This window comes from Streptomyces brasiliensis (assembly GCF_014647875.1).
GTDB lineage: Bacteria > Actinomycetota > Actinomycetes > Streptomycetales > Streptomycetaceae > Streptomyces > Streptomyces brasiliensis.
This window is the reverse complement of record NZ_BMQA01000011.1, coordinates 1-113,618: the sequence shown is the minus strand read 5'-3', so window position 1 is coordinate 113,618 and position 113,618 is coordinate 1. Positions and strand designations below refer to the sequence as shown.

Here is a 113,618-nt window from a genome sequence, read left to right as displayed (position 1 = left end):
CCTGATCACCCTCTCCTTCTGCCTCGGCGCCTCCGCCCTCGCGCCCGCCCTGGTCTACGGCCTCTTCTGGCGCCGCTACACCCGGACCGGCCTGCTGTGCACCCTGATCGGCGGCTCGCTCACCGTCCTGCTGCTGATGCCCGGCACCAACCTCGTCTCCGGCTCTCCCGTCTCCGCCTTCCCCGAAGCCGACTTCAACTGGTTCCCCTTCACCACGACCGGCATCGTCTCCATCCCGGCAGGCTTCGCCTTCGGCTGGCTGGGCACGGTGGCCTCCGGCCGCGGCAAGGCGGAGGAACAGCGCCGGCAGTACGAGGCGGTGGAGGGGTGGATTTTGGCGGGGGTGTTGCGAAGGGGCAGTTGAGGGGGGCGGCCGCGCGGTGACGCGGGTTGTGAGAGGCAGGCGTGCAGGCGCGCGGTGACACGGGGCGTGCGAGGGGCGTGTGTTGGGGCGCGGAGTGGCGACGGGGGTTGCGCAGGGCGGGCGTTGGAGCGCGCGGTGAACCGACGGTTGCGCGAGGCGACGTTGGGGCGCGCGGTCGCATGGAGGGCGCCTGAGGTGGGCTCGGGGCGCGTGGCGCGGACTGTGCGCGGTCCGCTTCTCGCACACGGTTCCGTTCACTCCAGTGCCGCCTGGCCCGCCAGGGTCGTCAGACTGCTGCGTACGTGGTCCATCTGTGCCTGCACGTCGTCCCAGGTCTCCCCGTGGTCGCGCAGCACCTGTTCCGTCTCGCGGGCGATCCGGTCCTCACGCAACCGTGCCTCGGCGAGGATCTCGGCCGCACGCGCGCGTGCCTCCTCCTGGCGGCGCCAGGCCGACTCCTCCGACTCGGCGAGCACACGCTTCGCCTCGGCCACCGCGGCCTCGGCGCGGACGACGGCCTCCGCGTGCCGTGCCTCGAACGCGGCCAGCCGCTCGTCCTCCTCGCGCTCGACCACGCCCCACCGTTCGGCGTGCTCCCTGGCGTGCTCGGCGAGCATCCCGGAGGTCCGCTGCCGCATCTCGCGCAGCGCGGCGAGGGCCTCGCTGCGCGACTCCTTCACCTCGCGGCGGGCGCCGATCCGTACGTCGTCCGCCTCGGCGCGCGCCGCGAGCAACCGCTGGCGGGCGCGTTCCTCCGCGTCCGCTCGGAGCGCGTCCGCCTCTTCCTGCGCCGTCCGGCGCACGCCCAGGGCGCGCGCCTCCGCCTCTGCGGCCTGCTCCTGTGCCTCACGCCGCGCGTACTCCCGTACGGCCGCCGCTTCTTCCACCCCGAGCTGGAAGATGCACCGTGCGCGCTCCCCGAGCGTCTCGTACGTCTGCGGCGCGAGCCGCGCGACCGTCCCGCGCAGCCGTTCCACCTCCGCCTCCATGTCCTTGGCGAGCACGGTCAGCCGCGCGGCTCTCTCCCACGCGGCGTCACGTGCCTGACAGAGGGCCGTCGCACGGGCGTCGACGTGCTCGGGGCGGTAGCCGCGCCCCCGGACGGTCACGAAGCCGTGCGGCGACTTCGACGCGCTGCTCACCCTGGAACCCCTCTCCGCCGGACACACACGAAATGATGATTTCGCGCACATCTTGATGGATCGGGCGTAAGGGCTCATAACGTGATACTCCGCAGGCATGACACGGCCGGCCGGACGCACGCGAAAGGGCCGGCCCGGTCGCACGACCGGGCCGGCCCCATGGCTCACGGCAATCGGGCTACAGCAGCCCGTCCCACATCTGCTCCAGCAGCACCGACCACCAGCTTTCCGCCGAACCCAGCGCCGCCGGGTCCAGGGAGGCCAACTGGGCCTGGAAGTCGACGGTCCAGCGGCCCGCCTGCTCCTGGTTCAGACCGAAGCGCAGCCGCCACATGCGGCCGAGCAGCGCCAGGGAGCGCGCGAACTCCGGCAGCCCGGTGTTCACGAACTGCGGCGGCACGGGCGCACCGCCCGGCCCCGCCTCCACCGGCACGGCGACGATGTTCGCCGTGCCGTACTGCACGCAGATCGCCTTGCCGAAGTCGGTGCCCATCACCAGGTACGAACCCGCGTCGGCGGCGGGCTGCACCCCGCGCTCCTGCGCCAGTTCCGCCAGGGTCGGCACCGGACGGCCCGGCTGGGCCTGCGCCCAGAAGAACGGGCTCATGTCCAGTGGCAGTCCGGCCGCGACCAGCGTGTGCGCCACGACCGGCGGCACGCCCTGCCGCGACACCGCCGCCTGCTCGAACCGGAACACGCCCGGCCCGAACGCCGCCGCCAGTTCGTGCGCGATCCCCTCCGGCGGGATCGGCGGCGCGGGCTGCACCTGCGGCAACGGCGCGCGCACCGGCGCGGGACGTGCGGGACCGTCCGCCACCTGATGCAACTCACCCTGGTGCACCAGCAGTTGCTGCATCCCCTGCTGCCGGCTCGCGTGGTCCGTGCCGTACGGCGCGATGCTCGTGATCCGCGCCTGCGGCCACTGCTCCCGGATCATCCGCGCGCAGTAGGCACCGGGCAGTTCACACGACTCCAGCTCGGTGTGCAGCTCCAGCACCTGGTCCGGCGGCACGTTCATCGCGCGCAGTTCGTGGAAGATCTGCCACTCCGGGTGCGGCGTGCCCGGCGCCGAACGCCGGATCAGCTGCTGCTCGGACCCGTCCTGCGCGCGGTAGCGCAGCACGGCCTGATACCCCGGACCGACCGTCGGCTGCCCCTGCTGCGGGTAGCCGTACGCGGGCTGCTGACCGGGCAACGGCTGCCCCGGCACCGGCAGGCCGGGCACGGGCAGGCCGGGCACGGGCAGGCCGGGCACGGGCAGGCCGGGCACGGGCAGGCCGGGCACGGGCGGCCGACCGGGGGGCGGCATCGCACCGGACGGCATCGGCTGCGGGGCGCCCGGCGGCATTCCGGGGGCGCCCGGCGCTCCGGGTACGCCCGGGCCTTGCGGCGGCGGGGGTACGCCGGGGCCGCCCACCGGAGGCGCGGCCAGCACGGTCTCCGCGTGGTGCACGGCACCGTGCGCGCCCCCTGAAGAGCCTTGCGCGCCAGGCGCGTTGGGCACGCCCGGGGCGCCCGGAGTCTGCGGTACGCCGGGGGCGCCCGGAACTCCCGGGGCGCCGGGCGGAGTCGGTACACCCGGGGCGCTCGGAGCACCCTGCGCGCCGGGCGCGCCAGGAATGCCCGGGGCGCCCGGCGGGATCTGCGCGCCGCCTCCCGTTCCCGGGCCCAACTGACTGGGGTCGGCCAGCACCGTGGCCGCGTGATGCACACCGCCGGGGGGCGTGCCGCCCGGAGTGCCCGGCGCGGAGGGCGGGTTGGGAGCGCCCGGCGGGATCTGCGCGCCCGCGCCCGCGCCCGGACCGCCGACACCCTCCGGCCCGTCCGGACCGAGCGACGACACGAGCCGCGTCGGCACATAACCACCCGCCGGCGCACCCGGCACCCCGGGCGGGGCAGGCGGAGGCGTGCCCCCCGGCCGCGCACCGGGCGCCCCCGGAGCACCCGGCGGCGGAGGCGGCGCACCCGCACCCCCGCGAGCCCGGCGCGGCGGAGCCGCCTTGCTCGTCGCGGCGTCCGCGATGTCACTGGCGTCGGGCGGGAGCGGCCGCCCGGGCGCACCCGGACCGGCCGGAGGCTGGGGCCCGTCGGGCGCACCGCCCGGCCCCTGCGGATAGCCGTACCCCGGGGCACCCGGAGGGGGCGTGCCCGGAGCACCGGGACCCGGCGGATAGCCGTACGACGGCGCACCCGGCGGAGGCGGAGGCATGCTCCCCGGCGACGGCGGGGGCGGCGTGCCCGGGGTGCCGGCCTGCTGCGGGTAGGGAGGCGTGCCGGGAACCGCCGGTCCCTGCTGGTGGCCGTACGACGGCGCACCAGGCGCCCCCGGCCCACCCGGTGCCTCTGGCACACCCACGGTTCCAAGCGCCCCCGGCGCACCACCAGGAGCATGCGAAGAACCCGGCGCTCCCGGCGCAAAGCCCTGCGCCCCGGGCACGTTCCGGTCGTCGAGCGCCGGGGAAACAGCCGTCGGCGGCAGTTGGCTGCCCCCCGACATCAGCGCCGTCTTCGCGTCCGGCGCGGCCGGCGGCGGCGTGTTGTCGTCGACGTCGCTCAACGGCGGCGCGAACACCGTCGCGGGCAGCGGCACCGAACGGTCGTCACCGGAATCGGCGTTCGTGTCCGTCCCGGCCCAGGGCGTCGCCCCGGCAGGCGCACCTGGCGCACCGACCGAACCGTGCCCCCCGCCGAAGGACCCCGCACCCGCACCCGCGCCGGCACCACTCTCACCGGCAGCGGGCCACGACCCACCGCTGCCACCGCCCGGCACCCCCGGCGCAGCACCCGGACCCGCACCAGGACCGGCAGCCGCAGCCGCCGTCCCACCAGGCGCACCCCCCTGCACCGGCACCCCGGCCTGCGTCTGAGGCAGTTCGCCACCATCCGACGACCGCCGGTCCGGAATCCCCAGTTTGTCCGCTGCCTCCTGCAACCACTCCGGCGGACTCAGCAGGAACGACGTCTGGTTCAGATCCACCCGCGCGGCCGGAGCCGGCGGCGCGTCCGCGGCGGCCTCCTCACGGCCGTACTCCTCCTCGTACCGGCGGATCACCTCGCCCACCGGCAGCGCAGGCCACAGCGTCGCCTCGCCGCTGTCCCGGGCGATCACCAACCGTTGCGCGCCCGCGTCCGACCGCGGCCCCTCCGCACGGTCCTCGCCCCACACCACGAACCCGAGCCCGAACTCCCGCACCCGCACCTCGCGATGCTGGTACGCCGGCACGTCCCCGTTGATCCACTCCTCGGCGCGCTCCTGCGCCTGTGCGAACGTCACCATCGAAAATCACTCCCCCGCAGCCGCGGCCGACGACACCGGCACCGCACGCGCGAAGCCGCCGTCCACCATCAGGTTCGCCACCGTCTCCAGCTCCGGCGGGCTGCCCGCGAGCCGCGACAGGAACGTGTCGAAGTCCTCACCGCACGGCAGCAGCAACCGCTCCACACGCTCGGCCGGCGACCACGACGGATCCACGTCCCGCACGTCGTCGTACGCACAGAACCACACCGAACCCAGCCGCTCGCCCTTCACCTTCACCGCGAGCAGACCGCCCTGCACGAAGGCAACACCCAGGTAGTCCTTGGTCAGATGGTCGCGCAGGCACTTGTTCACGTACACGAGATCGTTGACGGCCGCCTCGTCACGCACCGTGAAGAACGGCTGGTCGATCAGCAGCCCCAACTGAGCGTCCAGCGCCGTACCGACCGGCGCGCAGCCGCCCGCCGCCTTCAGGAAGGAGCGGTACGCGCCCGGCAGCCGGTAGCCCAGATCCTCCTCGACGCCCAGAGCCTGCTGTTCCGTCACCGCCACACCCGACTTCGGCAGACCGAAGTGCGCCGGACGCGTCTCCTGCAACGGCCGCGTGCCCCGCTTGCCCTGGTCGACACGCGCCGTCGCCACGCCGCCGTGATGCCGCAGCAGCGCCTTCACCTCGACCGGAACCAGCTCGAGACGCCGCGACCCCACGACGTGATGCCACGTCCAGCCGTGCGGCGTCGCCACCGACGGCACCGTGTCCCACAACTCGTGCCCCGCCCCCGACATCGCCGCGTTCGCCGACACGTAGTCCGTCAGCCGCAGCTCGTCGACACCGAAGCCCTCCGGCGGATCGGCGATCTCCGCCGCCGCACGCGCATAGGGCGAGAAGTCGGGATACCCGCGCTCGTCGACACGTACCCCTCTCGGGTGACGTGCCGCCCGGACCGGATCCGGGAAGTGCACGACCTGCCCGGCGTAGGCCGCGTTCGGCGGCGCGGCTTGTTGCCCGAGCCGACCTGTCGTCATGGCGGTTGCCCCCTGCGGCACTCTGTACGAGACGAAACCACGCCGCCAATGGTGCGGTACGCCCCGTATTCGACTGTCTCTCCAACGTCACCGACGCGTTGACCGCGCGCATCACGGTGCCGACAGCCTATGCGGTACACGTACCCCGGTCACCGGGCACCGGTCGCGGGGCCTCCGCTACCGTGACCTGCCGTCACCCCACCGTGACTGCCTGCCCAAACCCTGGCGTGTCGCGCCGCCCCAGCTTCCGCACCAGCCACGGCATTTGGCACTCTGAGTTCTTCGGGGCGACACCCGGGAGGGGATGATGACCATGAAAGCGACGCAGACGGGACCGCATACGGACCCTAGAGACGGCTCCTCCGGCGACCCCCGCGTCGGCTGGAGCCACGCCGAGACACCCCACCCGCCGGCCCTCCTCCACCGCCGCGACGGCATCCTGCCCACCGTGGCCGCCGCGCTCTCCGTCCGCGGTGCCACCCTCACCGGCACCGCCGCCCGCGGCGACCACCCGCCGCCGCTCCACCCCCTCGTGCAGGACTTCCTCGACACCCTCACGAGCGCCCAGCGCGACCGCTTCACCGGCCGCTGCGCCGAGACCATCCTCATCTCGCGCCACCTCACCGCCGCCGACGCAACCCGCAGCAAACGTGCCTCGCGCAAACCCATGACCAACGGCGAGGCCCGCAAGGTCCTCAAGCAGGCCAAGCTCACCACCCGCCGCATACGCGAGGACGGCGACCCGCTGCACGGCAGCTTCGCCGCGCCCTGCCGCGCCTGCGCCGCGCTCAGCGCCCACTTCGGCGTCCGCGTCGTCGACCCCACCACGCCCGACGACTGACCCGACGAGGCGTACGGCGCGCGGCACCACGCCCGCGACGCCGGGCGCCCGACCCCACGAACTCGACGAACGAAGGCAGATGCACGCCGACCGCACTTCGACCACACGCTTTCCCGTGCCCGTCGACGCCGCCCTGCGCGCCGCCGGCTGGCAACCCGGGCGCTGGGACATAAAACAGGCAGAGTTCTGGGCCGACACCCTGCGCGACCACACCTCGCCCGCCGGACACCGGCACGCCGTCTTCCCCGCCGCCGTCGAGGCCTGGGCCGAGTTCGGCGGCCTGCACATCGCGCCCGCCGGACCCGGCCGCCAGATCGCCCCGGCCGCCCTCCACCTCGACCCCCTCCACGGCCTCCACCTCGCCCGCACCCTCGGCGACCTCGGCCGCGCCCTCGACACCGCGGTCTGCCCCCTCGGCGAGGAGACCGACACCCGCTCGCTGCTCGCCATCGACACCGAGGGCCGCGTCTACACCCTCGACCACACCGGCGACTGGTACCTGGGCCCCGACATCGACCACGCCCTCTCGGCACTGGTCGCGGGCATAGAGCCGGTACGACTGACGGCAGGCTGACACGCGCGCACCGGCGCAGGCGGCACGCCGAAGCGCGGCCCGGCACGCGGTGGCCGTCACACCGCCGGAATCACCGCCGACACCCGAAAACCCCCCGCATCCGTCGGCCCCGACACGAAGACGCCGCCCAGCGCCACGACCCGCTCCCGCATCCCGAGCAGACCGTTGCCACCGGACGGCAACCGTGCGGCGTACGCCGACGCGGGCTCCGGCGGCGGCTCGTTCTCCACCTGCATCGCGATCTCCGACACCCGGTGCGCGAGCCGCACGTGCGTCTTGGCACCCCCCGCATGCTTGTGCACGTTCGTCAGCGCCTCCTGGACGACGCGGTACGTGGTCTGCTCGATCTCGGCCGCGTACGACCGCGTCTCCCCCTCCACCGACAGATCCACCACCATCCCAGTGGCGGCCGACTGCCCGATCAGCTCATCCAGCTCGGACAGACACGGCCCCTCCTCCTCGGCCGCCCGCGAGGCCGCGGCCGCGGCGGCCGCTCCCACGGCGGCCAGCGGCACCGACGCCTCACGCCGGTCCGCACCCTCCCCCGACCGCAGCACGCCGAGCATCTCCCGCAACTCGGTCAGCGCCTGCCGCCCCATGTCACCGACCAGCACCGCGTTCTTCACGGCCTTCTCGGGGTCCTTGCGCGCCACCGCCTGCAACGCGGCGGCGTGCACCACCATCAGGCTCACCCGGTGCGCAACCACGTCGTGCATCTCCCGCGCGATCCGCGTCCGCTCCTCGTTGCGCGCCCACTCCGCCCGCTCCTCCGCCCGCTCGGCGAGCAGCTGCAACTCCCGCTCGAGACTGTCGGCCCGCTCGCGCAGACTCTCCATCAGCCGGCGCCGGGCACCCACGTACAACCCGAGAAGAACAGGGGGAGCGGTCAGGCCGAGCGACGTGGTGATGGAGGCGAAGGGCACGAACCAGTCGCCGAGGGTCAGATCACCCCGGGCCATGTCCTGCCGGACCCGCACGAAGGTCACGATCATCGTGCCGACGAGCGACATCCCGGCCAGCGCTCCGATGACCCGGCGCGGCAGCTCGGCGGCGGCGAGCGTGTACAGGCCGACGATGCCCATCAGGAAGCCCATCTGGGCCGGAGTGATCGCGATCGCGACCAGGACGACCGCGATCGGCCACTTACGGCGCAGCAACAGCACGGAACCGGCCAGCAGACCGAACACGATCCCCGCCGACACCGGAATCCCCGCGTCCCGCGCGAACGGGATCCCCTCCGCGCCGCACTCCACCGCGGACACCAGCGCGAGACTCGCGTCGAGCACGGCACTGCGCCACCTGGACCACCACCACGGCCCGTTCACGGCCGTCGCGTGGTCTACCCCCGTAGTGGTCATGCGTCCAGCCTACGGGCGCGAGGGCTCGCTTTTCCGGTGAGTTTCGCCTACTTGCCCACACCACACTCCGTGACGATGCGGAAGCAAAACCGACCGATACCCCTCGAACTACTGAATCGCACACCGTTCGACCACGGAACCGATCATTCCGGCCGGACGGTATGCCCATGGAACATTCAGGTGGCAAGTACAAGTACGCCGACTTCGGGGGACTGCGGGAGCGGGCGGTCGCGCTGCGGCGCGCCGGGCTCAGCCGACGGCAGATCCGCGACCGGCTGCACGTCGACAACAACGACATCCTCAACCGGCTTCTGGAGGGCGAGCCGCCTCCAGAATGGACGAAGCGCCCGAACGCGAAGGACTACCTGAGGTACCGGGCGCGCGAGCTGCGGCTCCAGGGCTGCACGTACGATCAGATCCAGGTGGAACTGGGCTGCTCGAAGAGCTCGATCTCGCTGTGGGTTCGGGATCTACCGAGGCCCGAGCGCAAGCGCAGCCATGAGGAAGCGGCGGCGATCGCAAAGCGGGGGTGGGAGGCGAAGCTACGCATCCGCGAGGAGGAACGTCAGCAGACCAAGGACGCCGCGAAGCAAGCGATCGGCCGGCTTTCGGCGCGGGAACTGTTCTTGGTGGGCGTGGGCCTCTACTGGGCCGAGGGGAGCAAGGACAAGCCGTACGAGCGCCGCGAGAACGTGACATTCGTGAACAGCGACCCCGGCATGATTCAGGTCTTCCTGGCCTGGCTCGATCTCCTCGGAGTCGAGCGGGAGCGCCTGCGTTACAGCGTCATGATCCATGAGACCGCGGACGTGGCGGGCGCCGAGCAGTACTGGGCCGACCTCGTCGGCGCCGACCGCTCCACGTTCAACAAGACGACCCTCAAGAAGCACAACCCCAAGACCGTCCGCAAGAACGTCGGCGATTCCTATCGGGGTTGCTTGGTCATCAAAGTCCTGAAGGGTGCCGAGTTGTACCGTCGCATCGAGGGCTCCTGGTACGGCATAGTAGGGGCTGCGCGCACAGCCGATCTAGGGAATCGGGCATAGTGCGCAAACTATCCCGGGTCGTCTAAAGGCAGGACAAACGGTTTTGGTCCGTTGAATGAGGGTTCGATTCCTTCCCCGGGAGCGCTGAGTTCGGGTCCTGACCTACGAAGGTCAGGACCCGCTCTCATGTCCCCCACGAAACGCCCCGGTATCCTGCGGATGTCACCCCCACCCATCCAAAGCCGAAGGGCAACCCCGTGAGCGCCATTCGCCCGGCAGCCGTCGTCGTTCTCGCAGCGGGTGAGGGCACCCGTATGAAGTCGGCCACACCGAAGGTCCTGCACGAGATCTGTGGCCGTTCCCTGGTGGGCCATGTGCTCGCCGCCGCACGCGAGTTGGCCCCCGAGAACCTGGTCGTCGTCGTGGGGCACGCCCGTGAGGCCGTCACCGCGCACCTCGGTGAGATCGACCCGGGCACGCGGACCGCCGTGCAGGAGCAGCAGAACGGCACCGGGCACGCTGTACGGATGGCGCTGGAGGAGCTGGGCGGCACGGTCGAGGGGACCGTGGTCGTCGTGTGCGGGGACACTCCGCTGCTCACCGGCGAGACGCTGAACGCCTTGGCCGCGACGCACGTCGGCGACGGCAACGCGGTGACCGTGCTGACCGCCGAGGTCCCGGACGCGACCGGTTATGGGCGGATCGTGCGGGACGACGCGACCGGTGCCGTCACCGCGATCGTCGAGCACAAGGACGCCACCGACGCGCAGCGGGCTGTCCGGGAGATCAATTCCGGGGTGTTCGCGTTCGACGGGCAGTTGCTGGCCGACGCGCTGGGGAAGGTGCGGACGGACAACAGCCAGGGTGAGGAGTATCTGACGGACGTGCTGGGGCTCCTGCGCGAGGCCGGGCACCGGGTGGGGGCTTCGGTCGCGGGTGACCACCGGGAGATCGCGGGGATCAACAACCGCGTGCAGTTGGCGGAGGCCCGCCGGATCCTCAACGACCGGCTGCTGACCGACGCGATGCTCGCCGGCGTCACGATCGTCGATCCGGCCACCACGTGGGTCGACGTCACGGTCTCTTTCGAGCCGGACGCCGTCGTCCACCCGGGCACGCAGTTGCAGGGCTCGACGCACATCGGCCGGGGCGCGGAGGTCGGCCCGAACACCCGGCTGACGGACACGTACGTGGGCGCGGACGCGCGTGTGGACAACACGGTCGCGGATCACGCGCACGTGGGTCCGCAGGCGTCCGTCGGGCCGTACGCGTATCTGCGGCCCGGTACGCGGCTGGGGCTGAAGTCGAAGGTGGGTACGTACGTGGAGACGAAGAACGCCTCCCTCGGTGAGGGGACGAAGGTTCCGCATCTGTCGTACGTGGGTGACGCGACGATCGGTGAGTACACCAACATCGGCGCGGCGAGCGTGTTCGTGAACTACGACGGTCGGGACAAGCACCACACGACGGTGGGGTCTCACTGCCGTACCGGTTCGGACAACATGTTTGTGGCTCCTGTCACGGTCGGGGACGGTGCGTACACGGCTGCCGGGTCTGTGATCACGAAGGACGTACCGCCCGGTTCGCTGGCCGTGGCCCGTGGTCAGCAGCGGAATATCGAGGGTTGGGTGGCTCGCAAGCGCCCGGGGAGCGCGGCCGCGAAGGCGGCGGAGGCGGCGTCCCGGCAGGGTGAGGGCGAGGACTGACCGGAAACGGGCGCGTCGAACACGGCGTACCGTGATAGGTGCAGATCCGCACCCCACCAGCTGAGACGGCTTCTCGCGGCCAGCCGAGACGTCGTTCGACAGTTGGCTGAGAACCTCTGAGGAGACAGTGCTGTGACCGGGATCAAGACGACCGGCGAGAAGAAGATGATGTTCTTCTCCGGCCGCGCCCACCCCGAGCTTGCCGAGGAGGTCGCCCAGCAGTTGGGTGTCGGGGTCGTTCCGACGAAGGCCTTCGACTTCGCGAACGGTGAGATCTACGTCCGTTACCAGGAGTCGGCGCGTGGTGCGGACTGCTTCCTGATCCAGAGCCACACGGCTCCGATCAACAAGTGGATCATGGAGCAGTTGATCATGATCGACGCGCTGAAGCGTGCTTCGGCGCGGTCCATCACCGTGATCGTGCCGTTCTACGGTTACGCGCGGCAGGACAAGAAGCACCGGGGGCGTGAACCGATCTCGGCGCGTCTGATCGCGGACCTGATGAAGACGGCGGGTGCGGACCGGATCCTGACGGTGGATCTGCACACGGACCAGATCCAGGGCTTCTTCGACGGTCCGGTGGACCATCTGTTCGCGCTGCCGCTGCTGGCGGACTACGTGGGCGGCAAGGTGGACCGTGACAAGCTCACCGTGGTGTCCCCGGACGCCGGGCGGGTGCGGGTGGCGGACCGCTGGTGCGACCGGCTCGGTGCTCCGCTGGCGATCGTGCACAAGCGGCGCGACAAGGACGTGGCGAATCAGGTGACCGTCCACGAGGTCGTGGGTGAGGTCAAGGGCCGGGTGTGCGTGCTGGTCGACGACATGATCGACACGGGTGGCACGATCTGCGCGGCGGCGGACGCACTGTTCGCGCACGGGGCCGAGGACGTGATCGTGACGGCGACGCACGGTGTGCTGTCGGGTCCGGCGGCGGACCGGCTGAAGAACTCCCGGGTGGGCGAGTTCGTGTTCACCAACACCCTGCCGACGCCGGGTGAGCTGGGCCGGGACCTGGACAAGCTGACGGTGCTGTCGATCGCGCCGACCATCGCGAGCGCGGTGCGCGAGGTGTTCGAGGACGGTTCGGTGACGAGTCTGTTCGACGAGCAGTAGGCGTCGGGCGGGGCGGTCACCGGTCGCCCCTGGAGATCGTTTTGGGTACGGCCTCCCCCTCCGAGTAGACTTCTCGAGTTGCTCGGCGAGGGAGGCCGTACCCGTTTCACGCGGGTGTGGCGGTCCGTTATCGACGCGCTCTTCGTAGCAGGCCGTTCGTGGCCGGGTGACCACGTCCATATCTACCTCTGCGAGGAGTGATCAATATGTCCGAGGTGAAGATCGCCGCCGAGACGCGCACCGAGTTCGGCAAGGGTGCCGCCCGCCGCGTCCGTCGTGAGAACAAGGTTCCCGGTGTGCTGTACGGCCACGGTTCCGACCCGCTGCACCTGACCCTCCCGGGCCACGAGCTGCTGCTGGCGCTGCGTACGCCGAACGTCCTGATCTCGCTGGACATCGACGGCAAGACGAACGAGCTGGCGATCCCGAAGTCCGTGCAGCGCGACCCGATCAAGGGCTTCCTGGAGCACGTCGACCTGCTGCTGGTCAAGCGTGGCGAGAAGGTCAACGTCGAGATCCCGGTGCACACCGAGGGCGAGCTGGCGCCGGGCGGCAACCTGCTGGAGCACGTCCTGAACGCGCTGCCGGTCGAGGCCGAGGCCACGCAGATCCCCGAGTCCGTGACGGTGTCCGTCGAGGGTCTGGCGGCCGGTGCCTCCGTCCACGCCAAGGACATCGTCCTGCCGGCCGGTGTGACGCTGGCCGTCGAGGAGGACGCGGTGGTGCTGCAGGTGCTGGCCGCGCAGGCCGAGGAAGCGGTCGAGGGCGAGGAGACCGAGGGCGAGGAGCCTGCGCAGGCCTGACCTCGGGTTCGGCCGTTGCTGCCCTGGGCGTCCGTTTTCCGGGTGCCCGGAGTTGCAGGCCGTGCCCACTCTCCCCCACTCTCGGCTTCGCTCGGGCGGGGGCCCCATCGCCCCGGCGGAACGACTGCCCACAGCGGTATAGGCTCCAGCCGCTGCTCCCTTCGGAGGGGGCAGCGGCTGTTGCATTGAAGGAGAAGGACGTGACCACCCCGGCAAACGCCCCCTGGCTCGTCGTGGGCCTCGGGAATCCCGGTCCCGAGTACGCCATGAACCGGCACAACGTCGGGTTCATGGTGGCTGATCTGCTGGCCTCGCGGATCGGGGGGAAGTTCAAGCGGGCGGGCAAGGCTCAGGCGCAGGTCGTCGAGGGGCGGATCGGGCCGCCCGGCCCGGCGAACCGGCGGGTGATCCTGGCGAAGCCGATGTCGTACATGAATCTGTCGGGCGGTCCGGTGAACGCGCTGCGGGACTTCTACAAGGTGCCGGTGGCGAACATCGTCGCGGTGCACGACGAGCTGGACATCGACTACGGGACCCTGCGGCTGAAGCTGGGCGGCGGGGACAACGGGCACAACGGGCTGAAGTCGATGACGAAGGCGATGGGCGCGGACTACCACCGGGTGCGGTTCGGGATCGGGCGGCCGCCGGGTCGTATGCAGGTCGCGGATTTCGTGCTGAAGGACTTCTCGTCGACGGAGCGCAAGGAGCTGGACTACTTCGTGGACCGGGCGGCGGACGCGGTGGAGTGTCTGGTGATCGAGGGTCTTGAGCGGGCGCAAAGCTCGTACAACTCCTGACTTGTCCGTCTGCCGGGGCCCGTGGAGTTGACCGCTCGTGGCGGCATGGCCAATGATCCCGGCCATGCCTGCCTCAGCCACCACGTCCCGTCAGGCCCCGGTCGCCGCGTTGCGGTTCGGGCGGCTCGCCGCGATGGGCACGGTCGCCGCGCTGATTCTGTTCGCGGGGGTGTGGGGTTCCTGGGCGACCGCGCACAACGTGATGCTGACGAAGGGCCGGGAGACCGGGACGATCAAGGTGACGCGGTGCGCGGAGGACACGTGCTCCGGTCCGTTCACTCCGGGCTCGACGGGCGCGCGGGCGCGGGCGAGTGCGGAGATCGCGCACACGGTCGCGGTGCGCAAGGGGCAGACGTACACGGTGGTGGTGAAGCCGGGGACGGACGAGGTCGTACGGTCCGGTCCTGCGGGTGTGCTGTACTCATGGGTTCCGCTGGGCGGGGCGTTGTTGCTGGCCTCGGTCGTCGTGGCGGGCGGGCTCCGGCTGACGCGGGTGGCGTGGGTGCTGGCGGGGTCGGGCGTGGCGTTGCTGACGGCGGCTTTTCTGGCGCTCTGAGCCACCGTGCTCCCGGTCGCAACGGCACCGTGAAGATCCGGGGCGCCTCGACCGGCGAGGAGCTGTGAGCGTGTGAATGCCGGTGCCCCCGTGCTCGTACGAGGCACGGGGGCACCGGTGTGTCCGGGCGGGCGGGGTCAGCCGGTGTTGCGCAGGCCGGCGGCGACGCCGTTGACGGTCAGGAGCAGGGCGCGGGAGAGCAGCGGGTCGGGTTCGGCGCCCGCGGCGGCCGCGTCTCGCTGACGCTTGAGCAGGGCGACCTGGAGGTAGGAGATGGGGTCCAGGTAGGCGTCGCGGATGGTGAAGGTCTGCTTCAGGACCGGCTGGGCGTCGAGGAGGCCCGGTTCGCCGGTGATGCGGAGGACTTCACCCACCGTCCGTTCGTGTTCGGCGCGGATGGTGTCGAAGACGTGCTTCAGCTCGTCGGGGACGAGGGTGTCGACGTAGTGCTGGGCGATCCGCAGGTCCGTCTTCGCGAGGGTCATCTCGACGTTGGAGATGAAGTTGCGGAAGAAGTGCCACTGTTCGTGCATCTCGTCGAGGACGGTGTCGAGGCCGGCCTCGCGCAGGGCCTTGAGGCCGGAGCCGACGCCGAACCAGCCGGGGACGATCTGCCGCGACTGGGTCCAGCCGAACACCCAGGGGATGGCCCGCAGTCCGTCCAGGCCCGCGCCCGAGTCGGGCCGCCGCGACGGCCTGGATCCCAGGTGCAGGTCGGCGAGCTGGTCGACGGGCGTGGACGCGAAGAAGTAGGCGGGCAGGTCGGGGTCCTCGACGAGCCTGCGGTAGGCGGCGTGGGCGGCGTCGGAGACGACGTCCATGGCGGCGTCCCAGCGGGCGAGGGCCTCGACGGACTGGCGGGGTGCGGTGTGCAGGGCGGAGGCCTGCAGGGTCGCGGCGACGGTCAGTTCCAGGTTCTCCCGGGCCAGGGACGGCACGAGGTACTTGTCGGAGATGACCTCGCCCTGCTCGGTGACCTTGATCTCGCCCTCGAGGGTGCCCCAGGGCTGGGCGAGGATGGCGTCGTGGGAGGGGCCGCCGCCGCGGCCGACGGTGCCGCCGCGGCCGTGGAAGAGGCGCAGGCGGACGCCGTAGCGGTGGGCGACGTCGCGCAGCCGGCGCTGGGCGCGGTGGATCTCCCACTGGCTGGTGGTGATGCCGCCGAACTTGGAGGAGTCGGAGTAGCCGAGCATGACCTCCTGGACGTCTCCGCGCAGCGCGACGAGGCGCCGGTAGGAGGGGTCGGCGAGCATGTCCTCGAGGATGGTGTCGGCGGCCCTGAGTTCGTCGGTGGTCTCCAGGAGCGGCACGATGCCGATCCTGGCCCAGCCGGCGTGCAGGTCGAGCAGGCCGGCCTCGCGGGCGAGGACGGTGGCGGCGAAGACGTCGTCGGCGCCCTGGCACATGGAGATGATGTACGACTCGATGACCTCGGGTCCGAACACCTCGAGGGCCCGCTTGACGGTCTGGAAGACGCCGATGGTCTTCGCGCCCGCCTCGTCCACCGGTGCCGGGGTGGGGGCGAGCGGCCTGCGTGAGCGGAGTTCCTTGGCGAGGAGCCGGCTGCGGTAGTCGCGGGGCATGTCGGCGTAGCGCCAGGTCTCCTCGCCGAGGCGGTCGAAGAGCTGGCCGAGGGCGTGGTGGTGGGCGTCGGCGTGTTCGCGTACGTCCATGGTGGCGAGCTGGAGGCCGAAGGCGGCGAGCGTGCGGATGGTGCGGCCGAGCCGGCCGTCGGCGAACAGGCCGCCGCGGTGGGCGCGCAGGGAGGTCTGGATGATCCGCAGGTCGTCGAGGAGTTCGGCGGTGCCGAGGTAGTCGTGGCCCGGCTCGTGGGGGGTGCCCGTGGCGAGGCGGTGCTTGGTGTTGACGAGCTTCTGCCGGATGCAGGTGGCCTTGAGCCGGTAGGGCTCCTCGGCGTTGAGGCGCTTGTAGCGGGGGCTGATCTCGGGGAGGAGTTCGAGGTCCTTGGCCAGGGAGTCCAGCAGTTCGTCGGTGGCGCCGGTGTAGCGGATCGAGTTCGACAGGTAGCCGCGCAGCTCGTCGATCATCTCCAGGGCGTCGTTGATGCCGTGTTCGTGCTGGAGGATGAGGACGTCCCAGGTCACCTGGGGGGTGACGTTGGGGTTGCCGTCGCGGTCGCCGCCGATCCAGGTGCCGAAGGTGAGGGGGCGGGTGTCGTCGGGGAGCTTGAGGCCGACGCGTTCCAGTTCGGCGGTGAGGTCCTCGAGGACGTCGCCGACGGCGCCGGCGTGCAGTTCGTCGAGGTAGTAGATCGCGTTGCGGGCCTCGTCGGCGGGTTCGGGCCGTACGACGCGCAGCTCGTCGGTCTGCCAGACGAGGTCGATGTTCTCGGCCAGGCGGGTGTCGTGGCGGCGGCGGTCGGCCTCGATGACGGGGGTCTCGAGGAGCGCGGCGATGCGCCGGAGCTTGTTGAGGACCGAACGGCGCGCGGCCTCGGTGGGGTGTGCCGTGAACACCGGGCGGACGTTCAGGTGCTGGACGGTCTGCCGCAGGTGCTCGGGGTCGGCGTCCTTGAGGCGGTCGGCGGTGCGGGCGAGGAGGCCGCCCTCGGCAGCGCGGTGGGTGCGGGCCTCGCGGCCGCGGTGGACCTGCTCGGTGACGTTGGCCAGGTGGAAGTAGGTGGAGAAGGCACGGACCAGCTTGGCGGCGGTCTCCAGTTCCGTGCCGCGCAGCAGTTCGGCGGCGGCTTCGCCGTCCTCGCGGGTGAGGCGGCGGACCTTCTCGACGAGCTCGAGCAGCTCGGGGCCCTCCTGCCTCACGAGGGTCTCGCCGAGCAGGTCACCCAGCCGCCTGATGTCGGCGCGCAGCTCGCTGCTGGACGTCGTGCTCCGGGTAGTCAGGTCGTCGGCACTGCTCACAGGTGTGGCTCCTTGCAGTGTTGAAGCTCAGCTGGGCGGGAACCCGGCTGTCGACCGCGCGGCGGGGGCCGCATACGGGCGGGTCATCCGGGAAGAAAACAGAGCGGACCGCGCTGTCCGACCGATTCCAAGGATAGGTGTCCATGCGGACGCGCTGGCCCAAGGGCTCTTGCCGCCGTTCGGCGCGCTGCCATACTTACGTCGCCGTAGGTTACGGAAGCGTAGGGAAGCTTGGCTCGAGTCCCGTTCGGTTCCGCGCCCCGGCACCGACTCGACACCCCCGAAACCCTCGACCCCACAGGGGACGCCCATGACCACCGGTTCCGATGTGATTGACGACGCCCCGAAGTCGACCGACTCCCCGTTTCCGTCCGCCACGCTGGGCGGCGAGCAGAAGCGCTCGATCGAGCAGATCGCGCTGGTGCTGTTCATCACCGTGCCGTTCCTCGCGCTGCTGGCCGCTGTGCCGCTGGCGTGGGGCTGGGGGGTGAGCTGGCTCGACCTCGGACTGCTGGTCTTCTTCTACTATCTCGGCTGCCACGGCGTCACGATCGGCTTCCACCGCTATTTCACCCACGGTTCGTTCAAGGCCAAGCGGCCCCTGAGGATCGCGCTGGCGATCATGGGGTCGATGGCGGTCGAAGGCCCCCTTGTGCGCTGGGTGGCCGATCACCGCAAGCATCACAGGTTCTCCGACGCGGAGGGTGACCCGCACTCCCCCTGGCGGTTCGGCGAGACGCTTCCGGCGCTGATGAAGGGCCTGTGGTGGGCGCACATCGGCTGGATGTTCGACGAGGAGCAGACCCCGCAGGAGAAGTACGCACCGGATCTGATCAAGGACCCGGCGATCCGGACGATCTCCCGGCAGTTCGTCTACTGGACGATGCTGTCGCTGGCGCTGCCGCCGCTGGTCGGCGGGCTGGTCACCATGTCCTGGTGGGGCGCGTTCACCGGGTTCTTCTGGGGATCACTCGTACGGGTGGCGCTGCTGCACCACGTGACGTGGTCGATCAACTCGATCTGCCACGCGGTCGGCAAGCGGCCGTTCAAGTCGCGCGACCGTTCGGGCAACGTGTGGTGGCTGGCGGTCCTGTCGTGCGGCGAGTCCTGGCACAACCTGCACCACGCCGACCCGACCTCGGCGCGGCACGGTGTGATGCGCGGCCAGGTGGACTCGTCGGCGCGGCTCATCCGCTGGTTCGAGATGTTCGGCTGGGCGTACGACGTGCGCTGGCCGTCACGCTCCCGTATCGATTCGCGCCGTAACACCGGGGAAGGCGGCTCCCGGCGCGGGACGGAAAGCGCGAAGGCGGCATGATTGACGCCGTGGCGACCGATCCCAGCAGCACCCCCAGCAACGAGAAGCCGAGGCGCGCGCGCCGCACCCGTATGACCGGTGCCGAGCGCCGCCAGCAGCTGCTGGAGATCGGCCGCACCCTCTTCGCGGCGAAGGGGTTCGAGGGCACGTCGGTGGAGGAGATCGCGGCGAAGGCCGGGGTGTCCAAGCCGGTGGTGTACGAGCACTTCGGCGGCAAGGAGGGGCTGTACGCGGTGGTGGTGGACCGTGAGATGCGGCGCCTGCTGGAGATGGTGACCGGCTCCCTGACGGCCGGCCATCCGCGCGAGCTGTGCGAGCAGGCGGCCTTCGCGCTGCTCGACTACATCGAGGAGTACACGGACGGCTTCCGCATCCTGGTCCGCGACTCCCCCATCCCGCAGTCGACGGGTTCCTTCGCGTCTCTCATCTCGGACATCGCCACCCAGGTGGAGGACATCCTCGGCCGCGAGTTCAAGAGCCGCGGCTTCGACCCGAAGCTGGCCCCGCTGTACGCGCAGGCGCTGGTCGGCATGGTCGCGCTGACGGGCCAGTGGTGGCTGGACGTGCGCCGCCCCAAGAAGGCCGAGGTGGCCGCGCACCTGGTGAATCTGGCGTGGCACGGGCTCGACGGGCTGGAGCAGAGGCCGCGGCTGATCGGGCACCGAAAGTCCTAGGCCCGGTCCGATCAGACCCGGTCAGGCCTGACCGGGTTCCAGGAACTCCAGGCGGTTGCCGACGGGGTCGGTGGAGTAGAAGCGCCGGTGTCCCGGCAGGTCGTGGTCCCATGTGACGGGTGCGCCATGGGCCTCGAGCCGGGCGGCGTACGCCTCGATGCCGGTGACCCTGAGCCCCGGATGCGCCTTCTTCGAGGGCCTCCAGCTGCATTCTCCGCCTCCGGCGGGGGCATCCTCGATCCCCAGGTGCAGCTGCACGAGGCCGGCCTGGAACCAGCAGCCGCCACGGGAGGCGAGCACCGGCGGCTTGGGGATCTCGGTCATGCCGAGGGCGTCGACGTAGAACGTGCGCAGCAGGTCCTCGGAGCCGGGCGGGGCGGCGAGCTGGACATGGTCGAGGGCGGCGAGCATGCTCACGCCACCTGCTTGACGGCGACGGCGAACAGACGGCGGAACGGCAGGACGGTGCCGTACTCCGCGCCCGGGTACGCCCGGCGCAGCAGGTCCCGGTACTCGGCGACGAACGTGTCCCGCTGCTGGGGGTCGTCGGCCAGCGCGGTGAGCGCGGGCCGCAGTCCCGTGCCCTTGACCCAGTCCAGCACGGGGTCCTCGCCCTCCAGGACATGGAAGTACGTCGTCTCCCACACGTCGGCTGCGCAGCCGAGCCGGGTCAGCCGGTCGAGATAGACGCCGGCGTCGTGCACGGAGTCCTCGCGGCGCAGCACGTCGCCGAGGCGGGCCTTCCAGCGCGGGGTGGCGGCGAGTTCGCGCATGAGGGCGTGCAGGGGCGCGTCGATGTTGTGCGGGACCTGGAAAGCGAGGGCGCCGCCGGGGGCGAGGCCGTCCAGCCAGCCGGCGAAGGAGTCGAGGTGGTCCGGCACCCACTGCAGCGCCGCGTTCGACACGATCAGGTCGTACGTCCCTGTCGGTGCCCAGTCACGCAGGTCGGCGTGGGCGAAGTCGAGGCTGCCTCCGCCCGGGGTGGGGCCCGCGTGCTCCGCGAGAGCCTGGTCGAGCATCGCGGGCGAGTTGTCGTACCCGGTGATGTGCGCGGTGGGCCAGCGGTCGGCGAGGACGGCGGTGACGTTGCCGGGACCGCAGCCCAGGTCGGCGATGCGAGGCGGGTCACCGGGGAGGCCCGGGACGCGGGCTAGGAGGTCGGCGAAGGGACGTGCACGGTGGCCGGCGTGACGGAGGTACTGGGCGGGGTCCCAGGTCGGTGAGGTCATGTCGCCCACCTTTCCAGGGAATTAATCTCGACGTCAAGAGACTTGAAGTCAAGAAACTTCATCTCAAGAGACTTCATGTCGACACAACCACTACACTGATCGCCATGGAGGACGAGGTCGATCGGCTGGTCGCTGCGTGGCGCCGGGAGCGCCCTGACCTCGACGTGGAACCGCTCGAGGTGCTCAGCCGGGTGAGCAGACTGGCCCGGCATCTGGACCGGGCGCGTCGGCTGGCCTTCGCCGAGCATCAGCTGGAGCCCTGGGAGTTCGATGTGCTGACCGCGCTCAGGCGCGCGGGGTCGCCGTACCAGCTCTCGCCCGGGCAACTGCTGACGCAGACCCTCGTCACCTCGGGCACGATGACGAACCGGATCGACCGCCTGGCCAAGAAGGGCCTGGTGGAGCGGCTGCCCGACCCGAGCGACCGGCGGGGCGTGCTGGTCCGGCTGACCGAGGAGGGCCGGGACCGCGCGGACCAGGCCCTGTCCGGCCTGCTGGAGCAGGAGCGCGCGATCCTCGCCGAACTCTCCCGCGCTCAGCGGAGCGAACTGGCGGGCCTGCTGCGCCAGTTGACGGCCCCGTTCGACAACATCCCGGGCTGAGCCGAGGCCCTGCCGGGCGGATCCGGCCGGCGACGCGGGGCCGGCACCCACCCCGGAGGGCGTACCCACCCGGCGGCGTTGTCGTCGGCCGCCGACTCCCCACGCCCGGACCCGCTCGCGCGGAGCACCCCGCCGCCCCCGCTTGCCGGCGTCGGTCAGGCGCTGTTGGTCTCCTCCGCCCTGATCCTCCCCGCGGGCCCCAGGTCGGCCGGTCCCACTCCGGCCCGGCGCGCGAGCGCGACCGCCGCGAGGGTGGAGTGGACGCCCAGTTTGCCCAGGACGTTCTGCATATGGGTGCGCACCGTGTGCGGGGAGAGGAACAGGCGCTCGGCTACCGCCTTGCGGCCGAGTCCCGCGACCATGCAGCGCAGCACCTCCCGCTCGCGCGGGGTCAGCGACTCCACGAGCCGCTCGCTCTCGGTGCGGTGCTTGCGGGCCGCCGTCAACTCCCGCAGGACGCCGGTGAGCAGGGCGGGCGGCAGATGCGTCTCGTCGCGCAGGACGCCCCTGATCACCGTGAGCAGCCGGGACAGCGAGCAGTCCTTGGCGACCCAGCCCGAGGCACCGGCCTGCAGCGCGAGCGCGGCGCGCCGGGGGTCGTCCTTCTCGGCGAGGACCACCGTCCGTACGCCGGACTGCGCCGAACGGACGCCCGCGACCAGCGAGATGCCGTCGACGAGGCCCTCCTCGTTGCCCGCCTGTACGGGCACGGCCGGCCGGCTGCCGGGCACGTGACCGCCCAGGTCGGCGTCGACGAGCAGCACGTCGAAGCGGCGGCCCTCGGAGACCGCCCGCTCCAGGCAGCGCAGCGCGGCCGGACCGCTGCCGGCCGCGGACACCTCCACGTCAGGCTCGGCCGCCAGGGCCGCTGCCAGCGACTCGGCGAAGATACGGTGGTCGTCGACGACCAGGACTCGGATGCGAACCATGAAACCCCCTTCCCCAAGCCCTAGATGAGCCGGGGACACTCCAAGGTCCGGAGGAACAGCGACCCGGCGCGGAGACGACACCCGCGGATGACGCAGCCGCACGGCCGCCGCCGTGCAGTGACTGCTACCCCCACCGCGGGCGTCGAACCCGCCTGTCTCGCCCCCTGATCCGCGCCGGCCCCCACCGGCGCTGCTCATCAGAGTACGGGCGGGGGCCCCGAGCGGAAGCCGATTTGCAGAACTGCCCGGCCGACGCGTTTATGGTGTGGCGCATGTTTCGTATTGAGGCAGAAGTCGACAAGGCGAGGCGCGATCTTCTCCGTTCCCGGCTGCGGGACACCAATACGGCGGCCTCGCCCGTACTGCGTGCCCTGCGCGGAACCCCGGGCGAACGGGAACTCCCGCTCCATGTCTGGGCGTCCGACGAGGCCGGGCGACTCGCGGGCGGTCTCGTCGGCCACACCTGGACGACATGGCTGCACGTGACGTACCTGTGGGTCGACGACCGCCACCGCGGCTCGGGCCTGGGCTCCCGGCTGCTCACCACGGCCGAACGCCTGGCCCGCGACGAACGCGACTGCCGGTCCGCGCGCGTGGAGACCTGGGACTTCCAGGCGCCGGGGTTCTACCGGAAGAAGGGCTACGAGGTGGTGTGCGTGATCCCCGACTATCCGCCGGGGATCACGGAGTACACGCTGACGAAGACGCTCAACTGACGCGCCGTGCCCCCGCCGCCGGCACCGCCTCGAAGACCCGGGGTGCCGCGAAGTCCGCCGCGGCGAAGGCCTCCGTCACCGACTTCGTGACGGTCTCCACGTCCGTCGCCTCCACCAGCACGATGGCCGAGCCGCCGAAGCCGCCGCCGGTCATACGGGCGCCGAGCGCTCCCGCGGACAGGGCAACCTCGACGACCAGGTCCAGCTCGGGTGCGGAGACCCGGAAGTCGTCGCGCAGCGAGGCGTGGCCCTCGGTCAGGACCGGGCCGATCGCCCTGGTGTCGCCGGCCTCCAGCAGGGACACCACGCGCTCCACCCGGTGGTCCTCCGTCACGACGTGGCGGACCATGCGCCGTACCTCCTCGTCGCCGAGCCGCGCCAGTGCCTCGTCGAGGCCGTCGTACGGCACGTCCCGCAGGGCGTCCACGCCGAGCAGCGCCGCGCCCTGCTCGCAGCCCGCGCGGCGCTTGCCGTACTCGCCGCCGCTGTGGGCGTGCTTGACCTGGGTGTCGACGACCAGGAGGCGCAGGCCCTCGGCGGCCAGGTCGAAGGGGATCTGCTTCTGGGACAGGTCGCGGGTGTCGAGGAACAGGGCGTGGCCCTCCTCGCAGCAGGCCGACGCGGTCTGGTCCATGATCCCGGTGGGGGCGCCGACGTAGACGTTCTCGGCGCGCTGGCACAGGCGGGCCAGCTTCCAGCCCATCAGACCGAGCCCGAACAGGTCGTTGAGGGCGAGGGCGACCACGACCTCGAGGGCCGCCGAGGACGACAGACCGGCGCCCGTCGGGACCGTCGAGGACAGATGGATGTCGGCGCCCGTCACCGGGTGGCCCGCCTCGCGCAGGGCCCAGACCACGCCCGCCGGGTAGGCCGTCCAGCTCGGGTCGCTGCCCGGCGCGAGGGCGTCCAGGGCGAGTTCGACGACGCCGGCCGCGGTGCCCTGGATGTCCGCCGAGTGCAGGCGCAGCACGCCGTCCGTGCGGCGGGCGACCGCCGCCGTCGTGACGTGCGGCAGCGCGAACGGCATGACGAAGCCGTCGTTGTAGTCCGTGTGCTCGCCGATCAGGTTGACCCGGCCGGGCGCCGACCAGACGCCCTCCGGCTCGGCGCCGTACAGCTCGACGAACCGCTCGCGCACCTGCTGCTTCGCCACTTACCGCTCCTTCGCGATCTTCTGTGCGAACTCCCACGCGTCCGCGACGATCCCCGCGAGGTCCGCGCGGGACGGGTTCCAGCCGAGCTTCTCGCGGGCGGCGTCGGCGGACGCCACCAGCACCGCCGGGTCGCCGCCCCGGCGCGGGGCCACGACCTCGGGGATCGGGTGGCCGGTCACCCGGCGCACGGTCTCGACGACCTGGCGCACGGAGAAGCCGTTGCCGTTGCCGAGGTTGCAGATCAGATGCTCGCCGGACCGCGCGGCCGTCAGCGCGAGCAGGTGGGCGTCGGCCAGGTCCGCGACGTGGATGTAGTCGCGGACGCAGGTGCCGTCCGGGGTCGGGTAGTCGTCGCCGTAGACCGAGATCGCGTCGCGGCGGCCCTGGGCGACCTGGAGGACCAGGGGGATGAGGTGCGACTCGGGGTCGTGGCGCTCGCCGTACGCGCCGTACGCGCCCGCCACGTTGAAGTAGCGCAGCGACACCGCGCCCAGCCCGTGGGCCACCGCCTCGCCGGTGATCATGTGGTCGACGGCGAGCTTTGAGGCGCCGTACGGGCTGGTGGGCCTGGTCGGCGCGGTCTCCAGGATCGGGACCTGCTCCGGCTCGCCGTAGGTGGCGGCCGTGGAGGAGAAGACGAGCTTGCGCACGCCGGCCTCGCGCATCGCGCCGAGCAGGGCCATGGTGCCGCCGACGTTGTTGTCCCAGTACTTCTCGGGCTTCACGACCGACTCGCCGACCTGCGAGAAGGCCGCGAAATGCAGAACGCCGTCGTAGGAGGAGTCGAGCCACTTGGCGGCGTCGCGGATGTCGCCCTCGACGAAGGCGGCACCCGAGGGCACGCCCTCGCGGAAGCCCGTGGACAGGTTGTCGAGGACCGTGACCTCGTGCCCGGCCTCCAGCAGATGCTGGGCGACCACGCTGCCGACGTAACCCGCCCCGCCCGTCACCAGGTACTTCATGAACTCGCTACCTCTCGCAGTCGCTCGGCCGCGCGCTCCGGCGGCACGTCGTTGATGAACACGCTCATGCCGGACTCGGAACCCGCGAGGAACTTCAGCTTGCCGGAAGTGCGGCGGATGGTGAAAAGCTCGAGGTGAAGCGCGAAGTCGTCCCGCGTCACACCGTCGAACTCCTCCAGCGCGCCGAACGGTGCCTGGTGCCAGGCGGAGATGTACGGGGTCGGAGGCTCACCCTCGCCGAAAATACGGTCGAAGCGCTTCAAGAGTTCCAGATAGACCTTGGGGAACTCTGTGCGCGCCGCCTCGTCGAGCGCGAGCAGATCGGGGACGCGGCGCTTCGGGTACAGGTGGACCTCGTACGGCCAGTGCGCGGCGTACGGCACGAAGGCCGCCCAGTGTTCACCCTCGAGGACGACCCGCTCGTCGGCGAGTTCACGCTCCAGGACGGCGTCGAACAGGTTCTCCCCGCCGGTCGCCTCCTTGTGCGCGGCGAGTGAACGGAGCATCAGCGCGGTGCGCGGGGTGGTGAAGGGGTAGGCGTAGATCTGGCCGTGCGGGTGACCAAGCGTCACGCCGATCTCCTCGCCGCGGTTCTCGAAGCAGAACACCTGCTCGACGGAGGGGAGATGCGACAGCTCGGAGGTCCGGTCGGTCCACGCGTCCAGCACGAGACGCGCCTGCTCCTGGCTCAGGTCGGCGAAGGACGCGTCGTGGTCGGAGGTGAAGCAGACGACCTCGCAGCGGCCCGAGTCCCCGGACAGCGAGGGGAAGCGGTTCTCGAAGACGACGACGTCGTACGACGAGTCCGGGATCTCGCTCAGCCGCTCGCCCCGCGAGGGGCACAGCGGACACTGGTCGGCCGGCGGGTGGTAGGTGCGGCCCTGGCGGTGCGAGGCGACCGCGACCGAGTCGCCGAGCAGCACGTCACGGCGGATCTCGGAGCTGGTGACCGTGGCCTCCAGCGGGCGCCGGTCGACCGCGTCGCGGACGGTGTCGTCCCGCAGATCGAAGTAGATCAGCTCACGACCGTCGGCCAGTCGGGTCGAGGTCTTCTTCACACCGGACTCCTCTACGCCCGCACCCAATGATGCAACACAATCAAACATAACAGACCACAATCGACACCCCCTCCTGGAGTCACAATCAAACAAAGAACACCATCGGACATGTTCAATTACTGAACGCGGAGGCGTGCGTTCCGCTACGGATCAGTTCGCGCAACGAAGCGAGTACTCATGCAAACCCATCCATATGCGGCCACCTACCTGGCGGAGGGCCTACGGCTCCCCACCAACGGGCTCGACTACACGATCCTGGCGATCTACTTCGTCGTGGTCCTCGGCATCGGCCTCGCGGCCCGCCGCTCGGTGAAGACCAGCCTCGACTTCTTCCTCTCCGGGCGTTCCCTGCCCGCGTGGATCACCGGCCTCGCATTCATCTCCGCGAACCTGGCCGCCACCGAGATCCTCGGCATGGCGGCGAACAGCGCGCAGTACGGCGCCTACACCGTCCACTGGTACTGGATCGGCGCCATCCCGGCCATGGTCTTCCTCGGCCTGGTGATGATGCCCTTCTACTACGGCAGCAAGGTGCGCTCGGTTCCCGAGTTCCTGCTGCTGCGTTTCGACAAGGCCGCTCACCTGCTGAGTTCGATCCTGTTCGCCTTTGCCGCGATCCTGATCGCCGGTGTGAACCTGTACGCCCTCGCGATCGTCGTCGAGGCGCTGCTGGGCTGGCCGCAGTGGGTGGCCATCGTGGTCGCCGGCTTCTTCGTGCTGGCGTACATCACCCTCGGCGGTCTGTCCTCCGCGATCTACAACGAGGTGCTCCAGTTCTTCGTGATCCTGGCGGCCCTCATCCCGATCACCGTGCTCGGCCTGAAGAAGGTCGGCGGCTGGGGCGGTCTGACCGACAAGCTCACCGCGACCCACGGCCACGACTTCACCACCGCATGGGGCGGCACCGGCATCGGCAGCACCAACCCGCTGGGCGCGAACTGGCTGACCATCGTGCTCGGCCTCGGCTTCGTACTGTCCTTCGGCTACTGGACGACCAACTTCGCCGAGGTGCAGCGTGCCCTGTCCGCGAAGAACCTCTCCGCCGCCCAGCGCACCCCGCTGATCGCCGCGTACCCGAAGATCTTCATCGTCTTCCTGGTGATGATCCCGGGCCTGGTCGCCGCCGCACTCGTGCCGAACTTCGGCACCGCCGCCTCGGGCCTGCAGTACAACGACGCGATCCCCTACCTGATGCAGGAGCTGCTGCCCAACGGCGTGCTCGGCATCGCGGTGACGGGTCTGCTCGCCGCGTTCATGGCCGGCATGGCGGCCAACGTGTCGTCGTTCAACACGGTGTTCACGACGGACATCTGGGCCAAGTACGTGGTCAAGGACCGCGAGGACGCGTACTACGTCAAGTTCGGCCGCCTCATCACGGCGGTCGGCGTGCTCGCCTCGATCGGCACGGCGTTCCTGGCGTCCTCGTTCTCGAACATCATGAGCTACCTGCAGACGCTGTTCTCCTTCTTCAACGTGCCGATGTTCGTCGTGTTCATCGTCGGCATGTTCTGGAAGCGTGCGTCCGCCAAGTCGGGCTTCTGGGGTCTGCTGGCCGGCACCACGGCCGCGATGATCAACTACTTCGTCCTCTACAAGAAGGACATCATCGGCATCCCCTCCGACCAGGGCGCCAACTTCGTCTCCGCGATCGCGGGCTTCGTCGCCGGCACGGTCGTCATGGTCCTGGTGTCGCTGTTCACCAAGCCGAAGCGCACCGAGGAACTCCAGGGGCTCGTCTACGGCACCCTCCCCCAGTCTCGGCTTCGCTCGACCGGGGGGACCCCCATCCCCGGCATGGCCGAGGCGCCCGCCAAGGGCGACGACGCCTGGTACCGCAAGCCGGCCCTGCTGGGCTGGGGCGCTGTGATCATCGCGGCCGCCTGCTACATCCCGTTCTCGTTCTGACGGCCATCTAGACTGGAGTTTGAGAGACCATGACCGAGAACCCCCGGCACTCCAGCCCCTTCTCCGAGCACGACGTCCAGAGGGAAGTCACCGAGCTGGAGCAGAAGTCCGCGACCGCCGCCCGCATCTTCGACCTGCGCCGCATCATCGGTGGCCTGTTCGTCCTCTACGGCGTCATCGTCACGATCGTCGGCCTGACCGACTCCCAGTCCGCCATCGACAAGGCCCAGGGAGTCAACATCAACCTGTGGACGGGCCTGGGAATGCTGCTCCTGGGCCTGTTCTTCCTGGCCTGGCTGAAGCTACGGCCGACTCCGCCGCCGGTTCCCACGGACGAGGACGAGCCCGGTCGGTGACGAGCTTCCGGCTCTGGCCGCACCGGGCACCGACACCAGGCGCCCACACGGGGCCGGAGCACTACTGCTCCGGCCCCGTTTCCGTTTCCCGATAAGAACCCGAGCCGGACAACGGCCCCGCCCGGTCCAACAGCCCCGTCCGCGCGGCCAAGGCGGCAGCCTCGAGTCGCGACCCCACCCCCAGCTTCATCAGCACCCGCTGCACATGCGTCCGAGCAGTGGACGGCGCTATCCCCATCCCCGCCGCGATCAGCCGGGTGTCCTCCCCGTCGGCCACCCGCACCAGCACCTCCACCTCCCGCGGCGTGAGCATCTGCAGCAGCCGCTGCCCCTCGTCATCGGGCTGCGCGACAGGATTGAGCAGTTCACTGAAAGCGCCCTGCAGCAGCTGGGGCGCCACGGCCGCCTCCCCCGCCCTGGCCTTCATGATCGCCCGCTCGACCCCCTCGATGCGCTCGTCGTGCCGTACGTATCCCGACGCCCCGGCCGCGAACGCCGCCGCGATCCCCCGCGGCGACGGCACCGGGCCCAGTACCAGGACCGCGACCTGCGGCCGCTCGCGCTTGACCTTCACCACCGGGTCGAAGACACCCGGTTCGGCCGGTGCCGCCGTACCCAGCAGGCACACCTCGGGTGCGCGGGCTATGACCAGGTCCGCCGCGCCCGCGGCGGGAGCCGCCGCGGCGAGTACCCGGTGCCCGCGCAACTTGAGTGCCGAGGCCAGCGCCTCGGCGAGCAAGCGGTGGTCGTCGACCACCATGAGCCGCACTCCCACAGAGCAACCCCCCAGTCCCCCCGATGGATGCCCCACTATGGATGCCCACGGGGACGCATGGACAGAGGGCCCCCCGGCACCCCTGACCTTCATGCCCCCGGAAGCTACACGCTTGTTCGACGTTGCGCTGCCCCTACTGATGAGAAGTGCCCCGGATCGGAGGAATCTCTGGCTTGTCGGCCATTCGAGGGTGATGAGCGGTACGCGCACGGCCCCGCCCCTGAGCAGGGACGGGGCCGCGGGGCCGGGGCGCGTTCCCGGTCAGCCGCTCGTACCGAACGCGATCGCCAGATACTGCTTGGCGTACGAGGACACCGACTTCTGGGCGAAGACCGCCGACATGTACAGGTGGCCCCGCGCGTAGCGGATCTCCGCGTAGTCCGGCGACATGCTGGTCTCAGCGTCGCGCACCGACTCGGTGGCCGGGTTCTCCAGCAACGTGGTCTCCTTGAAGGAGCCGCCGTCGATGCTGACGATCTGGCCGCCCTTGTCGTACGGCGGGCGCTTGTACGCGATCAGGTTGGTGCCGTCCATGCGCAGCGGCGAGATCATGTAACCGTCGCCCGCGTCAGCACGCTGCCCGGTCTGCTTGCCGCCGGCCAGGTCGAACGCGATGATCTCGTTGGTCTTGCCCTTGTCGCCGGAGCCATCGTGCTCCTCGGTCGGCACGTACAGCTTGTCGGGGCCGACGACGACGCCCTTGCAGTACTCGATCTTCGAGATGCCGTCGCAGCGGCCGCCGAACTCGTCACCGGGCGCGGAGATCCTGGTGCGCAGCTTGCCGGTCTTGTTGTCGATGGAGAAGTAGTCCGAGATGCCGCTGCCGTCACCGGCGCTGTCGCCGACGTCGGCGGCCACGACCAGCGGATCGGTCGACACGATGGCGGCGTACTCGATGCCCGAAGTCATCTTGTACTCGGAGATCACCTTCCCGGACTTCGGGTCGATGGTCTGGATGTGCAGCTGGCGGTTGCCGTACGAGCCGCACTTGCGCACCGCCACCAGCTTCTCGCCGCCGCCGTACCCGGCGTCGTAGCAGGTGTCGGCCGGCTTCGGCTGCCACAGCACCTTGCCGGTATCGATGTCCCAGGCCGCGCCGCCGCTGGTGCTGCCGGCCGCGACCGTGTGCTGCGCGACCGTCACGTTCTCCAGATTGACGGGAGAGTCACCGGAGTTGACCGTCTTGGTCCACAGTGCCTTGCCGGCGTCGAGGTCGATCGCGGCGACCTGGCTGCAGCCCTCGGACGAGTTCTTCCTGGGCATCTTCGGCTGGAAGACGACCGCCGTCCTGTGGTCCGCGGTGACGTGGTCGGTGACCGCGCACACCGGACCGGACAGCGGGATCGTCCACAGCTTGGTGCCCTTGTCGGGGTCGTAGCCGACGATCTGTGCGATGCCGCTCTTCGCGTACACCTTGTCGGTCAGCCACGAGCCCGAGGTGACGAACAGGTCGTCCGCCTTGGGCATCGGGACCTGGAAGAGGACCTTGGAGGCGGTGTCGGCCGGCGCCTTCTCGTCGCCGCCGGACGTGCCACCACCGCCCTCGGTGTCCTTGCCGCTCGTGCCGCCGCTGGAGTTCGCGGTGTCGTCCTTCTTGCCGTCGTCGGACCGGCCCGCGTACCAGATCCCGCCGCCGACGATCAGGGCGATCGCGACGACCGCCGCGACGATGATGTACAGCGGCGCCTTGGACTTCGCCGGTCCCCCGGGCGCACCCGGCTGCGGCTGCATCGGCATGGTGGGCTGCCCCGGGTAGCCGTACCCGGGCTGCTGGCCGTACGCGGCGGGCTGGGCGTACGGGTTCGGCTGCTGACCGGGGTAGCCGTACCCAGGCGGCGTCTGGGGGGCGCCGGCCGGATAGCCGTACCCCGGCGGGGGCGGGGGCGTCTGCGGAGCGCCCTGCGGCTGCTGCGGGTAGCCGTACCCCTGCTCCGGGGACTTGGCGAAGTTCGGCGGGGCCGCAGGGGGTTGGGCCGGCGGGGTCGCGGGCGCGGCGGGCGGCGTGGGCACGCCGAAACCACCCTGCGCGGGCTGCTGGGGCGGCTGGTCCTGGGGCGGGCCGAAACCGCCCTGCTGCGGTGGCTGGTTGGGGGGCGGGGGCGGCTGTGTCATGGCGGGCTACCTCGGAAGGGCGCGGGACGGCGGTGACGGCGGGGAAGGGGAGCGCGGTCTCACTTGCCGAAGGCAAGCATCAGCTTCTCCTTCGTGTCGTCGTTGCCGGTCAGCCGGGTGGAGGAGATGTAGAAGCGCCCGTCGACCCAGTCGACGGCACCGTCGAAGAAGCTGTCCTCGATCTCCGCCGTGCCCTGCGGGTTCTGCAGCAGTTTCACCGGCTTGTGGCTCGCGCCGGCCGTCGGGATCGACACGACCTGACCGCCCGCGTCGTACGACGGCTTGACGTACGCGACGAGGTTGCCGCCCTCGATCCTCACCGGCGCCATCGACTCGTCCGCCGGGGACTTCACGCGCCACTTCTCCTTGCCGTCGGCGAGACTGATCGCGACGATCTCGTTGGCGCCGGTGGTCGTATCGGTCGGCAGATAGAGCGTGCCCGCGTCGACGGCCACGCCCTTGCAGCCCTGCAGGTCGCGTTCGAGGATCGCCCAGCCGCACTGGGGGGCGAACTTCTCGTTGACCTTGACCTCCGAGCGGAAGCCGCCGGTGGCGGTGAAGGTGGAGATGTTCCAGGCCTTCTTGTCCTGGTTGGTCAGATAGACCACGAGCGGGTCGACGGAGTACGTCCGCGCGACCTGCCAGCCCTTCTTGACCGGCTGGGTCCACTTCACCTTGCCGGTGGCCGGGTCGAGTTCCTGGATCTCGTCGTGCTCGTTGCTGCCGCCCACGTCGCAGGAGGCCACGGAGATCAGCCGGTTCGTGCCGCCCGCGAACGCGGTCGGGAAGCAGGCGGCGCCGTACTTCCTCTTGTCGAACAGCTTCTTCCCGGTGTCGAGGTCGTACGCCGTGCCCGACTGCGAACGCCCCACCATCAGCGTCTTGCCGGCCACGCTCAGCTCGATGGTGACCGTGCTGTCGAACAGTGCGCCGTCGGCGATCTCGCCGCTCCAGCCCTTCTTGCCGGTGTTCAGGTCGATCTGCTGGAGCTGGTTGCACTTGGCGCGGTCGCTGCTGCCGCTCATGTACGCCACGACGACCTTGTCGTCCGCCGACTTCTGCGGCGTGACCGCGCAGATCTTCTGCGGGAAGGCGATCGGGGACCAGGTCGGATTGCCGTCGGTCACGTTGTAGGCGAAGACCTGCTTGTACGCCGCCTTCACCGCCGTCTTCCCCGTGATCCACATGCCGGGGGCGTCCGCGCCGGAACCGGGCGCGTCCGGTGCCGACTTGTACCAGAGCACCTTCGCCTCGCCGGGCTGCCGGCCCGCGTTGAGGTCCTCGGGATCCTCGCCGCCGTTGCCGCTGCCGTCACCGGGGTTGGCCGGGTCGGCCGAGGCGGAGCCGGAACCGGAGGGCTTGGGGTCGTCGGACTGCCGCGCGACCGGCTTCTCGTCGTCGGCGCCACTGGTGACGGCGTACACGGTGCCGCCGATGACGAGCAGCGCGGCCACCGCGGCGCCGATCACCAGCGCTGGCTTCCCCTTGAAGGGGTTGCCGGAACCGCCGGGCGGCGGGGTGCCGGGGGCGCCGGGGTACTGCGGCTGCTGCGGATAGCCGTAACCGGGCTGCTGTCCGTACGGCCCCGGCTGCTGCGGCTGTCCGTACGGTCCGGGCGTGGGCGGGGTGCCGTACGGTCCGGGCGTGGGCGGGGTGCCGTACGGTCCGGGCGTGGGCGGGGTGCCGTACGGTCCGGGCTGGGCGTAGGGGCCGGGCTGCTGCGGGTGGCCGTAACCGGGCTGCGGCGGGGGCGGTGGTGTCTGAGGGGCCTGGGGCGGCTGGGCGGGCGGCGGAGGCGTGGCCGGTGTTCCGGGCGTGCCCTGGGGCGCGCCGAAACCTCCCTGCGCGGGCGGCGGCTGCGGGGCGCCGAAACCTCCGCCCTGCGGCGGCTGGTCCTGCGGTGCTCCGAAACCGCCCTGCGGCGGCGGCTGATTCGGCGGCTGAGTCATCAGCGCTCTTCCCCCTGTTTCACTGATTTTTAGCCACGCCCCGAGGTTCGTGACGGCCCCAAGGTCGTATTCAGACGGTTCTCGGACCGCCCTTTTCTATCACCCGGGCCGACAGCTCCAAGGGCCGTATCTGCCCCTGTTCCCAAGGGAGGACCGCCCCGTGATGCCGCCGTTACGCGCCTTCACGCCCCCTTCACGAGGCACCCCCGAGGGCATCGCGCACGCCGTACGGCACGGCGTGCGCGCCCGTGTCACGCGTCTTCGGCGAGTTCCAGCCAGCGCATCTCCAGCTCTTCACGCTCCGTGGCCAAGTCGCGCAGCTGGGCGTCCAGTTCGGCCACCTTCGCGAAGTCCGTGGCGTTCTCGGCGATCTGCGCGTGCAGCTTGGTCTCCTTCTCGGAGACGCGGTCCAACTGGCGATCGATGCGCTGGAGTTCCTTCTTGGCGGCGCGCTGGTCGGCGGCGCTCTTCTCCGGCGCCGCCGCCTGGGGCGCCGCGGCGGCGGACGACGCCGCGGCGGCCTCCTCCATGCGCTGACGGCGCTCCAGGTACTCGTCGATGCCGCGCGGCAGCATCCGCAAGGTGGCGTCGCCGAGCAGCGCGAACACCCGGTCGGTGGTGCGCTCGACGAAGAACCGGTCGTGGGAGATGACGACCATCGAGCCGGGCCAGCCGTCGAGGAGGTCCTCGAGCTGGGTGAGGGTCTCGATGTCGAGGTCGTTGGTGGGCTCGTCGAGGAAGAGGACGTTGGGCTCGTCCATCAGCAGCCGCAGCAGCTGGAGCCGACGGCGCTCACCACCGGACAGGTCGCCCACCGGCGTCCACTGCTTCTCCTTGTTGAAGCCGAACGTCTCGCACAACTGCCCGGCGGTCATCTCGCGCCCCTTGCCGAGGTCGACCCGCTCACGCACCTGCTGCACGGCCTCCAGAACCCGCCAGGCCGGGTCTAGTTCGGCGACCTCCTGGGAGAGGTAGGCGAGCTTGACCGTCCGGCCCACAGCGATCCGCCCACCCACGGGCTGCGTCTCGCCCGCGCTGCGCGCAGCCTCGGCCATGGCCCGCAACAGCGAGGTCTTTCCGGCACCGTTGACCCCGACCAGACCGATGCGGTCGCCCGGGCCCAGCTGCCAGGTGACGTGCTTGAGCAGCACCTTGGGTCCGGCCTGCACGGTGACGTCCTCGAGGTCGAAGACGGTCTTGCCGAGCCGCGACGAGGCGAACTTCATCAGCTCGGAGCTGTCGCGCGGCGGCGGCACGTCCTTGATCAGCTCGTTGGCGGCCTCGACACGGAACCGCGGCTTGGACGTCCGCGCGGGCGCGCCGCGCCGCAGCCAGGCCAGCTCCTTGCGGACCAGGTTCTGCCGCTTGGCCTCCTCGGTCGCGGCGATGCGCTCACGCTCGGCACGGGCGAAGACGTAGTCGGAGTAGCCGCCCTCGTACTCGTACACGTCGCCGCGCTGCACGTCCCACATGCGCGTGCACACCTGGTCGAGGAACCACCGGTCGTGCGTCACGCACACCAGCGCCGAGCGCCGGTTCTGCAGATGCCGGGCCAGCCAGGCGATGCCCTCGACGTCGAGGTGGTTGGTGGGCTCGTCGAGGACGAGCAGGTCCTGCTCCTCGATGAGCAGCTTGGCCAGCGCGATACGGCGCCGCTCGCCACCGGACAGCGGCTCGATGACGGTGTCGAGACCCTTCGGGAAGCCTGGCAGGTCGAGCCCGCCGAACAGCCCGGTGAGGACATCCCTGACCTTGGCGTTGCCCGCCCACTCGTGGTCGGCCATGTCGCCGATGACCTCGTGCCGTACGGTCGCGGCCGGGTCGAGCGAGTCGTGCTGCGTGAGCACGCCGATCCGCAGCCCGCCGGAGTGCGTGACCCGCCCGGTGTCCGCCTCCTCCAGCTTGGCGAGCATCCGGATGAGGGTGGTCTTGCCGTCGCCGTTGCGTCCGACGACCCCGATCCGGTCCCCTTCGGACACACCGAGCGAGACACCGTCCAGCAGCGCACGGGTGCCGTACACCTTGCTGACGTTCTCGACATTGACCAGATTGACGGCCATTTCACTCCTGTGCGCGGGGATCGATCAGCCTTCAAGCGTAGAGCCTGCGGGGGCGGGGGCGGGGCGCGAGGGGATGGTCACTCTCTGTGATGACGTGATCGGGATGCGGCGGCTACCGTGGAGGGCGGGGCAGCAGGATCCCGTCCATGGGAGGAACCATGACCGCCGAGTCCGTAGAGCACCGCGTCCAGTGGCCGGTGCCGCCGCAGGACGGCTACACCGTGGACGACCTGTTCACGCTGCCGGATCTCCCGCCGCACACGGAGTTGATCGACGGGAGCCTGGTGTTCGTGAGTCCGCAGCGCCGCTTCCACTTCCTTGTGATCGACCTGTTGGTCAAAGGACTGCGCTCCTCCCTCGCCCCGGAGTTCAGTGTCGAACGGGAGATGACCGTCATCCTGGACGATCGCAACGGCCCAGAGCCCGATGTCAGCGTGGTCCGAGCCGACGCGATCACCGGGCTGGATCAGACCAGGTTTCAGGCCAAGGACGTCCTTCTCGCCGTCGAGGTCGTCTCCCCCGACTCGGAGTCCCGCGACCGTACGACCAAACCGCAGAAGTACGCCGCTGCCGGGATCCCCAGCTTCTGGCGCGTCGAGCAGACCGGAACCACCGGCAGCCTGGTCATCCATGTCTATGAGCTCGACCCGCTCACAAAGTCCTATGTGCACATGGGCATGCACCGCGATCGGATCAAGATCGACAAGCCGTACCCCATCGACATCGACCTGACCGCCATCGACAGCTTCTGAGCCACCCGCCCCTCAGAGCACCGTCGCCCCCGGCGCGGGCCCCGAAGCCGTACGGACCGTCCTGCACGTCCCCGACACCCGCAGCGCCTGCGCCACCTTCTCCGCCGACTCGGGGTCGCGGACGAGGAACGCGGTCGTCGGGCCCGAGCCCGAGACGAGGGCCGTGAGCGCGCCCGCCCCGCGACCCGCCGCCAGCGTGTCCGCCAGTTCCGGGAACAAGGACAGCGCGGCCGACTGAAGGTCATTGGACACAGCGGCCGCGAGCGCGTCGGGGTCGCCCTTGGCGAGGGCCTCGAGGAGTTCCCCGGACGCGACGGGCTCCGGGATGTCGAGTCCTTCCCCCAGCCGGTCGAACTCGCGGAACACCGCCGGTGTCGACAGCCCCCGGTCGGCCATCGCGAACACCCAGTGGAAAGTGGCGCCGACCTCCAGAGCCGTCAGCTTCTCGCCGCGCCCGGTGCCGAGCGCCGCGCCGCCCACCAGGCTGAACGGTACGTCGCTGCCCAACTCCGCGCAGATCGCGAGGAGTTCGGCCCGGGAGGCCCCGGCGTCCCACAGGGTGTTGCACGCGAGCAGCGCGCCCGCGCCGTCCGCGCTGCCGCCCGCCATGCCGCCGGCGACCGGGATGTCCTTGGCGATGTGGATGTGCACGGCCGGGTCGATGCCGCGCCGCTCGGCCAGCGCGAGGGCCGCGCGCGCCGCGAGATTCGTACGGTCCAGCGGGACCTGGCCGGCGTCCGGGCCCTCGCAGGTGATCCGCAGTTCCTCGGCCGGGGTCACCGTGACCTGGTCGTACAGCCCCACCGCGAGGAAGACGTTGGCCAGGTCGTGGAACCCGTCCGGCCGGGCGGCGCCCACGGCGAGCTGGACGTTGACCTTGGCCGGAACCCGTACCGAGACGCTCACTTGCTCTCCTTGTGCTCCGCGATCCGCGCGAACTCCTCCACCGTCAGCGCCTCCCCGCGCGCCTGCGGCGAGACCCCGGCCGCGACCAGCGCCGCCTCGGCGGCCGCCGCGGAACCGGCCCACCCGGCGAGCGCCGCCCGCAGCGTCTTGCGGCGCTGCGCGAACGCCGCGTCGACGCACCCGAAGACCTCACGTTTGGAGGCGGTGGTCTTGATCGGCTCGGCCCGCCGGACGAGCGAGACGAGCCCGCTGTCGACGTTCGGCGCGGGCCAGAACACGTTGCGCCCGATGGCCCCGGCCCGCTTCACGTCGGCGTACCAGTTGGCCTTGACGGACGGGACGCCGTACACCTTCGAGCCGGGCGCCGCGGCGAGCCGGTCGGCGACCTCGGACTGCACCATGACCAGGGTGCGTTCGATGCTCGGGAAGGTGTCGAGCATGTGCAGGAGCACAGGGACGGCCACGTTGTACGGCAGGTTCGCCACCAGTGCCGTGGGGGCGGGGCCGGGCAGGTCGGTGACGTGCATCGCGTCGGAGTGGACCAGCGCGAAGCGGTCCGCGCGCTCCGGCATGCGCGCCGCGATCGTCGTGGGCAGCGCGGCGGCCAGGACGTCGTCGATCTCGACGGCGGTGACCCGGTCGGCGACCTCCAGCAGCGCGAGGGTGAGGGAGCCGAGCCCCGGGCCGACCTCGACGACCACGTCGTCGGGGCGGACCTCGGCGGTGCGGACGATACGGCGGACGGTGTTGGCGTCGATCACGAAGTTCTGGCCGCGCTGCTTGGTGGGGCGTACGCCCAGCGCTGCCGCGAGCTCACGGATGTCGGCGGGGCCGAGGAGGGCGTCGGGGGTGGGGCTGCTCACGGGACAAGGGTACGGGGCCCCGGTCGGCCCTTTCGCCCGGCCGACCGGCGCTCAGCCGTACAGCCGGGACCCGCAGTGCGGCCAGGGACTCGACCCGTGCCGCAGGTAGAGCTTCTTCGCCCGTAACGTCTGTTCCCCCGCCGACGCGTCCTGCGGACGGCCCTTGCCGCCGAGGCCGTGCCACGTGCGGGGGTCGACCTGGTAGAGGCCGCCGTACGTCCCCGACGGGTCCACCGCGTGCGGTCGGCCACCGGACTCGCAGACCGCGAGGGCCCGCCAGTTCAGGCCGTCGGTGCCCTCGACGGAGTGCGGTAGCGGCTTCGTGCCCACCTTCACGACCTGCAAACTCGGCTCGCGCACCACCTCGTCCCGCTCCAGGCGCGGCCTCTGCCGGACCCCGTCGACGGTCCGTACGTGGTACGTGATCCGCCGCACCCCGGGCCGCCCGGGCTGCTCGACGACCTCGGCGCCCTTGAGCAGCGAGGGATCCGCGGTGCGCCGCACCTCGAACGGGATCTGTTCGTCCCGGACCTCCGTGCCGCTGGTCACCCGCAGGACGGTCACCGTCTGCCCGTCGCGCGGGAAGCTTTCGGGCGGGACGGAGGTGGCGTCCGGGCCGTGCAGGGTGATGCCGGCGCCCTCGACCGCCTCGCGGACGGTGGCCGCGTTGGTGCGGACGGAACGGGCGCGGCCGTCCGCCATGATCGTGACGGCGCGTTCGGTGCGGACGTCGAGCGCGAGCCCTGCGCGTCCGATGCGCTCGGAGCGCGAGGCGGAGAGGTGCGCGCCCTGGGCGCGCACCCCCAGCTGTTCGAGCGCCCCTTCCACGGTGGGCGCCGTGGTCCACGCCTCGTACTGTCTGCCGTCGAGCGTGAGCCGTACGGGGCGGCCGTGGCGCACCGCGACCTCGTCGCCGCTCTCGAGCGCCGTACCGGCGGCGGGCGCCACGATGTCGTGCGCTCCCACCGCGACGCCCTCCTCGGCGAGCAGCTCGGTCACGTCGTCGGCGAAGGTGTGCAGGGTGCGCGGCTTGCCGTCGACGCTCAGCTCGATCGCCTTGTCGTTGGCGACGAACGCGGTGGTGCCGCCCGCGAGGAAGGCGACGACCAGCGCCTGCGGCAGCAGACGGCGCACGACGGACTCCGGGCGCTCGGCGTATCGCGCTCGGCGCCGGCGCGTGGCACCTCGTGTGCTCCCCGCGCGCACAACGCGCTCCCGCGCCTCCTCGCCAGGTGTGCGCCCGGCGGGGCGCTGCCACGCCCCTTCGTCGGGCGCGCGCCCCATCTGGAGCGAAAGCGCCGCATCTTCGTACGCCGGCCGGTAGGTGTCGGCGTGCGCTCCGGCGCGCATCGGTGCACCGGACGCCCCCCGCATGCCGTGCCCGACCGTCGGCGCGCTGTGCCGGTCCTGCGGTGCGCCGCTCGGCAAGCCGCCGGGCGCGCGGCGTGCGTCGCGTGCCGGTGCGGCCTGCCCGGGCGCCGGGCGTCTTCTCGGGCCGTAGGGCTCGTACGTCTCGTGCTGCGCTTTGCTCACGCCGACACGCTCCAGAGGGCCAGAAAGGGTCCGGATCGGGCCCCCAGAACCTAGCGGAGCGTTCGTCACTCTCCAAAGCGACGCGACTGCACAGCGTTTCGGTCAGTAGCCGAAGACGCGGGCCGTGTTCGCGCCGAGGGCCGTGGCCAGCGCGTCCTCGTCGATACCGCGCACGGCGGCCATCGCCCGCACCGTGACGGGGACGAGGTAGGGGGCGTTGGGCCGTCCGCGGTACGGCACCGGGGTCAGGTAGGGCGCGTCGGTCTCCACGAGGACCAGGTCCAGCGGGGCGACGGCGAGGGCGTCCCGCAGGTTCTGGGCGTTCTTGAAGGTGACGTTGCCGGCGAAGGACATGTAGTAGCCCTCACGGGCGCAGACCTCGGCCATCTCGGCGTCTCCCGAGTAGCAGTGGAAGACGGTGCGCTCGGGGGCGCCCTCCTCCTTGAGGACGCGCAGGACGTCGGCGTGGGCGTCGCGGTCATGGATGACCAGGGTCTTGCCGTGCCGCTTGGCGATCTCGATGTGGGCGCGGAAGGACCTCTCCTGGGCGGCCTTGCCCTCGGGACCGGTGCGGAAGTAATCGAGCCCGGTCTCGCCGACGCCCTTGACCTGGGGCAGTGCGGCCAGCAGGTCGATCTCTGCGAGGGCCTCGTCCAGCGCGGCGCCGCCGCCCGGCACGCGCGCGCCCTGCCTCGACCACCCATCGGGGTCCCCGTGGACGATGCGCGGGGCCTCGTTGGGGTGCAGGGCGACGGCCGCGTGGACGTTCTCGTACGCCGCCGCGGTCTCGGCGGCCCATCGCGAGCCCTTGATGTCGCAGCCGACCTGGACGACGGTCGTCACACCCACCGACGCAGCCTTCGCGAGGCCCTCCTCGACCGTGCCTGACTGCATGTCGAGGTGCGTGTGGGAGTCGGCGACCGGCACCCGGAGGGGCTCCGGGAGCGGCGGTGCCGCGTTCTTGTCGGCGTTCGAAGGCATGTGCCGATCCTACGAAAGGCGCCCGCCCCCGAACGCCGGCGCCCGGTTCAGCTCGCCTTGCGCTGGAACGGGTGGAGGAGATCGGACAGATGCCAGTGGTGCTGCTCCCCGGCCTGCGTGGCCGCCTCCGGCGTCCCGGACGTGTCCGTCCGCCGCTCGTGCCGCCGGCTCGCGCTGCGGACCGACGAGACCTGCCCGGGCCGCATGATCCGCACGACATGGCCGTCGCAGTTGCGGCACGTCGGCCGGCTCAGCGGAGAGGGCACGAACCGGCCGTCGGCGACGTACATGACGTACTCGTTGCCGTCCGTGTCCGTGTGGTGCTCTATGTCGTACGACTGCTCCCAGCCGTGCCCGCAGCGCATGCAGGCGAAGGAATAGGACTCGTGAACGACGGCGGTCGCCGTACCGCGGAGGCCGGTCTGCCCTGCGATCTCACTCATGCCAGCTGCTCCTGTTGTCCGCTGGACAAGCGTCCCCGCTGTGCGGGACTCCCCCCGGAATCCCTGGGGACGAGGGACGGGTACGCCCCTTCGACCAGTGGACGCCTCAGGCGCGGTGAATGCATCAGGTCTGTCGACTGTTGGAGCCGATTTGGACTTTCCTTGCCGAATCGGCCCGGGGCACCAGGGCGGGCTTTGCCCTTCCGCACGTACCCTTTGCCGCCGCGTGGGGCGCACGCTCATGGGAGACGCGCCCTGCTCAGAGGTCACATCACTGCAGGCCAGGGGGCGCACACACCCCTTGAGCACACGCCCCGCCGACCGCTCCCGCGCCGCTCACGAAACCCCTCGCGCGCACCGCCGCGCCCCCCACGATTCACCCGAGTGAACCCACCCACACACCCCCACCGCACAATCCACCCCAGCGCCGTACGCCAGGGCTGCGGGCAGTCGTGCCTCCCCCAGTGCCTCGAGGGCCTGGGGGGACAGCAACACCGAGCACCCCAGCACCTGCACCGGACCCGGCAACCCCTTACACGCCGCCCTGCACCTTCTTCGCCGCCACCACCGCGTCGAACACCTCCCGCTTGGGGATCCCCGCCTCGGAGGCCACCGCGGCGATCGCCTCCTTCCGCCGCTCACCGGCCTCCTCCCGGACCCGAACCCGGCGCACGAGTTCCGCGGCGTCGAGTTCCTCGGGACCGCGCTCGGGCGCGCCCTCGACCACCACCGTGATCTCGCCGCGCACCCCCTCCGCCGCCCACGCGGCGAGCTCGGCGAGCGGACCGCGCCGTACCTCTTCGTACGTCTTCGTCAGTTCCCGGCAGACAGCGGCCCGCCGTTCCCCGCCGAACACCTCGGCCATCGCCGCGAGAGTGTCGTCGAGGCGGTGCGGGGCCTCGAAGTACACGAGCGTGCGGCGCTCCTCGGCGACCTCCCGCAGCCGGGACAGCCGTTCGCCCCCCTTGCGTGGCAGGAAGCCCTCGAAGCAGAACCGGTCGACCGGCAGCCCGGACAGCGCGAGCGCGGTGAGCACCGCGGACGGACCTGGCACCGCAGTGACCCGGATGTCCTTCTCGACGGCCGCGGCGACCAGCCGGTACCCGGGGTCGGACACCGACGGCATCCCGGCGTCCGTGACGAGCAGCACACGCGCGCCGGACAACAGTTCCTCGACCAGCTCGGGCGTACGCGCGGACTCGTTGCCCTCGAAGTAGGACACCACCCGCCCCTTGGGGGTGACACCCAGCGCCTGGGTGAGCCGGCGCAGCCGTCGCGTGTCCTCGGCGGCGACGACGTCGGCGCCGGTCAGCTCCTCGGCCAGCCGCGGCGGCGCGTCCGCGACGTCGCCGATGGGGGTGCCTGCCAGGACAAGGGTTCCAGTCACTCCCCCATCCTCGCAGGAGCCTCCGGAGGCGGACGCACCACAACCGGTACGCCCATGCGCGGGACTCACACAGAAGGGTTCCCTACGATGGCGCGGTGACCAGTACCGCGTCCTCCACGGACACCCGGCAGGGGCAGGCCCCGCACGATCAGCGTCCGTCGTGGCAGCAGCGGCTGCGCCATTTCGGCTACACGGCGGGCACGACGGAGCGGAACGAGCCGGCGGCGGGCAGAGGCCGTGCGGGCGATGTCGAGGAGCGCCTGGTGCCGCCGTACGCGGAGCCGAGCCCGCGACTGTGGCTGGCCCTGGGCGTGCCGCCGGTGCTCGCCGAGCGGATCAACCGCTGGTCGGGCTGGGTCGGTCCGCTGCTGGTGACACTGGTGGCGGGCCTGATGCGGTTCTGGCACCTGGGCAGCCCGAAGGCGGTGATATTCGACGAGACGTACTACGCCAAGGACGCCTGGGCGCTCGTCCACCGCGGCTTCGAGGTCAACTGGGACAAGAACGCCAACGACCTGATCCTGCAGAAAGCCGGGCACGTCGGTATCCCGTCGGACGCGGCGTACGTGGTGCACCCGCCGGTCGGCAAGTACGTGATCGGGCTCGGTGAGCTGGTCTTCGGGTTCAACCCGTTCGGCTGGCGGTTCATGACGGCGCTGCTCGGCACGCTGAGCGTGCTGCTGCTGTGCCGCATCGGGCGCCGTTTGTTCCGCTCGACGTTCCTCGGCTGTCTGGCCGGCGCGCTGATGGCGGTGGACGGCCTGCACTTCGTCATGAGCCGGACCTCGCTGCTCGACGGCGTGCTGATGTTCTTCGTGGTGGCGGCGTTCGGCTGTCTGATCGTCGACCGCGACCGGATGCGCGCACGGCTCGCGGCGGCTCTGCCCCGAGACGAGGACGGCCGGGCGCGCCCGGACGCGCACATCGCGGAGACCACCCGCTCCGGCTGGCGCCCCTGGCGATGGACGGCGGGCCTGATGCTGGGCCTGGCCATAGGCACCAAGTGGAACGGCCTGTACTTCCTGGTGTTCTTCGGCGTGATGGCCGTCCTGTGGGACTACTCCGCGCGCAAGGTGGCCGGCGGCCGGCAGACCGCGACGGCGGTGCTCAAGCACGACCTCGGCATCACCTTCCTGGCCACGCTCCCGGTCGCGATCGTCACCTACCTGGTCTCCTGGACGGGCTGGATCCTCTCCCCCGCCGACGGCACCGGCGGCTACTTCCGCAACTGGGCCGCGACCGACGGCAAGGGCGGCAGCTGGGCCTTCCTGCCGGACTGGCTGCGCAGCCTGTGGCACTACGAGCACGAGGTGTACGAGTTCCACATCGGGTTGTCGTCGCCGCACACGTACCAGTCCAACCCGTGGAGCTGGATCGTCCTGGGCCGCCCGGTCTCGTACTTCTACGAGTCCCCCTCGCCCGGCGCGGACGGCTGCCCGGCGGACGCGGGCCAGAAGTGCGCCCGGGAGGTCCTCGCCCTGGGCACGCCACTGCTGTGGTGGGTGGGCTGCTTCGCGCTCCTGTACGTGCTGTGGCGCTGGCTGCTGCGCCGCGACTGGCGCGCGGGCGCCATCGCTTGCGGAATCGCGGCCGGGTACCTGCCCTGGTTCATGTACCAGGAACGGACGATCTTCTACTTCTACGCCGTCGTCTTCCTGCCGTTCCTGTGCCTGGCGGTGGCGATGCTGCTCGGCGCACTCATCGGCCCACCGGGCTCCAGCGACACCCGCCGGGTGGTCGGGGCGGCGGGCGCGGGCATCCTGGTGCTGTTGATCACCTGGAACTTCATCTACTTCTGGCCGCTGTACACGGGCACGGCGATCCCGCTCGACTCCTGGCGTTCACGTATGTGGCTGGATACCTGGGTATGAGGGGTGTTCCTCTACATTTCTGATCTCCGTTCGGACAACATCCGACAACAACCCTCACGCCTCACTCGCACGCCACTTACAGTGCGAGAGCTGATACGGGGCGAGGGGGAGGGGTCGCGTCATGCGCACGGGGGCCAAAGCCGCGGTCATAGGTGGTGTGTTCACGGTTCTGGTGGGAGGGGCCGGGTACGGGGCGTACAACATCTTGTCCTCGCTGACCGGTGACGGGGGCGGCCTGACGGGCAACAGTGCCCCGGCCGTGAAGACCGGGCCGCCGAGCAGCTCCGAAGTGCGGGACACCACGAAGAAGTTCTTCGCCGCCTGGGAGAAGGGCGAGGCGGTGACGGCGGCGTCGTACACCAACGACGCGGCGAGCGCCGAGCAGCTGCTGACGGCGTACGGCGAGGACGCGCACATCACCAAGGTGCACATCACGCCCGCGGGGCCGGTCGGCACCCACGTGCCCTTCACGGTGAAGGCGACGGTGTCGTACGACGGGAAGTCCAAACCGCTCACCTACCGGAGCGAGTTGACGGTCGTGCGCGGCGAGACCACGCACCGCGCCCTGGTCGGCTGGAAGGCGTCCGTCGTCCACCCGCAGCTCCACGAGGGCGAGACGCTCGTCACGGGCGAGTCGTCGGCGCCGCCGATCGAGGCCGTGGACCGCAACGGCGTCGTCCTGACGAAGGAGAAGTACCCGTCCCTGGGGCCGATCCTGGACGAGCTGCGCCAGAAGTACGGTGACAAGGCGGGCGGGACGCCCGGCGTCGAGCTGGCGATCCAGAACCAGGCCGACGGCTCCCCCGACACCACACTGCTCACCCTCGCCAAGGGCAAGGCGGGCAGGCTGCACACGACGCTGAGCGCGTCGGCGCAGGCCGCGGCCGAGACTGCGGTGAAGAAGTACGCCGAGTCGTCGGTGGTGGCCGTGAAGCCGAGCACCGGTGAGGTGCTGGCGGTCGCCAACCACCGTGCGGACGGCTTCAACGCGGCCTTCCTCGGCAAGCTGGCCCCGGGCTCCACGATGAAGATCCTCACCGCGGCCACGCTCATCGACAACGGTGTCACCACGGCGAACGGGCCGGCACCGTGCACTCCGGACGCGATGTGGGAGGGCCAGACCTTCCACAACCTCAAGGACATGGCACCGAACGAGAACGCGACGCTCTCGGAGAGCTTCGCCCTCTCCTGCAACACGGCCTTCCTCCACTACGTGGACGAACTGGACGCCGACTCGCTGACCCGGGAGGCGGAGGACCGTTTCGGCCTGGGCAGGGACAACTGGCAGACCGGCATTCCGTCCTTCGACGGCTCCGTCCCGGCCGTCGACGGCCCGGACAGGGCCGCCGCCCTGATCGGCCAGGGCCAGGTCCAGATGAGCCCGCTGAACATGGCGTCGGTGACCGCGACCGCGATGACGGGCACCTTCCGGCAGCCGATCCTCGTGCCGCTGAGCCTCGACAACCGTGAACGGGCCCAGGCACGCGGGCTGTCCTCGAGCACGGTCCAGCAGTTGCGCGCGATGATGAACCGCACCGCGACCAGCGGCACCGCGGCCGGCGTGATGTCCGGCCTGGGCTACAACATCGGCGCGAAGACGGGCTCCGCGGAGGTCGACGGACAGGCCAAGTCCAACAGCTGGTTCACCGGTTACCGCAACGACATCGCCGCCGCGGCCATGGCCCAGGACGGCGGGCACGGCATCGACGTGGCCGGTCCGATTGTCGCAGCTGTGCTACGGACCGGCGGCTGACGTCACCCTCGCAGTACGGGACTCTAGGGTGGTTGCCGTCGTTGAGGAGCGTGGGGGCTACGAGGGCAGCGGGGACCCTGGGGAATTCGCGGAGGAACTGGCAGTGGGCAAGAGAAGGCGCGTCGCCGAGCGACCGAAGAACAGACCCATCGTGGTCGGCGGGGTGATCGCCGCGGTTGTCGGCGGCGCCGGGTTCGGCGTCTACGCGCTGTACGGCGGCGGGGCGGCGGCCGACGACGAGTCGCGGACGACGTCCGCGCCCTCGGCCGAGGTGAAGACCGGCCCGCTGTCCGCCATCGAGGTGCAGACCGCCTCCACGCGCTTTCTGACCGCCTGGCAGCAGGGCCAGGTCAGCAAGGCGGCGGCCGGCACCGACGACGCGACCGCCGCCGCCGCGCTGCTCACCAGCTACACCAAGGACGCGCACCTCACCGGCGTCACGCTCACCCCCGGCACCCGCACCGGCGACAAGGTGCCCTTCTCCGTGAAGGCCACGGTGTCGTACAAGGGCGTCAGCAAGCCGCTGACGTACGACAGCGCACTCACCGTCGTCCGGAACAAGGCCGACGGCAAGCCGCTGGTCGACTGGCACGCCTCCCTCGTCCACCCCGATCTGAAGGACGGCGACACCCTGGTCACCGGCGCGGCCGGCACCCCGCCGGTCAAGGCGCTGGACCGCGACGGCGAGGAGCTGACCACCGCCGAGTACCCGTCGCTGGGCCCGGTGCTGGACGGGCTGCGCGAGAAGTACGGCAAGATCGCCGGCGGCAAGGCGGGCGTCGAACTGCGCGTGGTGCGGGGCAAGGCGTCCGAGAAGGCGAAGCTGTCCGACAAGACGCTGCTGGCACTGACCGAGGGCACGCCGGGCACGGTGAGGACGACGCTGAGCCCGGCCCTCCAGGCGGCCGCCGAGCAGCAGGTGGCCAAGAAGCCGCGCGCCTCGGCGGTCGTCGTGCGCCCGTCGACCGGTGAGATCCTGGCCGTCGCGAACACCTCCCACGGCTTCAACACCGCCTTCCAGGGCTCCCTCGCACCCGGCTCCACGATGAAGATCGTGACGTCGACGATGCTGTTCGAGAAGGAGCTCGTCACGCCGGGCGCCTCGCACCCCTGCCCCAAGACGTACAAGCTGGCCGGCTGGACGTTCCACAACGACGACGACTCCGAGATCAAGCAGGGCACGTTCAAGCAGAGCTTCGGGGCCTCCTGCAACAACGCCTTCATCAACTTCGCGCCGAAGCTGTCGAACAGCGACCTGACGAAGGAGGCCCAGGAGGTCTACGGCCTCGGCATGAACAACTGGGCCATCGGTGTGCCCACCTTCGACGGCGCGATCCCGGTGCAGAGCGGCGCGCAGATGGGCGCCTCGCTGATCGGGCAGGGCGGGGTGCGCATGAACCCGCTGAACATGGCGTCGGTCGCGGCGACCGTGGAGACGGGCGTCTTCCACCAGCCGTACCTGGTGTCACCCTCGGTGGACGACCGTGCGCTGGCCAAGGCCTCGCGCACCATGTCGTCGAAGACGCAGGCGGAGCTGAAGGAAGTCATGCAGTTCACAGCGGCGTACGGCACGGCGGCCCAGGCGATGGCGGGCCTCGGCCCGGACTACGGCGCCAAGACGGGTTCGGCGGAGGTGGACGGCCAGAAGAAGCCCAACGGCTGGTTCACCGCCTACCGCGGCGACCTCGCGGCCGCCGGCGTGGTCCAGGCGGGTGGCCACGGCGGTGACACGGCCGGGCCGATCGTGGCGGCGCTGCTCAGGGCGGGCGGCTGACCCCTTCCGCTTCAGTGGCGCACCGGCTCCGCGGCCATATAGGTGCGGCGCAGGAACCGCAGCAGGGCCTTCGACTCGAACTGCACGACGGAGACGCCGTGCGCGGAGTGGAACTCCACGACGGCCTGGACGCGGCCCAGCGGCCACACCCGTACGTCGCCGCTCTCGGCCGGGGCCCTTAGGCCCTGCTCCAGCAGAGCGCGGGAGAACGTCCACTCGTGCGGCCCGGGCAGCGGCTCGGGCAGGCCGATGCGCACCGATCGCGGGTCGGCCTCGGGGTCGTAGCGCAGGATGACGGGCACGGCGCCGGGGTCCGCCACAGCGTCCTCGTCCGTGACTATGTGAGCGCGTGCGTACTGTTCGACTACGGACATCGGCCAGCCCCTAACGCTGCGTTACGTAAACGAAGTATGTTCATCCGCTTCTCTTTCAATGTCACATATTTCCCGTATTACGCTCACCGAACCGTGACGTCTCGGATTCGTGAGACGACGGACTCGCTCTTGCAAAAGGTTCGCAACAAGCCTCTAAAATCAAACGGTGCACGTACCTGACGGATTCATAGACGCCCCCACCTCCGCGGTCACCGGCGTGGTCGCCGCAGGCGCCGTCGCCGTGAGCCTGCGCGGCGCGCGCCGGGAACTCGACGAGCGCACCGCGCCGCTGGCCGGCCTGGTGGCGGCGTTCATCTTCGCGGTGCAGATGCTGAACTTCCCGGTCGCGGCCGGGACCAGCGGGCATCTGCTGGGCGGCGCGCTCGCCGCCATCCTCGTCGGCCCCTGTACCGGTGTCCTGTGCGTGTCCGTCGTCCTGCTGATGCAGGGCATCCTTTTCGCGGACGGCGGTCTGACCGCGCTGGGCGTGAACATCACCGACATGGCGATCGTCACGACGGTCGTGGCGTACGCCGTCTTCCGTGCCCTGGTCAAGGTGCTGCCGCGCAAGCGGCGCTCGGTGACCGTGGCCTCGTTCGTCGCCGCGCTGGTCTCGGTGCCGGCCGCCGCCGTCGCCTTCACGCTCATCTACGCCATCGGCGGCACCACTGACGTCTCCCTCGGCAAGGTCGCCACGGCGATGGTCGGCGTCCACGTCCTCATCGGCATCGGCGAGGCGGTCATCACGGCGCTCACAGTCGGCGCCGTCGTCGCCGTACGCCCCGACCTGGTGTACGGCGCGCGGGACCTCCAGCAGCGCCTGAAGCTGCGGGTGAACGGCGAACTCGTCGACGCGCCCGCGGCCCAGCCCGTACCCGTCACCGCCCGCTCCCACCGCAAGCTGTGGATCACGGGCCTGGTCACCTCGCTCGTGCTCGCCGGGTTCGTCAGCTTCTACGCCTCGGCCGACCCCGACGGCCTGGAGAAGGTCGCCCACGACAAGGGCATCGACAAGAAGGCCGAGGAGCACGCGGCCGCCGACTCCCCGCTCGCGGACTACGGCGTCAAGGACGTCTCCGACGCCCGGCTGTCCGGCGGTCTCGCGGGCGTGATCGGTGTCGGCGTCACCGTCGTCGCGGGCAGCGCGGTGTTCTGGGCGGTACGCAGGCGCCGCGACCAGGACGTCTCCCCCGCGAACACGGGGGTCTGACATGGGGGCGGGACACGCACACCGGCTGTACAGGCACGGGCACTCACCCGTGCACGCGCTGCCGCCGCACACCAAGCTCGCCGCCGTCTTCGCCTTCGTGGTGGTCGTGGTGTCGACACCGCGGGAGGCGATGTGGGCGTTCGCGCTGTACGCCGTGCTGCTCGCGTTCGTGGCGTACCACGCGCGCGTGCCCGCCGGTTTCCTGCTGAAGCGGCTGCTGATCGAGGTGCCGTTCGTCACGTTCGCCGTGCTCATGCCGTTCGTGGCGGAGGGCGAGCGGGTGGACGTCCTCGGGCTGTCGCTGAGCGTGAGTGGCCTGTGGGGCGCCTGGAACGTGCTCGCCAAGGGCACGCTGGGCGTCGCCGCGTCGGTCCTGCTGGCCTCCACCACCGAACTGCGCGAACTGCTGCTGGGCCTGCAACGGCTGAAGCTGCCGCCGCTGCTCGTCCAGATCGCGTCCTTCATGATCCGCTACGGCGACGTCATCACAGGCGAGATGCGCCGGATGCGGATCGCCCGGGAGTCGCGCGGCTTCGAGGCGAAGGGCGTGCGGCACTGGGGCGTGCTCGCGAAGTCGGCCGGTGCCTTGTTCATCCGCTCCTACGAACGCGGCGAGCGCGTGCACCTGGCCATGGTCAGCCGCGGGTACGCCGGTTCTATGCCGGTCATCGACGAGGTGACCGCGTCCCGGGCCGAGTGGTCGTCCGCCCTCGCCCTCCCCTTCGCCGCCCTCGTCGTGTGTCTGCTGGGATGGACCCTGTGACTGCTGTGACCGAAGTGCCCGCCTCCCTCGAGGTTTCCGGCCTCGCCTTCGCCTACCCCGACGGCCACCAGGCCCTGTTCGGCGTGGACTTCCGCATCGCCCGCGGCGAACGGGTCGCGCTGCTGGGTCCGAACGGCGCCGGCAAGACCACCCTCGTGCTGCACCTCAACGGCATCCTGAGCGGCGGCGCCGGCACCGTGACCGTGGCCGGGCTGCCAGTGGGCAGGAAGCACATGGCCGAGATCCGGCAGAAGGTCGGCATCGTCTTCCAGGACCCGGACGACCAGCTGTTCATGCCGACCGTGCGCGAGGACGTGGCGTTCGGTCCGGCGGCGGCCGGGCTGAAGGGAGCCGCGCTGGAGGAGCGGGTGCGCACGGCGCTGGAACTGGTCGGCATGGCGGACTTCGCCGATCGCCCGCCGCACCATCTCTCCTTCGGCCAGCGCCGCCGGGTCGCCGTGGCGACGGTCCTGGCGATGGAGCCGGAGATCCTCGTCCTGGACGAGCCGTCCTCGAACCTCGACCCCGCCTCGCGCCGCGAACTGGCCGACATCCTGCGCTCGTTGGACGTCACCGTCCTGATGGTCACGCACGACCTGCCGTACGCCCTCGAACTCTGCCCCCGCTCGCTGATCCTGAGCGAGGGCGTGATCGCGGCGGACGGCCCGACGGGCGAGCTGCTGTCCGACGACACCCTGATGCGCGCCCACCGCCTGGAACTCCCCTTCGGCTTCGACCCGCGGTCGGTGACGGCGGGCGCGTGACCCGAGGCAACATCGCCATAACGATCCTCCTCGGTCGGCGAAACGAAGGAATCACAGGCTGACACAGGATGTTGCACCGCCTGTCGAAGGCAAGGCGAAGGGAAGTACGAACGTGGGCGGCACGGTCGTGAACGGCACGGTGGCCGGAGGCTTCGAGCCGGTCCGGGAGGCGTTCGTGCGCAACTTCGAGCAGCTCGGCGACCGGGGCGCAGCGGTCGCCGTGTACCGGGACGGCCACAAGGTCGTCGACCTGTGGGCCGGCACGAAGGACATCGACGGCGCGGCCCCCTGGGAGCACGGCACCGCCCAGATCGTGCGCTCCGCGACGAAGGGCGTCGCCGCCGCCGTACTGCTGCTCCTCCACCAGCGCGGAGAGCTGGACCTGGACGCGCCGGTGGGTACGTACTGGCCGGAGTTCAAGGCGGCCGGCAAGGAGCGGACGCTCGTGCGGCACCTGCTGGCGCACCGCGCCGGAGTCCCCGTGCTCGACCGGCCGCTGACGCCCGAGGAGGCCGCCGACCCCGACCTGGGTGCCGCGGCCGTCGCCGCGCAGGCGCCGGTGTGGGAGCCGGGCACGGACCACGGCTACCACGCGCAGACGTACAGCTGGCTGACCGGCGAGCTGGTGCGGCGGGTCACCGGCCGGACCGTCGGCGAGTGGATCGCCGACGAGATCGCGGAGCCGGTCGGCGCCGGGCTCTGGCTCGGGCTGCCGCCGGCGGAGCACGCGCGCGTGGGCCGCGTCGGCCCGGCCGGGACCCTCGAGGCGGAGGGCGCGCTGAAGACCCGCCCCAAGCGGTCCGTCGCCGAGGCCTACGCCGACCCCGAGTCGCTGACGAGACGCGCGTTCGCCGCGATCACGCCGCTCCCCGACGAGAACTCCCCCGCCTACCGCGAGGCCGTCCTGCCCGCCTCCAACGGCATCGCCACCGCCGACGGCCTGGCGCGCTTCTACGCCTCCCTCATCGGCGAAGTGGACGGCGGACGCAGGCTGTTCACCTCGGAGACGGCCGCTCTGGCCCGCGGCGAGCAGTCCGCCGGTCCCGACCGGGTGCTGGTGGTGAACACCCGCTTCGCACTCGGATACATGCTCCACGGGAGCGCGTCGCCGCTGCTGTCCCCCGGTTCCTTCGGGCACCCGGGCCGCGGTGGCGCCCTCGGCTTCGCCGACCCGGACTCGGGGATCGCCTTCGGCTACGTCACCAACGGCTTCCGCCCGGGTGTGACGGCGGACCCGCGCGCCCAGGCGCTGGTCAGGGCGGTGCGGACGGCACTCGCACAGCGGTAGCCGTCCGCACCGGCAGGGCACGACCGTTCACACGTGGATCGGGTGCGAGATCCGTCCGGAATCCGCGTCGATTTCCGTGTGGGCCTTGCTCAGCAGTTGCATCGCCAGTTCGTTGAGGGCGCGGGCACCCGCTATCTCCTCACCGACCCGTGGCTGATTGGAGTCGGTGTGGTGCCGGCTGGCCTGGCCGTGCGCCCGCACCTCCGTGCCGTCGGGCAAGCGCACCAGGGCCGCCGCCCGCGTGTGCTGTTCGTCCTCCATGAACTCCATCTCGATGTGCCATCCCACTGCGGTGTGCATCATGACGACCACCTCCGGAAACCGCTGTTACCAGGGTGCGCCCGACCGCCGGAGACGTCACGTCGGCACCGGACCGGCTTCGGACCGGACCGATCCGGCGTCAGGAGGCAGGCTTCTCGTCGAAGCTGGCGTAGTACGCGGCGACCATGTCCTCGTCGGCGTGCCCCTGTGCGGCGGCCCGGGCGAAGCGCTCGGCGGCGGCCGCGGCGACGTCGAGCCGTACCCCGCCCTTCTCGCCCGCCCGCACGATCAGCCGCGCGTCCTTCCCGGCGGTGTCCACCGCGAACTGGGCCGGAGTCAGCTTCCCGTCGAGCACGAGCTGGGCCTTGGCCCGCAGATAGCCCATGTCGAGCGGACCGCCGGCGATGAGGTCGAAGAAGTTATCCGGGTCGACGCCGAGGGCCTGGGCGAGGGCGACCACCTCGCCGCCGGCGGCGGTGACCGCGAGGACCCAGCTGTTGGCCACCAGCTTGAGCCGGGTCGCGCTGCCCGCCGCCGCGTCGTCGCCGGTCCACATCGTGCGGGCGCCGACCGCGTCGAAGACCGGCGCGACCGTCTCCCGGCCCTCCTGCGGACCGGCCGCGAGGACGGTGAGTTGTCCGGCCTCGGCGGGCTGGCGGGTGCCGAGAACGGGGGCGTCGTAGAAGACCAGCCCGTGCTGCCCGGCGAAGGCGGACAGCACGGGGATCGCCTCGATGCCGGCCGTGGTCGACTGCGCCCAGACGGCGCCGGAGCGCAGTGCCGGGGCCGCCTCGCGCATGACCTCCAGGACGGTGCCCCCGTCGTACAGCATGGTCAGCACGACGTCGGCGCCCTGGACGGCCTCGGCCGGAGTGTCAGCGACGTACGCGCCGTCGGCGGCCAGCGGCTCGGCCTTGGCGCGGGTCCGGTTCCAGGCCCGCAGGCCGTGTCCGGCCCGGGCGATGTTGCGGGCCATCGCGGCGCCCATGATGCCGGTGCCCAGGACGCTCACGGTGAGCTTGTCGGTCATACGTAGGTTCCTGTTCTCGTACGGCGCTTTGCGCCCAGCTTCCCCTACGACGCGGCCCCTGCAGCGCACAAGGGGCGTGGACGCGCCTACCCCGTGTGCAGCATCAGCCCGATCCCGACGACCAGCAGCCCCGCCGCCGCGATCCTCGGCCCGCCGAACCGCTCCTTGAAGAACACCGCGCCGATGGCGGCACCGACGATGATCGACGATTCACGAAGTGCTGCGATCGGCGCCAGTTCGGCCCGGGTCTGGGCCCACAGGACCAGGCCGTAGGCGGACACGGACAGCAGTGCCCCGAACAGGCCGAGAGCGGCGGAGGGGCGCAGCACGGCCGGCGTCGCACCCCGCCAGCGCCACACGGCGTACGCCGGGACGGCCAAGCCCTGGATCACCATCAGCCAGGCGGTGTAGCCGAGGGAGGTGCCCGAGGCGCGCACGCCGAGCCCGTCGACGACGGTGTACGCGGCGATGGACAGTCCCGTCGCGACCGCCGCCCCGATCGCCGCCCAGTCGGGCCGGTGTCCCCGCAGCCCCCACACCGCGACACCGGTGAGCCCGGCGCAGGCGAGCGCGATGCCCGCGGCGCCCCAGCGGTCGGGCACCTCGTCGGCGAAGAAGGCCGCGAACACCGTGACGACGAGCGGGGCCGTGCCGCGCGCGAGCGGGTAGGCCTGGCCGAAGTCGCCGAGCCGGAACGACGTCATCAGCAGGACGACGTACACGAGGTGGATGAGCGCGGAAGCGATCAGGTACGGCCACGCCCCCGCCGCCGGGAGCGCCGCGAACGGGGCGATGACCAGCCCGATCAGCACCCCGCCGGCCAGGATCAGCGTGAACGCGACGAGCTTGTCGGTGATCTTGTGGGCGATGGCGTTCCAGCTGGCATGGGTGACCGCGGCCAGCAGGACGGCCGCGGTGACGGCCGGCGTCACGAAGTGTGCTCACGCACGTCCACGAGGCTGGCACCGGCCTGGGCGACGAGTTCCTTGGGCTCCATGGGAAAAACGGCGTGCGGGTTCCCGGCGGCGGCCCACACGACGTCGTGCGCGAGCAGGGAGCGGTCCGCGAGGACCCGGGTGGTGTGGCGGTGCCCGAAGGGCGGCACCCCTCCGATCGCGTATCCGGTGAACTCCCTCACGACGTCGGCGGAGGCCCGCGTGACCTTCTCGGCCCCGAGTTCCTCACGCACCAGCTCCACGTCGACCCGGGACGCGCCGTCCATCAGCACCAGCACCGGCACGCCGTCCGCCGCGAAGATCAACGACTTGCAGATCTGGCTCAGCTCGCAGCCGATGGCCGCGGCGGCCTCGGCCGCGGTACGGGTGGCGTCCGGGAAGCGCCGTACGCGCGCGTGGAGTTCACCGAGTCCGCGTTCGTCCAGGGCGGCGGCGAAGAGGGGGTGGGCTCCGGAGCCCTCGGCGTCAGTGGCGGCTGTCGTCGTCATGGAGGGCACCGTAGCGGTACGTGTAGGAGGCAGGCGACCTGGTTTACGCACGGGCGGGCGACCGGGCGCACTTCGGGCGGCCGGGTTCACGGCACGGGCGGGCGACCAGGTGCACGGCATGACGAGGCCGGTGAGGGCAGCGCCGTCCCCACGGATCCCTCACCAGCCGGTCCTTCACACGGCGCGCGTGCTACACGCGCACGAGCTCCCGGTCCTCGTCCCGGGGGCGGTCGTCGTGGGCGCGCAGGCCCTCGCCCTCGACGTCGACGTTGGGCAGGGCGCGCTCGAGCCACTTGGGCAGCCACCAGGCGCGCTTGCCGAGCAGGGCGAGCACGGCCGGGACGATCGCCATCCGGACGACGAACGCGTCGAAGAAGACCGCGATCGCCAGGCCGAAGCCGATCATCTTGATCATGGCCTCGCTGGAGTCGATGAAGCCGGAGAAGACGGCGATCATGATGACGGCGGCGGCCGTGACGACCCGGGCACCGTGCTTGAAGCCGGTCACCACGGCCTGCCTCGGCTTCTCCCCGTGGACGTAGGCCTCCCGCATCCGGGTCACGAGGAACACCTCGTAGTCCATGGCGAGGCCGAAGACCACGCCGACCATGAAGATCGGCATCATCGACATGACCGGTCCGGTCTCCTCGACGCCCATCAGGCCGGACAGCCATCCCCACTGGAAGACCGCGACCACGGCGCCGAGGGCGGCCAGCACGCTGAGCAGGAAGCCGAGGGCCGCCTTCAGCGGGACCAGGACCGAGCGGAAGACCACGATCAGCAGGAGGAAGGCGAGGCCCACGACCAGGGTCAGATACGGGATCAGCGCGTCGTTCAGCTTCTGCGAGACGTCGATGTTCATCGCCGTCGAGCCGGTGACCAGGACCTTCGCGTCGGTGTCGGCCGTGATCTCCGTGCCCTTGTCACGGATGGCGTGGACCAGGTCCTCGGTGGTCGCGGAGGACGGCTTGGACTTCGGGATCACCGTGATCGTGGCGGTGTCCCCGGCCTGGTTGGGCGCGGGCGGGGTCACCGTCACCACGTCGTCGAGGCCCTTGATCTCGTCGCCGACCTGGCGGAACGCGCTCTTCGGGTGGGCACTGCCCTGTGCGTCGACGACGACCAGCAGCGGCCCGTTGAAGCCGGGGCCGAATCCCTCGGAGAGCAGGTCGTAGGCGCGGCGCTGGGTGGTGGAGGTGGGCTGGGAGCCGTCGTCGGGCAGGCCCAGTTCGAGCGAGGCGGCCGGAACGGCGGCGGCCCCGAGGCCGACGACGCCGAGCAGCAGGACGGCGACCGGGCGCCGTACGACGAAGCTCGCCCAGCGGGTGCCCAGGTTCGGCTTCGCCGACGTGCGACGGGCCGCGCGCCGGCCGCCCAGCAGTCTGGTCTTCTCGCCGGCCGGCTTCACCTTGCGGCCCGCGTAGCCGAGCAGCGCGGGGATCATCGTCAGGGCGATCAGCACCGCGACGGCGACCGTGCCCGCGGCGGCCACGCCCATCTTGGTCAGCATCGGGATGTTGACGACCGACAGGCCGACCAGGGCGATCACGACCGTGAGCCCGGCGAAGACCACGGCCGAGCCCGCGGTGCCGACGGCGCGTCCGGCGGCCTCCTCCCGCTCGCGCCCCTCGGCGAGTTCGGCACGGTAGCGGGAGACAACGAACAGCGCGTAGTCGATGCCGACGGCGAGGCCGATCATCGTCGCCAGGGTGGAGGTGGTGGTGCCCAGGTCCAGTGCACTCGCGAGGGCGGTGATGGTGGAGACGCCGATACCGACGCCGATCAGTGCGGTCAGCAGCGGGAGTCCGGCGGCGAGCAGCGAGCCGAAGGTGATGACGAGGACGACGGCAGCGATCGCGATGCCGATGACCTCGGTGGCCCCGGTCTCGGGTGCCGCGCTCAGCGCGTCACCGCCGACCTCGACCGTCAGCCCGGCGTCCCGTGCGTCCTGCGCGGCCGTCTCGAGGGCCTCGCGCGAGGAGTCCTCGAGTTCCATGCCGGAGACCTTGTACTTCACCGAGGCGTACGCGATCGTGCCGTCCTTGCTGACGGCGTGCCCGGTGTAGGGGTCGGCGACGGAGGCGACCTCGGAGCCGTCCTTCAGCGCCTCGACCGTCTTCCGCACGGTGGTCTTGTTGCCGGCGTCGGTCATCTTCTCGCCGCTCGGTGCCTTGAAGACGACCCGGGCGGTGGCGCCGTCGGCGCTCATCCCGGGGAAGCGCTGTTCCAGCAGGTCGAAGGCCTTCTGCGCCTCCGTACCGGGGATGGAGAAGGACGAGTTGCCGGCCGCGGGGGCGCTCGCAGCGCCGACGCCGGCCAGCGTCAGCAGCGCCACCCAGATCAGGGCGACGAAGTGCCGTCGCCTGAAGGCGAGCCGGCCCAGTTTGTAGAGGAACGTGGCCACGAGGGCGTACTCCCGGTCAGTCGTGGGGTGGTCAGGGCAGGGGTGATCAGCCCGTGGGGTGACAGGGGTGATCGGCCCGACGACGTGAGCGGTGACGTCAGGTGGGGCTGGTGAAGGGGTGGGTCAGCCGGCCGAGGAGGTCCGGCCGGTGTGCACGCCGAGGGCGGGGAGGACCACGGCGTCGATGTACGAGAGGAGGAACGTCTGCGTCGGCGGCTGATCGTCGATCAGGGTCCGGGCGGCGAAGGCTCCGATCATCATGTGCACCACGTAGTCGATCGCAGGGTTGTCCGCACGGACCTCACCCCGGTCGATCGCCCGCTGCAGCACAGCGCGGAACATCACCATCTCGGGCTCGACGAGATGCTCCCGGAACGCCTTCAGGAGGTCCGGGTTGGCGTGCATCGCCATGGCCAGGCCCCGCATCAGCGCGGAGTTCTGCTCCATCTCGCAGTCGTCCGAACGCCGCGTGAGGGCGTGCAGATCACCCTTGAGGGTGCCGGTGTCGACTCCTTCGAGCATGCTGCCCGGCTTGTTGTGCCGCACCGCCTTCGCGACCAGTTCGGCCTTGCCGCCCCACTGGCGGTAGAGGGTGGCCTTGCTGGAGCGGGTGCGGGCGGCGACGGCGTCCATGGTGAGGGCGTCGTAGCCGACCTCGCGGAGCAGATCGAGCACGGCCTCGTACAGCTCGGCCTCACGCTCGGGCGTGATGCGACTGCGCCGCGCCGTTGCGGTCTCAGTCATGCCACTCACCCTTTCCCACTCCGAACGACACGGTTTCGTACGTGACGAATGTAGCGCAGCCCTTCTGCGAAACGAAACCGTTTCGTACGTGCAGTGGGTCACGTCCGTCAATTCCGTATAAGTTGCTGGTGTCCATCCCCCGGAAAAGCATGGGGAGGTGAGCTATCTGCGCCTACCGCATCTCAGCGGCGACCTGTTGTGCTTCGTGGCCGAGGACGACCTCTGGCTGGCCCCGCTCGACGCCCCGGGCCGCGCCTGGCGGGTCACGGTCGACCGCACCAAGGCCGGCCACCCCCGTTTCTCGCCCGACGGCGGCCGGATCGCGTACACGAGCTGGCGCAGCCTGGTGCCCGAGATCCATCTGGTGGACGTGTCCGGCGGACCCGCGCGGCAGCTGACCTACTGGGGCAGCGCCGACACGCGCGTGTGCGGCTGGACCCCGGACGGCGACCTCCTGGCCGTCGCCTCCCACAACCAGCCCTTCTCGTACTTCAGCTGGGCCTACAAGGTCTCCCCCGACGGCGACCCCGGCCGCAAACTCCCCTGGGGCCCGGTCTCCGACATCCAGGTCGCCGACCTCGACGGCGAGCGCAAGTCCCTGCTGCTCACGGGCACCCCGCCGCACGAACCGGCCTCCTGGAAGCGCTACCGGGGCGGTGCGATGGGCCGGCTGTGGCTGCACGGGCAGCGGCTGCTCGAGGGCATCGGCGGGCATCTCGCCTCCCCCATGTTCGTCGGCGGCCGTATCGCGTTCCTCTCCGACCACGAGGGTGTCGGCAACCTCTACTCGTGCGCCTACGACGGCTCCGACCTGCGTCGCCACACCGACCACGACGCCTTCTACGCCCGCAATGCCGCCAGTGACGGCACCCGGGTCGTCTACCAGTGCGCCGGTGACCTGTGGATCGTCGACGACCTGTCCCCGCATTCCGTGCCGCGCAGGCTCGACGTACGGCTGTCCGGCCCCCGCGCGGGACGCCGCAGGTACCAGGTGCCGGCCGCCCAGCACGTGGACGGCCTCTCGGTCGACGAGACGGGCCGGGCCAGCGCCGTCGTCGTCCGCGGCAGTCTGCACTGGCTCACCCACCGCGACGGCCCGGCGCGCACCCTCACCGACACGCCGGGCGTGCGGGTCCGCCTCCCGGAGATGCTCGGCTCGACCGGGCAGGTCGCCTATGTCACGGACGCGGAGGGCGAGGACGCGATCGAGATCGCCTATCTGCCCCGGGCCAGCGGCGACCGCGAACCCCGCCGGCTGGCCCAGGGCGAACTGGGCCGGGTCCTGGAACTGGTGTCGGACCCGCTCGGCGAGCGCCTCGCCATCGCCGCGCACGACGGCCGGCTGCTGCTCCTCACCGTGTCCGACGATACGGCTGCCACCACGGGGACCGAGGACTCCGGGGGCACCTCCGGGACGGAATCCGGGGGAGGCGAGGTCACCGAGCTGATCCGGTCCATCAACGGGCCCGTGCGCGATCTGGCGTTCTCACCGGACGGGGACTGGCTCACCTGGTCGCACCCCGGGATCGGGCGCTCGCTTCGGCAGATCAAGCTGGCCCGCATCTCCGGAACCGGGCAGACGGGGGCCCCGGACCGGCTGATCGTCGACGTGACCGACGGCCGCTTCGAGGACGAGAACCCGGTGTTCACCCGGGACGGCCGCTATCTGGCGTTCCTTTCCTGGCGCGGCTTCGACCCGGTGTACGACGTCCACACCGGCGACCTGTCCTTCCCGCTCGGCTGCCGTCCGTACCTCGTCCCGCTGTCCTCGGCCACACCCTCCCCCTTCGCCCTCAACCCGGAAGGCCGGCCGGCCGCAGGCGGGCTCGATCCCTTGGAGGACGAGGAGACCGGCGACAGCAGCGCGGTGACCGTCGAGGTCGAGGGGCTGGAGAGCAGGGTCTGGCCGTTCCCGGTCACGGCCTCCAAGTACTCGGCGCTGTGCCCGGTCTCCGGCGGCGGGCTGGTCTGGCTGCGCTGGCCGATCTCCGGCGCGCTCGGCGAGACGTTCGCCAACCCCAACGACCCCAGCGAGCGCCCCACCCTCGAGTACTTCAACCTCACCAAGGCGAAGAAGTCCGAACTCGTCGGCCACCTGGACTGGTTCGCGGTGAGCGGCGACGGCACGCGCCTGGTGGTCATGGACGAGGGCGACCTGCGGGCCGTACCCGCCACCGAGGTCGGCGACAGCGACTCGACCACCTGGATCGACCTGCGCCGCATCCTGCACGAGGTCGACCCCGGCGCCGAGTGGCGCCAGGCCTACGAGGAGGCTGGCCGCCTCATCAGGGCCTACTTCTGGGACCCGAGCATGTGCGGCATCGACTGGGACGGAGTGCTCGACCAGTACCGCCCGCTCGTCGAACGGGTCGACTCGCCCGACGAGTTCGCCGATCTGCTGCGTGAGGTCCTCGGCGAACTCGGCACCTCCCACGCCTATGTGGCCGCCGCCCGCCGCAACGAGGGCCCGCCCCACTACCAGCGCTACCAGGGCCTGCTCGGCGTCAACCTCGTGTACCGGGACGACGGCTGGATGGTCAAGCGGATCCTGCCCGGCGACTCCTCCGACTCCAAGGCCCGTTCCCCGCTGGCCGGCACGGGCATCCGCGAGGGCGCGGTGCTCACACACGTGGACGGCCGGCCCGTGGACCCGGTGACCGGCCCCTTCCCTCTCCTCGCGGGTTCCGGTGGTACGACGGTGGAGCTGACCTTCACCCCCGCCGAGGGCGAGGCGGGCCGGGCGCGCCGGGTGGCCGTCGTCCCACTGATCGACGAGCGACCCCTGCGCTACCAGGACTGGGTGACCAAACGCCGTGGGGTCGTACGGGAGTTGAGCGGCGGCCGGTGCGGCTATCTGCACATCCCGGACCTGGGCGGCTCGGGCTGGGCCCAGTTCAACCGCGACCTGCGCAAGGAGGTGTCCCGGCCCGCGCTGATCGTGGACGTGCGCGGCAACGCGGGCGGGCACATCAGTGAGTTGGTGATCGAGAAGCTCACGCGCACCATCCTCGGCTGGGACCTCACCCGCAACGCCCAGCCCGTGTCGTACGCCTCGAACGCCCCCCGGGGACCCATCGTGGCGCTGGCCGACGAGGCGACCTCCTCCGACGGCGACATGATCACGGCGGCGATCAGACTCCTCAAGCTCGGTCCGGTCATCGGGCAGCGCACCTGGGGCGGCGTGGTCGGCATGACCGGGCGGCACACACTCGGGGACGGCACGGTGATCACGGTCCCCATGAACGCGGCCTGGTTCGACGCGTACGGCTGGTCCGTCGAGAACCACGGCGTCTCCCCCGACCTGGAGATCCTGCGCACGCCCCTGGACTGGGCGGAGGGCCGCCACGCGCAGATGGACGACGCGGTGCAGCTGGCCCTGGACCTGCTGTCCACCCAGCCGGCCGCGGTACCGCCGGACTACAGCGACGTGCCTGATCGGTCGCGACCCAAGCTGCCGCCGCGCGCATGAGGCCGGTGCACGGCAGGGCTCTGCGGGGCGGGGCTTCGCGGGCATGAGAGAGGGCGCCCCCCTCGAGGGGCGCCCTTTCCACCGGACCTCCGACGTCAGGCGTCGTAGTCCTGGTTGAGTCGGTCCTCGTCCTCGCGACGGATGCGCTCCGACTCCTCGTCACGCTGCTGGCGGCCGCGCTGGGGCTGCTGCTTGGCCTGGTCGCCGGCCTGCCGCGCCTTCTGCTTGCCCTGCTGGGACTTCTCCTGGAACTGGTCCTTCATACCCATGTGGGTTCACTCCCGTGGGGTGTCTGGGGATCGGCCCCTGCTGGGGCCTGTCCGGCCCTCGGTGGGGCCTCGACCAGATTCACACGGGCGAACACGCTGCGCATGTCGATCAGTTACGGTCCGTAGCGCGCTCCCGTTCGTCGGCCGCCCCACCTGCGCCGACGAGCCCGGTGCGCATGCCCTGCAGCCGGGGTGCGAACCGCCGCATCTCGCGCTGCCCGACCGTCCCGATGAGCCCCGGCAGACAGCCCCGCACCCCCTGCATCCCACGCAGCCACCACTGCCCGTACACATGGCTCGACCGGCGCTCGATCCCGGCCACGATCCGGTCCACGGCGGGACCCAGCGGGTACGTCTTGTTGGACGGCCACGGCAGCCGCTGCCGGAGCTCCCGCATCACGTCCTCCTGGTCGGCGCCGCGCACCATGTCGGTGTCGGTCCACGACAGGTACCCGACGCCGACGCGCACGCCCTGGTAGCCGACCTCGGCGCGCAGGCTGTGCGCGTACGCCTCCACGCCCGACTTCGACGCGCAGTACGCCGTCATCATCGGCGCCGGCGTGATCGCGGCGAGCGAGGCGATCTGCAGCAGATAGCCGCGGCTCTCGACGAGCACCGGCAGGAAGGCACGGGCCGTCACAGCCGAGCCGATCAGATTGACCTCGATCACCCGCCGCCAGGCCACCGGATCGGAGTCGATGAACGGTCCGCCGGTCGCCACACCGGCGTTGGCCACGACGATGTCGACCTTGCCGAAGCGCTCCTTGACCTCCCGGGCGACCCGCGTCATCGCCTCGTGGTCGGTGACGTCGGCGTACCAGTGATCGCTCTCGCTGCGCAGCCGCCCGGAGGCCTCCTTGAGCGCGTCCTCCTCCAGACCGACCAGCGCCACCTTGGCGCCGCGCGCGGACAGCTTGCGCGCGAGCAGCTCACCGACGCCGCGCGCGGCTCCGGTGACCACCGCGACCTGCCCTTCGAGGCTGACCCTGCTCATGCGCCCTCCTTGACATGTGCGTCCGCCGTATCTGCCATGTCCGCCGCGTCTGTCGTGTCCGGTGTGTCGGTCGTGTGCGTGAGGTACGTCGAGACGAGGGCCCGGATCTCCGCCGTGACCAGCTCGGGGGCTTCCACCGGGGTCATGTGTCCGAGACCGGGGAGCTCGGTCAGGCCGACGCACGCCGGTAGCGCGGTAGCGAGCGCCCGCGCGTGCACCGGCGGCGTGAGCCGGTCGGCGGTGCCGGCGACCACCGCCGTCGGGACCGTCAACTCCCGTACACCGTGGTCGAGATCGAGCCGATCCAGCACCACTGCCCAGGCGCCGCGCACGGCGCGCGGGCAGGCGTGCACGATCCGCGCGCACGCCTCCACCATGTGCGGGGCCGAACCGGCGCCCATCGTGGCGTACTTGAGGATGCGCTTCGCGACCGGCGTGACCGGTCCGAGCGGGGCGCGCGAGCCCAGGATGCGCCCCGTGACCCAGGTGCGGACGCGCCCCGCCCGCAACGGCACGACGCACGCCTCCGCCACGAGCCGCGAACTGCCCGTGCTGCACAGCAGAACGGCGGCCGCGTGCTCCCGGAAGCAGGCGCGCCCGGACGCGGCCATCACGGTCATCCCGCCCATGGAGTGGCCCGCGATCACGGCCTTCTCGCCGGGCGCGAGGGTGTGCGCGAGCACCGCTTCCAGGTCGTCCGCCAGCGCACCCGTGGTGCAAGCGGAGCTCGCGGGACTGCGCCCGTGCCCCCTCTGGTCGTACGCGATGACGCGGTGGTCGGCGGCCAGGTCCCGGATCTGCGCCGCCCAGAAGGCGGTCGAACAGGTCCAGCCGTGCGCGAGGACGACAGGGGGCGCGTCCTCGGGACCGTGCACCTCGACGTGCAGGCGCGCGCCGTCGGCGGAGACCACGGTGAGCTCGCGCGCGGGGGCGGGCGGCTCGTAGGGGCCCGAGGTGAAGGGCGTCAGACGGCTCACGCCTCCACCCCCACCTGGGAGCCGTCGAGTGCCGACGCGCCGGTCTCGAGCGCGGGCGCGCGCAGCACGTCGTACTCCGCGAGGTCCACACGCCGTGTCGCGCGCCGGAACTCGGTGGTCGTGCCGGGCCAGACGGTGACGTTGCGGCCGTTGGCGTCCAGGTACCAGCTGGTGCAGCCACCGGTGTTCCACACCGTGCGCTTCATGCGCTCCTGCACCTTGTGGTTCCAGGCCTGTACGGCGGCGGGGCGGGCGTCGAAGGCGGCGCGGCCGCCGAGGACGCCGAGCTGGCGGACGTAGTCGGCCATGTAGTTCAGCTGGGACTCGATCATCAGGATCATCGAGGAGTTCCCGAGACCGGTGTTGGGCCCGATGATCGTCATCCAGTTGGGGAAGCCGGCCGCCGAGGCCCCGCGCAGCGCCTGCATCCCGTCCTTCCAGCTCTCCGCGAGAGTCACGCCCTCCGCTCCCACCACCCGCTCGGCGATGGGCATGTCGGTGACGTGGAAGCCGGTACCGAAGACGATCGCGTCGACCTCGGCCTCGCTCCCGTCGGCGGCGACGAGGGTCGAGCCGCGGACCTCGGTGAGCCCGCTCGCGACGACGTCCACGTTGGGCTGCGCGAGCGTCGGATAGTACGTGTTGGACAGCAGGATCCGCTTGCAGCCGATCCGGTAGCCGGGGGTGAGCCTGGCGCGCAGGGCCGGGTTCTTGATGGCGCGGGCCATGTTGCGCTTGGCGAGCTGCTCGACGAGTCCGAGTTCGTCGGGGTGCTTGGTGAAGGCCTGGACCTGCAACTCCCGGATGCCCCACAGCAGTCCGCGCCGGGCCTGCGCGGTGAAGGGCAGCCGCTGGTGCAGCCAGCGCTCGGCACCGGTGATGGCCCGGTCTACGCGCGGCATCACCCACGGCGGTGTGCGCTGGAAGAGGGTCATCCTCGAGACGAGGGGCTGGATGGACGGCACGATCTGGATGGCGGAGGCGCCGGTGCCGACCATCGCGACGCGCTTGCCGCGCAGGTCGTAGTCGTGGTCCCAGCGGGCGGAGTGGAACACCTTGCCGGGGAAGGAGTCCAGCCCCGGGATCTCGGGGATCTTCGGGTCGGACAGTGGCCCGGTGGCGGAGACGACGATGTCGGCGGAGAGCGCGCCGCTGCTGGTCTCGATGTTCCAGCGCAGCTTCTGCGTGTCCCAGCTCATCAGCTTCACCTCGGAGTCGAACCGAAGGTGCGGCCGCAGATGGAAGACGTCGGCGACGCGCTCGAGGTAGGCGCGGATGTGGTCCTGCCCCGAAAAGGTACGCGGCCAGTCGGGGTTGGGCGCGAAGGAGAAGGAGTACAGGTGGGACGGTACGTCGCAGGCGCACCCGGGGTAGCTGTTGTCCCGCCAGGTGCCGCCGACGCCGTCCGCCCGTTCCAGGACGACGAAGTCGGTGATTCCCTCGCGGCGCAGGCGCACCGCCGCGCCCAGCCCGCCGAACCCGGACCCGATCACCGCCACCCGTACATGCTCGTGCTCGGCCATCCCGCAGCCTCCCGGCATCACATTGGATTGCGCCAGTAATCACTGGCGCAATGGGAGACTAGAGCAGCTCCGTACTGATGGGTAGGGGTCGGGGACCGGAAAGTTACCAGCGGTACAACATAGGCTTCTGGCGTGGCAGCAGACGGAGGACAGGGCGCGGGCCCGAGCGGTGAACGGGCGGGGGACGAGCAGACCGGCCCCCGTGAGTACCGCATGGAGGAGCTGGCCCGCCTGGCCGGCATCACGGTGCGCACCCTGCGCTTCTACCGCGAACGCAAGCTGATCCCGCCGCCCCGCCGCGAGGGCCGCATCGCCTGGTACGACGACCACCACCTGGCCCGCCTGCGTACGATCTCGGCACTCCTGGAACGCGGCCACACGCTCAACGGCATCGCGGAACTCGCCGAGGCCCTCGATCAGGGCCGGGACGTCGCCGACCTCCTCGGCGTCGGCGCCCCCACCGAGGAGGAGCCGGTCCGCCTCACCCCCGAGGAACTCGCCGCCCGCTTCGACGGCGAGGTCACCCCGGAGAACCTCGCCGCCGCCCTCGACCTGGGCTATCTCGGCACCGACGGCGACGAGATCGTCCACATCAGCCGCCGCCTCCTGGAAGTCTCCTCGGCACTGGTGCGCGAGGGCATCCCGCTGGCCGAGGTCCTGACGGCGGGCCGCCGCGTCCGCGAACACGCCGACGCCCTGGCCGAAATCTTCACCGACCTGATCCTGCGCCACGCCCCCGAGGAGGACCTCCGACGCCTGCGCCCCCTGGCCCGCAGCGTGGTGGAGGCGGAACTGTCCCTGGCGCTGGACCGGAGGTCGCGCAAGGAGGAGTGAGCCGGGCGGTCTTTCGGAAGGGCCGGCCTTCAGAGGTCGTAGACGACGGTCACGGGCGCGTGGTCGGACCACCGCTCGGCGTGCGTGGCCGCCCGCTCCACGAACCCCTTGACCGCCCGGGCCGCGAGCCCCTGCGTCGCGCACTGGTAGTCGATGCGCCAGCCCGCGTCATTGTCAAAGGCACGGCCGCGGTACGACCACCACGAGTACGGCCCCTCCACGTCCGGATGCATCTCCCGTACGACGTCGACGTAACCGCCGTCGGCCGGGTCGAGGACGCGGCTCAGCCACTCCCGTTCCTCCGGCAGGAAGCCGGAGTTCTTTGTGTTGCCGCGCCAGTTCTTGAGGTCGGTCCTCTGGTGGGCGATGTTCCAGTCGCCGCAGACGACGACCTCCCGCCCGTCGGCGGCGGCCCGCTCGCGCAGCCCCTTGAGATGGGCGAGGAACTCGCCCATGAAACGAACCTTCTCGTCCTGCCGCTCGGTACCGACCTCCCCGGAGGGGAGGTACAGGGAGGCGACCGTGACACCGGGCAGGTCGGCTTCGACGTACCGCCCGCTCGCGTCGAACTCGGCCGAGCCGAAGCCGATGCGGACGCGGTCGGGCTCGCGCCGCGTGTAGAGGGAGACGCCCGCGCGGCCCTTGGCGGCGGCCGGGGCGTGCACGACGTGCCAGCCGTCGGGCTGCCGCACGCCGTCGGGCAGCTGGTGCGGCTCGGCGCGCACCTCCTGCAGACAGAGCACGTCCGCGGACGTCCCGGCGAGCCACTCCACGAAGCCCTTCTTCGCGGCGGCGCGCAGCCCGTTCACATTCACCGAGGTCACTGTTAGCAAAACACTCTCCTCGACCTCACAGTCGACCCCATCGGCAGGACGCGTTGTCCGAGGTCACAGTCAGCACCCGGGCACGATACCGGCACACTGGACGCAGTCCGCTTCCGCCACCTGCATAGAAGTACGATACTCAGCATGAATATACGCCGCGTTCCCTTCGACCACCCCGACGCCGTCAAGCTGAACGACGAGGTCCAGGCCGAATACCACCTGCGCTACGGCGACGGCGGCGACGCCACGGTCCTGAACGCGTCGGACTTCGAGCCCCCGAAGGGCGTCTACCTGATCGCGTACGACGAGGCCGACTGCCCCGTGGCCACCGGCGGCTGGCGCAGCCAGGACTCGAACGGCGAGGGCAACGAGGACGGCGACGCCGAACTCAAGCGCATGTTCGTGATCGAGGCGATGCGCGGCCGCGGCCTGGCCCGCCGCATGCTGTTGGCCCTGGAGGACGACGCCCGTGCGGCCGGCCGCGTCCGGATTGTCCTGGAGACGGGCACGAAGCAGCCGGAGGCGATCGCCCTCTACACGTCCAGCGGCTACGAGCCGTGCGTGAAGTTCGGCTACTACCGTGAGTACGAGGACAGCCTCTGCTACGCGAAGCCCCTGCGGCCCGAGGCGGCGCAGTAATTCACGTCACAGCAGTGACGACCGCGGCCGGCCCTTGGGGGTCGGCCGCGACGCCTCCTGTTGCCGCGAACACGATGAAGCCCCAATCGACTCCTGCCGACTGGGGCTTCATGCTGCGTGGACCTGAGGGGATTTGAACCCCTGGCCCCCTCGATGCGAACGAGGTGCGCTACCGGACTGCGCCACAGGCCCTTGCAACGAGTGAAACTTTAGCATCCCCGTCGGGGTGCTTGGAAATCCGTTCCCCGACTGGTCAGGGGGCGGGTTCCCGGGGTGCGGCCGCGGCCGGCTGTCACTCGTTGGCCGCGCGCGGGCGGTCGCCGTCCTCGTACTGGTCGAAGAGCGGCGTGCGCCCGCGTTCACGCGCGCGGCGGGCGGAGGCGGCACGGCGGGCGTCACTGCGTCCGCCGACCGCCGGCTTGTCCTCCGCGTCGGGCGCCGGCTCCAGCGCCTGCGCGCCCCGCGCGGCCGCCTCGGCCTCCTGCTCAGGCGCGACGGAACTGGAACGCGCCGAACTCCAGGTGTCGGGCGCCCCCAGGTCCACGTCGGACGTGGCCCGCGGCGCGACCGGCGCGGTCACGTACGTGGGCAGCGGCACCGGGACGGGGTCCCAGCTGTCCCCGTGCGCGGGCCGCTGCCGGCGCTCACGCTGCTGGTCCACCCACTCCGCGTGGTCCGTCTGCTCGACGAGGGCTCGCCGGTCCGCGGCGAGGGCGGACAGTCCCGGGTCGGTCCCGGCCGCTGGGCCCTCGTCCGGTTCGTCGGAGGCGGCACCCTCGTCGACGGGCGCGCGCCTGCGCGGCTGGCGCTCCCGCAGGCGCTGCGCGGCGGCTTCGGCTTGGCGCCGGTCCATCTGGTAGGCGAAGCGGCGGCGTTCCTGGGAGCGCAGGTACGCGATGTACGCGCTGAGCATGACGGCGGGCACGCCGGGCGCCCACAGGAACGTGAGCCCTCCGACGGCGGCCACGATGGCGCCGAGCGTGAAGGCTAGGAAAAGCGCCACCGTGGTGCGCCGACGGCGCGCGAGGACCTTCGAGCGCTGGGCGCGCGCTGCAGCCGCCTGCGCGGAGGGCGTGCGCCGGGCGGCCGGTACGCGCTTCTGCGCGGGCTCGGAGGGGGACTTGAGCGCCGGGGCGGATGCGGGGGTGGGCGCTGGTGCGGTTTCACGCTGGCGCGCGGAGGCGGATTCACGCTGGCGCGCAGGCGCGGACGCCGGCGCGGAAGCCTGGTGGGGCGCCGGTGCGCTCGCGCGGCCGCGCGCCTGTTCCGCGCGCGCCGGTGCCTCCGGCTCGCCCTCCTCCCGTACCTCCGCCCGCACCTGACGGCGTGTCGGAGGCATGGCGAAGGCCCGGACGTCCACCGAATCGGTGACGACGCCCGGAGCGACGGAAGCACGCTCCCCCTCCTGGGCGGAGCGTGCCCGCAGGTCCTTGGCGTACCGGCGCTCCATTCCCGCCCGTCCGGACAGCAGCCGGATGGCGGTGCTGAAGCGTTCCGTAGGACGGGCCTCGTTCAGCTCGTCCTGCCTACGGAGCCACATCGGCACCAAGTAGGCGGCCCAGGCCCCGACAATGACTGCGTAGATGAGGCCGCTGCTGCTCACGCCTCACACGGTAGAGGGGTTTGCGTGAGGCCATCTGCCAATTGCGCCGGTGTGTCGCACGATCTGGCTGATATTTCGAGCTTTTTTTGTGACGGATCCGATCAGCAGGCCGCCGTCACCGCGAATTCAATGCCCGGACACTGTCACCGACCGATCAATTTCGAACATGCATTCAATTTTTCGGGCCTAGGCGGGATTCCCCGGGGAGTTCTGCGGATTCCGGGACGCGCTCTGTCCGTTCGACGCGTCAGGGGTGTCCGGCGTCCGCTGAGAGATTGCCCGCCGCCAGCGTCCGAGCAACCCCTCGGGGACCTCTTCCGCGGTGAGCGCGAAGACGAGGTGGTCGCGCCAGGCTCCGTCGATGTGAAGATATCGCGGGCGCAGCCCCTCCTCGCGGAATCCGAGTTTCTCCACGACCCGTCGGCTGGGCCGGTTCTCGGGGCGAATGCAGACCTCGATGCGGTGCAGGCCGACGGTGCGGAAACAGTGGTCCACCACGAGCGCCACCGCAGTCGGCATCACACCGCGACCGGCCACCGCCTGGTCCACCCAGTAACCGATGTGCCCCGAACACATCGACCCCCAGGTGATTCCGGCGACCGTCAACTGCCCGACCAGCCGCCCCTGATACTCGATGACGAACGGCAGCATCCGGCCCGCGTTGGCCTCCGAACGCAAGTGCCGGACCATCTGGCGATAGGTCGGCCGGTGCGTGATCGGCCCGGCCGGGGTGGGCGGCGGAATGGTCGCCTCCCAGGGACGCAGCCAGTCCCGGTTGCGCCGGTTCACCTCGCGCCAGGCCCGCTGGTCGCGCAGCTTTATCGGCCGGAGGACGATGTCGCCGTCCGCCAGCACGACGGGCCAGGATGGGCTGTTCAGCTCGCACCCCCACTGGTGACGCCGGGTCTGACGTGGTCGCCGCCGTGGGCGGCGGGCCTCGGATGGTCGCCGCCGCGTATCTGGTCGACGGCATGGGCCAGCAGCGGCTCCAGGACGGCCAGTCCGTCCCTCACCCCGCCGGTGGACCCCGGCAGGTTGACGATCAGCGTCCGGCCGGCGACTCCCGCAAGGCCCCGGGACAGCGCGGCCGTCGGCACCTTGTCCCGTCCGAACGCCCGGATGGCCTCCGCGATGCCCGGCACTTCGTAGTCGATCACCTCACGGGTCGCCTCGGGGGTGCGGTCGGTGGGCGAGACACCCGTGCCGCCGGTGGTCACGACGACGTCGTACCCGGCCTCGGCCGCGGCGCGCAGGGCAGCCTTCACCGGATCGCCGTCGGGGACGACCTGCGGCCCGTCGACGGTGAATCCGAAGCCCCGCAGGCCCTCGGCGATCAGCGGGCCTCCCTTGTCCTCGTACACGCCCGCGGCGGCCCGGTTGGAGGCCGTGACGACCAGCGCGCGGTACGGCCCGGCGGTCACGCCCGGCTCCAGTCGCCCGACTTTCCGCCCGTCTTCTCCTCGACCCGTACGTCCGTGATGACCGCTCCCTTGTCGACCGCCTTGACCATGTCGATCACGGTGAGGGCGGCGACCGACACCGCGGTGAGGGCCTCCATCTCGACGCCCGTACGGTCCGTGGTCTTCACGGTGGCCGTGATCTCGACGGCGTCGTCCGCGACCGACAGATCCAGTTTCACACCGGAGAGCGCCAAGGGGTGACACAGCGGGATCAGGTCCGGCGTGCGCTTGGCGCCCATGATGCCCGCGATACGCGCGGTCGCCAGGGCGTCTCCCTTGGGGACCCCCTCGCCGCGCAGCAACTCGACCACGCGGGGTGACACGAGGACGCGCCCGCTGGCGCGGGCGGTGCGCGCGGTCACGTCCTTCCCGGATACGTCGACCATGCGGGCCGCGCCCGCCTCGTCGATGTGCGTCAGTCGTTCCTGCGTGCTCATGATGTGCGGCGCTCCCGGGTCGGGCCCGTCGCGGTGCGGCGCACGGGCCTGTTGTGCGCGACACGGTACCTCCAAGTCGGGAAGTCCACCGGGGCAGGACCCCCACGACGCTGGCCACGCCCGAGGGGGCGCGCGGTGTGCCGTATCGCGCACGGGCGCGTTCAGCCGAGCAGCACGACCTCCACCTCGCTGCCGGGCTCGACGCTCTCCACGTCCTCGGGTACGACGATCAGCGCGTCGGCGTGCGCCAGCGCGGCGATCAGGTGCGAGCCGGCACCGCCCACGGGCGTCACCTCGCCGTCCGCGTAGGCGCCCCGCAGGAACTGTCTGCGCCCCTGGGGCGAGCCGAGCGCCTTGTCCGCCTTCAGGGTCGCCGTCGTCCGCGGGCGCTCGACATCCTCGAGGCCCATCAGCGTGCGGATGGCGGGGCGGACGAACAGCTCGAAGGAGACGTACGACGAGACCGGGTTGCCGGGCAGCGCCAGCAGCGGGGTGTGGTCGGGGCCGACGGAGCCGAAGCCCTGGGGCTTGCCGGGCTGCATGGCGAGCTTGCGGAACTCGACGCCGCCGCCCGCCTCGTCCTCGTCGCCGACGTGCGACAGCGCCTCCTTGACGACGTCGTACGCCCCGACGCTCACGCCGCCCGTGGTGACCAGCAGGTCGGCCCGGACGAGCTGGTCCTCGATGGTGGCCCGGAGGGTGTCGGCGTCATCGGCGACGGCACCGACCCGGTAGGCGATGGCGCCGGCGTCCCGGGCGGCCGCGGTGAGGGCGAAGCTGTTGGAGTCGTAGATCTGGCCGCTGCCCAGCTGCTCGTCGGGCTGGACCAGTTCGCTGCCGGTGGACAGGACGACCACGCGCGGGCGCGGGCGCACACGTACCGTGCCGCGACCGATCGCGGCGAGCAGGGCGATCTGCGGCGGACCGAGGACCGTGCCGGCCTCGAGGGCGAGGTCGCCTGCCTTCACGTCACTGCCCTTCGCGCGCACGTGCGCGCGTGCCTCGGCAGGCCGGTGCACGCGTACGTGGCCGGTGGCGCCCTCGGGGGCGAGGCTGCGGGCGCGCATCCCACTCGCCGGCCCCTCGCCGAGGCCCCCGTCCGTCCACTCCACAGGAACGACGGCCTCCGCGCCGGGCGGCAGGGGCGCGCCGGTCATGATGCGCGCCGCCTGGCCCGGGCCCACGCGCCCCAGGTCCGCCGCGCCGGCCGCCACGTCGCCGACGACCTCGAGGACGGCTGGAAACTCCTCGCTCGCACCTGCGACGTCCGCCACCCGCACCGCGTACCCGTCCATGGAGCTGTTGTCGAACGGCGGCAGCGAAAGCGGCACCGTGACGTCGTCGACAAGGACGCAACCCTGGGCGTCGAGCAGTTGCAGCTCGATGGGCTCGAGGGGGCGGACGGTGGTGAGGATGTCCTCCAGGTGCTCGTCCACCGACCACAGGTGGTCCGGGCCGGCGGTGCGGGTCGCGGCGCTGCTCAAATCCCTACATCTCCTCGGCTACGTAACTGCGAAGCCAGGTCCGGAAGTCCAGGCCCAGGTCTTCACGTTCGCACGCGAGTCTGACAATGGCACGCAGATAGTCGCCACGGTCTCCGGTGTCATAGCGGCGGCCCTTGAAGACGACGCCGTGCACGGGTCCGCCGACCTTCTCGTCCTGGGCCAGCTGCTGGAGCGCGTCGGTGAGCTGGATCTCGCCGCCGCGGCCGGGCTCGGTCTTGCGGAGTATGCCGAAGATGTGGGGGTCGAGGACATAGCGGCCGATGATCGCGTAGTTGGACGGGGCGTCTGCCGGGTCCGGCTTCTCGACCAGGCCGGTCACCTTGACGACGTCGCCGTCGTCGGTGGCCTCGACGGCCGCGGAGCCGTAGAGGTGGATCTGCTCGGGGGCGACCTCCATGAGCGCGATGACGCTGCCGCCGTGCCGCTCCTGGACCTCGATCATGCGCTTGAGCAGGGGGTCGCGGGGGTCGATCAGGTCGTCGCCGAGCAGGACGGCGAAGGGCTCGTGGCCGACGTGCGGCGCCGCGCACAGGACGGCGTGGCCGAGGCCCCGGGGGTCGCCCTGGCGCACGTAGTGCATGGTCGCGAGGTCGCTGGACTCCTGGACCTTCGCGAGCCGCTCGGCGTCGCCCTTCTTCTCGAGGGCCGACTCGAGCTCGTAGTTGCGGTCGAAGTGGTCCTCGAGGGGACGCTTGTTGCGTCCGGTGATCATGAGCACGTCGTCGAGCCCCGCCGACACGGCCTCCTCGACCACGTACTGGATCGCGGGCTTGTCCACGACCGGCAGCATCTCCTTGGGAGTGGCTTTGGTGGCCGGCAGGAACCGGGTACCGAGGCCTGCCGCGGGAATGACAGCCTTGCTGATCCTGGGGTGCGACTGAGTCATGCCGGCAACCTTATCCGGTGCCTTTGTGCGAAATCTGTGGCTCCGGTTAATTGGTTCTCATATGAGCACATTAAGAAGGATGCGAGAACGACCTGTGGATCACGCCGGACGTACCACCGAGCCTGACAAGCGAATGTTGCGCCGAGAGCTCCTCTCGGTGAGGAACAGGTTGACGGCCGATGACGTGAGGGAGGCGGGCGCGACGCTGGCCGAGCGCGCGCTGGAGCTGCCCGAGCTGGCGCGTGCGCGCACGGTGGCGGCGTACGTCTCCGTCGGGGGCGAGCCCGGCACGCTCGCGCTCCTGGACGCGCTGCGCGCGCGGGGCGTGCGCGTCCTGCTCCCCGCGCTCCTGCCGGACAACGATCTGGACTGGGGCGCCTACGCCGGTGAGGGCTCCCTCGCGCGCGTCCAACACGGCGGAAAGATGGCGCTCTTCGAGCCCGCCGGTGAGCGCCTGGGGCCGGATGCCGTGGCCTCCGCCGATGTCGTGCTGCTGCCCGGGCTCGCGGTCGACGCGCGCGGGATGCGCCTGGGGCGCGGCGGAGGGTCGTACGACCGTGTGCTGGCGCGCCTGGAGCGCGCGGGCGCACGCCCCGCGCTGGTGGTGCTCCTGTACGACGCGGAGGTCGTGCAGAGCGTGCCCGCGGAAGCGCACGACCGGCCGGTGCACGCCGTGGTGACGCCGTCGGGTGTGCGCCGCTTCGCGAGCCCCTGACGCCCGCTCCCCCTCACCACCCGACGGGGACAGATGTGAAGGGGCCCTCCACGCGCGCGTGGAGGGCCCCTTCACCATCGCCGAAGTGCCGTCAGTGGATCACGGCTTGAGCACCAGCGTGTCGCTCGTGCTGTCGTCGACCGCCTTCTCGGAGAAGGACCAGGGCAGCAGTTCGCCCTTGGCCCACTTCTCGGTCTGGTCGGTGTAGTGCGCGCTGTAGGCGTGCCCGGAGGCGCCGGTGAGGTTGATCCACTTGGACTTGTCGAGGTCGTCGAGGTTGACCACCATCCGCATCGACGGCACCCAGATGACGCCGTAGCCCCCCGCGGCGTTCCAGCCGGTCGCGTTGACCGTCGCCTCGCCGCCGCTGAGCTTCCAGGGGCCACGGTTGAGCGCGTACTGCAGGAAGCCGGGGCCCTCGGTGCCCAGGGTCTGGTTCTTCAGGAACAGGCGGTGCAGCCGGCCCCAGCTCCAGGTGTCCATGTCCTTGCCGAGCTTGGCGGTCAGCTCCCAGCGGGCGTCGATCATGGCGCGGGCGAGCAGCTGGTCGCGGTTGTCGGCCTTGGGGCGGGTGCCCGAGGCCGGCGTCTTCCACCAGTCGCTGTCCGGCTTGTCCATCAGGTTGCGGACCACCTCGTACCAGCGGTCGCCGCCGTCGGGCTGCGCCTGGTCGGCGTCGCGCTCACCGCACTCGCGCACCTTGGTGTCGTCGTCCACCGGGCCGGTGCTGTCGAGCTTGTCCACCCACAGGCACTGGCCCTTGACCCGCAGCTCCTTGGGCAGCTTGTTGCCGAAGGCGAGCTTGAGGACGTTGCGCCAGACCGCGTTGAAGTAGGCGGCCGCCGCGGAGTCGGCGTCCTGGGTGTAGTCCCAGCCCTCGAGGAGCTTCTGGGCGTCGCGGACGTCCTTGTCGTCGAGGTTGATCTGGCGCAGCTTCGGCACGAGCAGCTTGGCGATCTCGCTGCTGTTGTCCAGCTGCATCTGCCGCATGTCGTCGGTGGAGATCTTGCCGCCACCCTTGATCTTCGACTCGATCAGGTCGGTGATCCGCTGGCTGCGGGCACCGTAGCCCCAGTCCGCGGTCAGCGTGTACGGGTACTTGTCCGAGTCGATCACTGCCTGGTTGGCGGTGACGATGTACCCGCGCTCGGGGTTGTACTCGGAGGGCAGCTCGTCCTGCTTGACGAAGCCGGTCCACTTGTACCGGGAGTCCCAGCCGGGCGCCGGGACGGAACCGTCGTCGCCCTTCGCGCGCGTGGGGATCCGTCCGGGCAGCGTGTAGCCGATGTTCTTCTGGGTGTCGGCGTAGATCAGGTTCTGCGAGGGCACGTCGAACAGGGCGGCCGCCGCGCGGAAGTCCTTCCAGTCGGCCGCCCTGTCGAGGGCGAAGACGGCGTCCATGGAGGTTCCGGGGTCCAGCGCGGTCCATTTCAGGGCGATGCCGTAGCCGTCGCCGCGGTCGGGCGCCGCGGTGTCGACGGTGGCCTTCTTGCCGACCTTGACGAGTTCGTTGTCGCGGTCCGACAGCAGGGGCATCCCGTCGGCGGTCTCGCGGACGACGATCTTCTTGGACGCGCCGCCGGCGACCTTGATGGTCTCCTCACGGCTCGTGAAGGGCCGGACCTTGCCGTCGTACAGGTAGCCGTCGCCGCTGAGCTTCTCCAGGTAGAGGTCGGTGACGTCGACGCCGGAGTTCGTCATGCCCCAGGCGATGTTGCCGTTGTGACCGATGATCACACCGGGCATCCCGGCAAACGTGTAACCCGTGACGTCGTACTGGCACTTGGCCGAGACGGTGCGGCAGTGCAGGCCCATCTGGTACCAGACGGACGGCAGCGAGGGCGACAGGTGCGGGTCGTTGGCGAGCAGCGGCTTGCCGGTGATGGTGTACTTCCCGCCGACGACCCAGGAGTTGGAGCCGATGCCCTGCCCGTTCACACCGACGGCCGTGGGGACGTCGTCCAGGACGTTGTAGAGGCCCGCCAGCTGGCTCGTGAGCGCCGAACCGGACGAGGCCGAGGTCACGGTGCCCGGGGTGCCCGTCGCGCCCTGTGCGCCGCTCGTGGCGCCGCTCTGCTGGAACGTCCGGGTGAGCTCGTCGTACTGGCCCTCCTGCACGATCGCCTTGTTGCGGCTGTACGGGTACTCCGGGTAGAGGTCATTGATCTGCTGCGGACCCAGGCGGCTGGTCATCAGGGCGCGGTCGATCTCGTCCTGCATGTTGCCGCGCAGGTCCCAGGCCATCGCCTTCAGCCAGGACACCGAGTCGACCGGGGTCCACTGCTGCGGCTTGTAGTCGTTGCTGAAGCCGAGCGCCGCGTACTCCAGGGAGATGTCCTTGCCGTCCTTGCCCCGGAGGTAGGCGTTGACTCCCTTGGCGTACGCCTGGAGGTACTTCTTCGAGGAGTCCGACAGCTCGGTGTCGTACTCCTTCTTCGCGACCCGGTCCCAGCCCAGGGTGCGCAGGAACTCGTCGTCCTCGATCTGGCCCTTGCCGAACATCTCCGACAGGCGCCCGGCGGTCATGTGCCGGCGCACGTCCATCTCGTAGAACCGGTCCTGCGCCTGCACGTACCCCTGCGCCATGAACAGGTCCTCGTCGGACGAGGCGTAGATCTGCGGAATGCCGTTGCCGTCCCGCTTCACGTCGACCGGTCCGGACAGGCCGTCGAGCGTGACGGAGCCCTCGGTCTGCGGGAAGGAGGCACGGACGGTGCTGATCGACCAGTACGCCCCGTAGGCGATGCCACCGACGATGGCCAGGACGAGCACCAGCACGATCAGACGGGCTTTGCGCCCCTTCTTCCTGCCGGACTTGACGGGTGTGTCACCCGTTGTGGCGGTGGTATTGGGGGGCATCGCTGTCCTTGCTGTCCTAACGCGAGCGGCGAGGCGGGCTGTCCTTTTGAATGAGCGCTGGAGCAACCATAGGCGCAGGGCCCCGTGCCCCTTGACGCGGAGTGGGGAACCAGCGCGGACGGACGTTCGATCTTGCCTCGCCGGGCGTCAAGAAAGCGTCAAGAATTAGGTAAGGTAACGAAGTACTTGGGTGCGGAGTACCGCAGCCTCGATCGTGTCGTCAGCTGAGCCTCGCGTCGTACGGACATGGGCTCCGCATCGTGTGTACGTGAGCTTCGCGCCTCCCGCGCGCGAGCCGGCGAAGGGATCTGCCACTGACCGTCCACCACCTCAACCAGCTCCTGCTCCTCTGCTCCGTCGTCCTGCTCGTCGCCGTGGCGGCCGTCCGGATCTCCTCGCGCAGCGGGCTCCCCAGCCTGCTCGTCTACCTGGGCATCGGCGTCCTCATGGGCCAGGACGGCATCGGGGACATCAAGTTCGACAACGCCGAGCTGACCCAGGTCATCGGGTACGCGGCCCTGGTCGTGATCCTCGCCGAGGGCGGCCTGGGCACGAAGCGGAAGGAGATCAAGCCGGCTCTGCCGGCCGCCTCCACGCTGGCGCTGTTCGGGGTCGCGGTGAGCGTCGGTGTCACGGCGGCGGGCGCGCACTATCTGACCGGGCTGGGGTGGCGGCAGGCGCTCATCATCGGGGCGGTGGTGTCCTCGACGGACGCGGCGGCGGTCTTCTCCGTCCTGCGCAGAATCCCGCTCCCCGCGCGCGTGACGGGCACCCTGGAGGCGGAGTCGGGCTTCAACGACGCCCCGGTGGTCATCCTGGTCGTCGCGTTCTCGACCGCGGGCCCGATCGAGCACTGGTACGTGCTGCTGGGCGAGATAGTGCTGGAACTCGCCATCGGCGCCGCCGTGGGGCTCGCGGTGGGCTGGCTGGGCGCCTGGGGACTGCGGCACGTGGCGCTCCCGGCCTCCGGCCTCTACCCGATCGCCGTGGTGGCGATCGCGGTCACGGCGTACGCCGCGGGCGCGCTGGCGCACGGCAGCGGCTTCCTCGCGGTCTATCTGGCCTCGATGGTGCTCGGCAACGCCAGGCTGCCGCACTGGCCCGCCACACGCGGCTTCGCCGAGGGGCTCGGCTGGATCGCCCAGATCGGCATGTTCGTCCTGCTCGGCCTGCTGGTCACGCCGCACGACCTGGGCGACGACATCTGGCCCGGCCTCGTCATCGGGCTGGTGCTGACGATGGTGGCGCGACCGCTGAGCGTGGTGCTCAGCCTGCTGCCGTTCCGGGTGCCCTGGCCGGAGAAGACGCTGATGTCCTGGGCCGGGCTGCGCGGCGCCGTGCCCATCATCCTGGCGACGATCCCCATGGTGAACGGCGTCGACGGCAGCCGCCGCATCTTCAACATCGTCTTCGTCCTGGTCGTCGTCTACACCCTCGTCCAGGGCCCGACACTGCCCTGGGTGGCACGCAAGCTGCACCTCGGCGACCAGCCGGAGGCCGCCGACCTCGGCATCGAGTCGGCTCCCCTGGAGCGGCTGCGCGGACACCTGCTGTCCGTCGCGATCCCCAAGGGCTCGCGCATGCACGGCGTCGAGGTCGGCGAGCTGCGCCTGCCGGCCGGGGCCGCCGTCACCCTCGTCGTCCGCGACGGCAAATCGTTCGTCCCGATGCCGGCCACGGTGCTGCGACGCGGCGACGAACTCCTCGTGGTCACCACGGACCCGGTCCGCGACGCGGCGGAACGCCGCCTGCGGGCGGTGGCTCATGGCGGCAAGCTGGCCGGGTGGCTGGGGACGGACGGGGCGGGCGGTTGAGCGCGGGGTGGTGTGCGGGGCGGTATGTGCACCGTGGCGCGCTCGAGACGCACGTTAAGGGTGTGTTTCGTATGGTTCACTCCCCCGCCAATCCCAGGTGAATGGCCTTCGGGTGCTCGTTTTCACAGGCGTGCGACGCCTTGATCCCTGTACGCTAAAGGCACCCTGATCGAACCAACTCTGCCTGACGCAGAGCTGGCGCGACCGTATGGCGGCCGGGAAGCCCTCCTCAGCGGGCGCCGGTATCTACCGCAGTTCCGCGCAAGAGGACAGCTCTCGGCGCCCCCGCACGGGCGCGCTACCAGGCGGCAGAAAGGCACGGGCCGTGGCATCCACGGTCACCTCCGAGCCGTCGAAGAACTCGGCGGCACCGTCCCGCCCGGGATACGGACAGCTGCTGCGCACCCGCGGCGCCTGGACGTTCCTGCTCCCCGGCTTCGCGGCGCGCCAGCCGTTCGCGATGCTGACCATCTCCATCGTGCTGCTCGTACAGCACACCACCGGCTCGTACGGTGCCGCGGGCGCCGCCGCGGCCGTCACCGGCGTCTCCATGGCACTGTTCGCGCCCTACAGCGGTCGGCTCGCCGACCGTCACGGCCAGCGCGCGGTCCTGATCCCCGGCGTCCTCGTGCACGCCCTGTCGGGTCTCGCACTGACGGCGCTCGCGCTGTCCCACGCACCGCTGTGGGCGCTGTTCACGGCGGCTGTGCCGGCCGGCGCCTCGGTGCCGCAGATCGGCCCCATGGTGCGTGCCCGCTGGGGCGTCAAGCTCCAGGACTCACCCCTGATGAGCACCGCGGCGGCCTTCGAGTCCGTCACGGACGAGCTGACCTTCGTCGTCGGCCCGCTGCTGGCGACGGCCCTGTGCACCGCCGTGGACCCGGCCGCCGGCCTGGTCACGGAGGCCGCGCTGACCCTCGTCGGCGGCCTGCTGTTCGCCGCGAGCAGGGCCACGCAACCGCCGGTGACCGGCGCCGGGCACGCGCGCGTGAAGCACGCTTCCGCGCTCCACGTCCCCGGTGTGCGCGTCCTGGTCGTGGCCTTCCTCGGCATCGGCTCCGTCTTCGGCGGCATGCAGGTCTCGCTCGCCGCGTTCACCGAGTCGATCGGCGAACCCGGTCTGAACGGCGTCCTGTACGGGACCTTCGCCGCGGGCAACATGCTCTCCGGCATCGTGTGCGGCGCGATCGCGTGGCGGGCCGCTCCGCAGCGCCGCCTCGTGATCGGCTACGCGGCGCTCGCGCTGACCGCGTCCGCCCTGTGGACCGCGCACTCGGTGCTCGTACTCGCGGGTCTCGGCCTGCTGGTGGGTATGTGCATCGCACCGGCCCTGATCACCGGCTACACCCTGGTCGAGGACCTGGTCCTGGCCAGCACCCGCACCGAGGCCTTCACCTGGCTGACCGGCGCGGTCGCACTCGGCCAGGCAGCCGCGGTCACTGTCGCCGGACAGCTGGAGGACCGGCTGTGGGGCGGCGCCGGATTCCTGGTGCCGATGGCGGGCACGCTGCTCGCCCTGGGCACCCTGGTGGCACTGCGTTCGCTGCTCGTCGCCCCGTCCCGGAACCGCCCGGTTGCACGTGGCGTCGGTCACCGCACGGCGGTCACGGTGGACTGATCCCCGGGAATACGTCACTATGGACCGTCGTTAGCACTCATCGAGTGAGAGTGCCAGGAGGAAGACAGTGCCCACCTATCAGTACCAGTGCACCGAATGCGGCGAGGGCCTCGAGGCGGTGCAGAAGTTCACCGACGACGCCCTGACCGAGTGCCCCAACTGCGGTGGCCACCTGAAGAAGGTGTTCTCCGCGGTCGGCATTGTCTTCAAGGGCTCGGGTTTCTACCGCAACGACAGCAGGGGCTCCTCGTCGAGCAGCAGCCCGGCCTCGAAGTCGTCGACGTCCTCGTCGTCGAGCTCGGCCGGCTCCTCGTCGTCGGACTCGAAGTCGTCCTCGTCGGCTTCCTCGTCCTCGTCGAGCTCCACCAACAGCTCCGCGGCCTGATCTTCCTCCCGCGAGACCCTGCCGCCCTCGGCGGCAGGGTCTTCGGCGTTCCCGGGTACCGGCTCTGCGGCGTTTTCCCGGCCAGCTAGTGTGCTCGTCATGGCGAACGCAGAGATCGGTGTCATCGGCGGCTCGGGCTTCTACTCGTTCCTCGACGACGTGACCGAGATCCAGGTGGACACTCCCTACGGGGCTCCCAGCGACTCACTCTTCCTCGGTGAGATCGCCGGCCGGCGGGTCGCCTTCCTGCCCCGGCACGGGCGCGGTCACCACCTGCCCCCGCACCGCATCAACTACCGCGCCAATCTGTGGGCGCTGCGCTCGGTCGGCGTGCGCCAGGTCCTCGGCCCGTGCGCGGTCGGCGGCCTGCGCCCCGAGTACGGGCCCGGCACGCTGCTCGTCCCGGATCAACTGGTGGACCGTACGAAATCCCGCGTGGGTACGTACTTCGACGGGCTGCCGCTGCCCGACGGCACCGTGCCGAACGTGGTGCACGTCTCCCTGGCCGACCCGTACTGCCCCACCGGGCGGGCGGCCGCGCTGAAGGGGGCGCGCGGCCGGGACTGGGAGCCCGTGGACGGGGGCACGCTGGTCGTCGTCGAGGGCCCGCGCTTCTCGACCCGCGCCGAATCGTTGTGGCACCAGGCGCAGGGCTGGTCGGTGGTGGGCATGACCGGCCACCCGGAGGCCGCGCTCGCCCGTGAACTGGAGCTCTGCTACACGTCGTTGACCCTGGTCACCGACCTCGACGCGGGTGTGGAGACCGGCGAGGGCGTCTCGCACGACGAGGTGCTGCGGGTGTTCGCCGCCAATGTGGACCGGCTGCGCGGCGTGCTGTTCGACGCGGTGGCGGCGCTGCCGGAGAACTCGGCGCGCGACTGCCTGTGCACGAACGCCCTCGGCGGGATGGACCCGGGGTTCGAACTGCCGTAGCGGAGGAGCGGCGCGGAAGGAGCCGTGGGGAAGGCGTGACCGACGGCGGACGTGGGGACGTGAGGGACGTGGGGTGGAACTCCTCGTTCGAGTGAGCGAGTTGTCCACAACCGGCCAGTAGTCCACCGGCTCCGGCGGACATCGGCGCGAGGCCTCATCGTGGCATCGCAAGCCGATTCCTCGTCGCAGGTGGTGGTCCTCGTGCCCGTCTTCCCCCCGTCCCCCTCCCCGTCGTTCCCGCGTCCGCTTCCTTCGCCCCGCCCGCTGGGCACGGACGCCCCGGCCACCTGCGAGGTCCCGCACTTCGCGCCGGTGCGTGTGCGCGGCGGGCGGTATCAGCTGCAACGGCTCGTACGGCACCGGCGCCGGGCCGTGGCGGCCGGCCTCGCCGTCACCGCAGCCGCGCTCGTGGCGGCAGGGCCGCGCGCCGCGACGGACCCGCACCGCCCGGAGCGGCCCCGCGGACATCCCACGGCGGAGCCGGTACGGCGCCACGGCGCGGTGGACATGGTGACGGCACCGGTGCGCATCGCCGACGCCGCGACCGTGCGGCTGCTGCGGCCCGGCGACCGGGTCGACGTCGTCGCGGCGCAGGACCCGGCGACGGGTGGCGACGCGCGGGTGATCGCTCGCGGGGCGCGGGTGGCCCAGCTGCCCGAGCCGCTGGACGACACCGCGGGCAGCGGGGCTCTGGTCGTGCTCTCGGTGCCGCGGTCCACGGCGGCGCGCCTGGTAGGCGCGAGCGCTTCGGCCCGGCTGGCGGTGACGCTGTGCTGAATTCCCTCGGTCGTCTGCTGGTCGAGACGCTGTCAAGTCGCTTGATCAAGCTAGGGAATTGGACAGGATGGCCTCATCGTGCCGTAGGTTGCGGAGCGTTTCGTTCCACACCCTGTGCATACGAGGAGAGTCCCCGAGGTGAGCGAGAAGAAGGAACCAAGCGTCTGGGAGGGCTTCAAGGCCTTCCTGATGCGCGGCAACGTCGTCGATCTGGCAGTAGCGGTGGTCATCGGCGCCGCCTTCACGAACATCGTCAACTCGGTGGTGAAGGGCATCATCAACCCGCTGGTCGGAGCGGTCGGCACAAAGAATCTCGACGTCTACAGCACATGCCTGAGCTCGTCGTGCCAGGGCACGCACGGCATCCAGCTGATGTGGGGCTCTGTCCTCGGTGCCACGCTGAGCTTCGTGATCACCGCGGCGGTGGTCTACTTCCTGATGGTCCTGCCGATGTCGAAGTACCTGGCCCGGGTGGAGGCCCGCAGGAAGGCGAAGGAGGGCACGCACGAGGTCATCGAGGTGACCGAGCTGGAGGTGCTGAAGGAGATCCGCGACGCGCTGGTCGCGCAGCGCGGCTCCGGCCAGGACGGGCGGTAGCGGCGCTTCTGCGGAGCCTCGCTCAGAGGTGGTGGGGCGGCTTCTCGTCGAGGAAGCGCTTCAGGTCGGCGGCGCTGTCGCTGTCGCCGCGCTCGCCCCAGCCGCGGTCCGTGTCGTCCGAGGACTGCTGGTTCAGCGGATCGTCGAAGATCAGCGCGGCCTTCGGGTCACGCGGCTCGGGGGCGGGGGCGGTGCTCATGCCTCAAGGGTACGGCCCCTCCCGCACCCCTCGTCCCGGCCTCGCCTCGGGTCCGGCGCACTCACACCGCGTGCAGACCGTGGGCCGCGAAGACACCCCTGGCCAGGGCGGTCTGCTCCGTGGTGGGAGTGGGCGTGTCGTGCAGCGTGAAAAGCATGCCGAGCGCCTGCCACTTGGCCTCGCCCAGCTTGTGGAAGGGCAGGACGTCGACGCGCAAGACGTTGCCGAGACCGGCGGCGAAGGCGGCGACGCCCTCGATGTTCGCGGGGTCGTCGGTGAGGCCGGGCACGAGCACGAAGCGGATGTGCACCTCCGTGCCCAGGACGGCCAGCCGGCGGGCGAAGTCGAGAGTCGGCTCCAGCGGGCGGCCGGTGACCTTGCGGTAGGTGGCGCGGTCCCAGGATTTGATGTCGAGCAGAACCAGGTCGGTGTCGCGCAGGAGCGCGTCGGTGGCCCGGGTGCCGAGGAAACCGGAGGTGTCCAGGGCGGTGTGCAGACCCAGTTCGTGCTTGAAGCGGTGCAGCAGCTCGCCGGTGAAGACCGGCTGGAGCAGCGGCTCACCCCCGCTGACGGTGGCGCCGCCGCCGGCCGCCGCGATGAACCGCTTGTACTTGGCGGCTTCGGCGACGATGTCGTCGGCCGAGGTGCGCGTGCCGCAGCGCATCCGCCAGGTGTCGGGGTTGTGGCAGTACAGGCAGGCCAGCGGGCAGCCGGCGAGAAAGGTCACGAAGCGGGCGCCCGGCCCGTCGACACCGGTCGACAGGTCCCAGGAGTGCACCGAACCCACAGCGGGCCGCCGACTCGCCGCGACGGCCGGGGTGGCCGCCGCGGAAGCGGGCCGCCGGTCCCGTGCCGTCGGGACGGCCGGCGCGGACGTCGGAAGCATGGTCATCGTCCCTCGCCCTCAGAGCGAACCGTGGAAAGTGCGGTTGATGACGTCGAGCTGCTGCTCGCGCGTCAGGCGGATGAAGTTGACCGCGTAGCCGGAGACCCGGATGGTGAGCTGCGGGTACTTCTCGGGGTGCTCCATCGCGTCCTCGAGGGTCGCCTTGTCGAGCACGTTGACGTTCATGTGGAAGCCGCCGCAGGCCATGAAGCCGTCCAGTACTCCGGAGAGGTTGGCGACGCGTTCCTCGGGGGTGCGTCCCAGGCCGTCCGGGGTGATGGTGTTGGTCAGCGAGATGCCGTCCTCCGCATCGTCGTACGGCAGCTTGGCGACGGAGAGCGCCGAGGCGACGTAGCCGTGCTGGTCACGCCCGTTCATGGGGTTGGCGCCGGGCGCGAAGGGGGCGCCCGCACGGCGGCCGTCGGGCGTGTTGCCGGTCTTCTTGCCGTAGACGACGTTCGAGGTGATCGTCAGGACCGACTGGGTGTGCACCGCGTCGCGGTACGTCGGATGCCGGCGGACCTTCTCCATGAACTCGTGGACGATCCAGCGGGCGAGGGAGTCGGCCCGGTCGTCGTTGTTTCCGTAAGCCGGGTAATCGCCCTCGACGACGTAGTCGACGGCGAGACCGGTCTCGTCGCGGATCGTCTTCACGCGTGCGTGCTTGATGGCGGACAGGGAGTCGGCGGCGACCGACAGGCCGGCGATGCCGCAGGCCATGGTGCGCAGGACCGCCCGGTCGTGCAGGGCCATCTCGAGGCGCTCGTAGGCGTACTTGTCGTGCATGTAGTGGATGACGTTGAGCGCGTGGACGTAGGTCTTCGCGAGCCAGTCGAGCATGGCGTCGTAGGCCGTGAGGACCAGGTCGTAGTCGAGGTACTCGTCGGTGATCGGCTCGAAGCCCTCGGCGACCGTCTTGCCGGAGATCTCGTCGCGGCCGCCGTTGATGGCGTACAGCAGGGCCTTGGCGACGTTCACGCGGGCACCGAAGAACTGCATCTGCCGGCCCATGGCCATCGCGGAGACACAGCAGGCGATGGCGGTGTCGTCCCCGTACTTGGGGCGCATGAGGTCGTCGGACTCGAACTGGAGGGCGCCGGTGTCGACGGCGACCCGCGCGGCGAACGTCTTGAACGCCTCGGGCAGACGCGGGGACCAGAAGACGGTGAGGTTGGGCTCGGGGGCCGGGCCGAGGTTGTAGAGGGTGTTCAGGGCGCGGAAGGTGGTGCGGGTGACCAGCGGGCGCCCGTCCTCGCCGAGGCCGGCCAGGGACCAGGTGACCCAGGTGGGATCGCCGGAGTAGAGCTCGTTGTACTCGGGGGTGCGCAGGAAGCGGACGATGCGCAGCTTGATGACGAAGTCATCGATCAGTTCCTGGGCCTCGGACTCGGTGAGCAGACCGTGCTCGATGTCCCGCTGGAGGTAGATGTCGAGGAAGGCGTCGATGCGGCCGATGGACATGGCGGCGCCGTTCTGCTCCTTGACGGCGCCGAGGTACGCGAAGTACAGCCACTGGACGGCCTCGCGGGCGGAGCGGGCGGGTCCCGAGACGTCGTAACCGTAGGAGAGGGCCATGGCTCGCAGTTCTTCGAGGGCGTGGATCTGCTCCCTCGTTTCCTCGCGTTCCTGAATGAGCTCCACGGTGGGCCACTCAGCGTCGAGGAGAACATTGACCGCCTCTTTGGCCGCTATGAGCCGGTCGACCCCGTAGAGGGCGACGCGCCGGTAGTCACCGATGATGCGGCCGCGGCCGTAGGCATCGGGGAGGCCGGTGATGATGCCGGAGGAACGGCAGGCGCGGATCTCCGGGGTGTAGGCGTCGAAGACCCCGTCGTTGTGGGTCTTGCGGAGCTTGGTGTAGATCGTCCTGATCGCGGGGTCGGGGTCGTACCCGTAGGCGGTGAGGGCGTTCTCGACCATCCGCCAGCCGCCGTTGGGCATGATGGCGCGCTTGAGCGGGGCGTCGGTCTGGAGGCCGACGATCAGGTCGAGGTCGGGGTCGATGTAGCCGGGCGCGAAGGCGTCGATGCGGGACGGGGTGTGGACGTCGACGTCGTAGATACCGCGCTCGTTCTCGACGGGGAACAGCGCAAGGAGCTTGTTCCAGACCTTGGTGGTGCGCTCGGTGGGGCCGGCGAGGAAGGCGGCGTCGCCCTCGTAGGGCGTGTAGTTGGCCTGGACGAAGTCACGGACGTCGATGGTGTCGCGCCAGCGGTCGCCGCGGAAGCCGGTCCAGGCGTCCCGGCGAGCCGAGGTTTCGCCCGTCGACTCCTCAGCGGGCGTCACAGGGGTGGTTTCCGCAGGCGTGGCAGTCATGTCCCGCACCTTCCGCGTCGGCCGGTCGCTACGGATCCATTGCACGCCCCCGGCGAACGCCCCGGGTGCAGCGATGGTCCCCGATCGACGTCCGAACGTCCCTCAGCACGCGGGGCCGATCAGCCCGCACACCGTCCGACCTGGTCGTTTCATCGGGACTTTGACCCTCCCCATTCTTGTGAATCGCCTCACAAGATTTTGGTCCGGTTTTCTGCTGTGCTGGGAGGCATGACGTCGAGTTCCGCTCCAGCGCCCGCCTCCCCGGGCGGGCCCCAGACCCACCGGCCCGTGCGCCGGCTCACCGCACGAGGACGCGACGAGGCGCACCGCGTCGCGTCGACGCTCGAGCTCTTCTTCGACCTGTGTTTCGTCGTGGCCGTGGCGCAGGCGGGTGTCTCGCTCGTGCACGCCGTGGCCGCCGGGCACACGGGCGAGGGCATCCTCAACTACGCGATGGTGTTCTTCGCCATCTGGTGGGCCTGGATGAACTTCACCTGGTTCGCCTCGGCGTACGACAACGACGACGCGCTCTACCGGATCGTCACCCTCGTCCAGGTCGCCGGCGTCCTGGTGCTGGCGGGCGGTGTGTCCCGGGCGTTCGAGAACCACGACTGGACCACGGTCCTGATCGGTTACGTGATCATGCGGTTGGCGATGGCCACTCAGTGGCTGCGGGCCGCGAGATCGGCCGAGGGCGCAGAGAGAACCATGGCACTGCGGTACGCCGTCGGCGTGCTGGTGTGCCAGATCGGCTGGGTCGGCCTGGTGGTCCTGCCGGAAGCCGCACGGCCCTGGCTGTTCCTGGTGATGGCGATCGCCGAGATGTGCGTGCCCGTGTACGCGGAGAGGTACAACGCCACCGCCTGGCATCCGCACCACATCGCCGAGCGGTACGGGCTGTTCACGATCATCGTGCTCGGCGAGACCATCGCCGCCGCCACGGTCGCCGTCAAACCGGCCCTGGGAGAGGCGCTCGGCGATCTGCTGCCGATCGCGGCGGGCGGGCTGCTGATCGTCTTCTCGGCCTGGTGGATCTACTTCGTGGTGCCCATCCACGGTCGGTTGCGCGCCTACAAGCAGGCGTTCCTGTGGGGTTACGGCCACTACCTGATCTTCGCCTCGGCCGCCGCGATCGGCGCCGGCCTCGAGGTGGCGATCGAGCATGCGGTCGGCCAGGCGCACATCTCCGCCCTGGCTGCCGCGGCCGCCGTCACCCTGCCGACGGCGCTGTACCTGCTGACCGTCTGGGTGCTGCACGCCCGCCACTTCAAGGTGGGCATCGCCCAGCAACTGGTGCTGCCGGCCACGGCGCTGCTGGTGATCTGCTGCACGTTCCTGGGCGACTGGGCGGTCCTCACGGCCGGTGTCGTGTGTGCCCTGTCGGTGGCGATCGGCGTGACGCTGACGGCGCGCGCGGGCAGGGAGGCGCGCGCGGCGGAAGCAGGCGCTCTCGCCTGACCGGTCCGGCGCGCCACCGGCTGGGACAGACTGGCTGCCATGACAGTTGACGCATTGACGGACGTCGCCGGACTGCGGGTCGGACACGCGACCCGCACCGGCGACGGCTGGCTTTCCGGCACGACGGTCGTCCTCGCTCCCGAGGGCGGGGCCGTCACCGCGGTGGACGTGCGCGGCGGCGGCCCCGGCACCAAGGAGACCGACGCCCTCGACCCGCGCAACCTGGTACGCACGGTCGAGGCCGTCGTGCTGACCGGCGGCAGCGCCTACGGGCTGGACGCGGCGTCCGGCGTGATGGCATGGCTGGAGGAGCGGGGGCGCGGCGTGCGGGTCGGGCCGGACCCCGCGCACGTCGTGCCGGTGGTGCCCGCCGCCTGTGTCTTCGACCTCGGTCGGGGTGGGGACTTCCGGGCGCGACCGGACGCGGCCACGGGGCGCGCGGCGGTCGAGGCCGCCGCGGCGAGCGCCCCGGGAGCGGGGGTCCGCGAGGGGTGCGTGGGCGCCGGTACGGGCGCCGCGGTGGGGCGGTTCAAGGGCGGGGTCGGCACCGCGAGCACCGTCCTCGACTCGGGGATCACGGTGGCCGCGCTGGTGGTCGCCAATGCCGCGGGGTCGGCGGTGGATCCGGAAACGGGCGTGCTGTACGGGGAGTTGCTCCAGGGGCGCGTGCGCTATCCGGAGGCGCGCGTGCACGAGGCCGCGCGCCGGCGGCTTTCCGAGATCGCTGCGAAGAGCACCCCTCCGCCGCTCAACACGACGCTCGCCGTGGTCGCCACGGACGCGGACCTCTCGAAGGCCCAGGCGCAGAAACTGGCCGGCACGGCGCACGACGGCATCGCGCGCGCGGTACGTCCAGTGCACCTGCTGAACGACGGGGACACGGTGTTCGCGCTGGCCACAGGCGCGCGCCCGCTCGACGCCGAGCGCCCACTCGCGCTCAACGACGTCCTGGCGGCAGGCGCGGACGTGGTGACGCGCGCGATCGTACGCGCTGTGCGCGCCGCCGAGTCGGTGGACGGGCCGGGCGGGACGTGGCCGGCGTACGAGGAGTTGTACGGGGGGCGGTAGACGGCGTGGGTGCTCGCGGTGAGCGCTCGCGCCGGGCGCGGGTGCTCGCGGTGAGCGCTCGCGCCGGGCGCGGGTGCCGAGCGCGGGCGCGCGGCGCTCGGTGGTGAGCGGCGGTACGGGAGGGGCGCGGCGAGTGCGTGTTGCCGTACACGGGGCACGGAAGGCGCGGTGCGGCGCGCGTTGCACGGCGGGGCGCGGGGCGCCGTACGGCACTGAGCCTTGTCGCGAGGCGCAGGGGAGTGCTGAAGGGCGTGTGTTCCAGTGACGGGACCGGCGCCGGGCGGTGCGGCGCGTTCGTGTTGAGCGGGGTGCGTAGCTGACCAGGGCGCGGGTCAAGGCCGTTCCACACCCGCGGGCTACCGCCCGTGCATGCGCCGTCCCGCCCACAGCCGGCCCACTCCCCCCCCCCGCAAGTGACACCCCCACACCCGCAGTTGGACCGAGCTCGCGCCAACCAGGTCCGCCGAGCCTCGGATTGTCCCGGTTCTGTCACGTGATGGCGTTCACGACCGCCGGAGGGAACCTCTGCCCGGGACGGCGCCCTCTTTCTTCACGCATCGGAGCGGATCACCCACATCACAAGAACCTGGAGCAGCCCGTGACAACGCCGGACATTGCAGCGCGGCGCGCGCTGGGGGCCTGTGCCGTCCTGTTGGTCGGCGCCCTCACCCTCACCGGATGCGGCGGCAACGCCAACGCCACGGACGGCGGCGGCAAGAGCGGCAAGGACTCGCCCAGGACGTCCGCGGCGAAGATAGTGATCTCGGCGAAGGACGGTTCGACCGATGCGTCCATCAACGCGACCGGCGTGAAGGTCAGCGACGGCAGGCTGACGGACGTGAAGATGACCGTGGCGGGATCGGGGCAGGCCGTGCCGGGCGCGATATCGGCGGACGGCAGGAGCTGGAAGCCGAAGGAGCAGTTGGAACGCGGCACGAAGTACGAGATCGCGGCGGCAGCGAAGGACGCGAACGACCGTACCGCCGCCGCGAATTCCATCTTCACCACCGTCACCTCGTCGAACAGCTTCATCGGGACGTACACGCCGGACGACGGCACCACGGTCGGGGTCGGCATGCCTGTGTCGTTCACCTTCGACAAGGCCATCACCGACAAGAAGGCCGTGCAGTCGCACATCACGGTCACCTCCAGCGGCGGGCAGCAGGTGGTCGGGCACTGGTTCGGGGGGCAGCGGCTCGACTTCCGGCCGGAGGATTACTGGAAGGCCGGCTCCGAGGTCACGATGAAGATCGACCTGGACGGGGTCGAGGGCGCGAACGGCGTCTACGGCGTGCAGAAGAAGACGGTGACCCTCACCATCGGGCGCTCGCAGGTCTCCACGGTCGACGTGAACACGCAGACCATGACGGTGGTGCGGGACGGCAAGACCCTCAAGTCGGTGCCGATCTCGGCGGGCAGCACGCAGCACACGACGTACAACGGACAGATGGTGATCTCCGAGAAGTTCGTGCAGACCCGTATGAACGGCTCGACGGTCGGCTACGGCGGCGAGTACGACATCCCGGACGTGCCGCACGCGATGCGCCTGACGACGTCCGGCACGTTCATCCACGGCAACTACTGGTACGACAAGGGCAACCCGCCCTTCGGCCGGCAGGGCACCAGCCACGGCTGCGTCGGGCTCGCCGACGTGCAGGGCGCGCGGGGGGACACGAGCGCCAAGTGGTTCTACGACAACTCGCTCGTCGGGGACGTCGTGATCGTCGAGAACTCCCCCGACAAAACGGTGGCGCCGGACAACGGCCTCAACGGCTGGAACATGGCGTGGAGCGAGTGGGTCGCGGGCAGCGCCGACTGATCGATCATCGGTTTCGTCAGGTCGGCGGAATCACCGGGAGAGCCGGAAGGGCCGTCTGACCGGCGATTTTTGACGGGGTCTCGGGCCGCGCGGGAACTTTCCGTGCGGCCCGCGCGTTTTCGCAGCGTACGTTTTCTCGGTTCCCGGACATGATGTCCGACCGAGGGGCTACGGTATGCACCCACAAGGTGACATGCAGCAACGCCGGGAGATGCCTTGAGCGTTCCGTACGAGACGACAGCGTACGAACCAGCCGAGTCGCCCGAGTCTCCGGAGGAGCACCTCGCGCGGCTCCTGCGCCGTGCTTTGAACTCCTTCGAGCTGCCCGACGAGGCGATACGGCAGCTCGACTGCGCGCTGGCGCACGACAGTTCGCTGCACTCCGCCCACCACAGCGCGGGGCTGCACCGGGAGACGTACCGGCACACGTGGCTGCTCGCGGACGGCTCGGCGGTCACGTTCTGGGAGCTCGTGCACAATACGGCGCCCGGCAGTGACCCGCAGCACGAGGTGTACACCGACGAGGAGGAGCTGCGGGCCGCCACCGCGCGTCTGCCCTTACCGGCTGACACCCCGGACTTCGAACTCCTGGTGCTCACGCAGTTGTCGCCGATCCCCGAGCCGCGCCACACGTACGTGCCGGACGACTCGGCCGACCACGCACGCCGGGTCCTGCGCCGCGCGGAGAACCCGGACCGGCCGGACGCGGAGACGGCCGCGCTGCTCGCGACGGCGTTCGCGCACCAGATCACGCAGGCCTTCGGCCGTCCGAGCCGGGGCGGCCGAGTGGGCCTGAGCTTCTCGCTCTACGAGCACGCGTTCCTGCTCCGCGACGGCCAGGAACTCTCCCTGTGGGAGGTCGAGCACACGGCGACCCCCGACGGACGGCACATGTGCGAGGTGTACGCGTCGGAGGACGCGGCCCGCGACGCGATGGAGCGGCGGGCGGCACGGCAGGCCTGAAGAAGGCGCCAGTAGCGGCTCCGGATGCGGTGGCCCACAGCGGCTAGCGGTCGCCGAGCCGCCGTACGAGTCCCGCGAACGCGTCCTGCTCCGCCGGAGTCAGTTCGACGGCCTCCCGATGGGGGCCGTCCAGGCGTTGGTGGGCGAGGGCGTGAAGGGGGTGGCCGGAGCGCTGTACGGCCTCGCGGCGGGCGCGGTGCAGGATGCGCAGGAAGATCACCCAGGCCGCGGTCGTCAGGACCAGACCGGCCACGACCATCAGGTGCAGGATCGAGACGTGCTCAGGCATGCGCTCAGTAGACACCACGGTCCGGGACGTCGGCCCCGGACCGTGACGTATCTCGCAGGTGCCGTGAACAACTCACAGCACTCCAAAGGGACAAGAAGAGCGGCTGCCCTACGCCGCGACCGGCTGCTTCGCCTCCGCCGTCGCGGTGGGCGGCTTCGGCTGCGACTCGGCGCCGGTGGTCTCCGGGGCCGGCTTGCGCAGGCCCTTGAGGATGACGACCAGGGCCGTGCTGACGCAGACGCCGGCCGCGATGGCGAGGAGGTAGAGGAACGGGTTCCCGATCAGCGGGACCACGAAGATGCCGCCGTGCGGGGCGCGCAGGGTGGCACCGAAGGCCATCGACAGAGCGCCGGTGACCGCACCGCCGACCATCGACGACGGGATGACGCGCAGCGGGTCCGCCGCGGCGAACGGGATTGCCCCCTCCGAGATGAAAGAGGCACCCAGGACCCAGGCGGCCTTGCCGTTCTCCCGCTCGGTCTGTGTGAAGAGCTTCCCGCGCACGGTGGTGGCCAGGGCCATCGCCAGCGGCGGAACCATGCCGGCCGCCATGACCGCCGCCATGATCTTCATCGCGGAGTCGCTGGGGCTGGCCACCGCGATACCGGCCGTGGCGAAGGTGTAGGCCACCTTGTTGACCGGGCCGCCGAGGTCGAAGCACATCATCAGGCCGAGCAGCGCGCCGAGCAGGACCGCGTTGGTGCCGGTGAGGCCGTTGAGCCAGTCGGTCATCGCCTTCTGGGCGGAGGCGATGGGCTTGCCGATCACGACGAACATCAGGAAGCCGACGATCGCCGAGGAGATCAGCGGGATCACCACCACCGGCATGATGCCGCGCAGCGCCGCCGGGATGTTCACCTTCTGGATCGCCATCACCACGCCGCCGGCGATCAGACCGGCCACCAGGCCGCCGAGGAAGCCCGCGTTGATGGTGGAGGCGATCATGCCGCCCACGAAGCCGGGTACCAGGCCCGGCCGGTCCGCCATGCCGTACGCGATGTACCCCGCGAGGACCGGGACGAGGAAGCCGAAGGCCACGCCGCCGATCTGGAAGAGCAGGGCGCCCCAGCTGTCGGTCTGCGTCCATACGAAGTGTTCCATCACCGACGGCGCCGACTTGATCTCGTAGCCGCCGATCGCGAAGCCGAGGGCGATCAGCAGGCCGCCCGCAGCGACGAACGGGACCATGTAGCTGACGCCGGACATCAGCCACTTGCGCAACTTGGTGCCGTAGCCCTCGCCGGAGCCACCGGCGCGCTCGACCGGCGTACCGGCACCGGCGGGCGCCCCCGCGGTCACCTCACCGCGCGCGGCCTTCTCGCGCACCTCGGCGATCAGTTCGCCAGGGCGGTTGATGCCGGCCTTCACACCGACATCGACGGTCGGCTTGCCGGCGAACCGGTCCTTTTCGCGTACGGGGACGTCGTGCGCGAAGATCACGCCGTCTGCCGCCGCGATCACCGCCGGGTCGAGCCGGGTGAAGCCCGCGGAGCCCTGCGTCTCGACGACGACCTCGATGCCGGCGTCGCGGCCCGCGCTCTCCAGCGACTCGGCCGCCATGTACGTGTGCGCGATGCCGGTAGGGCAGGAGGTGACGGCGACGACGCGGAACGGGCGCTCGCCCTCGCCGGTCGCCCCGCTCGTGCCGGTCGCATCGGCCGTGCTGCCCGCTGCGGCGTCGGCGGAGGCCGCCGCCGACGCCGCAGCGGTGTCTCCGGAGGCGCCCACGGCGCCCTTCACACTCCCGGCGCCTGCACTTTCACTCACGCCAGGCGCATCCTGCACGCTCCCGGCTCCCACAACATCGCGCACGCCCTGCGCATCCCGCGTACTCCCAGCGCCCACACCTTCGCGCGCGCCCTGCGCATCCTGCGCACTCCCAGCGCCCGCAACCTCACACGCGCCCTCACCCGCACCTCGCGCCCCGACGTTCCCCGGCGCCGCGTCCCCCCGGATCAGCGCAGCCGCCGCCTCCGCATCGCCCACCGCCCGCAGCGCAGACGTGAAGTCGGCGTTCATCAGGTGCCGGGCCAGTGACGACAGGATCGTGAGGTGCGCGTCGTCCGCGCCTGCCGGGGCCGCGATCAGGAAGATCAGGTCGGCCGGGCCGTCCGCCGCGCCGAAGTCGATTCCGGTCGCGCTGCGCCCGAAGGCGAGTGTCGGCTCGGTGACGTGTTCGCTGCGGCAGTGCGGGATGCCGATACCGCCGTCCAGGCCGGTCGGCATCTGCGCCTCCCGGGCGGCCACGTCGGCGAGGAAGCCCTCCAGGTCGGTCACCCGGCCCAGGGCCACCATGCGCTCGGCGAGGGCGCGCGCCACCGCCTCCTTGGTGTCGGCGGACAGGTCGAGATCGACCAGGTCCGCCGTGATCATGTCGCTCATCGCGGGCTCCTTCGCACGCGTATCGCCCGGGGAGTGGGGTGGGCGGGAGTGGGGACGGGGGTGCTGCGGGGGGAAGCGGAGGTGAACGAGGCGAGGTGGGGGAGGCCTCGCCTCAGCCGGCCGGCGGCGCCGTAAGGCGCCGTCGATCGTGTGGTGGCGGGGACGTTCATGACACCGGCTCCGTCAGTTCGCGGTCCGTGGGGATCGTCGACGTGACCGTCACCGCTGTCGGGTCCAGGTCGGCCGGTGTGGGCATCACGCTGCCGGGCAGCTGGACGGCTGCGGCGCCGTGGGCGACGGCCGAGGCCAGCGCTTCCGGGCCGCTGCCGCCGGCGATCAGGAAACCGGCCAGGGAGGAGTCGCCTGCGCCGACGTTGCTTCGTACGGCATCGACGCGCGCGCTGCCGAACCAGGCGCCCGCGTCGTCCACGAGCAACTGACCATCGGCGCCCAGGCTCGCGAGCACGGCGCGCGCGCCCATCTCGCGCAACTCCTCGGCCGCCTTCACCGCGTCGCCCACTGTCGCCAGGGGGCGCCCGACGGCCTCCGCGAGCTCCTCAGCGTTCGGCTTCACCACATCGGGCCGCTCGCGCAGCGCCTCGAGCAGCGCACGCCCCGAGGTGTCCAGGGCGATCCGCGCGCCCGCGGCGTGCGCCCGCGCGACCAGATCGGCGTACCACGCCGGCGCGAGCCCCCTCGGCAGGCTCCCGCAGCACGCGACCCAGTCCGCGTCGCGCGACCGTGCGCGCACCGTCTCGACGAGCAGCTCCTGCTCCTGCGCCGTCAGTTCCGGCCCCGGCGCGTTGATCTTGGTGAGCACCCCGTCCGCCTCCGCGAGCGCGATGTTCGAGCGGGTGGCTCCGGCGACCAGGACCGGCGCGACCTCGATGCCCTGCGCGTCGAGGAGTTCCGCGACGAGCGCGCCCGGCGCACCACCCAGAGGCAGTACGGCGACCGTGCGCCGTCCGGCGGCCGCGACGGCGCGCGAGACGTTGACGCCCTTGCCGCCCGGGTCCATGCGTTCGCCGGTGGCACGGATGACCTCGCCGCGTTCGAGGGAGGGGACCTCGTAGGTGCGGTCGAGGGACGGGTTGGGGGTGACGGTGAGGATCATGCGCGTACTACTTCCGTGCCGCCGCGCTCGATGACGGCCGCGTCGTCCGGGCTCAGCCCGCTGTCGGTGATCAGCAGGTCCACGTCGCTCAGGTCGCCGAAGCGGGCGAAGTGCTCCTGGCCGTGCTTGGCGGAGTCGGCGAGGAGGACCACTCGGCGGGCCGCGGCGATCGCGGCCCGCTTGACCGCGGCCTCGGCGAGGTCGGGGGTGGTCAGACCGTGCTCGGCGGAGAAGCCGTTGGCTGCGACGAAGAGGACGTCGGCGCGGATCTCGCCGTAGGCGCGCAGGGCCCAGGCGTCCACGGCGGCGCGCGTACGGTGCCGCACGCGCCCCCCGACCAGGTGGAGCTGGATGCCGGGGTGGTCCGCGAGGCGGGCCGCGATCGGCAGGCTGTGCGTGACGACGGTGAGCGAGGCCTCCAGGGGCACGGCCGCGGCGAGACGGGCGACCGTCGTACCGGCGTCGAGGATCATTGTGCCCTCGGTCGGCAGTTCGGTCAGGGCCGCCTTGGCGATGCGGTCCTTCTCGTCGGCGGCCGTGGACTCGCGCTCGGCGAGGTCCGGTTCGAAGTCGAGGCGTCCGGCCGGCAGGGCGCCGCCGTGCACCCGGCGCAGCAGGCCGGCGCGGTCGAGGGCCTTCAGATCCCGGCGGATCGTCTCCGCCGTGACCTGGAACTCCTCGGCCAGCGACAGCACGTCCACCCGGCCGCCCTCACGGGCGAGGCGGAGGATCTCCTGCTGTCGCTCCGGTGCGTACATGTCCGTTCGCCTCCGACTGATGCCCGAACCTGTGGTTTCGTTGCGAGGCTACGCCCGGATCTCCAGAAAGTAAACAGGTTCGGATTTCATTCGGACATAAACGGACTTCCGAATCTCCACTGGACCAGTCACCCGGACGTATTTGGCACGTCCGAAGGCCAGGTTCGGGCACGTTCGGACACGCGAGAAGGGCCCGGCACCCACCGGGTACCGGGCCCTTTCCCCCGCCGCTACGACACCGGCGGTGCCGGTTTCCCTACGACACCAGTTCCGGCTCGGCCTCCGCCTTCCGCTCCCCCGCCGGAACGTCCTCCCCGGCCCCCTCCACGTGCTGCGCCGGCCGTCCCGGCAGCGCGAACATCAGCAGGAAGATGACCGCCAGCACCGCAGCGACCCAGCCCAGCGCGTGCTGGAAGGCGTTCACGAAGGCCGGGCCCACCTGCGCCGGGGCCAGCCGGTCGTCGATGACGCCGAAGAAGACGACCGACACCAGACCGAGCCCGAGCGCGTTGCCCATCTGCTGCACCGTGTTGATCAGCCCGGAAGCGGACCCGGCGTGCTCGCGCGGCACCTCCGAGAGCACCGCGTCCGTCAGCGGGGCGACGATCAGCCCCATGCCGACGCCCATGACGACCAACGGAAGAGCCATCTGCCAGGAGGCGATGCCGAGGCCGTACCGTTCGGACTCGCCGAGGTAGAGCAGGACGCCCAGCGCCATCACCAGCGCGCCGGCCTGGAGCACCCTGCGTCCGAAGCGCGGGACCAGCTTCTGCACCGACATCCCCGCCGCCACGGACACGGCGATCGAGAAGGGAACGCCCGTCAGACCGGCCCTGAGCGGGCTCCAGCCCAGGCCCACCTGCATGTACAGCGTCCAGACCAGGAAGAAGATGCCGAGCGCGATCCCGAAGACCGTCTGCACGGCGATGCCGGCCGCGAAGCTCTTGACCCGGAACAGGGACAGTTCGACCAGCGGGGACCCGTCGCGCGCGCTCTTGCGGCGCTCGTACGCCACCAGCGCCGCGAAGACGACGAGCGCGCCGGCCATGGACACGTACCCCCAGACCGGCCAGCCCAGCTCACGGCCGCGGGTGAGCGGGTAGAGCAGCATCAGCAGGCCCAGTGTCACCAGCGCGACGCCGACGAGGTCCAGCTTCAGCGCCTTCGGGGCGCGCGACTCGGTGATGTAGCGGCGACCGAGCAGGAAGGCGGCGAGGCCGACGGGCAGGTTGATGAGGAAGATGGGCCGCCACTCCAGCCCGAACAGGTTCCACTCCGTCAGCAGCGCCCCGAGCAGCGGACCGGACACCGCGCCCAGCCCCACGATCGCGCCGAACAGACCGAAGACCTTGCCGCGTTCGTGCGCAGGGAAGGTGGCGTGCACGATCGACAGGACCTGCGGCACCATCATCGCCGCCATCGCGCCCTGCAGGATGCGGGAGGCGACCAGCATCTCCGGGTTCGCGGCGAGGCCGCACAGGGCGGAGGCGACGGTGAAGCCGCCGATGCCGAGGAGGAACAGCCGCCTGCGGCCGTGGATGTCACCGAGCCGTCCCCCGGTGATCAGGCCCGCGGCGAAGGCCAGGGCGTAGCCGGCCGTTATCCACTGGATCTGACTGAAGGAGGCGCCCGCGTCCCGCTGAATCGACGGGATCGCGATGTTGACGATCGTGACGTCGACGAGGTCCATAAAGGCCGCGGTCATCACGATCGCGAGGGCGAACCAGCGCCGGCGGTCGGCCGCGGCGGCCGGGCCGGTGGGCCGCCCGGTGGGAGCGAGAGACGTTTCGGTCGGGTCGGTCGTGTCGGTCGAGTTCATGTCCTCGAAGTTAGGTGGCCATTAGGTCAGATCATGTCCTAGTGGAGGTCCATCCTGGAAACATGACGACGGACACCCCGGCCCGGCTTCTTCAGCTCCTCTCGCTCCTCCAGACGCCCCGCGAGTGGCCCGGCGGCGAGCTGGCCGAACGGCTGGGGGTGTCCCGTCGTACGGTCCGGCGGGACATCGACCGGCTGCGCGAGCTGGGCTATCCCGTGCAGTCGACCAAGGGCTCCGACGGCGGCTACCGGCTGGTGGCCGGCAAGGCCATGCCGCCGCTCGTCCTGGACGACGAGGAGGCGGTGGCGATCGCGGTCGGGCTGCGGGCCGGCGCCGGGCACGCCGTGGAGGGCGTGGACGAGGCGTCCGTACGGGCCCTGGCGAAGCTGGAGCAGGTACTGCCGTCCCGGCTGCGCCACCGCGTCTCCACCCTGCAGGCCGCGACCACGCCGCTGACCAGCGGAGACGGGGCGAGCATCGCGCCCGAGACGCTCACCGTGATGGCGTCGACCGTGGCCGGGCGGGAGCGGCTGCGCTTCGCCTACCGCGCCGGGGACGGGACCGGTTCGCGTCGGCTGACCGAGCCGTATCGGCTGGTGTCGACCGGGCGGCGGTGGTACCTCGTGGCGTACGACCTCGACCGCGACGACTGGCGCACGTTCCGTGTGGACCGGGTGAGCGAGCCGTTCGCCACCGGGGCGCGGTTCGCTCCACGGGAGTTGCCGACGGGGAGTGCGGCGGAATACCTGCGGCGGTCGATCCAACGGCGGCAGGAGACCTACGAGTTCACGGTCGCCTTCGCCGCTCCGGCGGACGTCGTCGCCGCCCGGCTGCCCACGTGGCTCGGGACGCCGGAACCGGAGGACGGGGGATCGGGGCCGGGTTGTGTCGTACGCGGGGCGACCGGCGATCCTCTGGAGTGGCTGGCGATACGACTGGCGATGACGGATTGCGATTTCGTCGTCCGTGAGCCGGTAGAACTCGTGGACTGTGTACGGGAGTTGGGCGAACGGTTGACTCGGGCGGGAGGTGCGTGAGCGGTCGTACGGGACCGGGGTGTCCGGCGGCGCTGTCGCGCGTCGGGATCACTCGGCACCGGCCCGATCGATTCCTACAGCCGATCCCTACGACCGGTTCCTACAACCGGTTCCTACGCCCCTTCCTCCTGCCGCTCCCCGTCCCGACCCCCCAGGAAAACCCCCGCAGCGCCTCCAGGTTCCGCAGTGCCAGCGCCGCCGGACCCTCCGCGCCCGACGCCGTGGCGGAACCCGACGCCCAGGACTCGACCGCCACGCGCACGGCGGCACTGGCGACTGCCGCGGTGAAGCGGAGTTCGGGCGTGACGGGCGCCTCCGCGCCAACGTTGTCATCACCGGCCGCCGGAGTCTCCGAGGCCGCACTCCCCTGCGCCGAAGGCGCCGAGTCCGAAGCCGCCCGCGTTGCCAGCACCTCCGCCAACGTCTGTTCCGCCCCCTGGCACACCTCCGCCCACACCTTGCGCAGCCCGGGGCTCGAGTGGGCCAGGCGGATGAGGGTGCGGACCCATTCCCAGGAGGCGGCGGAGACTCCGACGCCGGGAGTGAGGGTGTGGTGGACGGCATGCTCCAGGGCCTCCGGGACGCCGAGCGCCGCCGGGGCCTCACGGACCGCTTCCGCCCAGCGCCGCGCGCACGCCGCGTAGAGGGGGGCGATGGCCTCCTCCTTGGTGGCGAAGTAGCGGTAGAAGGTGCGGGGCGCGATGCCGGCGGCCTGGGCGATGTCCTCGGCGCGGGTGGCCCGCAGGCCCTGGCGGACGAAGAGACCGGCGGCCGCCCGGGCGATCTCCATCCGGGTCTCGGCCTTGCGCCGCTCCGTCAGCGAGAGGCCGGGGCCGGCAGAAAAGGCCTGATCGGGGGTCTTGCCGGTGGGGCTGGGGGCGCTCACGTCGGCAGGCTATGCCCATGTGGCAGAATCTGCCATTCGGTGGGCCACCCCGGGGTTCAGGTACGGGGTGGCCCACCGATCAGCGTGTTCGGACGAGTGCGCACGGACGATGTGCCCGGACAGACACCGCGTCCGGACGAGCAAGAAGCCGGACTCCGACGCCCGGGGGGACAGGCGCCGAAGTCCGGCTCTGGGAAGGTCCCGGCGCCGGGGGGGGATTGCGACGGGACGTGGCTCAGGGATCTCGCGGGGTGCCGGGAGTGCGGTACCGAACCCCGAACTCCTGGGCCCTGAAGGGTTGTTCCCGGGCCCCGGAGGGTTGAAGCGGCGGTACAAAGCCATGTTTGCGCTGTGTTGCGCCACCCGGCGTGCGCGGGAGGGGCTGTTGTGCGCCGCCTGGAGCGAAACGGCCGTACGCACCACAGCCGCACACGCTCCGCCGGGCCTCGGGCAGCCACGCGCCTCCACGCGTCAGGCTGCCCCGGCCACGGCTGAGGATCTGCCGTCGGTTCTGGCTCTCGTCGGCCCTCACTCGCTGAACGCCCCCCACTCTCGCTTACGCCGCCGCGTCGAACCCGGTGTCGCGCGCGAGCTTCTTCAGTTCGAGGAGCGCGTGCTTCTCGATCTGGCGGATGCGCTCGCGGGTCAGGCCGTGCTCCTTGCCGACCTCGGTGAGCGTGCGCTCCCGGCCGTCTTCGATGCCGTACCGCATCTTGATGATGCTGGCCGTGCGCTCGTCGAGGCGGCCGATGAGGTCGTCGAGCTCCTCGCTGCGCAGCAGCGTCAGCACCGACTGCTCCGGGGAGACCGCCGACGTGTCCTCGAGAAGGTCGCCGAACTGAGTCTCGCCCTCGTCGTCCACCGACATGTTCAGGGAGACCGGGTCACGGGCCCAGTCGAGCACGTCGGTGATGCGCTCCGGCGTGGAGCCGAGCTCGGCGGCGATCTCCGCGGGCTCCGGCTCGCGGCCGTTCTCCCGGTTGAACTCGCGCTGCACGCGCCGGATCCGGCCGAGCTCCTCGACCAGGTGGACGGGCAGGCGGATCGTGCGGGACTGGTCCGCAATGGAGCGGGTGATCGCCTGGCGGATCCACCAGGTGGCGTACGTCGAGAACTTGAAGCCCTTGCGGTAGTCGAACTTCTCGACCGCGCGCACCAGACCGGCGTTGCCCTCCTGGATCAGGTCGAGCAGGGGCAGGCCACTGCGCGGGTAGCGCCGGGCCACCGCCACGACCAGGCGGAGGTTGGACCGGATGAAGACGTCCTTGGCGCGCTCGCCGACTGCGACCAGGGCCTCCAGTTCTTCGCGAGTGGCGTCCGTCGCGGACTCCTCCTCGCCGTCGAGAACCTGCCGCGCGAACACACCCGCCTCGATGGTCTGGGACAGCTCGACTTCCTTGGCGGCGTCGAGCAGCGGTGTACGCGCGATCTCGTCGAGGTACATGCCGACCAGGTCGCGGTCGGCGATCTCGCCGCCATGGGCGCGAACACTGCTTGCCGAGTCGGCCGTCTCGCCGGTGGCGGACTGACGACGGGCGACGGCACGGGTTGCCATGCGTGCTCCCTTGCGATGGTGGGCTAGCGGGTGGTCCTGTGGACGCTCAGCACTCCCGGGGGACTCTCGGACTCTCGTCGAGTGCCCTGCATCCGATGGAAACAACGACTGGAAACAGGACAGAATTCCCAACCCGCCCACCGATTTTTCTGATCATGCAGTACCCTGTCCGACCACGTGAGGAGGTGCGGTGCCGACGGAACGTACAGAGCTGCAGGTCAGGACGGGAGTCGAGGGCGACCTCGAGGCCCTCACCGACATCTACAACCACTATGTACGTGAGACCCCGATCACATTCGACACCGCTGTCTTCACGCCGGAAGAGCGACGCCGTTGGCTGCTCTCCCATCCAGAAGACGGCCCGTACCGGCTGAAGGTTGCCGTGGCGGGGGACTCTAACGAAATTCTGGGCTACGCCACATCCAGCCCTTACCGTGCGAAGCCCGCCTATGCGACCTCGGTGGAGACGACGGTGTACGTCGCCCCACACGCCGGCCGCCGCGGCATCGGCACGCTTCTGTACGGCGCTCTCTTCGACGCCCTGTCCGGCGAGGACCTGCACCGCGCCTACGCGGGCATAGCGCAGCCCAACGCGGCGTCGACGCGGCTGCACGAGCGGTTCGGGTTCCGGTACGTCGGCACGTACCGCGAGGTGGGCCGCAAGTTCGGCCGCTACTGGGACGTGGCCTGGTACGAGAAGGAGCTGTGAGCGGGGGCGGACTCAGCCGAACTGCACCGACCGCTTGGCCATGCCCATCCAGAACCCGTCGATCACGGACTTCTGCGCGTCCAGCTCACCGCCGGCCTCGGCCGCGCCCATGGTCACGAAGAGCGGGGCGAAGTGCTCGGTGCGCGGGTGGGCGTACCGACCGGCGGGGGCCTTGTCGAAGAAGTCCAGGAGGCCGTCCCAGTCGCGCGCCTCGAGCGCCCGCCGGCCCCAGTCGTCGAACTCGGAGGACCAGCTGGGCACGCCGCTGCCCGCGTACCGCAGCGCGGCCAGATTGTGGGTGAAGAAGCCGGAGCCGACGATCAGCACACCCTCGTCGCGCAGGGGCGCCAGCTTGCGGCCGATGTCCATCAGCTTCACGGGGTCGAGGGTCGGCATGGAGATCTGCAGGACCGGGATGTCGGCCGCGGGGAACATCTCCACCAGGGGGACATACGCACCGTGGTCGAGGCCGCGGTCGGGGATGTCCTGGACGGGCGTGCCGGGCGCGCGCAGCAGCTTGCGCACGGATTCGGCGAGTTCGGGGGCGCCCGGGGCCTCGTACGTCACCTGGTAGTAGTGCTCGGGGAAGCCCCAGAAGTCGTACACCAGCGGCACGGTCCGTACGGCGCCTAGGGCGAGCGGGGCCTCCTCCCAGTGGGCGGAGACCATGAGGATCGCCTTGGGTCGGGGCAGACCGGCGGACCAGGCGGCGAGCTGACCGGGCCATACCGGGTCGTCGGCGAGAGGCGGTGCGCCGTGGCTGAGATAGAGGGCGGGCATGCGCTCCCGGGTGGCGGCGGACATGGCGACGGCTCCCTCCGGCGGGCCCGCCCGGCGATCCGGCTGCTTCTGGTCACAGACCTTCGAGTCCTGGGCCCGACTGCTTTAAGTCTCAAGTTCCATCCAAAACTCTACGCCACGCTTGTTCAATCTTCAAGAAGATGCTCCGTACAGTGGAGTACATGAACACGGCACCCGACCCCGCCGAGCGGCACGGCTGGCTCACCGACGAGGAGCAGCGCGTGTGGCGCGCGTACCTGCAGGCCACCACCCTGCTCGAGGACCATCTCGACCGTCAGCTCCAGCGCGACGCGGGCATGCCGCACATCTATTACGGCCTTCTCGTCCAGCTCGCCGAGGCGCCGCGCCGCCGGCTGCGGATGACCGAGCTCGCCATGAGCGCGAAGATCACCCGCTCCCGCCTCTCGCACGCCGTCGCCCGCCTGGAGAAGAGCGGCTGGGTGCGCCGCGAGGACTGCCCGTCCGACAAGCGCGGCCAGTTCGCGGTGCTGACCGACGAGGGCTACGACGTGCTGCGCCGCACCGCGCCGGGCCACGTGGCCGCCGTACGCCAGGCGCTGTTCGAGCGGCTGTCCCCGGAGCAGCAGAAGGCCCTCGGCCAGATCATGGAGATCGTCGCAGAGGGCCTTCAGCCCAACGAAGCGGGTGCGGACCTGCCCTGGCTCCGCTGAGCCGCTCACTCAGCAAGCCAGGACAGGTCTCGGGAGTCGTGCCCGCGGAGCGTCCCCGTCCACGCGCGCACAACAGGTTCAGGTCCGGACGGATACCCCGGTGCCGTGCCTCAGTGGGCGATCACCGGGACCGCCACCTCGTCCTCGACGTCGTCGCCCCCGACGGAGGTCACCGTGGCGCCGCCCGGGCGGCCGGCGTTGACGAGGGTCACGACGAGCAGCGCGGAGAGGACCAGGATCCCGACGGCGGCCCAGATCGCGACGCTGTAGCCGTGCACGACGCCCTGCAGCTGGACCAGCTGCTGCTGCGGCCTGGTGGCCGCGGTCGCGATGTGGTCCTTGATGTACGACGTCGTCGCGGACGCGGCGACCGTGTTCAGCAGGGCCGTACCGATCGCGCCGCCGACCTGCTGAGAGGTGTTGACCATCGCGGAGGCGACACCGGCGTCCCGCGGCTGGACGCCCTGGGTGGCCAGGGACATGGCCGGCATGAACGCCGTACCCATGCCGAGGCCGAGCAGCACCAGCGCGGGCAGCACCAGCGAGGCGTACGACGAGCCGGTTTCCAGCTGGGCCAGCAGGAACATGCCCGCCGCTGCGACCAGGAAGCCGGGGCCCATCAGCAGCCGGGGCGCGACCCGGGTCATCAGGCGCGTACCGACCTGGGTGGAGCCCGTGATCATGCCCGCGACCATCGGCAGGAAGGCGAAGCCGCTCTGGATCGGCGAGAAGCCCTTGACGACCTGCAGGTAGTACGTGAGGAACAGGAACGTGCCGAACATCGCGATGATCGCGAGGCCGAGCGAGAGGTAGACACCGCCGCGGTTGCGGTCGGTGACCACGCGCAGCGGCAGCAGCGGGGCCTTGACCTTGGCCTCGGTGACGACGAACGCGAGCAGCAGCACCACGGAGGCGACGAACAGGGAGACGGTCACAGAGTCGCCCCAGCCGTCGGACTCGGCGCGGGTGAAGCCGTAGACCAGCGAGACCAGGCCGAGGGTGGACAGGACGACGCCGGGGATGTCGAGCGGGGAGCGGTTGCGGCCGCCCTCCGGCTCACGAATGACGAAGTAGGCACCGGCGGCTGCGACGATCGCGAACGGGATGTTCACGAAGAACGTCCAGCGCCAGTCCAGGTACTCGGTCAGCACGCCGCCGAGGATGAAGCCGACGGCGCCGCCGCCACCGGCGATCGCGCCGTAGATGCCGAACGCCTTGGCGCGCTCCTTGGCGTCCGTGAACATCACGGCGAGCAGAGAGAGCGCGGCGGGAGCGAGGAGGGCGCCGAAGACACCCTGCAGGGCGCGGGCGCCGAACATCATGGCGCCGCTGGTGGCCGCGCCGCCGAGCGCGGAGGCCACGGCGAAGCCGGTCAGACCGATGACGAAGGCGCGCTTGCGCCCCCACAGGTCCGCGATCCGGCCGCCGAACAGGAGCAGACCGCCGAAGGCGAGGGCGTAGGCCGTGACGACCCACTGCCGGTTGCCGTCGGAGATGCCCAGGTCCTGCTGGGCGGAGGGCAGGGCGATGTTCACGATGGTGGCGTCCAGGACGACCATCAGCTGGGCGAGCGCGATGAACACGAGCGCTTTCCAGCGGTTGGCGTCGAGGGCCCCGGGAGCCTTCAAAGCTGTTTCAGACATGGAGGTATCCACTTCGGGACTTCGTGACGGAAAAAAGGGACGTCGAAAGGTAGGGAAGGGTGGCTGGTGACTGGAGGTGGCGGTTCGTCCGCGTCGACGGCCGGAAGCTTGGACCGCGAGTGATGACCGGGGTCCGGCCCTGAACTCATCGTTCGGAACCGGTCGGTTCAGGTCGGGCCGGTCGGAGATCAGGTCGTCATGTCGGTGGTGAGGGTCTGGTCGGGTCTGATCAGGCTCGGCGCAGGTCCTCCATGGTCACGGTCGTGCCGGGCAGGACGGAGGGCGCCGGCGCCCGCAGCCCGTCCAGGAACAGCTGCAGATGACGGTGGACGAAGCGGTCGACGCTGAACCAGGGGGCGCCCGCCGGAGGCCGGCTGAGCTGGGCCACGGCGACCATCACATCACCGACACCGATGTCGGTGCGCAGCAGTCCGGACGCCTTGGCACGGTCCATCAGCTCCTCGACGAGCAGCTCGACGCGCTCGCGGGCGGCCTCCAGGTCGGGGTGGTGCTTGTCGAACGTGCTGGAGATCATCGGGCACAGGGCACTGATCCGCTCGTCGGCACAGGCGTGCACGAAGTACTCCAGCGCCTCGAAGGCGTCGCCCCCGTCGGCGAGGGCCTGCTCGGCCGCCCGCACCGTACGGTCCATGACCGAGCACACGACCTCACGGACCAGCGCGTCGCGGTCCGGGAAGTTGCGGTACAGCGTCGCGTTGCCCACGCCGGCCCGGCGGGCGATCTCGTCGAGCGGTACGTAGAGGCCGTACTCGACGAGCATCTCCCGGGCGGCGCTGACGATCCGCTCCCGGTTGCGCAGGGCGTCGGCGCGGGGCCGGGGCGTCTTGCGCGGCACGGGGGTCGCGGTGGTCACGACGTCCTCCTCGGTCGACCGGCCGGTGGGTGGGCCGGGTGGCTTCGCTTGTCTGGGCTTGTCCGGCTTGCGGTGTCCAAGGAGCCGACGTATCGAACCGACTCCCGCCGATCCGGGGAACAGCTCCCCGTTTCGCTCGGACACAGGTCCAAACGGGGAATCGATCCCCGGTTATTTCCCAGCCCAGAAAAGAATCTGTGTGACCTGAATCACACTCACGCGGGTGTCACTACCCGCCGGAAACCCACGATCGGTCTCTTTCAGCGCGCGCCCTTCGCCCTGTCGACACAGGGTGATCGCAAGGGTGCAGCCGGGGCCGGCGGCTGCCGTGGAGCGAGAGGTCCATGCATGCAGCCGCAGCCCAGCAGCCGTCGCATACGCTCGCGCCGCGCGGCGTCCCTCGCGTGCGTGACGGCCCTCACCCTGGCGCTCAGCACCTCGTCCGGAACAGCTGGTCTCACCCCCGGTTCCACCACCGCCGGCGGCTCGATCGCCGACCTGGCCCGCACCACCACCCTCGGCCCCTGCCTGATCAACGGCGGCCGCGAGGTCCAGATGACCGAGGGCCTCTCCACTCCCGGCGGCTACTCCCGCTCCACGGGCACCGTCCACGCACTGACCCTGATGGTCGACTTCTCCGACGCCCCCGGGAAAGGCAGCGCGCTCGACCGGTACCACGAGTTCTTCCCGCAGACCCGGGACTGGTTCCGCACCGCTTCCTACGGCAAGCTCGACTACCGCCCCGAGACGCCGATCACGCACTGGCTGCGGATGCCGAAGTCGTTCAAGGAGTACGGCATAGAGCGCGGCGCCCCCTTCGACCCCGGCTACCGCCAACTGGTCCAGGACATCGTGGCCACGACCGACCCCGAGGTGGACTTCCGCGACTACGACCTCCTGAACATCCTGGTCACCCCGAACGCGGGCCCCTCGGCGCTGGACACGGTCCTGTCGGTGACCTTCGCCGGCAACACCGACGCGCCCGTGGCCGACGGCGTGCCCCTCGCCAACGCGTCCTTCATCTACTCCCGCCAGGACGACGGCTCCGGCTCCTACGCCCACACCGGCTATCGCGTCCTGCCCCACGAGAACAGCCACGTCTTCGGCCTGCCCGACCTCTACACCCAGGACGGCGGGGGCACGGTCGGCCACTGGGACATCATGAGCGAGGACTGGGGCGGCAACAACGACCTGCTCGGCTGGCACAAGTGGAAACTGGGCTGGCTGGACCCCTCCCAGGTGAGCTGCGCGGCGGCGAAGGGCAGCACCGAGTACAAACTGACGCCACTGTCCCGCCCCGGCGGCCGCAAACTGGTCTTCGTCCCGATCGACGGCCGCACGGGCTACGCCCTGGAGCTCCGCACCCGCGGCGGCAACGACGAGACGGTCTGCCACCCGGGCGTCCTGGTCTACAAGGTCGACGCGAACGTCGACACGGGCCGGGGCCCGATCAAGGTCTACGACGCCCACCGGAACAGCGGCGGCTGCACCCGAAGCCCAAACGTCCAGGCAGAACTCTCGGACGCCCCCTTCGCCCCGGGCGAGACGTTCAAGGACCCGAAGCACGGGATCACGGTGGCGGTGTCGAGGGCGGATCCGGGCGGGGAGTATTCGGTGCGGGTGAGTCGGAAGTAGGTAGGGGTGACTCGGGGGCGGGCGCGGCTGACTCGGGGCCACCCGGCACGACCACGCCCCAACGCCCCTCCCAACAACCTGCCGCTGCGCCCTTGCCCGCCTGCCCTGACCCTCCGCACCCCCACGCCCACATCCGGTACGCTGACGCCTGTGGCCGCACCGCGACCATGCTCGCCTTCGTAGCTCAGGGGATAGAGCACCGCTCTCCTAAAGCGGGTGTCGCAGGTTCGAATCCTGCCGGGGGCACCAGGGAAAACGGCCCGGACCAATATGGTCCGGGCCGTTTTGACGGCAGCAGTTGACGGCAACCGCTACTCAAGCGGCTGGTAGACGGCGTTTGAGCAGCCGGTCCATGTGGCTGATCGCCTCCCGCTGGGTGTCATGCACGACGTGCGTGTACACGTCCATCGTGATGCTGATCTGGCTGTGCCCGAGGATCTCCATGATGACCCTCGGGGCGACGCCGGCCGCCGTCAGCAACGTGGCGCAGCCGTGCCGCGCGTCATGCAGCCGGACCACTCGCAGCCCCGCATCAGCCGCAACCCGCGTAAAGGACCGGTAGACGTTCCGGGGCTCCACCGGGCGGCCGTTCCGTGTGGCGAAGACGTAGCCGGTCTCCGACCAGGCGACGCCCGTGCGCTCGAACGTCTCCCGCTGCCGCAGCCTGTGCCAGCGCAGCGGCGCGATGCACAGCGCAGGCATCGGCACCACGCGGCTGCGGCGGCTCTTGGGGTCGTCGTCGTACAGCGTTCCCCTACGGCGCTGCGTCTGTTGGCGGACGTGCAGCACGCGGTTGTCCAGGTCCACATCCGACCAGCGCAGACCCACCAGCTCACCACGCCGCAGACCCATGGCGACGGCAAGCACGAATACGGCGTACAGCGGGTCGCTGCGCGCGGCCTCCAGGAAGGTCAGCGTCTCTTCCAGTGACCAGGGATGGATCTCCCGTTGCTTGACGCGCGGCGGTTCCACCAGCGACGCCACATTCCGCGTGATCAGCTCCTCGCGCACGGCGGCACTGAGCGCCGTGCGCAGTACGCGGTGCGCCTCCTTCGCAGTCGGGGCTGTATGAGCGTTCTGCACGCGGGTGATGAAGCGGCGCACGTCCGCGACGCTCAGCGACTCCAGCCGCTTCGTGCCCAGCAGGGGCACGAGGTAGAGCCGCACATGCGTTTCGTACTTGTCGTAGGTGCTGAGCTTGCGGCGCGGCTCGATGAAGTGCTTCAGCCAGTACGGGAGCCACTCGGAGAGCTTGGCGGAACGGGTCGGCGTCGGGATGCCCTGGCGGTCGCGGCGCACCAACTCCTGCCGCTTGGTGTCGCACTCTTCCCAGGTGGCGCCGTAGACGGTCTTCCGCTTACGGGTGCCGTCAGGCTGAGGAACGTAGACGCGCGCCTCATAACGCCCGTCTTTGCGCCGCCAGATGCTGCCGGCGCCGTTCGGATTCTTGTGGGGTGCCATCAGGCTGCGTTCTCCTCGATCTGTTCCTGAATGAAGGCGCGCAGGCTTTCGGGGGCGACGCGGCGAGCGCGGCCGACGGTGAAGCTCGCCAACTGACGGGAGCGAATGAGGTCGTAGACCTTGCTGCGGCTGAGTCGCAGGGCGGTCATGACCTCCGGGACGGTCAGGGCTTCGGGTGCTGCGGGCAGGGCGGTGCGCACGACGAACCTCCGGGGTGGTCGCGGGGGCTTCCTGCTCCCCTTCTGGAAGTCCGCTACTTCCGCTACCGCCGCTACCTCGCAGGTCAGGGGCCTGTACGAGGTAGCGGAAGGGGTAGCGGTAGCGGATAGGTAGCGGCGGGGTAGCGGCTCGCGATCAGGCTTGCCGCTACCCCGTTGTTGCTGGTCAGGCAGCGTTTTCCGTGCCGGGTAGCGGAGGTAGCGGAGATTCCGGGGGTGGGGGACAGTAGCGGGCCCACGCGTCCCAGAGATCGGCGGCGTAGTAGCCCTTGAGGACGCTTCCGGCCGCCTTGATGTTGCGGGAGGCGATGGGCTCGTTGTCGGCCGTCATGTACTCCGCGAGCATCCGCGACAGTCGCCGATTGTCGAGAGGCTTGCCGTTGAGATCGGCCCACGGAGCGTCATCCATGGCGGTGAGCCGGTCCAGGATGGCGACCGTCGGCAGGCGATCGATACCGACCATCACGTGGTCGCGCAGGTCGGTCAGCAGCCGAACGCCGAGGCTTCCCTTGTCGTTCCAGGGTGGTGCGGGTGATCAAGGGGCGGTCCCAGCGGGCGAGGATCTCGTTGGCGAGGTCCACGACCGGCAGGGGGTCGACGTCGTTGCGCACCTCGATGCCGGCGGCCAGCAGACTGCGCGGGACGGCGTCGGCATCGAGGAGCACGCGCCAGTCCTGCGGGCAGAGGTCCAGGAACTCCAGGCCGGTGAGCCGGGAGATCTCCAACGGGTCGGCGAGCGTGCCCGGGTCGGCCCTCAGGGTCCGCAGCCGCGGCAGGTCCACGACGGGCTCCAGGCTGAACGGTTCGCCCTCCCACAGGCCGATGCTCAGGACCTCCAGCGCGGGGTGCGCGGCGGCCTCGACGCTTCGCACACTGCCGATGTTGACGTGCGCCACGGCCGGCGGCTCGCCGTACGCACGCGGGTGGGAGCCGTGCGTCCCCCGTCCGGGGAGCACCAGCTCGGTGAGGGAGTCGGCTTCCAGACTCGCGCCGATGCTCTCCTCGCGGCTGAGGACGATGACCTGCCCGGTGTGCCCGCCCGGTCCTGGGGTCAGGTCGACCGCGAACCGGTCGCCGTCGGCGTCGCCGAAGACAATCCAGCCGGGTGAGCCGACCAGCCCCTGCACCGCGGCGTCGGACGGGGAGTCGACCACCTCCGCCTCCATCGCCGCGGACCGCCACGACCACCAGCGTGAGTCGGCGTCGGCGATGTACAGCTCGTCGAGGGTGAAGAGTTGGCAGCCGACGGCATTGGCGACGCGCATGGCCGACTCGTAGTCATCGTTCCAGTCCTCCCACCGGGCCCGGGTCACCCGGTACAGCGACTTGAGCTTGTCGGGCAGCACAACACCGAGGCGTGCCTCCGCCTCCGCCAGCTCCGCCTCCGTGGCGCCGACGGCGTCGGGAAGACGTTCGCGCAGGCGAGGTGATTGTCACGGAAGACACTGACAGCCCCACTGGCGGGGGTGACGGCCCGATCCTGACGGCAGACACTGACGGCAACGACTACGCACAGAGATACACAGGCGGATTCACTCGAAGACCTTGAAGCCAGCACTGACAGAACGAAAACCTGACCAGGGCCTCGGTCGGAAGATCTCCTAAGGCGGGTGTTGCCGTTCTACCGTGTCGGGGTGATCCGACTCATCGCGCAGGACGACACCCTTGAGCTCAGTGAAGAGCAGGCGTCGAAGATCAGGTTCTGGCTGCTGGAGTTCCTGCCTGCTCGCACTTGCGAGGTCAGCCTGGGGCCTGGAGCCGCGATCGTGGTACCGGACCAAGACCGCGGTCTTGAAGATCTCACGCCAGGTCTCCTCTCGCAGTTGGAAGCCATCGTCGGCTGTGCGTTGCTCGCCAACTGACTTCCTCGCAGGTTCCCCTCACCTGCTCAGCCAGCGGTGGCAGATGAGGGCTGCGGCAATGCCTACGAAGGCGAGGAAGTGTTCGGCCTTGCGCTCGTAGCGCTATGCCGGGAAGGTGAGGTATCCCGATGGCGGTGGGCTGACGGCCGAGGAGCGGGCTCGGCGTGAGCAAGTGCGGTTCGAAGCCGCTGATCTGATCGAGGCCGGGGCCAGTGACCGGGAGTTGGCCCGGCGGTTCAGGGTGACCCGGATGTCGGCGAACCGGTGGCGGCGTGCGTTGGCTTCGGGCGGTCGGCAGGCTTTGGCCTCCAAGGGTCCCGGCGGGGCGCGCGGGAGGGCGACTTGGAACAGGCGCTCGTCATGGGCGAGCGCGCCCTCGAAGGCGAGCGCCAGTCCGTCCCTTCGCTCATCATGACGAGCCGCGAGCTGGCAGCCGAGATGAGGAGTTCCCACCCGCCACGTGCTTCCGGGCCGACTGGACCTGGCGTGCCCGACGGGTCGGCACGGTCCCTGCGGCTCTCCCGGCTACGCTCGCGCGGGAGCGCCCCGCAGCGCGTGGCTGCGGGGCGCCTAGTGGGGTTTAGTCGACCGGCTGCCCGTCGCCCGTACCGCCCCTGCAGAGCCCGAGATGGGGATTGTTCGGGTTCGCCACGACCACTCCGCCGCCATCCTTGCACTCACCCGGGGTGAGGGCAGCGGCGGTGGCGGTGGTGGCCTCTGTGAGGCCGAGTCCGGCGAGGGCTGCCGTGGCGAAGACGGCGGCGAGGATTCGTCGAATACGCATTTGGTTCCCCTTTCACGGATTGCCTCAATTGGGGCCCTAGTCAGCGTGACCTTCACCCATGTCGGTGGCACGCCATGTTGCGCCGTTCGGGTGACATTGCTGGCGGGTGCGGGGTCGGTGACGCGACCCGTCAGACAGGCCCTAGTCCGCCGTTGCCACGCCGCTGCTGTCTGCAACATCGTTCAAGGTCCGGGCGAGGACAGCCGAACGCCCACGACTGAGACCTCGTCTCAACCACTCCCCGGCGGCGCCGCCCGCCTGCCCGGCGAGCCGGCCGTCGCTGCACTGACGGTTACCACCGTTCACGGTCGTACGCGCACGCCGTCTGGCCTGCCCCCCGCACCCCAACAGACGCCTCCGAACGACCAGACGGACAGCTGAAAAGCCTGCTCCACGGAAGGATCAGGGCACCATCACCGTGACTGCCTCACGCCGACAGCCTTGAACTCTGACGGAACGGGCGGACCAGGCGCACTCTTCCAGCCTCCAGCAAGGATGGCGCCTGACGGCAACAACTGACGGCAACGTAGACGTACATTGCCGTACCACGGAGGGCACCGACCAACCCCGCCGACGAAGGCGAGCCGTTGAGAGGCTGACCGTCAAGAGGCGGTGAAGATCTCCTAAAGCGGGTGTCGCAGGTTCGAATCCTGCCGGGGGCACCATGCCTGACCAGGTACGATGCGTCAGAAGGGCCCCTCGGAAGTGATCTCCGAGGGGCATTTTGGCTTGCATGGGAACGAAAGGTGGGAACGCGCGGTCAGGCAGCGCCCTCCGCGGGAACGCTTGGCGTCTCCGCCGATTTCGCCTCGTCACGCAGTCGGCGTAGGGGGCCCTGGGGTCTGGGGCTGGCACGGCCGCACGAGTCGCGCCACCGGACGCAGCAGCGTAAAGACCCTGGGAGGGCAACCGGCAGGCAGCCGCACTGCTCGATGGACGCATTCACCAGCCCCAGCTCTACGACACCACGGGGTCAAGAAACGACGGCTATGCGTACCGGGCTGAGCTACACCAGTGAACCCTTCTCGGTAACGTCTCGTGACGGTTAGTGATCTTCGTTCAGGCGGTGCGGCTGTGTTCGAGCTGGAGCAGGACGAGGGCGGCGCGGGCGATCCGGGTGATGGCCGCGGGGTCGAGGCTGACTCGGCGCAGGGCCTTGAAGGTGACCTTCAGCAGGGCGTTGGCGCGTTCGGCTACGGCGTGGACGCCCCGGATCACGGCGTTGAACGCCTTGTCGTGGTCGGCGAGTTCACCGCCCTTGGGCTTCTTGACCGGGTGGCGGAAGGCGTCTCCGGCGTTCTCGTAGCCGAGGTCGGTCAGGGTGGGGATACCCAGCGTGGCGGCGAGCCGGTTGAGAGCGTCGACGAGTCCGTGGGCGCGGGCGCAGGTGGTGTCGTGCTCGCGGCCCGGGCGGACCGGGGAGACCCACAGCGGCCATCCGTCCGGGGCCGCGATGACCTGCACGTTTCCTTCGTGGTGCTTGTGCTTGCCGGACCACCACAGGTCAGCGCCGTTGGGGCCGGCGGCGGCCACGCGGTCGGTGCGGAT

General features: G+C 70.8%; 99 protein-coding genes, 3 tRNA genes and 3 pseudogenes (1 of these 105 running past the window's edge). 45 read left to right on the top strand and 60 right to left on the bottom strand.

The genetic code is table 11. The features are described 5' to 3' along the window. Nucleotides 1–364: the 3' end of a sodium/solute symporter gene (locus tag IEZ19_RS19245; RefSeq protein ID WP_189312451.1), read on the top strand. It extends 1,256 nt beyond the left edge of the window; 364 of the gene's 1,620 nt are visible here — the last part of the coding sequence; the start codon falls outside the window, past its left edge; the stop codon is at nucleotides 362–364. 254 nt (nucleotides 365–618) lie between these two features. On the opposite strand, the gene IEZ19_RS19240 is transcribed toward IEZ19_RS19245, so the two are convergent. The 3 genes from IEZ19_RS19240 to IEZ19_RS19230 form a co-directional block, all read right to left on the bottom strand. Continuing rightward, nucleotides 619–1,506 carry a coiled-coil domain-containing protein gene (locus IEZ19_RS19240; protein WP_189312450.1) on the bottom strand — a complete coding sequence of 296 codons (888 nt, stop codon included), beginning with the start codon at nucleotides 1,504–1,506 and terminating at the stop codon, nucleotides 619–621. A gap of 178 nt (nucleotides 1,507–1,684) precedes the next feature. Beyond that, nucleotides 1,685–4,783: an SUKH-4 family immunity protein gene (locus tag IEZ19_RS19235; protein ID WP_189312449.1), complete on the bottom strand. Its 3,099-nt coding sequence runs from the start codon at nucleotides 4,781–4,783 to the stop codon at nucleotides 1,685–1,687. Nucleotides 4,784–4,789: 6 nt separating this feature from the next. After that, the gene (locus IEZ19_RS19230) at nucleotides 4,790–5,788 is read right to left on the bottom strand and encodes an SMI1/KNR4 family protein (RefSeq protein ID WP_189312448.1); all 999 of its coding nucleotides are present in this window, start codon (nucleotides 5,786–5,788) and stop codon (nucleotides 4,790–4,792) included. Between the two features lie 313 nt (nucleotides 5,789–6,101). On the opposite strand from IEZ19_RS19230, the gene IEZ19_RS19225 reads away from it, so the two are divergent. Both IEZ19_RS19225 and IEZ19_RS19220 read left to right on the top strand, forming a co-directional pair. Then, nucleotides 6,102–6,629 (top strand): YwqJ-related putative deaminase, encoded by a 528-nt coding sequence (locus IEZ19_RS19225; RefSeq protein WP_373297008.1) that lies wholly within the window; start codon nucleotides 6,102–6,104, stop codon nucleotides 6,627–6,629. A gap of 79 nt (nucleotides 6,630–6,708) precedes the next feature. Beyond that, the gene (locus IEZ19_RS19220; RefSeq protein ID WP_189312446.1) at nucleotides 6,709–7,203 is read left to right on the top strand and encodes an SUKH-3 domain-containing protein; all 495 of its coding nucleotides are present in this window, start codon (nucleotides 6,709–6,711) and stop codon (nucleotides 7,201–7,203) included. Between the two features lie 56 nt (nucleotides 7,204–7,259). Here IEZ19_RS19220 and IEZ19_RS19215 read toward each other — a convergent pair whose 3' ends face one another. Beyond that, nucleotides 7,260–8,561: a sensor histidine kinase gene (locus IEZ19_RS19215; protein WP_189312445.1), complete on the bottom strand. Its 1,302-nt coding sequence runs from the start codon at nucleotides 8,559–8,561 to the stop codon at nucleotides 7,260–7,262. Between the two features lie 167 nt (nucleotides 8,562–8,728). Between IEZ19_RS19215 and IEZ19_RS19210 the strand changes: the two genes are divergently transcribed. The 7 genes from IEZ19_RS19210 to IEZ19_RS19180 all read left to right on the top strand — a co-directional run bounded on the left by IEZ19_RS19210 (nucleotide 8,729) and on the right by IEZ19_RS19180 (nucleotide 14,522). Beyond that, complete coding sequence (locus IEZ19_RS19210) at nucleotides 8,729–9,607, top strand: hypothetical protein (protein ID WP_189312444.1); 879 nt, start codon at nucleotides 8,729–8,731, stop codon at nucleotides 9,605–9,607. An 11-nt stretch (nucleotides 9,608–9,618) separates the two neighbouring features. Continuing rightward, nucleotides 9,619–9,689, top strand: a tRNA-Gln gene (locus IEZ19_RS19205). 115 nt (nucleotides 9,690–9,804) lie between these two features. Next, nucleotides 9,805–11,253, top strand: a complete 1,449-nt coding sequence (gene glmU / locus IEZ19_RS19200; RefSeq protein WP_189312443.1) for a bifunctional UDP-N-acetylglucosamine diphosphorylase/glucosamine-1-phosphate N-acetyltransferase GlmU — start codon at nucleotides 9,805–9,807, stop codon at nucleotides 11,251–11,253. 132 nt (nucleotides 11,254–11,385) lie between these two features. Further along, nucleotides 11,386–12,366: a ribose-phosphate diphosphokinase gene (locus IEZ19_RS19195; RefSeq protein WP_189312442.1), complete on the top strand. Its 981-nt coding sequence runs from the start codon at nucleotides 11,386–11,388 to the stop codon at nucleotides 12,364–12,366. 206 nt (nucleotides 12,367–12,572) lie between these two features. Beyond that, complete coding sequence (locus IEZ19_RS19190) at nucleotides 12,573–13,169, top strand: 50S ribosomal protein L25/general stress protein Ctc (protein WP_189312441.1); 597 nt, start codon at nucleotides 12,573–12,575, stop codon at nucleotides 13,167–13,169. A gap of 200 nt (nucleotides 13,170–13,369) precedes the next feature. Beyond that, the gene (pth, locus tag IEZ19_RS19185; protein WP_189312440.1) at nucleotides 13,370–13,966 is read left to right on the top strand and encodes an aminoacyl-tRNA hydrolase; all 597 of its coding nucleotides are present in this window, start codon (nucleotides 13,370–13,372) and stop codon (nucleotides 13,964–13,966) included. Nucleotides 13,967–14,018: 52 nt separating this feature from the next. Then, on the top strand, nucleotides 14,019–14,522 hold the full coding sequence (locus IEZ19_RS19180; protein WP_189312556.1) for a hypothetical protein: 504 nt from the start codon (nucleotides 14,019–14,021) through the stop codon (nucleotides 14,520–14,522). A gap of 137 nt (nucleotides 14,523–14,659) precedes the next feature. Here the strand turns inward: IEZ19_RS19180 and ppc are convergent, their stop codons facing one another. Beyond that, a complete protein-coding gene (gene ppc / locus IEZ19_RS19175) occupies nucleotides 14,660–17,401 on the bottom strand; it encodes a phosphoenolpyruvate carboxylase (protein ID WP_189312439.1) in 2,742 nt (913 codons plus the stop codon). Between the two features lie 310 nt (nucleotides 17,402–17,711). Here ppc and IEZ19_RS19170 point away from each other — a divergent pair, with 310 nt between their 5' ends. Together IEZ19_RS19170 and IEZ19_RS19165 are read left to right on the top strand one after the other, a co-directional pair. Next, complete coding sequence (locus IEZ19_RS19170; protein WP_189312438.1) at nucleotides 17,712–18,719, top strand: acyl-CoA desaturase; 1,008 nt, start codon at nucleotides 17,712–17,714, stop codon at nucleotides 18,717–18,719. Then, entirely contained in the window at nucleotides 18,716–19,393 is a 678-nt protein-coding gene (locus IEZ19_RS19165) for a TetR/AcrR family transcriptional regulator (RefSeq protein WP_189312437.1), read from the top strand. Before IEZ19_RS19170 ends, IEZ19_RS19165 begins: the two co-directional genes overlap by 4 nt. 21 nt (nucleotides 19,394–19,414) lie before the next feature. Here IEZ19_RS19165 and IEZ19_RS19160 read toward each other — a convergent pair whose 3' ends face one another. After that, complete coding sequence (locus IEZ19_RS19160; protein WP_189312555.1) at nucleotides 19,415–19,804, bottom strand: VOC family protein; 390 nt, start codon at nucleotides 19,802–19,804, stop codon at nucleotides 19,415–19,417. Nucleotides 19,805–19,806: 2 nt separating this feature from the next. Beyond that, nucleotides 19,807–20,622 (bottom strand): trans-aconitate 2-methyltransferase, encoded by an 816-nt coding sequence (locus IEZ19_RS19155; RefSeq protein WP_189312436.1) that lies wholly within the window; start codon nucleotides 20,620–20,622, stop codon nucleotides 19,807–19,809. A gap of 104 nt (nucleotides 20,623–20,726) precedes the next feature. Between IEZ19_RS19155 and IEZ19_RS19150 the strand changes: the two genes are divergently transcribed. Then, nucleotides 20,727–21,224: a MarR family winged helix-turn-helix transcriptional regulator gene (locus IEZ19_RS19150; RefSeq protein WP_189312435.1), complete on the top strand. Its 498-nt coding sequence runs from the start codon at nucleotides 20,727–20,729 to the stop codon at nucleotides 21,222–21,224. A gap of 155 nt (nucleotides 21,225–21,379) precedes the next feature. Here IEZ19_RS19150 and IEZ19_RS19145 read toward each other — a convergent pair whose 3' ends face one another. Further along, nucleotides 21,380–22,153, bottom strand: coding sequence for a LuxR C-terminal-related transcriptional regulator (locus IEZ19_RS19145; protein WP_189312434.1), 774 nt, complete (start codon nucleotides 22,151–22,153; stop codon nucleotides 21,380–21,382). Between the two features lie 260 nt (nucleotides 22,154–22,413). Here IEZ19_RS19145 and IEZ19_RS19140 point away from each other — a divergent pair, with 260 nt between their 5' ends. After that, entirely contained in the window at nucleotides 22,414–22,869 is a 456-nt protein-coding gene (locus IEZ19_RS19140; RefSeq protein WP_189312433.1) for a GNAT family N-acetyltransferase, read from the top strand. Here the strand turns inward: IEZ19_RS19140 and galK are convergent. The 3 genes from galK to galT are packed head-to-tail and all read right to left on the bottom strand — an operon-like array spanning nucleotide 22,862 to nucleotide 26,043. Continuing rightward, nucleotides 22,862–24,022, bottom strand: coding sequence for a galactokinase (galK, locus tag IEZ19_RS19135; protein WP_189312432.1), 1,161 nt, complete (start codon nucleotides 24,020–24,022; stop codon nucleotides 22,862–22,864). The genes IEZ19_RS19140 and galK overlap by 8 nt on opposite strands. Next, entirely contained in the window at nucleotides 24,023–24,985 is a 963-nt protein-coding gene (gene galE, locus IEZ19_RS19130) for a UDP-glucose 4-epimerase GalE (protein ID WP_189312431.1), read from the bottom strand. Continuing rightward, nucleotides 24,982–26,043, bottom strand: a complete 1,062-nt coding sequence (galT, locus tag IEZ19_RS19125) for a galactose-1-phosphate uridylyltransferase (RefSeq protein ID WP_189312430.1) — start codon at nucleotides 26,041–26,043, stop codon at nucleotides 24,982–24,984. The genes galE and galT overlap by 4 nt, the downstream gene beginning before the upstream one ends. A 177-nt stretch (nucleotides 26,044–26,220) precedes the next feature. Here galT and IEZ19_RS19120 point away from each other — a divergent pair, with 177 nt between their 5' ends. Together IEZ19_RS19120 and IEZ19_RS19115 are read left to right on the top strand one after the other, a co-directional pair. After that, complete coding sequence (locus IEZ19_RS19120) at nucleotides 26,221–27,948, top strand: sodium:solute symporter family protein (protein ID WP_189312429.1); 1,728 nt, start codon at nucleotides 26,221–26,223, stop codon at nucleotides 27,946–27,948. A 29-nt stretch (nucleotides 27,949–27,977) separates the two neighbouring features. Then, nucleotides 27,978–28,304, top strand: coding sequence for a hypothetical protein (locus IEZ19_RS19115; protein WP_189312428.1), 327 nt, complete (start codon nucleotides 27,978–27,980; stop codon nucleotides 28,302–28,304). A 61-nt stretch (nucleotides 28,305–28,365) separates the two neighbouring features. Here IEZ19_RS19115 and IEZ19_RS19110 read toward each other — a convergent pair whose 3' ends face one another. The 4 genes from IEZ19_RS19110 to IEZ19_RS19095 form a co-directional block, all read right to left on the bottom strand. Beyond that, nucleotides 28,366–29,064 (bottom strand): helix-turn-helix transcriptional regulator, encoded by a 699-nt coding sequence (locus IEZ19_RS19110; RefSeq protein WP_189312427.1) that lies wholly within the window; start codon nucleotides 29,062–29,064, stop codon nucleotides 28,366–28,368. A gap of 276 nt (nucleotides 29,065–29,340) precedes the next feature. Continuing rightward, a complete protein-coding gene (locus IEZ19_RS19105; protein ID WP_189312426.1) occupies nucleotides 29,341–31,191 on the bottom strand; it encodes an outer membrane protein assembly factor BamB family protein in 1,851 nt (616 codons plus the stop codon). 59 nt (nucleotides 31,192–31,250) lie between these two features. Further along, a complete protein-coding gene (locus IEZ19_RS19100; protein ID WP_189312425.1) occupies nucleotides 31,251–33,140 on the bottom strand; it encodes an outer membrane protein assembly factor BamB family protein in 1,890 nt (629 codons plus the stop codon). A gap of 251 nt (nucleotides 33,141–33,391) precedes the next feature. Continuing rightward, nucleotides 33,392–35,200: an ABC-F family ATP-binding cassette domain-containing protein gene (locus IEZ19_RS19095; protein WP_189312424.1), complete on the bottom strand. Its 1,809-nt coding sequence runs from the start codon at nucleotides 35,198–35,200 to the stop codon at nucleotides 33,392–33,394. Nucleotides 35,201–35,358: 158 nt separating this feature from the next. Here IEZ19_RS19095 and IEZ19_RS19090 point away from each other — a divergent pair, with 158 nt between their 5' ends. After that, nucleotides 35,359–35,952 (top strand): Uma2 family endonuclease, encoded by a 594-nt coding sequence (locus tag IEZ19_RS19090; RefSeq protein ID WP_189312554.1) that lies wholly within the window; start codon nucleotides 35,359–35,361, stop codon nucleotides 35,950–35,952. 12 nt (nucleotides 35,953–35,964) lie between these two features. On the opposite strand, the gene IEZ19_RS19085 is transcribed toward IEZ19_RS19090, so the two are convergent. The 6 genes from IEZ19_RS19085 to rsmI all read right to left on the bottom strand — a co-directional run bounded on the left by IEZ19_RS19085 (nucleotide 35,965) and on the right by rsmI (nucleotide 42,065). After that, nucleotides 35,965–36,858, bottom strand: coding sequence for a 4-(cytidine 5'-diphospho)-2-C-methyl-D-erythritol kinase (locus IEZ19_RS19085; RefSeq protein WP_189312423.1), 894 nt, complete (start codon nucleotides 36,856–36,858; stop codon nucleotides 35,965–35,967). Beyond that, nucleotides 36,855–37,721, bottom strand: a complete 867-nt coding sequence (rsmA, locus tag IEZ19_RS19080; protein ID WP_189312422.1) for a 16S rRNA (adenine(1518)-N(6)/adenine(1519)-N(6))-dimethyltransferase RsmA — start codon at nucleotides 37,719–37,721, stop codon at nucleotides 36,855–36,857. Before rsmA ends, IEZ19_RS19085 begins: the two co-directional genes overlap by 4 nt. A gap of 51 nt (nucleotides 37,722–37,772) precedes the next feature. Then, on the bottom strand, nucleotides 37,773–39,254 hold the full coding sequence (locus IEZ19_RS19075; RefSeq protein ID WP_373297007.1) for a resuscitation-promoting factor: 1,482 nt from the start codon (nucleotides 39,252–39,254) through the stop codon (nucleotides 37,773–37,775). A 102-nt stretch (nucleotides 39,255–39,356) separates the two neighbouring features. Next, on the bottom strand, nucleotides 39,357–40,235 hold the full coding sequence (locus IEZ19_RS19070; RefSeq protein ID WP_189312421.1) for a TatD family hydrolase: 879 nt from the start codon (nucleotides 40,233–40,235) through the stop codon (nucleotides 39,357–39,359). A 47-nt stretch (nucleotides 40,236–40,282) separates the two neighbouring features. Next, nucleotides 40,283–40,678, bottom strand: coding sequence for a hypothetical protein (locus IEZ19_RS19065; protein ID WP_189312420.1), 396 nt, complete (start codon nucleotides 40,676–40,678; stop codon nucleotides 40,283–40,285). A gap of 532 nt (nucleotides 40,679–41,210) precedes the next feature. Continuing rightward, nucleotides 41,211–42,065: a 16S rRNA (cytidine(1402)-2'-O)-methyltransferase gene (gene rsmI / locus IEZ19_RS19060; protein ID WP_189312419.1), complete on the bottom strand. Its 855-nt coding sequence runs from the start codon at nucleotides 42,063–42,065 to the stop codon at nucleotides 41,211–41,213. A 95-nt stretch (nucleotides 42,066–42,160) separates the two neighbouring features. Here rsmI and IEZ19_RS19055 point away from each other — a divergent pair, with 95 nt between their 5' ends. From IEZ19_RS19055 to IEZ19_RS19045, 3 genes are all read left to right on the top strand, one after another. Then, entirely contained in the window at nucleotides 42,161–43,936 is a 1,776-nt protein-coding gene (locus tag IEZ19_RS19055; RefSeq protein WP_189312418.1) for a dolichyl-phosphate-mannose--protein mannosyltransferase, read from the top strand. A gap of 121 nt (nucleotides 43,937–44,057) precedes the next feature. Continuing rightward, nucleotides 44,058–45,689 carry a penicillin-binding transpeptidase domain-containing protein gene (locus IEZ19_RS19050; protein ID WP_189312417.1) on the top strand — a complete coding sequence of 544 codons (1,632 nt, stop codon included), beginning with the start codon at nucleotides 44,058–44,060 and terminating at the stop codon, nucleotides 45,687–45,689. A gap of 103 nt (nucleotides 45,690–45,792) precedes the next feature. Continuing rightward, on the top strand, nucleotides 45,793–47,463 hold the full coding sequence (locus IEZ19_RS19045) for a penicillin-binding transpeptidase domain-containing protein (RefSeq protein WP_189312416.1): 1,671 nt from the start codon (nucleotides 45,793–45,795) through the stop codon (nucleotides 47,461–47,463). An 11-nt stretch (nucleotides 47,464–47,474) separates the two neighbouring features. Here IEZ19_RS19045 and IEZ19_RS19040 read toward each other — a convergent pair whose 3' ends face one another. Beyond that, nucleotides 47,475–47,837 carry an SsgA family sporulation/cell division regulator gene (locus IEZ19_RS19040; protein WP_189312415.1) on the bottom strand — a complete coding sequence of 121 codons (363 nt, stop codon included), beginning with the start codon at nucleotides 47,835–47,837 and terminating at the stop codon, nucleotides 47,475–47,477. Between the two features lie 166 nt (nucleotides 47,838–48,003). Here IEZ19_RS19040 and IEZ19_RS19035 point away from each other — a divergent pair, with 166 nt between their 5' ends. The 4 genes from IEZ19_RS19035 to IEZ19_RS19020 all read left to right on the top strand — a co-directional run bounded on the left by IEZ19_RS19035 (nucleotide 48,004) and on the right by IEZ19_RS19020 (nucleotide 51,862). Next, a complete protein-coding gene (locus IEZ19_RS19035) occupies nucleotides 48,004–49,047 on the top strand; it encodes an energy-coupling factor ABC transporter permease (RefSeq protein WP_189312414.1) in 1,044 nt (347 codons plus the stop codon). A gap of 1 nt (nucleotide 49,048) precedes the next feature. Then, complete coding sequence (cbiQ, locus tag IEZ19_RS19030; RefSeq protein WP_189312413.1) at nucleotides 49,049–49,810, top strand: cobalt ECF transporter T component CbiQ; 762 nt, start codon at nucleotides 49,049–49,051, stop codon at nucleotides 49,808–49,810. Beyond that, complete coding sequence (locus IEZ19_RS19025) at nucleotides 49,798–50,574, top strand: energy-coupling factor ABC transporter ATP-binding protein (protein WP_189312412.1); 777 nt, start codon at nucleotides 49,798–49,800, stop codon at nucleotides 50,572–50,574. Before cbiQ ends, IEZ19_RS19025 begins: the two co-directional genes overlap by 13 nt. Before the next feature lie 112 nt (nucleotides 50,575–50,686). After that, nucleotides 50,687–51,862, top strand: a complete 1,176-nt coding sequence (locus IEZ19_RS19020; RefSeq protein WP_229840473.1) for a serine hydrolase domain-containing protein — start codon at nucleotides 50,687–50,689, stop codon at nucleotides 51,860–51,862. 27 nt (nucleotides 51,863–51,889) lie between these two features. Here IEZ19_RS19020 and IEZ19_RS19015 read toward each other — a convergent pair whose 3' ends face one another. The 6 genes from IEZ19_RS19015 to IEZ19_RS18990 form a co-directional block, all read right to left on the bottom strand. Continuing rightward, entirely contained in the window at nucleotides 51,890–52,165 is a 276-nt protein-coding gene (locus tag IEZ19_RS19015) for a DUF1876 domain-containing protein (RefSeq protein WP_189312411.1), read from the bottom strand. 97 nt (nucleotides 52,166–52,262) lie between these two features. Continuing rightward, entirely contained in the window at nucleotides 52,263–53,153 is an 891-nt protein-coding gene (locus tag IEZ19_RS19010) for an NAD(P)-dependent oxidoreductase (RefSeq protein WP_189312410.1), read from the bottom strand. A gap of 86 nt (nucleotides 53,154–53,239) precedes the next feature. Further along, nucleotides 53,240–54,085, bottom strand: a complete 846-nt coding sequence (locus IEZ19_RS19005) for an EamA family transporter (RefSeq protein ID WP_189312409.1) — start codon at nucleotides 54,083–54,085, stop codon at nucleotides 53,240–53,242. Next, entirely contained in the window at nucleotides 54,082–54,597 is a 516-nt protein-coding gene (locus IEZ19_RS19000) for a YbaK/EbsC family protein (RefSeq protein WP_189312408.1), read from the bottom strand. Before IEZ19_RS19000 ends, IEZ19_RS19005 begins: the two co-directional genes overlap by 4 nt. A 190-nt stretch (nucleotides 54,598–54,787) precedes the next feature. Continuing rightward, nucleotides 54,788–57,001, bottom strand: coding sequence for an MMPL family transporter (locus IEZ19_RS18995; protein ID WP_189312407.1), 2,214 nt, complete (start codon nucleotides 56,999–57,001; stop codon nucleotides 54,788–54,790). 123 nt (nucleotides 57,002–57,124) lie between these two features. After that, nucleotides 57,125–57,745: a TetR/AcrR family transcriptional regulator gene (locus tag IEZ19_RS18990; protein ID WP_189312406.1), complete on the bottom strand. Its 621-nt coding sequence runs from the start codon at nucleotides 57,743–57,745 to the stop codon at nucleotides 57,125–57,127. A 157-nt stretch (nucleotides 57,746–57,902) separates the two neighbouring features. On the opposite strand from IEZ19_RS18990, the gene IEZ19_RS18985 reads away from it, so the two are divergent. Then, nucleotides 57,903–61,214 (top strand): S41 family peptidase, encoded by a 3,312-nt coding sequence (locus tag IEZ19_RS18985; RefSeq protein WP_189312405.1) that lies wholly within the window; start codon nucleotides 57,903–57,905, stop codon nucleotides 61,212–61,214. 95 nt (nucleotides 61,215–61,309) lie between these two features. On the opposite strand, the gene IEZ19_RS18980 is transcribed toward IEZ19_RS18985, so the two are convergent. The 4 genes from IEZ19_RS18980 to IEZ19_RS18965 form a co-directional block, all read right to left on the bottom strand. Beyond that, a complete protein-coding gene (locus tag IEZ19_RS18980) occupies nucleotides 61,310–61,483 on the bottom strand; it encodes a hypothetical protein (RefSeq protein WP_189312404.1) in 174 nt (57 codons plus the stop codon). Between the two features lie 109 nt (nucleotides 61,484–61,592). Continuing rightward, complete coding sequence (locus tag IEZ19_RS18975) at nucleotides 61,593–62,477, bottom strand: SDR family oxidoreductase (protein ID WP_189312403.1); 885 nt, start codon at nucleotides 62,475–62,477, stop codon at nucleotides 61,593–61,595. Then, nucleotides 62,474–63,454: an alpha/beta fold hydrolase gene (locus tag IEZ19_RS18970; RefSeq protein WP_189312402.1), complete on the bottom strand. Its 981-nt coding sequence runs from the start codon at nucleotides 63,452–63,454 to the stop codon at nucleotides 62,474–62,476. The genes IEZ19_RS18975 and IEZ19_RS18970 overlap by 4 nt, the downstream gene beginning before the upstream one ends. Further along, on the bottom strand, nucleotides 63,451–64,977 hold the full coding sequence (locus IEZ19_RS18965; RefSeq protein WP_189312401.1) for a flavin-containing monooxygenase: 1,527 nt from the start codon (nucleotides 64,975–64,977) through the stop codon (nucleotides 63,451–63,453). Before IEZ19_RS18965 ends, IEZ19_RS18970 begins: the two co-directional genes overlap by 4 nt. Before the next feature lie 213 nt (nucleotides 64,978–65,190). On the opposite strand from IEZ19_RS18965, the gene IEZ19_RS18960 reads away from it, so the two are divergent. Next, a complete protein-coding gene (locus IEZ19_RS18960) occupies nucleotides 65,191–65,811 on the top strand; it encodes a MerR family transcriptional regulator (RefSeq protein WP_189312551.1) in 621 nt (206 codons plus the stop codon). Between the two features lie 29 nt (nucleotides 65,812–65,840). On the opposite strand, the gene IEZ19_RS18955 is transcribed toward IEZ19_RS18960, so the two are convergent. Next, complete coding sequence (locus IEZ19_RS18955) at nucleotides 65,841–66,644, bottom strand: exodeoxyribonuclease III (protein WP_189312400.1); 804 nt, start codon at nucleotides 66,642–66,644, stop codon at nucleotides 65,841–65,843. Nucleotides 66,645–66,779: 135 nt separating this feature from the next. Here IEZ19_RS18955 and IEZ19_RS18950 point away from each other — a divergent pair, with 135 nt between their 5' ends. Continuing rightward, nucleotides 66,780–67,274, top strand: a complete 495-nt coding sequence (locus tag IEZ19_RS18950) for a GNAT family N-acetyltransferase (protein WP_189312399.1) — start codon at nucleotides 66,780–66,782, stop codon at nucleotides 67,272–67,274. A 118-nt stretch (nucleotides 67,275–67,392) separates the two neighbouring features. On the opposite strand, the gene IEZ19_RS18945 is transcribed toward IEZ19_RS18950, so the two are convergent. From IEZ19_RS18945 to galU, 7 genes are all read right to left on the bottom strand, one after another. Continuing rightward, nucleotides 67,393–67,466, bottom strand: a tRNA-Ala gene (locus IEZ19_RS18945). Nucleotides 67,467–67,566: 100 nt separating this feature from the next. After that, entirely contained in the window at nucleotides 67,567–68,877 is a 1,311-nt protein-coding gene (sepX, locus tag IEZ19_RS18940; protein ID WP_189312398.1) for a divisome protein SepX/GlpR, read from the bottom strand. Nucleotides 68,878–69,063: 186 nt separating this feature from the next. Beyond that, nucleotides 69,064–69,732: a GNAT family N-acetyltransferase gene (locus IEZ19_RS18935; RefSeq protein ID WP_189312397.1), complete on the bottom strand. Its 669-nt coding sequence runs from the start codon at nucleotides 69,730–69,732 to the stop codon at nucleotides 69,064–69,066. A 20-nt stretch (nucleotides 69,733–69,752) separates the two neighbouring features. Continuing rightward, nucleotides 69,753–70,298 carry a MogA/MoaB family molybdenum cofactor biosynthesis protein gene (locus IEZ19_RS18930; RefSeq protein ID WP_308428975.1) on the bottom strand — a complete coding sequence of 182 codons (546 nt, stop codon included), beginning with the start codon at nucleotides 70,296–70,298 and terminating at the stop codon, nucleotides 69,753–69,755. Next, nucleotides 70,295–70,774, bottom strand: coding sequence for a cyclic pyranopterin monophosphate synthase MoaC (moaC, locus tag IEZ19_RS18925; protein ID WP_189312396.1), 480 nt, complete (start codon nucleotides 70,772–70,774; stop codon nucleotides 70,295–70,297). The genes IEZ19_RS18930 and moaC overlap by 4 nt, the downstream gene beginning before the upstream one ends. 161 nt (nucleotides 70,775–70,935) lie before the next feature. Then, nucleotides 70,936–72,258, bottom strand: coding sequence for a molybdotransferase-like divisome protein Glp (glp, locus tag IEZ19_RS18920; RefSeq protein WP_189312395.1), 1,323 nt, complete (start codon nucleotides 72,256–72,258; stop codon nucleotides 70,936–70,938). 4 nt (nucleotides 72,259–72,262) lie between these two features. Further along, a complete protein-coding gene (galU, locus tag IEZ19_RS18915) occupies nucleotides 72,263–73,165 on the bottom strand; it encodes a UTP--glucose-1-phosphate uridylyltransferase GalU (RefSeq protein ID WP_189312394.1) in 903 nt (300 codons plus the stop codon). A gap of 133 nt (nucleotides 73,166–73,298) precedes the next feature. On the opposite strand from galU, the gene IEZ19_RS18910 reads away from it, so the two are divergent. Continuing rightward, the gene (locus tag IEZ19_RS18910; protein WP_189312393.1) at nucleotides 73,299–73,880 is read left to right on the top strand and encodes a 5-formyltetrahydrofolate cyclo-ligase; all 582 of its coding nucleotides are present in this window, start codon (nucleotides 73,299–73,301) and stop codon (nucleotides 73,878–73,880) included. A gap of 99 nt (nucleotides 73,881–73,979) precedes the next feature. Here IEZ19_RS18910 and IEZ19_RS18905 read toward each other — a convergent pair whose 3' ends face one another. Further along, nucleotides 73,980–76,739: a penicillin acylase family protein gene (locus tag IEZ19_RS18905; RefSeq protein ID WP_189312392.1), complete on the bottom strand. Its 2,760-nt coding sequence runs from the start codon at nucleotides 76,737–76,739 to the stop codon at nucleotides 73,980–73,982. Nucleotides 76,740–77,053: 314 nt separating this feature from the next. Here IEZ19_RS18905 and IEZ19_RS18900 point away from each other — a divergent pair, with 314 nt between their 5' ends. The 6 genes from IEZ19_RS18900 to mscL all read left to right on the top strand — a co-directional run bounded on the left by IEZ19_RS18900 (nucleotide 77,054) and on the right by mscL (nucleotide 82,863). Further along, a complete protein-coding gene (locus IEZ19_RS18900) occupies nucleotides 77,054–78,553 on the top strand; it encodes a potassium/proton antiporter (RefSeq protein WP_189312549.1) in 1,500 nt (499 codons plus the stop codon). A gap of 325 nt (nucleotides 78,554–78,878) precedes the next feature. Next, on the top strand, nucleotides 78,879–80,171 hold the full coding sequence (locus tag IEZ19_RS18895) for an MFS transporter (protein ID WP_189312391.1): 1,293 nt from the start codon (nucleotides 78,879–78,881) through the stop codon (nucleotides 80,169–80,171). A 67-nt stretch (nucleotides 80,172–80,238) separates the two neighbouring features. Then, the gene (locus IEZ19_RS18890; RefSeq protein ID WP_189312390.1) at nucleotides 80,239–80,556 is read left to right on the top strand and encodes an FmdB family zinc ribbon protein; all 318 of its coding nucleotides are present in this window, start codon (nucleotides 80,239–80,241) and stop codon (nucleotides 80,554–80,556) included. A 99-nt stretch (nucleotides 80,557–80,655) separates the two neighbouring features. Then, on the top strand, nucleotides 80,656–81,489 hold the full coding sequence (locus tag IEZ19_RS18885; protein ID WP_189312389.1) for an S-methyl-5'-thioadenosine phosphorylase: 834 nt from the start codon (nucleotides 80,656–80,658) through the stop codon (nucleotides 81,487–81,489). Nucleotides 81,490–81,690: 201 nt separating this feature from the next. Further along, nucleotides 81,691–82,266, top strand: a complete 576-nt coding sequence (locus IEZ19_RS18880) for a CpaB family protein (protein ID WP_373297011.1) — start codon at nucleotides 81,691–81,693, stop codon at nucleotides 82,264–82,266. Nucleotides 82,267–82,404: 138 nt separating this feature from the next. Next, nucleotides 82,405–82,863, top strand: coding sequence for a large conductance mechanosensitive channel protein MscL (mscL, locus tag IEZ19_RS18875; RefSeq protein ID WP_189312388.1), 459 nt, complete (start codon nucleotides 82,405–82,407; stop codon nucleotides 82,861–82,863). 22 nt (nucleotides 82,864–82,885) lie between these two features. Here the strand turns inward: mscL and IEZ19_RS18870 are convergent, their stop codons facing one another. The 3 genes from IEZ19_RS18870 to pflB form a co-directional block, all read right to left on the bottom strand. Further along, nucleotides 82,886–83,062, bottom strand: coding sequence for a hypothetical protein (locus tag IEZ19_RS18870; RefSeq protein WP_189312387.1), 177 nt, complete (start codon nucleotides 83,060–83,062; stop codon nucleotides 82,886–82,888). Between the two features lie 61 nt (nucleotides 83,063–83,123). Beyond that, nucleotides 83,124–83,954 (bottom strand): pyruvate formate-lyase-activating protein, encoded by an 831-nt coding sequence (gene pflA, locus IEZ19_RS18865; protein WP_189312386.1) that lies wholly within the window; start codon nucleotides 83,952–83,954, stop codon nucleotides 83,124–83,126. Nucleotides 83,955–83,966: 12 nt separating this feature from the next. Next, on the bottom strand, nucleotides 83,967–86,264 hold the full coding sequence (pflB, locus tag IEZ19_RS18860) for a formate C-acetyltransferase (protein WP_189312385.1): 2,298 nt from the start codon (nucleotides 86,262–86,264) through the stop codon (nucleotides 83,967–83,969). Between the two features lie 228 nt (nucleotides 86,265–86,492). Here pflB and IEZ19_RS18855 point away from each other — a divergent pair, with 228 nt between their 5' ends. From IEZ19_RS18855 to IEZ19_RS18840, 4 genes are all read left to right on the top strand, one after another. Beyond that, complete coding sequence (locus IEZ19_RS18855; RefSeq protein WP_189312384.1) at nucleotides 86,493–87,722, top strand: low temperature requirement protein A; 1,230 nt, start codon at nucleotides 86,493–86,495, stop codon at nucleotides 87,720–87,722. 39 nt (nucleotides 87,723–87,761) lie between these two features. Then, a complete protein-coding gene (locus tag IEZ19_RS18850) occupies nucleotides 87,762–88,790 on the top strand; it encodes a P1 family peptidase (protein WP_189312383.1) in 1,029 nt (342 codons plus the stop codon). Nucleotides 88,791–89,388: 598 nt separating this feature from the next. Continuing rightward, entirely contained in the window at nucleotides 89,389–90,609 is a 1,221-nt protein-coding gene (locus IEZ19_RS18845; protein WP_189312382.1) for a L,D-transpeptidase, read from the top strand. 216 nt (nucleotides 90,610–90,825) lie between these two features. Further along, a complete protein-coding gene (locus IEZ19_RS18840) occupies nucleotides 90,826–91,572 on the top strand; it encodes a DUF6227 family protein (protein WP_189312381.1) in 747 nt (248 codons plus the stop codon). 43 nt (nucleotides 91,573–91,615) lie between these two features. Here the strand turns inward: IEZ19_RS18840 and IEZ19_RS18835 are convergent, their stop codons facing one another. From IEZ19_RS18835 to IEZ19_RS18815, 5 genes are all read right to left on the bottom strand, one after another. After that, on the bottom strand, nucleotides 91,616–91,861 hold the full coding sequence (locus IEZ19_RS18835) for a hypothetical protein (RefSeq protein WP_189312380.1): 246 nt from the start codon (nucleotides 91,859–91,861) through the stop codon (nucleotides 91,616–91,618). 108 nt (nucleotides 91,862–91,969) lie between these two features. Then, nucleotides 91,970–94,243: a PTS fructose transporter subunit IIABC gene (locus IEZ19_RS18830; protein WP_189312379.1), complete on the bottom strand. Its 2,274-nt coding sequence runs from the start codon at nucleotides 94,241–94,243 to the stop codon at nucleotides 91,970–91,972. 166 nt (nucleotides 94,244–94,409) lie between these two features. After that, the gene (gene pfkB, locus IEZ19_RS18825; protein WP_189312378.1) at nucleotides 94,410–95,357 is read right to left on the bottom strand and encodes a 1-phosphofructokinase; all 948 of its coding nucleotides are present in this window, start codon (nucleotides 95,355–95,357) and stop codon (nucleotides 94,410–94,412) included. Beyond that, entirely contained in the window at nucleotides 95,354–96,115 is a 762-nt protein-coding gene (locus IEZ19_RS18820) for a DeoR/GlpR family DNA-binding transcription regulator (protein ID WP_189312377.1), read from the bottom strand. Before IEZ19_RS18820 ends, pfkB begins: the two co-directional genes overlap by 4 nt. A gap of 256 nt (nucleotides 96,116–96,371) precedes the next feature. Continuing rightward, nucleotides 96,372–97,934, bottom strand: coding sequence for an MFS transporter (locus IEZ19_RS18815; protein WP_189312376.1), 1,563 nt, complete (start codon nucleotides 97,932–97,934; stop codon nucleotides 96,372–96,374). A 62-nt stretch (nucleotides 97,935–97,996) separates the two neighbouring features. Between IEZ19_RS18815 and IEZ19_RS18810 the strand changes: the two genes are divergently transcribed. After that, nucleotides 97,997–98,971 (top strand): helix-turn-helix transcriptional regulator, encoded by a 975-nt coding sequence (locus tag IEZ19_RS18810; protein WP_189312375.1) that lies wholly within the window; start codon nucleotides 97,997–97,999, stop codon nucleotides 98,969–98,971. Between the two features lie 100 nt (nucleotides 98,972–99,071). Here IEZ19_RS18810 and IEZ19_RS18805 read toward each other — a convergent pair whose 3' ends face one another. Next, nucleotides 99,072–99,857, bottom strand: coding sequence for a TetR/AcrR family transcriptional regulator (locus tag IEZ19_RS18805; RefSeq protein WP_308428974.1), 786 nt, complete (start codon nucleotides 99,855–99,857; stop codon nucleotides 99,072–99,074). Nucleotides 99,858–100,413: 556 nt separating this feature from the next. Beyond that, complete coding sequence (locus tag IEZ19_RS18800) at nucleotides 100,414–101,412, bottom strand: sigma-70 family RNA polymerase sigma factor (protein WP_189312374.1); 999 nt, start codon at nucleotides 101,410–101,412, stop codon at nucleotides 100,414–100,416. Nucleotides 101,413–101,602: 190 nt separating this feature from the next. Here IEZ19_RS18800 and IEZ19_RS18795 point away from each other — a divergent pair, with 190 nt between their 5' ends. Beyond that, nucleotides 101,603–102,121 (top strand): GNAT family N-acetyltransferase, encoded by a 519-nt coding sequence (locus IEZ19_RS18795; RefSeq protein WP_189312373.1) that lies wholly within the window; start codon nucleotides 101,603–101,605, stop codon nucleotides 102,119–102,121. Between the two features lie 12 nt (nucleotides 102,122–102,133). Here the strand turns inward: IEZ19_RS18795 and IEZ19_RS18790 are convergent, their stop codons facing one another. Beyond that, nucleotides 102,134–102,925 (bottom strand): dioxygenase family protein, encoded by a 792-nt coding sequence (locus IEZ19_RS18790; protein ID WP_189312372.1) that lies wholly within the window; start codon nucleotides 102,923–102,925, stop codon nucleotides 102,134–102,136. A gap of 158 nt (nucleotides 102,926–103,083) precedes the next feature. Here IEZ19_RS18790 and IEZ19_RS18785 point away from each other — a divergent pair, with 158 nt between their 5' ends. Next, nucleotides 103,084–103,593 (top strand): MarR family winged helix-turn-helix transcriptional regulator, encoded by a 510-nt coding sequence (locus tag IEZ19_RS18785; protein ID WP_189312371.1) that lies wholly within the window; start codon nucleotides 103,084–103,086, stop codon nucleotides 103,591–103,593. 110 nt (nucleotides 103,594–103,703) lie between these two features. Here IEZ19_RS18785 and IEZ19_RS18780 read toward each other — a convergent pair whose 3' ends face one another. After that, nucleotides 103,704–105,236, bottom strand: coding sequence for an MFS transporter (locus tag IEZ19_RS18780; RefSeq protein WP_189312370.1), 1,533 nt, complete (start codon nucleotides 105,234–105,236; stop codon nucleotides 103,704–103,706). A 229-nt stretch (nucleotides 105,237–105,465) separates the two neighbouring features. Further along, complete coding sequence (locus IEZ19_RS18775) at nucleotides 105,466–106,110, bottom strand: TetR/AcrR family transcriptional regulator (protein ID WP_189312369.1); 645 nt, start codon at nucleotides 106,108–106,110, stop codon at nucleotides 105,466–105,468. Between the two features lie 348 nt (nucleotides 106,111–106,458). On the opposite strand from IEZ19_RS18775, the gene IEZ19_RS18770 reads away from it, so the two are divergent. Further along, on the top strand, nucleotides 106,459–107,745 hold the full coding sequence (locus IEZ19_RS18770) for a M6 family metalloprotease domain-containing protein (RefSeq protein WP_189312368.1): 1,287 nt from the start codon (nucleotides 106,459–106,461) through the stop codon (nucleotides 107,743–107,745). A gap of 173 nt (nucleotides 107,746–107,918) precedes the next feature. Beyond that, nucleotides 107,919–107,994: transfer RNA gene (locus tag IEZ19_RS18765), tRNA-Arg, on the top strand. A 66-nt stretch (nucleotides 107,995–108,060) separates the two neighbouring features. Here IEZ19_RS18765 and IEZ19_RS18760 read toward each other — a convergent pair. The 4 genes and pseudogenes from IEZ19_RS18760 to IEZ19_RS18745 form a co-directional block, all read right to left on the bottom strand. Beyond that, complete coding sequence (locus tag IEZ19_RS18760) at nucleotides 108,061–109,206, bottom strand: tyrosine-type recombinase/integrase (protein WP_189312367.1); 1,146 nt, start codon at nucleotides 109,204–109,206, stop codon at nucleotides 108,061–108,063. Next, nucleotides 109,206–109,406 carry a helix-turn-helix domain-containing protein gene (locus IEZ19_RS18755; protein ID WP_189312366.1) on the bottom strand — a complete coding sequence of 67 codons (201 nt, stop codon included), beginning with the start codon at nucleotides 109,404–109,406 and terminating at the stop codon, nucleotides 109,206–109,208. The genes IEZ19_RS18760 and IEZ19_RS18755 overlap by 1 nt, the downstream gene beginning before the upstream one ends. 184 nt (nucleotides 109,407–109,590) lie before the next feature. Beyond that, a pseudogene (locus IEZ19_RS18750) lies at nucleotides 109,591–109,941 on the bottom strand (DUF3631 domain-containing protein); the annotation flags it as partial. After that, nucleotides 109,826–110,845: pseudogene (locus IEZ19_RS18745) on the bottom strand (SMI1/KNR4 family protein); the annotation flags it as partial. The pseudogenes IEZ19_RS18750 and IEZ19_RS18745, both read right to left, overlap by 116 nt. A 213-nt stretch (nucleotides 110,846–111,058) precedes the next feature. On the opposite strand from IEZ19_RS18745, the gene IEZ19_RS18740 reads away from it, so the two are divergent. Together IEZ19_RS18740 and IEZ19_RS18730 are read left to right on the top strand one after the other, a co-directional pair. After that, nucleotides 111,059–111,286: a hypothetical protein gene (locus IEZ19_RS18740; RefSeq protein ID WP_189312365.1), complete on the top strand. Its 228-nt coding sequence runs from the start codon at nucleotides 111,059–111,061 to the stop codon at nucleotides 111,284–111,286. 115 nt (nucleotides 111,287–111,401) lie between these two features. Beyond that, nucleotides 111,402–111,617: pseudogene (locus tag IEZ19_RS18730) on the top strand (helix-turn-helix domain-containing protein); the annotation flags it as partial. A gap of 249 nt (nucleotides 111,618–111,866) precedes the next feature. Here the strand turns inward: IEZ19_RS18730 and IEZ19_RS18725 are convergent. Both IEZ19_RS18725 and IEZ19_RS18720 read right to left on the bottom strand, forming a co-directional pair. Then, on the bottom strand, nucleotides 111,867–112,070 hold the full coding sequence (locus IEZ19_RS18725) for a hypothetical protein (protein ID WP_189312364.1): 204 nt from the start codon (nucleotides 112,068–112,070) through the stop codon (nucleotides 111,867–111,869). A gap of 1,059 nt (nucleotides 112,071–113,129) precedes the next feature. Further along, on the bottom strand, nucleotides 113,130–113,618 hold a 489-nt coding region (locus IEZ19_RS18720; RefSeq protein ID WP_189312363.1), incomplete at its 5' end, for an HARBI1 family protein.

What these genes read in the sequence shown, in the direction of transcription:
- IEZ19_RS19235 (WP_189312449.1), bottom strand. Translation starts at nt 4,783, where the DNA reads ATGGTGACGTTCGCACAGGCGCAGGAGCGCGCCGAGGAGTGGATCAAC.
- IEZ19_RS19230 (WP_189312448.1), bottom strand. Translation starts at nt 5,788, where the DNA reads ATGACGACAGGTCGGCTCGGGCAACAAGCCGCGCCGCCGAACGCGGCC.
- IEZ19_RS19225 (WP_373297008.1), top strand. Translation starts at nt 6,102, where the DNA reads ATGAAAGCGACGCAGACGGGACCGCATACGGACCCTAGAGACGGCTCC.
- IEZ19_RS19220 (WP_189312446.1), top strand. Translation starts at nt 6,709, where the DNA reads ATGCACGCCGACCGCACTTCGACCACACGCTTTCCCGTGCCCGTCGAC.
- IEZ19_RS19215 (WP_189312445.1), bottom strand. Translation starts at nt 8,561, where the DNA reads ATGACCACTACGGGGGTAGACCACGCGACGGCCGTGAACGGGCCGTGG.
- IEZ19_RS19210 (WP_189312444.1), top strand. Translation starts at nt 8,729, where the DNA reads ATGGAACATTCAGGTGGCAAGTACAAGTACGCCGACTTCGGGGGACTG.
- IEZ19_RS19190 (WP_189312441.1), top strand. Translation starts at nt 12,573, where the DNA reads ATGTCCGAGGTGAAGATCGCCGCCGAGACGCGCACCGAGTTCGGCAAG.
- IEZ19_RS19180 (WP_189312556.1), top strand. Translation starts at nt 14,019, where the DNA reads ATGATCCCGGCCATGCCTGCCTCAGCCACCACGTCCCGTCAGGCCCCG.
- IEZ19_RS19170 (WP_189312438.1), top strand. Translation starts at nt 17,712, where the DNA reads ATGACCACCGGTTCCGATGTGATTGACGACGCCCCGAAGTCGACCGAC.
- IEZ19_RS19165 (WP_189312437.1), top strand. Translation starts at nt 18,716, where the DNA reads ATGATTGACGCCGTGGCGACCGATCCCAGCAGCACCCCCAGCAACGAG.
- IEZ19_RS19160 (WP_189312555.1), bottom strand. Translation starts at nt 19,804, where the DNA reads ATGCTCGCCGCCCTCGACCATGTCCAGCTCGCCGCCCCGCCCGGCTCC.
- IEZ19_RS19155 (WP_189312436.1), bottom strand. Translation starts at nt 20,622, where the DNA reads ATGACCTCACCGACCTGGGACCCCGCCCAGTACCTCCGTCACGCCGGC.
- IEZ19_RS19150 (WP_189312435.1), top strand. Translation starts at nt 20,727, where the DNA reads ATGGAGGACGAGGTCGATCGGCTGGTCGCTGCGTGGCGCCGGGAGCGC.
- IEZ19_RS19145 (WP_189312434.1), bottom strand. Translation starts at nt 22,153, where the DNA reads ATGGTTCGCATCCGAGTCCTGGTCGTCGACGACCACCGTATCTTCGCC.
- IEZ19_RS19140 (WP_189312433.1), top strand. Translation starts at nt 22,414, where the DNA reads ATGGTGTGGCGCATGTTTCGTATTGAGGCAGAAGTCGACAAGGCGAGG.
- galE (WP_189312431.1), bottom strand. Translation starts at nt 24,985, where the DNA reads ATGAAGTACCTGGTGACGGGCGGGGCGGGTTACGTCGGCAGCGTGGTC.
- IEZ19_RS19120 (WP_189312429.1), top strand. Translation starts at nt 26,221, where the DNA reads ATGCAAACCCATCCATATGCGGCCACCTACCTGGCGGAGGGCCTACGG.
- IEZ19_RS19115 (WP_189312428.1), top strand. Translation starts at nt 27,978, where the DNA reads ATGACCGAGAACCCCCGGCACTCCAGCCCCTTCTCCGAGCACGACGTC.
- IEZ19_RS19110 (WP_189312427.1), bottom strand. Translation starts at nt 29,064, where the DNA reads ATGGTGGTCGACGACCACCGCTTGCTCGCCGAGGCGCTGGCCTCGGCA.
- IEZ19_RS19105 (WP_189312426.1), bottom strand. Translation starts at nt 31,191, where the DNA reads ATGACACAGCCGCCCCCGCCCCCCAACCAGCCACCGCAGCAGGGCGGT.
- IEZ19_RS19100 (WP_189312425.1), bottom strand. Translation starts at nt 33,140, where the DNA reads ATGACTCAGCCGCCGAATCAGCCGCCGCCGCAGGGCGGTTTCGGAGCA.
- IEZ19_RS19095 (WP_189312424.1), bottom strand. Translation starts at nt 35,200, where the DNA reads ATGGCCGTCAATCTGGTCAATGTCGAGAACGTCAGCAAGGTGTACGGC.
- IEZ19_RS19090 (WP_189312554.1), top strand. Translation starts at nt 35,359, where the DNA reads ATGACCGCCGAGTCCGTAGAGCACCGCGTCCAGTGGCCGGTGCCGCCG.
- IEZ19_RS19070 (WP_189312421.1), bottom strand. Translation starts at nt 40,235, where the DNA reads ATGCCTTCGAACGCCGACAAGAACGCGGCACCGCCGCTCCCGGAGCCC.
- IEZ19_RS19065 (WP_189312420.1), bottom strand. Translation starts at nt 40,678, where the DNA reads ATGAGTGAGATCGCAGGGCAGACCGGCCTCCGCGGTACGGCGACCGCC.
- IEZ19_RS19050 (WP_189312417.1), top strand. Translation starts at nt 44,058, where the DNA reads ATGCGCACGGGGGCCAAAGCCGCGGTCATAGGTGGTGTGTTCACGGTT.
- IEZ19_RS19040 (WP_189312415.1), bottom strand. Translation starts at nt 47,837, where the DNA reads ATGTCCGTAGTCGAACAGTACGCACGCGCTCACATAGTCACGGACGAG.
- cbiQ (WP_189312413.1), top strand. Translation starts at nt 49,049, where the DNA reads ATGGGGGCGGGACACGCACACCGGCTGTACAGGCACGGGCACTCACCC.
- IEZ19_RS19025 (WP_189312412.1), top strand. Translation starts at nt 49,798, where the DNA reads ATGGACCCTGTGACTGCTGTGACCGAAGTGCCCGCCTCCCTCGAGGTT.
- IEZ19_RS19015 (WP_189312411.1), bottom strand. Translation starts at nt 52,165, where the DNA reads ATGATGCACACCGCAGTGGGATGGCACATCGAGATGGAGTTCATGGAG.
- IEZ19_RS19010 (WP_189312410.1), bottom strand. Translation starts at nt 53,153, where the DNA reads ATGACCGACAAGCTCACCGTGAGCGTCCTGGGCACCGGCATCATGGGC.
- IEZ19_RS19000 (WP_189312408.1), bottom strand. Translation starts at nt 54,597, where the DNA reads ATGACGACGACAGCCGCCACTGACGCCGAGGGCTCCGGAGCCCACCCC.
- IEZ19_RS18990 (WP_189312406.1), bottom strand. Translation starts at nt 57,745, where the DNA reads ATGACTGAGACCGCAACGGCGCGGCGCAGTCGCATCACGCCCGAGCGT.
- IEZ19_RS18980 (WP_189312404.1), bottom strand. Translation starts at nt 61,483, where the DNA reads ATGGGTATGAAGGACCAGTTCCAGGAGAAGTCCCAGCAGGGCAAGCAG.
- IEZ19_RS18975 (WP_189312403.1), bottom strand. Translation starts at nt 62,477, where the DNA reads ATGAGCAGGGTCAGCCTCGAAGGGCAGGTCGCGGTGGTCACCGGAGCC.
- IEZ19_RS18965 (WP_189312401.1), bottom strand. Translation starts at nt 64,977, where the DNA reads ATGGCCGAGCACGAGCATGTACGGGTGGCGGTGATCGGGTCCGGGTTC.
- IEZ19_RS18960 (WP_189312551.1), top strand. Translation starts at nt 65,191, where the DNA reads ATGGAGGAGCTGGCCCGCCTGGCCGGCATCACGGTGCGCACCCTGCGC.
- IEZ19_RS18950 (WP_189312399.1), top strand. Translation starts at nt 66,780, where the DNA reads ATGAATATACGCCGCGTTCCCTTCGACCACCCCGACGCCGTCAAGCTG.
- moaC (WP_189312396.1), bottom strand. Translation starts at nt 70,774, where the DNA reads ATGAGCACGCAGGAACGACTGACGCACATCGACGAGGCGGGCGCGGCC.
- galU (WP_189312394.1), bottom strand. Translation starts at nt 73,165, where the DNA reads ATGACTCAGTCGCACCCCAGGATCAGCAAGGCTGTCATTCCCGCGGCA.
- IEZ19_RS18910 (WP_189312393.1), top strand. Translation starts at nt 73,299, where the DNA reads ATGTTGCGCCGAGAGCTCCTCTCGGTGAGGAACAGGTTGACGGCCGAT.
- IEZ19_RS18905 (WP_189312392.1), bottom strand. Translation starts at nt 76,739, where the DNA reads ATGCCCCCCAATACCACCGCCACAACGGGTGACACACCCGTCAAGTCC.
- IEZ19_RS18885 (WP_189312389.1), top strand. Translation starts at nt 80,656, where the DNA reads ATGGCGAACGCAGAGATCGGTGTCATCGGCGGCTCGGGCTTCTACTCG.
- IEZ19_RS18870 (WP_189312387.1), bottom strand. Translation starts at nt 83,062, where the DNA reads ATGAGCACCGCCCCCGCCCCCGAGCCGCGTGACCCGAAGGCCGCGCTG.
- pflA (WP_189312386.1), bottom strand. Translation starts at nt 83,954, where the DNA reads ATGACCATGCTTCCGACGTCCGCGCCGGCCGTCCCGACGGCACGGGAC.
- pflB (WP_189312385.1), bottom strand. Translation starts at nt 86,264, where the DNA reads ATGACTGCCACGCCTGCGGAAACCACCCCTGTGACGCCCGCTGAGGAG.
- IEZ19_RS18855 (WP_189312384.1), top strand. Translation starts at nt 86,493, where the DNA reads ATGACGTCGAGTTCCGCTCCAGCGCCCGCCTCCCCGGGCGGGCCCCAG.
- IEZ19_RS18850 (WP_189312383.1), top strand. Translation starts at nt 87,762, where the DNA reads ATGACAGTTGACGCATTGACGGACGTCGCCGGACTGCGGGTCGGACAC.
- IEZ19_RS18835 (WP_189312380.1), bottom strand. Translation starts at nt 91,861, where the DNA reads ATGCCTGAGCACGTCTCGATCCTGCACCTGATGGTCGTGGCCGGTCTG.
- IEZ19_RS18830 (WP_189312379.1), bottom strand. Translation starts at nt 94,243, where the DNA reads ATGAGCGACATGATCACGGCGGACCTGGTCGATCTCGACCTGTCCGCC.
- pfkB (WP_189312378.1), bottom strand. Translation starts at nt 95,357, where the DNA reads ATGATCCTCACCGTCACCCCCAACCCGTCCCTCGACCGCACCTACGAG.
- IEZ19_RS18820 (WP_189312377.1), bottom strand. Translation starts at nt 96,115, where the DNA reads ATGTACGCACCGGAGCGACAGCAGGAGATCCTCCGCCTCGCCCGTGAG.
- IEZ19_RS18815 (WP_189312376.1), bottom strand. Translation starts at nt 97,934, where the DNA reads ATGAACTCGACCGACACGACCGACCCGACCGAAACGTCTCTCGCTCCC.
- IEZ19_RS18810 (WP_189312375.1), top strand. Translation starts at nt 97,997, where the DNA reads ATGACGACGGACACCCCGGCCCGGCTTCTTCAGCTCCTCTCGCTCCTC.
- IEZ19_RS18800 (WP_189312374.1), bottom strand. Translation starts at nt 101,412, where the DNA reads ATGGCAACCCGTGCCGTCGCCCGTCGTCAGTCCGCCACCGGCGAGACG.
- IEZ19_RS18790 (WP_189312372.1), bottom strand. Translation starts at nt 102,925, where the DNA reads ATGTCCGCCGCCACCCGGGAGCGCATGCCCGCCCTCTATCTCAGCCAC.
- IEZ19_RS18785 (WP_189312371.1), top strand. Translation starts at nt 103,084, where the DNA reads ATGAACACGGCACCCGACCCCGCCGAGCGGCACGGCTGGCTCACCGAC.
- IEZ19_RS18780 (WP_189312370.1), bottom strand. Translation starts at nt 105,236, where the DNA reads ATGTCTGAAACAGCTTTGAAGGCTCCCGGGGCCCTCGACGCCAACCGC.
- IEZ19_RS18770 (WP_189312368.1), top strand. Translation starts at nt 106,459, where the DNA reads ATGCAGCCGCAGCCCAGCAGCCGTCGCATACGCTCGCGCCGCGCGGCG.
- IEZ19_RS18760 (WP_189312367.1), bottom strand. Translation starts at nt 109,206, where the DNA reads ATGGCACCCCACAAGAATCCGAACGGCGCCGGCAGCATCTGGCGGCGC.
- IEZ19_RS18725 (WP_189312364.1), bottom strand. Translation starts at nt 112,070, where the DNA reads ATGCGTATTCGACGAATCCTCGCCGCCGTCTTCGCCACGGCAGCCCTC.